Below are 86347 nucleotides of genomic sequence, written 5' to 3' on the forward strand. Positions count from 1 at the left end.
GGGGGCGGCCACCGCCGTTTCGCTTGCGCCGGTTCTCAGTGCACGAGCGCCGCGCATCCGCACGCGTCGGGGAACGGCGGCGCGGCCGCCGGCGGGGCGTCGGCGAACACCCCCGCCCCCGGTGTCGCGCCGCAGAGGGCGTCGGCGGCGAGGATGACGGCCGCCGCCGTCCACGTGCTGCGCTCCACCGGCCACAGCACGTCCTGCGCGAACTGGTAGCCGGTCCAGTAGGCGCCGTCGTCGGGGTCGCGCAGGTGCTGGACGTCGGCGAGCAGCCGGGTCGCCGTGTCGGTCTCGCCCATGGCGGCGAGGGCGAGGACGAGTTCGGAGGTCTCGGCCCCGGTCACCCACGGCTGGTCGTCGACGCACCGGATGCCCAGCCCGGGGACCACGAACGTGTCCCAGCGGGTGTCGATGCGCTCCTTGGCGGCGGGGCCGCGCACGGCGCCGCCGAGGATGGGGTAGTACCAGTCCATGGAGTAGCGGGAGCGGTCGGCGAAGAGGGGTTCGTGGTCGGCCACGAGGTGGCCCAGCTGCGCCGCCGCCAGTTCCCAGTCGGGCTGGGGCCGGCCGAGCCGGTCGCCGAGGGCGGCCGCGCACCGCAGGGCCTGGTGGATGCTGGCGCAGGCGGTGAGCAGCGCGTGGTCGCCGGGGGCGCCCCCGGGGTCGCGCGCCCATTGGATCTCGCCGCGGCCGGTGCGCAGGCCGAGGGCGAAGTCGATGCCGCCGCGCACCATCGGCCACATGTCCCGGGCGAAGTCCTCGTCGCCGGTGATGAGCAGGTGGTGCCATATCCCCACGGCGGGGTAGGCGGCGTGGTTGGCCTCCCGGACGGGGGCGGCGACCCGGTGCTGGCGGATCTTGGCGGGCCAGGATCCGTCGGCGCCCTGGCGGCCGGCCAGCCAGCGGTAGGCGTCGCGGGCGGCGGCGGTGTGCCCGGTGGCGCTCAGCGCCATGGCGCATTCGACGTGGTCCCAGGGGTCGAGGTGGCCGCCGGGGAACCAGGGGATGGCGCCGTCGGGGGTCTGGCAGTGGAGTAGGTGGCCGGCGGACCGGGCGATGTCGTCCGCGCTGAGGACGCCGGGGAGTTCGGGGAGGTCGGGTGAGTTCATACGCCGTCCCCTGCGCCGGTGCCGGCCGCCGGGCCGCCGGGCGGTTTGCGCAGGTAGACGACGACGCTCTTGCCGATCACCGGGTTGAGCACCCGTTCGGTGATGCGGGTGAGCCGGGGGGCCTTGAGGATGTCCCACACCAGCATGCGGTGGTAGGCGGCGACGAGCGGGTGGGTGTCGTTGCCGGTGCCCACGGCGCACTTGATCCACCAGTAGGGGGAGTGCAGGGCGTGGGCGTGGTGGTGCGGGCCGATCTGGAAGCCGGTGGCCTTGAGCTTGGCCTCGAGTTCGGCGCGGGTGTAGATGCGGATGTGGCCGCCTTCGACGGTGTGGTAGTCCTCCGACAGCGCCCAGCACACCCGTTCGGGCAGCCAGCTGGGGACCGTGACGGCGGCGATCCCGCCGGGCCGGAGCACGCGGTAGAGCTCGGCCATGGCCGCGGTGTCGTGGGGGAGGTGCTCGAAGATCTCGGCGGCGACGATGCGGTCGAAGGAGGCGTCGTCGAACGGCATGTCGAGCGCGTCGCCTTTGACGGTGTCGGCCTCGGCTCCGGCGGGGGCCTCGCCTTCGGCGCGCATGGCGGCGAACATGGCGGCGACGTCGGCGAGGTCGTTCTCGTTCTGGTCGAAGGCCACGATGTCGGCGCCGCGGCGGTAGATCTCGAAGGCGTGGCGGCCGCCGCCGCAGCCGAGGTCGAGGACGCGGTCTCCCGGGCCGACGGGCAAGAGGGTGAAGTCGACGGTGATCAGTGGTGGCTCCTTCGGGTCGTACGGGTCGCGGGTGCCGGCCGGGGCCGCCGGTGCGGCCGCGGGGAGGAGGCGGCGATGGACTCGGCGTACCGGCGCGCGGTGGCGTCGGCGACCGCCCGCCAGGTGAACCGGGCCTGGACGCGTTCCAAGGCCGCGGCGCCCATGCGGGCCCGTTCGGCGGGGTCGTCGAGGAGGGCGCCGACGGCGGCGGCGAGCTCCTCGGGGTCTCCGGGGGTGATGAGGCGCCCGGTGTCGCCGCCGGTGCCGACCACCTCGGGGATGGCTCCGGCGCGGCTGGCGACGAGGGGGGTGGCGCAGGCCATCGCCTCGACGGCGGGCAGGGAGAACCCCTCGTAGAAGGAGGGGACCACCGCGACCTCGGCGGAGGCGAGGAGGCGGGCGAGTTCGCCGTCGTCGATGCCGCTGACGAAGGTGACGCGGTCGCGCAGGCTCAGCTCGTCGACGAGCAGGTCGGTGGGTCCTCCGGCGCGGGGGCGGCTGACGACGGTCAGGGAGACGTCGCGTTCGGTGGCGAGTTTGGCGGTGGCGTGCAGGAGGGTGGCGACGCCTTTGAGGGGGCTGTCGGCGCTGGCCACGCAGACCAGCCGGCCGGGGACGCGTTCGACGTCGGGCCGGGGGTGGAAGGTGCGGGTGTCGACGCCGAGGGGGACGACGTCGATGGCGGAGCGCTGCACGCCGAACTCGCGGACGATGTCGTCGGCGGAGGAGCGGGAGGGGACGAGGATGGGGCGCAGCCGGCGGGCGACGCGTCCCTGCATGCCCACGAAGCCGTACCACCGGCGCTTGGACAGCCGCTGCCAGCCGGTGGCCTCCTCCAGCTCGATGCGGCGGTCGACGGTGATGGGGTGGTGGATGGTGGTGACCATCGGGAACCCGGCGGCCTGGAGGCCGAGCTGGCCGTAGCCGAGGGTCTGGTTGTCGTGGAGGACGTCGAACTCGGCGCGCCGGCGGTAGAGCTCGCGCAGGGCGCGCAGGGAGAAGGTGAGGGGTTCGGGGAACCCGGCGGTCCACATGGTGCCGACTTCCAGGGCGTCGATCCAGTCGCGCCATTCGCGCATGGGTGGCGCGACGAAGGGGTTGGCGTCGTTGTAGAGGTCGAGGCTGGGGACCTTCTCCAGGATCACGCCCTCATCGAGGTCGGGGTAGGGCTGGCCGGAGAAGACGCTGACCCGGTGGCCGAGCGCTGCCAGCTCGCGTGAGAGGTGGCGGATGTAGACCCCCTGTCCGCCGCAGTGCGGTTTGCTGCGGTAGGAGAGGAGGGCGACGCGCAGGGGGCGGTCGGTGTTCGGCATGTGGTTGACCCATCGGCGGGATGTGGTGGGTGAGGGGTGCGGCGGTGGCCGCGGGCGGGGCGGCAGGGGCGCGCCGGTGAGCCCACTGCGGGAGGAGGGGCCGCCGCTGTCGGGCGGCGGTGGGCGTGCGGGGTCCGGGCGGGCCGGCGGGCGTCGCGGGGGGTGGTGCTGTTCCGGCCGGCAGGGTCACTCGTCACCTCGTTCGTCGCTCGCGGTGGTGGCGGCCACCGCGGGTCGCGCGTGCCCCGAAAGTTACCCAGCAGTTTAATATGTGGTCCCTGTGCCCGAATTGTCGCCTACCCGGATCTTATGCCGGATGCGGGCGGTGGAGACGGGTCGTGGTCGCGCTGCGTCGGCATGCGGTCACGCCAGCTTCTCGACGTCGGCGCAGACGAAGCCGTGTTCGGGCAGGTCGACGGGTGCAAGCGCGGCGGCCACCTGGTCGGCGGCCCGCCAGCCGCCCTCGGCGCGGACGGCGGTGGCGACCGAGGGCGGGGCCATGACGCCGATGACCCCGCCGTGCACGACGAACACCTGGCCGGTGACGTGCCCGGCGGCGGGGGAGGCGAGGTAGCCCACCAGCGGGGCGACGTGCTCGGGGCCCAGGGGGTCGGGGCCTTCGGCGGGCGCGGGTCCGAAGACCTCGCCGGTCATCGCGGTGCGGGCCCGCGGGCAGATGGCGTTGGCGGTGACCCCGTAGCGGGCCAGGGCGTGGGCGGAGCTGGTGGTCAGCGCGGCGATGCCGCCCTTGGCCGCGGCGTAGTTGGCCTGGCCGGGGGAGCCGAGCAGGAACGCCTCGGATGCGGTGTTGACGATGCGCCCGTAGCCGGGGCGGCCGGTGCGCTTGGCGGTGTCGCGCCAGTGGCGGGCGGCGGCGCGCGACGTGCTGAAGTGGCCTTTGAGGTGGACCCGGACGACGGTGTCCCAGTCGTCCTCGCCCATGTTGAACAGCATCCGGTCGCGGGTGAGCCCGGCGTTGTTGACCAGGATGTCGAGCCGGCCGTGGGTGGAGAGGGCGGCGGCGACGAGCGCGGCCCCGTGTCCGGTGTCGGCGACGTCGCCGGTGAGGGCGGTGGCGTGGCCGCCGGTGGCGGTGATCTCCTCGGCGACGCCGTGGACGGTGTCGCCGAGGTCGTTGAGGACGAGTGCGGCCCCCTGCGCGGCCAGGGCGAGTGCGTGGGCGCGGCCCAGGCCCTGCCCGGCGCCGGTGACGACGGCCACCCTGCCGTCGAGCCGGGTGGTGGAGGCGGTCGAGGTGGGTCCGGTCGTGGTCATGGGCGCTCCCGCGCGAACGACGAACTATGTAGAACGCGTTCTAGTATGGGCGCTCCGGGGGAGTTCGGAAAGGTGTGACCCGTTACCGGAGGTGGCGGGGCGGGCGCTCAGTTCCGGGCGGTGGGAGCGGTCCATTCCAGGACGCCGCCGGGGGCGGTGCGGCGCAGTGCCCGCCCGCGGCGCTCCAGGGTGCGCAGGTGGGCCGCCGTCTCCGAGGCCGCCATGCGGCGGGCGTGCACCGGCAGGTGCGCCCAGCCGCGCTGCCAGGGCAGCGCCGCCGCCAGTTCCCACAGGGTCGCCGGGTTGCGGCCCAGCAGCGCGGCGAGGAGGTCGAGCTTGCGCTCGTGGTGGTCCATGATCTCGGCGGTGCGCGCGGCGATGCCGGTGAATCGGTGCTCGTGGGCGGGCAGCGCCTCGGCGGAGCCGACGTCGTCGTGGATCTGCGCCAGCGAGTCGAGGAAGGCGCCCAGGGGGTCGCCGGAGGCGTCGTCGAAGGGGTAGAGGCCGATGTGGGGGGTGATGCGGGGCAGGACGTGGTCGCCGGTGAACAGGTGGTCGCCGTCCTCCAGGTGGAGGCAGATGTGGCCGGGGGAGTGCCCCGGGGTCCACACCACCCGCAGCTTGCGGTCGGGCAGGTCCACCAGGTCCCCGTGGGACAGCGGGCGGTCGGGCAGGGCGGGCGGGTCCAGGCGGGGGCCGAGCTCGGTGTAGGCCGCGATCTCCTCGGCGGAGGCCCCGGCCGCGCGCAGCTGGCCGGTCTCCAGCCGGCTCTGCGCGGCGGGGTCGAGCGATCTGATGTGGCGGACCATGTCGACATCGGCGTGGTGCATGGCGATCCAGGCGCCGGAGGCGTCGCGTACCCGCCCCGCCAGGCCGGAGTGGTCGGGGTGGAAGTGGGTGACCACCACCCCGCGCACCTCCGCGATGCCGGTCCCTGCGGCCGCCAGGCCGTCGGTGAGGGCGCGCAGGGAGTCCTCGTGCTCCCACCCGGCGTCGACCAGGACCGGGCCCTGTGCGCTCTCCAGGACGTAGACGAGGGTGTAGCCGAGCGGATTGCCGGGGATCGGCACGGGCACGCTCCACATGCCGTTGCCCAGATCCTCCACCGGTGGCATTTCGCGCATGGGCCCCCGCCTCTCAGAAAAATGGGTCCGCAGCCGGAACCGAATTCCGTTCTAGAATACGTTCCACTTCCGCGTGCCGGACGGCGGGAGGGCACCGGTGCTCCCAGAAACGCGGGCCCGACGGCGGCGATCACCCCCGGCACGGTCGTGCCGGGGGAAGGGGCCGGCCGATGTCAGTCGCGGCTGAGGATCAGGCCGCTGGTGGGGACGCCCGTGCCTGCTGTGACGAGGGTGTGGTCGACGCCGGGTACCTGGTTGGCCGCCGTACCCCGCACCTGGCGTACCGCTTCGGCGATCCCGTTCATCCCGTGGATGTAGGCCTCGCCGAGCTGGCCGCCGTGGGTGTTGACCGGCAGTCGGCCGCCGATCTCCAGGCCGCCGCCGGCGGCGAAGTGCCGCGCTTCGCCCCGTTCGCAGAACCCCAGCTCCTCCAGCTGGGCCAGCACGAACGGGGTGAAGTGGTCGTAGAGCACGGCGGTGGCGATGTCGGCCGGGCCCAGCCCCGACTGCCGCCACAGGCCCTCGCCCACGACGCCCATCGCGGGCAGGCCCGCCATGTCGTCGTCGTAGAACGACGCCATCATCATCTGGCCCGGCGCCGACCCCTGGGCGGCGGCCGTGATGACCGCCGGGGGGCGGCGCAGGTCGCGTGCCCGCTCGGTGGAGGTGACCACCAGCGCCACCCCGCCGTCGCTCTCCTGGCAGCAGTCCAGCAGGTGCAGGGGCTCCACCACCCAGCGCGACGCCTGGTGCTCCTCAAGGGTGATGGGGCGGCCGTGGAACCACGCGGCCGGGTTGGTGGCGGCGTGGCGGCGCGCGGCCACCGCGACCCGGCCGAAGTCCTCGCTCGTGGCCCCGTAGGCGTCCATGTAGCGGCGGGCGCACATGGCCACCCACCCGGCCGGGGTGGCCAGCCCGAACGGCACGTGCCAGCCCATCTCCAGCCCCTGGGAGGAGGGCGCCCGGTGGGTGCCGGGGGCGGCCCGGCCGAAGCGGTGGCCGCTGCGCTCGTTGAATGCGCGGTAGGCCACCACCACGTCGGCCTGCCCGGTGGCCACGGCCATGGCGGCCTGGGCGACGGTCGCGCAGGCCGCGCCGCCGCCGTACTCCACCCGGCTGAAGAACCGCAGCGGGCCGGCGCCGATCTCCCGGGCCACCGCGATCTCCTGGCTGGAGTCCTGGGTGAAGGTCACCATGCCGTCGACGTCGGCGGCCGATAGCCCGGCGTCGTGCAGGGCGGCCACGGTGGCCTCGGCGGCCAGCCGCAGCTCGCTGCGGCCGGACTCCTTGGAGAACTCGGTGGCCCCGATGCCCGCGATCGCGGCGGCGCCGCTCAGCCCCGTCATGCGTCCCCTTCCCGGGGTCCGTGCCCGCCGGGGCCGAGGGTGACCGTGCCCGTCACGTGGGGCCCGGCCGAGGTGGTGCCGCGCACCGCGACGGTGGTCCGCTCGTCGTCGCCCGTCCCCGTGCGTGCGGTGACCTCGCCGCCCAGGACCAGGGTGTCGCCGGCGTAGGCGGGGGCGCCGAGCCGGATCGCCGATGCGTGGACGTGGGCGCCGGGCCCGGCCCAGTCGGTCACGAAGCGCTGCACGAGCCCCTGGGTGGTGAGGATGTTGACGAACACGTCGGCCGAGCCTTGGGCGCGCGCGAGGTCGGGGTCGTGGTGCACGTCCTGGAAGTCGCGTGTGGCCAGCGCCATGGCGACGACCGAGGTGCGCGACAGGGGCAGCCGCAGCTCCGGCAGCGGGGTGCCGGGGCCGCCGCCGGGGTCGGGGGCGCGCCGCCACTGCGGCAGGACGAGGTCGGGGGCGACGCGCTCGAACTCGACGCGCACGGCCATCCCCGAGCGGACGCGGCCGGGGTCCGTCCCCACCACGTTGCCCACCACGCGCACCCCCTCGGGCAGCGCCACCACGGCCACCGCGAACGGCGCCGTGCGGCCGGGGATGGGCGGGTGATGGTGCACGACGTGGCTGTAGACCGTGCCCTCGCCCGAGGCGACCACGTAGCCGCGGTCGGTGGAGTGGCAGTGGGGGCACATCGGGCCGGGCGGGTGGCGCAGGGCGCCGCAGCCGGCGCAGCGCTGGATGCGCAGCTCGCCCGCCTCGGCGCCCGCCCAGAAGAAGTCGGTGTCGGGGCTGCGGGCCGGGCGCAGCGGGTAGTCGGCGGCGTCGGCGCCCTGGGCGGAGGCAGCGGGCGGCGGGGGAGCGGGCGCGCCGTCCCGGGCGGGCCGGAACTTCAGGATGCGGAACAGCATCTCGCCGACCCGTTCCCCCTCGCGATCGCTGTACCAGGTGGTGTACCAGGTCAGGAAGTACCCGGTGCCCATGGCGGTGCGCTTGGGGCCGGTCAGGCCGCCGAACCGGGTGGCCGACCGCAGGTGCTCGCCGGGGTGCAGGTAGCGGTCGTAGGTCTGCTCGCAGTCGGTGGCGACGACGCCGCGGTACCCGGCCGCGTCGAAGCAGGCGAGGAGGTCGTCCACGGCGCTGCCCCCGGCGGCCTCCGGCGCGCCGTAGCCGCGCATCGTCCACACCTGGAGCATCGCCGGCGGGGCGACCACCCCGCTGTGGCCCGCCCGCTGCGCGGCGCCGGCGTCGAGGTAGACCGGGCAGGCGTCGCCCATGGCCTGGACCCAGTGGCGGATCATGGGGGTGTTGACCGGGTCGGGCGCGGGGCCGCCGTCGACCTCGCCGCGGTCGCGGGCCGCGGCGGTGAGCGCTTCCAGGCGCTCGTCCAGGGCGGGTCCGGTGGTCTCAGCGGTCACGGGGGCCTTCCTAACGGGGGGCGCGGGGCAGGCCGAGGCCGAGGGTGGCGATCAGCTCGCGCTGCACCTCGTTGACGCCGCCGCCGAAGGTCATGACCAGCGACCCCTTGGCCCCGGTGTCCAGGCGGGCGAGCAGGTCGCGGGTGCGGGGGTCGGCGGTGTCGCCGAAGCGGGCCACGGTGTCGGCGATCAGGCGCGGCACCTCTTGGAGGCGCTCGGACCCGTAGACCTTGTTGGCCGAGGCGTCGGGGGCGCCCAGCCAGCCGGTGTCGATGGAGGCGGCCACCTGCCAGTTCAGCAGCTCGTTGACGCGCAGGTAGGCGTGCACGCGGCCCAGGGCCCGGCGCACGGCGGGCTCGTCGGCCGGAGGCGGGCCGCCGCCGGCGGGGACGGCCGTGGCCCAGTGCAGGAACCGGTCGTAGAGGTGGGCGATGTTGCCGGAGGGGCCCAGGGTGAGCCGTTCGTGGTTGAGCTGCTCGGTGATGAGCCGCCACCCCTGGTTCACCTGGCCCACCACACGGTCGGCGGGCACGTGGACGTCGGAGTAGTAGGTGGTGTTGGTGTGGTGGTGGCCGTCGGCGGTGACGATGGGGGTCCAGGAGAACCCGGGGTCGGCGGTGTCGGCGATCAGGATCGAGATGCCCTTGTGGCGCGGGGCGTCGGGGTCGGTGCGCGCGGCCAGCCAGATGTGGTCGCTGTAGTGCGCGCCGGAGGTGTAGATCTTCTGCCCGTTGACGGTGAAGCCGCCGTCGGCGCCGCGGACGGCGGTGGTGCGCAGCGACGCCAGGTCGGTGCCTGCCTCGGGCTCGGTGTAGCCGATGGCGAAGTGGATCTCCCCGGCGAGGATGCCCGGCAGGAACGCCTCCTTCTGCTCCGGTGTCCCGTAGCGCTGGAGGGTGGGGCCGACCGTTTGCAGCGTGACCAGGGGGTAGGGCACCTCGGCGCGCGTCACCTCGTTGACGAAGATCTGCTGCTCCAGCGCGCCCAGGCCGCGCCCCCCGTACTCGGCGGGCCAGCCCAGGCCGAGCATGCCGTCGGCGCCCATGCGCCGGATGACCCGCTTGTAGACGTCAGGGTCGGTGGGTGCGGCGCGCTCCTGCGGTGTCATCGCCGTGGCGAAGTACTCGCGTAGCTCGTCGCGGAGTTTGCGCTGCTCGTCGGTGAGGTCGATGAACATGCCGGCCCCCTGGCTAGGCGTGGGCGTGGACGGGGGTGTCGCGCACCGCGAGGTCGCCGAGCGCGTCGAGGCGGGCCTCGGTGCCGCCGAGGAGGCGGGCGGCCCATGCGGCGGTGGAGAAGTGGCGGTGCAGGGGGTAGGAGGCGTCGACGCCGAGGCCGCCGTGGAGGTGCTGGGCGGTGTAGAAGGCGTCGTGGGCCTGGTCGGTGATGAGCAGTGCGGCGGCGGCGAGGACGGCGTCGGTGTCGTGCTCCCCGGAGGCGGGGGGCGCGTCGATCCGCCAGGCGCCGGCCCACATGGCGGCGTCCAGGGCGCGGGCGGCGACGTAGATGTCGCCGACCTTCATGGTGACGGCCTGGAGTTCGGCGAGGGAGCGGCCGAACTGGCGGCGGGTGCGCACGTGCTCGGTGGTGAGGGCGAGGGCGGCGGCCAGCGCGCCGGAGACGGTCGCGGCCAGGCCCGCCAGGGTGCAGCGGCGCAGGGTGCGGGCGGCGGCGCCGGTGGTGTCGCCGCCGAGCAGCGCCTCTGCGGGGACCCGGGCGCCGTCGAGGCCGACATGGGCGGCGGTGATGGCGGCGCCGGTGGGTTCGGGGGTGAGGGTGAGGCCGGCGGTGTCGCGGGGGACGAGCAGGACCCCGGTGCCGCCGCCGTCGAGCCGTGCGGGGACGAGGATCGTGTCGGCGTCGGCGGCGTGGGGGACGGAGACCTTGGTGCCGGTGACGACGAGGCCGGCGCCGTCGCGGACGGCCGTGGTGGCGGGGTCGGCGGGGTCGTGGCGGCCGGGCTCGGCCACCCCGGCGGTGAGGATGCGCCGCCCGGCGGCCACCGGCGCGAGTGCGGCGCGCTGTGCGGCGGTGCCGCACAACGAGACGGGCAGCGCCCCCAGGGCCAGGGTGGCCAGCGCGGGGACGGGTGCGCCGCGCGCCGCGGCTTCGCGCAGCACGATGGCGGCCTCGACCGCGCCGCCGCCGGTGCCGCCGGCGTCCTCGGCGAGTGCGGCGCCGATCAGCCCGGAGCGGGCGACGGCCGCCCAGATGCCGGTGTCGTGGCCGGGCGCCGGTGCGGAGCGGGCGCCGGGGTCGTAGGGGCGCAGCCGCTCGGGGGTGGTCTCGCCGTCGAAGACGTCGGTGGCGAGGCGGCGCAGCTCCTCCTGGGTCGGGTCGAGGGCGAAGTCCATCACAGGCCTCCCGTCCGGCAAAGTAGAACAGATTCTATTCGGCGTTGCGCCGCGGGGGAAGAGGGCGGCGCGTGAGCCCTCTGCGGCGCTTCAACATCGTGTAACGGGGACGTGTCCGCTGTTGTCGAATCCGGATGGCGTAGGGGATCCTTGGATAACGTGTTCTTATGAGCCGGCCGGGAACGCGCGCGGGGGGCGCGTCCGACGCGGTCCGGCGCATCGCCGTGATGGGGAGACGGGGGCGGACATGCCCGCGGATGACGACGAGGGGAGACGTGCCGTGGGGGTCCAGGCACCGGTCGGAGTGCGGTCGCGAAGCCAGAACCAGCGCCGGAAGCGGATCGTGCAGACGGCGGCGGCGCTGGCGCTGCGCGGCGGCGTCGAGGCCATGCAGATGCGCGCCGTGGCCGAGCGCGCCGGTGTCGCGCTGGGCACGCTCTACCGGTACTTCCCGTCCAAGATGGACCTCGTCGTCGCGGTGGTCACCGAGGAGCTCGACCTCCTGGAGAACAGCATCAGCCGCAGGCCGCCCGGCGACCCCACCGCAGCGGGGCGCGCGGTCGACGTCCTGATGCGGGCCACGCGCGGCCTGATGCGCGAGCCCGAGCTCGCCGACGCGCTGGTGCGCTCGCTCATCCTCGCCGAGGTCAAGACCGAGCTGGGCGCGCGCATCACCGACCTCCTCTGGCGCGTGGCCGGGCACACCCCCGGGGCACCGGAGGGCGGCGCCCCCGAGGGCGAGCCCGACCGCGACGCCCCGGGCTACGTGCTGGTCGGCTCGCTGGCGAGCATCTGGATCTTCGAGCTCCTGGAGATCCTCAAGGGCCACCGCGACCTCGACCAGGTCCGCGCCCGCCTGGAGATCGCCGCCGCCCCCCTCCTGGCCGGCTTCGAGGACGCCCCCGCCGCCGGGTGATGCGGCCCCGCGCGGGCTGCAACCGTGAACCGGGGGAGAGTGACCGACCCCACGTTCGCGCCGCTCCGCCCCCTGTCGGAAAAAATAGAACAGGTTATAGTTGGGACTCCGCGGCGCCTCGGGAGGCGGACATGGGAGACCCGGTCATCGTCGAAGCCGTCCGTACCCCCATCGGGCGCAGGCGCGGGTGGCTGGCGGGGGTCAAGCCCGTCGCGCTGCTCGCGCGGGTCCAGCGGGCGGTGGTCGAGCGGGCCGGGATCGACCCCACCGAGGTCGGCCAGGTCTTCGCCGGGTGCGTCACCCAGGGCGGTGAGCAGGGCAACCACATCGGGCGGCACGCATGGCTCTACGCCGGGCTGCCGTGGCAGACCGGCGCCACCACCCTGGACGCCCAGTGCGGGTCATCGCAGCAGGCGGTGCACGTGGCCGCCGCGATGATCCGGGCCGGCGTGGTCGATACGGCCGTGGCCTGCGGGGTGGAGGCCATGAGCCGGGTGCCCCTGGGGCGCGCGGTGCTGCCCGACGACCCCCGGCCCGGCGACTGGACGGTGGACCTGCCCGACCAGTTCACCGCCGCCGAGCGCATCGCCGCCCGGCGCGGGCTCGGCCGCGCCGACCTGGAGGCGTGGGGGGTGCGCTCGCAGGAGCTGGCCGCGGACGCCTGGGCGCAGGGCCGCTTCGACCGCGAGACGGTGGCCGTCGACGCCCCCGTCCTCGACCGCGAAGGCGCCGCGACCGGGGAGACACGGCGGGTCACCCGCGACGAGGGCCTGCGCCCCACCACCGCCGACGGCCTCGCCGCGCTGCGCCCGGTGGCCGAGGGAGCGCTGCACACCGCCGGGACGTCCTCACAGATCTCCGACGGCGCGGCCGCGGTGCTGCTGATGAGCCGGGAGCGGGCCCGGGAGCTGGGCCTGCGCCCCCGGGCCCGGCTGCGCGCCCAGGCGCTGGTGGGGGCCGAGCCGCACTTCCACCTGGACGGCCCGGTCCGCGCGACCGAACGGGTGCTGGCCTCGGCCGGGATGGCCCTGGACGACATCGACCTGGTGGAGGTCAACGAGGCGTTCGCGTCGGTGGTGCTGTCCTGGGCGCGCGTGCACCGCCCCGACCCCGGCCGGGTCAACGTCAACGGCGGCGCCATCGCCCTCGGCCACCCCGTGGGCGCCACGGGCGTCCGGCTGGTCACCACGGCCTTGCACGAACTCGAACGCCGGGACGCCGCGAGTGCCCTGGTCACCATGTGCGCGGGGGGAGCGCTGGCCACGGCCGCGGTCCTGGAGCGCGTCTGACGACCAGGGCTGGGACTGGTGAGCGCCCTTGCGGCGTCGTGGGGTGACAACGGACGCGGTGCGCACCACCGCGTCCGGTTCGCTGCGAGCGGCGACCTGCCCGGAAACACCGGTCCCGACCGCTGATCTGGCGGTATGTCGCGGACCGAGGGAACGCACCCCAATGTCGCGAATCCGAGGCGGCCGGGGCCGGTAACAGAATGGCCGGGATGGCGCCCGATCCATCGCCCTGGCCCGCGATCCCCAGGCTCGTCTGCACGCAGAGGAGGAACCGGTGACCCACGCCAGCCGCTTCCCAGGTGGCAACGCATTCGAGAGCGCTTCTGCGCCGGCGTTCGCGGACTTCCGCGCCATGGCGGCCGGGCGGCCGGCGCCGCCCGCGCCCTGCGAGCGGTGCCTGCACCGGACCTGCCGCGACCGGCGCGCGGCGCGGCAGCCCCGGCTCAACGGCCACCGCGTCGAGTTCGCCCCCGAGCACGGCAAGGCATCGGCGCTGGAGCGCCGCCTGCCCGGCATCGTGGTCTGGTTCGGCGAGGCCACCCACGCCTACTGGGCGCTCACGTCCAGTGGGCTGGTCGAGATCGAGGACATCGATGCGCTGGGGTCCGTGGGGTCAGTGGGGCCTATGGGGTCTTTGGGACCAATGGGTCCCGAGGGGCCACCGGGATCCCCCGCGGTGCCCGCCGCGCGCGAAGCCCCCGACTCCGCCGGGACGGCCCCGCCCTCGCGCCGCACCCGCCGCTTCGGCGGGCGCATCGGCGGAGCCGACGCCGACCCCCCTCTGGCGGACCGGGGGACACAGGTCCACTCCTGAGACGGCGCGATGGTGCAGGCGATGACGGTGTCGAGCCGGTCGCGGGCGTCGAGGAGGCCACGGACCTGGCCGTCGATCCGCTCGCGCTCGTGGTACAGCCGCTCGAGCAGATGGGGGGCCTCCTCGCCGGCCTCGATCCATGGCAGCAGGCCCTGGACCACCGCGCTCGACAGTCCCGCCGCATACAGCTCCTGGATCACCACGACCCGCTGCACGGCGCTCTCGGCGTAGATCCGTTGCCCGCTGCTGCTGCGCTGCGGGATCAGCAGGCGCTTCTCCTCGTAGTACCGCAGCGACCGCACGCTCACGCCAGTGCGCGCCGCAAGTTCGCCTATGCGCATGAGGCCCCCTGTGGCTCGGGACACAGAACTTGCATCTCACGTCAATGTGAGGTTTTAGCGTAGCGCCCGCACGCCGCGCGTTCTGCACGGCCGAACCGAGCGAGGAGCTTCGCGTGTCCCCCAGCAGCACAGAAATCCCTGCGGCCGCGTCCCTGGCCCGCCCGTTCACCCTGGGCGGGCTCACCCTGGCCAACCGCATCGTCATGGCGCCCATGACCCGCTATTTCTCGCCGGGGGGCGTCCCCGGCGACGACGTCGCGGAGTACTACGCCCGCCGCGCAGCCGGCGGAACCGGGCTGATCATCACCGAGGGCACCTACGTCGGCCACGCCTCGGCCGGGCTGAGCGAGAGGATCCCGCGCTTCCACGGCGACGCGGCCCTGGCCGGGTGGGCCAACGTGGTGGAGCGGGTCCACCGTGCCGGCGGCCGGATCATGCCCCAGCTCTGGCACGTCGGCATGGTCCGCTCCGCGGGCGACCCCCCGTTCCCCGAGGCGCCCGCCATGGGCCCCTCCGGCACCGCCCTGGACGGCACCCGCCGCGGCCACACGATGACCCTGGCCGACATCGACGCGGTGATCGGCGCCTTCGCCGGCGCCGCCGCCACCGCCGAGCGCCTGGGCTTCGACGGCATCGAACTGCACGGCGCCCACGGCTTCCTCATCGACCAGTTCCTCTGGGCGGCCACCAACCGCCGCGGCGACCCCTACGGCGGGGACCCGGCCTCCCGGGCGCGCTTCGCAGCCGACGTCGTGGCCGCCTGCCGCGCGGCCGTCTCCCCCGGCTTCCCGATCGTGTTCCGCACCTCCCAGTGGAAGGCGGACAACTACGATGCCCGGCTCGCCGAGACGCCCGCGGGCCTTGAGGCCGTCCTCGCCCCGATCGCCGAGGCCGGGGCCGACGCCTTCCACGCCTCCACCCGGCGCTACTGGCTCCCGGAGTTCACGGGGTCGGACCTCAACCTCGCGGGCTGGGCGAAGAAGCTCACCGGCAGGCCGTCGGTCACGGTCGGCTCGGTGGGCCTCGACGCCGATGTGGTCCCGGCCTTCAGCGGCGACCAGCAGACGCGGGTGACCGGCATCGACCGCCTCCTCGACCGCATCGAGCGAGACGAGTTCGACCTCGTAGCGGTCGGCCGCGCCCTGATCGCCGACCCCGAATGGGCCGGCAAGGTCCTCACCGGGCGCACCGGCGACACCGTGCCCTTCTCCACTACCCAGCTGGCCGCCCTGCGCTGATCTCCGTCAGCCAGCGGAAGACGCTCGGGTCCGCCCCCATCTCGGGGTGCCACTGGACGCCGAGGAGGTGCGGGGCGGCCGGGCACTCGACGGCCTCGACGGTGCCGTCGGCCGCCCACGCCGTCGCGCGCAGGCCGGCGCCCACGGTGTCGACGGCCTGGTGGTGGTAGGTCGCCACCTCCAGTTCGGTGCGCCCGTGCACCCGCGCCGTCAGGCTGTCCGGGGCGACCCGGACCGGGTGGGTGCCGAAGACGCCGGGGGTCGCGCGGTGCTCGGAGGTGGCGACGACATCGGGCAGATGCTGGTGCAGCGTGCCCCCGTAGGCGACGTTGAGCACCTGCATCCCCCGGCAGATGCCCAGCACCGGCAGCCCGCCCGCCAGCGCCGCCTCCAGCAGGGCGAACTCCGCGGTGTCGCGGTCGTCGAGCACGCCCGCGGTGCGGTCGGAGGCGGCCGCGCCGTAGCGGGCGGGGGCGATGTCGCCCCCGCCCGCCAGGACCAGCCCGTCCAGCCCGGCGGCCGCGGCGGCCACCCCCGCCACCACCGGCAGCAGCACGGGGGCGGCGCCGGCCGCGGCCACCGCGTCGGCGTAGGCCTGGGGGAGCAGGGTCGCCGGCATGTCCCATGCCTCGCCCCAGCGCGCCTGCTCGCGGTAGGCGGTGATCCCGATGACCGGTGGCACTGGCATCGCGTCCTCCCATCCTACAGCGGTGTCACGTAGGCGCCGGAGATTCCGCCGTCCACGAGGAAGTTGCTCGCCGTGATGAAGGCGGCGTCGTCGCTGGCCAGGAACGCCACCGCGGCGGCGATCTCGTGGGCCTCGGCGAACCGGCCCAGGGGCACGTGCACCAGGCGGCGCGCGGCGCGCTCGGGGTCCTTGGCGAACAGCTCCTTCAGCAACGGGGTGTTCACCGGCCCCGGGGAGAGCGCATTGACCCGGATGCCCTCGCGCGCGAACTGCACGCCCAGCTCACGGCTGAGCGCCAGGACCCCGCCCTTGCTGGCGGTGTAGGAGATCTGCGAGGTCGCCGCCCCCATTGTGGCCACGAACGACGCGGTGTTGACGATGGCGCCCCGGCCCTGGGCGCGCATGTAGGGCAGCGCGTGCTTGCAGCACAGGTACACCGACGTGAGGTTGACCTCCTGCACGCGGCGCCACGCCTCCAGGCCGGTGTCGAGGATGGAGTCGTCGTCGGGCGGCGAGATCCCGGCGTTGTTGAAGGCGACGTCCACGCTGCCGTAGGCGGCGTGCGCGCTCGCGTAGACGCCCTCCACCGCCTCGGGGTCGGTGACATCGGCGCGGATGAACATCCCGCCGGTCTCCTCGGCGACCGCCGTGCCGGTGGCCTCGTCCAGGTCCACCGCGACGACGGTGGCGCCCTCGCCGGCCAGCCGCAGCGCACTCGCCCGGCCGATCCCGCTGCCCGCGCCGGTGACGACCGCCACGCGGCCCTCGAACCTCTGCATCCCTGTGCCTCCCATGCCGTTCGCGGTCAGGTGTCGTCGGAGAGGAACACCGTCTTGGTGTCGCTGAACCCCTCCAGCGCGTCGGGGCCCAGCTCGCGCCCGATCCCCGACTGCTTGACCCCGCCGAAGGGGGTCCAGTAGCGCACCGCCGAGTGCGAGTTGACCGACAGGTTGCCGGCCGCAACGCCCCGGGCCACGCGCAGCGCCCGCCCGATGTCACGCGTCCAGATCGAGCCCGCCAGCCCGTAGGGGGTGTCGTTGGCCAGGCGCAGTGCGTCGTCCTCGCCGTCGAACGGCAGGACCGACACCACGGGGCCGAAGATCTCCTCGCGGAACGCGGGGTCGGCGGCGTCCGCGGGCATCAGCACGGTCGGCGGGAACCAGAACCCGGGGCCGCCGGGGGCGGTGCCGCGGAAGGCCACCGGCGCGCCGTCGGGGACGTAGGAGGCGACCTTCTCGCGGTGGGCGGCGGAGATCAGCGGCCCCATCTCGGTGCCGGGGTCGCGGGGGTCGCCGACGGCGACGCCCTTCACCGCGGGCTCCAGCAGCTCCATGAAGCGGTCGAACACCGGGCGCTGCACCAGGATGCGGGAGCGCGCGCAGCAGTCCTGGCCGGCGTTGTCGAAGACGCCGTAGGGCGCGGTGGCCGCCGCCCGTTCCAGGTCGGCGTCGGCGAAGACGATGTTGGCGCTCTTGCCGCCCAGCTCCAAGGTCACGCGCTTGACGTCGGCGGCGCAGGCGGCCATGATCCGCTTGCCCACGGCGGTGGAGCCGGTGAAGGCGATCTTGGCGACATCGGGGTGGCGCACCAGCCGCTCGCCGGCCACCGGCCCGGCGCCGGGGAGCACCTGGAGCACGCCGTCGGGCAGGCCGGCCTCGCGTGCGAGCTCGCCGATGCGGATCGCGGTCAGCGGGGTCAGCTCCGCCGGCTTGACGATGACGGTGTTGCCCGCCGCCAGCGCCGGGGCCGCGCCCCAGGCCAGGATCGGCATCGGGAAGTTCCAGGGGACGATCACCCCCACCACGCCCAGCGGTTCGGCGAAGGTGACGCTCCACCCGCCGGGCACCGGGATCTGCCGGCCCGCGGCGCGCTCGGGGGCGGCCGCGTAGTAGGTGAACACGTCGCGCGCGTTGGCGGCCTCGCCGCGGGCCTGCGCGCGGGGGTGGCCGGCGTTGCGCACCTCCAGGTCGGCGAGCTCGTCGATGCAGGCGTCGATCCGCTCGGCGACGGCGCGCAGCAGCCGCGCCCTCTCTCCGGGGGCGACGGCCCGCCACGAGGGGAAAGCCGCCCGGGCGCGCGCCACGGCGTCGTCGGTCTCCTCGACGGAGGCCAGGGCGACGGAGGCGACCACCTCTTCGGTCGCCGGGTCGATCACCGGATGGCCGGCCGGTGCGTGCATGTGCGGGTCCCTCCCGTTCAGAGCCGCTCGAAGCCGCGGTAGAGCTCCCAGTCGGTGACGGCGGAGTCGAAGGCGGCGAGTTCGACCCGCGCGTAGTTGGCGTAGTGGTCGACGACGTCGTCGCCGAACGCCTCGCGCGCGAGCTCGCTGTTCTCCCACAGCTCCAGCGCCTCGCGCAGGGTGGTGGGCACGGTCGGCGCGTTCGAGGTGTAGGCGTTGCCGGTACAGGGCTCGCCCGGCTCCAGCCCTTTGTCGATGCCCTTCAGCCCACCGGCGATCAGGGCGGCGACCGCGAGGTAGGGGTTGACGTCGCCGCCGGGCACCCGGTTCTCCACGCGCAGGCTCCCGCCGTGCCCGACCAGCCGCAGCGCGCAGGTGCGGTTGTCGACGCCCCAGGCGACCGAGGTCGGCGCGAAGCTGCCGGGCACGTAGCGCTTGTAGGAGTTGATGTTGGGCGCGAGGAACAGGGTCAGCTCCCGCAGGGCCGCCAGCTGGCCGGCGAGGAAGTGGCGGCCGGTGGCGGACAGGCCCTCGCCCTCGGCCAGGACGGGGGCGCCGTCGTCGCCGCGCAGGGAGATGTGGATGTGGCAGGAGTTGCCCTCGCGGGCGTTGGGCTTGGCCATGAAGGTGATCGACGCGCCCTCCTGCGCAGCGATCTCCCTGGCACCGTTGCGGTAGACGTTGTGGTGGTCGCAGGTGCGCACGGCCTCGTCGAAGCGGAACGCGATCTCGTGCTGGCCGAGGTTGCACTCGCCCTTGGCCGACTCCACGTAGAGCCCGGCGCCGGTCATCTCGTTGCGGATGCGGCGCAGCAGCGGCTCGACCCGCGCCCCGCCCAGCACCGAGTAGTCGACGTTGTACTGGTTGGCGGGCGTGAGGTCGCGGTAGCCGCGGTTCCAGGCGTCCTCGTAGGAGTCGCGGTAGATGATGAACTCCAGCTCGGTGCCGACCATGGCCCGCCAGCCCCGTTCGGCCAGCCGGTCGGTCTGGCGGCGCAGGATCTGGCGCGGCGACACCGCCACCGGGGAGCCGTCGTGGCGGTGCAGGTCGGCGGTGACCATTGCGGCGCCCTCCTGCCAGGGGGTGCGGCGCAGGGTGGCGAGGTCGGGGACCATCGCGAAGTCGCCGTAGCCGGTCTCCCAGGACGATGAGGCGTAGCCGCCGACCGTGTTCATCTCGACGTCGACCGCGAGCAGGTAGTCGCACCCCTCGGTGCCGCCGTGCAGCACCTCCTCGCAGAAGAACCGGCCCGAGAACCGTTTGCCCTGCAACCGCCCCTGCATGTCGGTGAAGGCGACCAGGACGGTGTCGATCGCGCCCGACTCCACGTCGGCGCGCAGCCGTTCCACCGTCAGTGCGGGACCGCGGTCGTCGGTGTGCACCTGGGGCTCCTCTCGCCGGGCCACGGGGGCACCGCGGCGGCCTTTAAGGTCCAGGACCAGACCATTGGTCGGATGGAAGCACGCGGCGCGCACAGATGTCAATGGAGCGGCCGGGCCGAAACGAGCCGGAAAACCCTGCGTAACCCGAGATGACGGCGGCCGGGGAGATCCTGGTGACGGGTGGTTCCCACCCCTTGACAGGCGTCCGGCGGCGGGCGCATAGTCGCGGAACCATAAGCCAAAGGACCGACCTTATACCTTTCCCCTCCGTCCTCCGAGTGAGGAGCGCCCATGCCCGACGACACCACCGGCCGCCCCGTCCACGTCCAAGGCGCCGAATACGCCCGCGAGAGCACGGAGTACCTCGACCAGCGCCGGCTGCGCCGCGGCGCAGCCGGGTGGGTCCTGCTCGCCGGCCTCGGCGTCGCCTACGTCATCTCCGGCGACTTCGCCGGCTGGAACTTCGGGCTCGCCGAGGGCGGCTGGGGCGGGCTGCTCATCGCCACGCTGCTCATGGGGGCCATGTACCTGTTCATGGTGCTCGGCCTGGCCGAACTCGCCTCGGCCCTGCCCACCGCGGGAGCGGGCTACGGCTTCGCGCGGCGGGCGCTCGGGCCGCTCGGCGGGTTCGCCACCGGAACCGCCATCCTGATCGAGTACGCCATCGCCCCGGCCGCGATCGCCGTCTTCATCGGCGGCTACGTCGAGGCGCTCGGGCTGTTCGGGATCACCAACAGCTGGCCGGTCTACCTCGCCTGCTATGCCGTCTTCGTCGGCATCCACCTGTGGGGCGTGGGGGAGGCGCTGCGGCTGATGTTCGCGATCACCGGGGTGGCCGTGGTCGCGCTGGTGGTCTTCGTCGTGGGCATGGTCCCGGGGTTCGACCCCGCCAACCTGTTCGACATCGCCCCCACCGGCGCCGCCGGCGCCAGCGCGTTCCTGCCCTACGGCTTCGCCGGGGCGCTGGGCGCGTTCGTGTTCGGGATCTGGTTCTTCCTGGCGGTCGAAGGGGTGCCGCTCGCCGCCGAGGAGGCCCGCGACCCCAAGCGCGACATGCCCCGCGGGATCATCGGCGCCATGGTCGTGCTGCTGGTCACCGCCACCCTCATGCTGGTGCTCGCACCGGGCGGGGCGGGGGCCGCCCTCATGGCGGAGTCGACCAACCCCCTGCCCGAGGCGCTGCGCAGCGTCCACGGCGACGACACCGTGCTGGCCGACATCGTCAACTACATCGGCCTGGCCGGCCTGGTGGCCTCCTTCTTCTCCATCATCTACGCCTACTCCCGCCAGCTCTTCGCTCTCTCGCGCGCCGGGTACCTGCCGCGGTGGCTGTCGGTCACCGGCAAGCGGCAGACCCCCTACATGGCGCTGATCGTGCCGGGGACCATCGGATTCGTCCTGGCCACCGTCGTGGCCAATGGCGACCAGCTCATCAACATCGCCGTCTTCGGCGCCACGGTCTCCTACACGCTCATGATGGTGTCGCACATCGTCCTGCGCCGCCGCGAACCCGGCCTGGCCCGCCCCTACCGCACCCCCGGCGGGGTCGTCACCACCGGTACCGCCCTGGTGCTGGCGCTGTGCGCGGTCGTCGCCACGTTCTTCGTGGACATCGTCGGCGCGCTGATCACGGCCGGGATCTTCGCCGTCTTCCTCGCCTACTTCTGGTTCTACTCCCGCCACCGCCTGGTGGCCAACGCGCCCGAGGAGGAGTTCGCGATCCTGGAGCGCGCGGAGTCCGAGCTCAACTGAGCAGGCCGCCTACTGTTAGGAGTGTGCGGGGCCCGATCAGCGGGCGCCCGATGCAGGGGGCGACGTGCAGCAGACAGAGGACGGTGTGGGCGTGTCCGAGGGGCGGGCCGGATCGGGCGCGGAGTCCGATGAGCCGGTGGCCGACGCCGTCTTCCGCCCGGTGCGGGCGGGCAACGCGTTCGAGGAGACGGTCGAGCGGCTGCTCGCCGCCATCAAGCTCGGTGTCGTGGCGCGCGGGGAGCGCTTCCCCGCTGAGCGCGACCTCGCGGTGCGGCTCGGGGTCAGCCGCATCACCCTGCGCGAGGCCATCCGCGCGCTCCAGGAGTCCGGCTACGTCGAGTCGCGCCGGGGCCGCTTCGGCGGCACCTTCGTCACCTACATCCCCCCGCGCCCCAGCCGCGACGAAGTCCGCCGCCAGCTGCGCGCCATGGGCGGCGAACTGGAGGACCTGTTCACCTTCCGCCAGGTGCTGGAGGTCGGCGCCGCGGTCCGGCTGGCGGCGGCCGGCCTCACCCCCGGCCAGGAGCAGACCCTGCTCGCCCGCCTGGCCGAGGCCGACGACGCCACCATCGACGACTACCGCCGCCGCGACACGGCGTTCCACCTCACCATCGCCGAGCTCACCGGCTCCGCCTCCCTCACGGCGGCCCTGGCCGAGACCCGGATGAAGCTCAACGAACTCCTCGACGCGATGCCCATGCTCGCCAAGAACCTGGAGCACAGCCGCGTGCAGCACATCGCGATCGTCGACGCCATCCGCGACCGCGACCCCGAGGCCGCCCGCACGGCTGTCACCGAGCACGTCGACGGCACCACGGCCCTCCTGCGCGCCTTCCTCGGCTGAGATTCACGGAGGGCCCCGCCGGGCCACGACGCGGGCCCGGCGGTCCGTCATCCCCTCGGGAGGAACAGGCCCGTGAGGTCGTCGAAGAAGCGGCCGACCGGGCTGCGCGGCTCCTCGGGGGCGTCGCCCTCGCCGGGCGGCGCCTCCTCCGGTGGCGACGGCGCGGCCGGAGGCTCGGGGGAGGGGCTGGGGGAGGCCGTGGGCTCGGGGGCGGGGTCGGCCGGGGCCGTGTCCGCCGGGGGGATCGCGGGCGCGTGCTCCTCGCCGTTGTCGGCGGGGGGCACCGTCTCGGCCGCTTCGGCCGCCGCCTCACCCGGAACGCGCGACGCGCCGGGCTCGTGTGAGGGGTGGGGGGCGTGGGCGGGGTCGGAGATCGTGGAGTCGCCGTCGTCGCCCGCGATCGGGAAGGGCAGGACGCTGCCGGGCATGCCGGGATCGACCGTCTCGCCGCCCCCTTGGCCCAGCAGCGCCATGGCGCCCCACGTGGCGGCCAGGATGACCGCGCCGATCAGCCCGGCGCCCGCCGGCCCCAGCCGCCGGGGCGGGTCGTCGTCATCGGGCCCGGCGTGCGGCGAACCGAGTTCGGCGATCTGCTCGGGCGGGCCTGCGGCGACGTCGCGGGTGGTGATGCGGTCGGCGGGCAACGCCCGCCGGCTCCCGGCAGGTATGGCGGCCGTGGCCCGGGAGTCGCTGTCGAGTGCGGTCATGTCCTCGTCGGTATCGTCGTCGGTCCGCGTTCCGTCCTCGTGCCCGGATCCGCAGTTGCCCGCGGTTCCGCTCGCGGCTCTGGACCCGGCCTCGGCGGCGACCGGTGCGGGCCGGGCCGTTCCGGCCGGCTGTGCGCCGGCCACCGGTGCGGGCCGGTCGCGGTGCAGCGGGTAGCCGTCGGCGTCGAGGGGGGCCAGCGCGGTCGCCGCCGCCCGGCGCTCGGGGCCGCCCAGCGGGCTCGCGCAGTCGCGCAGGACGACGGAGCGCAGCGTGGCGGGCGGGCCGGGCGGGTCGAGCGCGGCGAGGAACGCGCGCACGGTGCGCTCCGCGCCGACGTCCCCGCCGGCGCCCTCCTCGGTGCTCCCGGCGCCTTCGGTGTTCTCGCCGGGCGCGGCGGCCGGCGGTGCGGGCAGCGCGGACAGGGTCTCGGCCGCGCGGGCGATCGCCGACGCGCAGAGCTCCCGTGCCGTCTCCTCGGCCAGGCCGAGCAGCCGGGCGATGTCCCCGGGCGCCAGCCCGTGGCGCAGGCGCAGCTCCAGGAGCTCGCGGTGGCTGGGCGGCAGCCGCCGCGCCAGCTCGACGGCGGGCTTCTCGCTGTCGGCCGTGGCCAGGTCGGCGTAGGGCGAGCGCGGGCTGAACCCGCGCAGCCGCGCCGCGGCGCGGGCCAGCGCGAACAGCCACGGCCGCAGTTCGCCCGGCCCGTCGTCGCCCAGTTCGGGCGCGACGTGCGCGGCGGCGAGCAGCGCGTGGCGCACGGCCGCGCCGGCCCGATCGGGCTCCTCGCCCTGGTCGGGCCCCAGCAGGGTCCAGCAGTAGCGGTACAGGTCCGGGGCGAAGGCGTCGTAGCAGCGGCGGTGGCCGCTGCCGGTGCGCAGCAGCGCCAAGACCTCCGCCCCGGTGTCGGCATGGTGACGCCCGATATCGGCGTGCGTTGTCACGTCCCCTCCCAAAAGCGCGACACGCGTACTCCGGCGGGCACCGCAAGCGTGGTGATAAGCCGGAGTTGTCCGGATCACGCTAGCGATCTCCAGGGGTCGGCACCTGGGATGCGGTTGAGCTGTGGCCGGAGGGTAAGAATTATGTCACCTCCCGAGGGCCAGGTCATTCGCCTCCGCGAGACGGCGAGCCGATTTCCACCATCCGCTCCACCGAACGGCGCGCTTTCGACGCGGTGGCCGCGTCGACCGTGATCTCGGTGGTGCCCGCGCGCAGCGCGCCCAGCAGCTTCTCCGCCGTGATCATCTTCATGTAGTGGCACTCGGCGCGCGGGTTGACCGGCTCGAAGACGGTCGTGGAGTTGGCCGCGCGCAGCTGGTGCAGCATGCCCGTCTCGGTGGCGATGAGGACCTTGCCGGCCGTGGTGCTCTCGGCCGCCGACAGCATCCCGCCCGTGGACAGCACCTTGACGCGCTCCTGGGGCACGGCGCCCGACCCCACCAGGTACAGCGCCGAGGTGGCGCAGCCGCACTCGGGGTGGACGTAGAGCTCGGCGCCGGGCTCGGCGGCGACCCGCTCGCGCAGCGTGGCGCCGTCGATGCCGGCGTGCACGTGGCACTCGCCCATCCACACGTGGATGTTGTCGCGCCCGGTCACCCGCTTGACGTGCGCGCCCAGGAACTGGTCGGGCAGGAAGAGGATCTCGCGGTCCTCGGGGATGGACCGGATGACATCGGCGGCGTTGGAGGAGGTGCAGCAGATGTCGGTCTCGGCCTTCACCGCCGCGGTCGTGTTGACGTAGGCGACGACGACCGCATCGGGGTGCTCGGCCCGCCAGGCCCGCACGTCGTCGGCGGTGATGGTGTCGGCGAGGGAGCAGCCGGCCTCCGGCTCGGGGAGCAGCACGGTCTTCTCGGGGGAGAGGATCTTGGCGGTCTCGGCCATGAAGTGCACGCCGCAGAAGACGATGGTGCTCGCCTCCACGCTCGCCGCCAGCCGCGACAGCGCCAGGGAGTCGCCGGTGTGGTCGGCGACGTCCTGGATCTCGGGCCGCTGGTAGTTGTGCGCGAGGATGACGGCGTCGCGCTCCCGGGCCAGGCGGCGGACCTCGGCGGCCCACTCGTGTCTGGTCATGGTGTCCGCCGGGGCGGTGACCGGTGCCATGTGGTGTTTCCTTCGGCCGTGGCGCCGCCCGGTGGAGCCGTGCGGCGGCCTCCTGGCTGTGGGCGATCCCCCACTGCCAGTTAATGCCTTTCAGGCAAAAACTCCACGCAGCCTAACATGGTGACTCATGGGAGGGACAGGGGCGGACATCGACGGCATTGACGGCATCAGCGACGGCGGCGGCACCCCCGTCGGCCACGCCACCGGCGCGGCCGACGGCCCGGCGGAGCCGCGGCTCGCCGCCATGGCCGCCCACGAGGTCCTGGCCGTGGTCCTCCAGATCCGCGACGACCGCCTGAGCGTGCTGCTGTGGCGCCGGGCCCGGCCGCCCTTCGAGGGCCGCTGGGTGCTGCCCGGCGGCCGGCTGGGCGACCTCGAAGGCCTCGGCGAATCCGTGCGGCGCCAGCTCGCGCAGAAGGTCGATGTGCGTGATCTCACCCACCTGGAGCAGCTCGAGACCCGCGGCGAACCCGACCGCCACCCCTACGGCCGCATGCTGGCCACCGCCTACCTGGGGCTGGTCCCCGCCGGCATCGACCCCGTCATCCCGTGCGACACGAGCTGGCACCCCGCATCCGACCTGCCGCCCATGGGCTTCGACCACGCCGCCATGGTCCACTCCGGGCGCCGGCGGCTGCGCGCCAAGCTGTCCTACACCAACGTCGGCTTCGCGCTCGCCCCGCCGGAGTTCACCATGTCGCAGCTGTCGCGCTACTACCGCGCCGCGCTCGGCCACGACGTCGCCGCCACCAACCTGCGCCGGGTGCTCCTGCGCCGCGGCCAGATCGAGGAGACCGGCCGGTCCGTCCCCTCGGGGCGTTCCGGCGGCCGCCCCGCCGCGGTGTTCCGGTTCCGCACCCGCCGGCTGGAGATCACCGACGCCTTCGCGGTGCTGCGCCCGCCGCCCGAGGACTGATCGCCGGTGGGAAGGGGTGGCGAGCCGCGCCGATCATGGCGGCCCCGCCGTGTTAGCGTCCCTTTCGTGACGATTCGCAGTGTGGTGTTCGACGTCGGCGAGACCCTGATCGACGAAACGCGCATCTTCGGGCGCTGGGCCGACCGCCTCGGCGTCCCGCGGCTGGCCTTCTTCGGCCTGCTGGGGGCCGTCCTGGCCGAAGGCCGCCCCCTCATCGACGCCTTCCGCCTGGTCAAGCCGGACTTCCGGCTCGACATCGAGACCGCAGCCTGGCTCGCCGCCGAACCCGAGTCGCTGCGGGAGTCGTTCGACGCAGACGACCTCTACCCCGACGTCCGCGGCTCCCTGGGCGAACTGCGCGCCCTGGGCCTGGGCGTCGTCATCGCCGGCAACCAGCCCTCCTCCGCCGGCCCCGCTCTGCGCGCCATGGACCTGCCCGCCGACCAGATCCACGTCTCCGACGACTGGGGCGTCTCCAAGCCCGACCCGGCGTTCTTCGACCGGGTGCTGGAGGTCACCGGGCACGCGCCCGGCGAGATCCTCTACGTCGGCGACCGCCTCGACAACGACGTCCTGCCCGCCAAGGAGGCGGGGATGTCCGCCGCTCTGGTGCGGCGGGGGATGCTCGGCTACCTGCACAGCGGGCGGCCCGACGCCAAGCGCGCCGATGTGGTGCTCGATGGACTCTCACCGCTGGCCGGCTGGGTCGCCGCGCGCGCCTGAGCCGTGCGCCGCCGGACGGGCGGCCGGGCACCCGCCCGGCCGCCCGGACACCTTTGGGGTGATGTCGGGTAAATTCCTGGTTTGCCAACCTGAAAACAAGGGAAAAAGCGACCCCATGACCGACCGCCGGAGAGACCGGACCCGCCGCAGCACGCCCGGAAGAAGGACACGACCAGCAACATGATCACCTTCGAGGGTGTCAGCAAGCACTACCCCGACGGCACCGTCGCCGTCGACCACCTGGATCTGGAGATCCCCACCGGGCGCACCACGGTCCTGGTCGGCTCCTCGGGCAGCGGGAAGACCACCGCCCTGCGCATGATCAACCGCATGGTGGAACCCACCGGCGGCACCATCTCCATCGACGGCGAGGACATCCGCGGCAAGGACCCCGCCACCCTGCGCCGCTCCATCGGCTACGTCATCCAGCAGGCCGGCCTGTTCCCGCACCGCACCATCGTCGACAACATCGCGACGGTCCCGCTGCTGCTGGGCACCCCCAAGGCCCAGGCCCGGGCCCGCGCCCGCGAGCTGATGGAGCTGGTCGGGCTGGAGCCCGCCCAGGAGAAGCGCTACCCCCACCAGCTCTCCGGCGGACAGCAGCAGCGCGTGGGGGTCGCCCGCGCGCTCGCCGCCGACCCGCCCATCCTGCTCATGGACGAGCCCTTCAGCGCGGTCGACCCCCTGGTGCGCACGAGCCTCCAGGACGAACTGCTCCGGCTCCAGCAGGAGCTGCACAAGACCATCGTCTTCGTCACCCACGACATCGACGAGGCCGTCAGGCTCGGCGACGCCATCGCGGTGTTCCGCACCGGCGGCCGGCTCGCCCAGCTCGCGCCCCCCGAGAAGCTGCTCGCCGAGCCCGCCGACGCCTTCGTCGAGGACTTCATCGGCTACGACCGCGGGGTGCGGCGGCTGTCCTTCTTCCCCGCCCGCGACCTGTCCCTGCGCAGCGACATCATCGTCACCGACACCGCGACCGCCGCCGAGGCCGGGGACGTCGCCGCCGCCACCGGCGAGCCCTGGCTGCTGGTCACCGATACCGGCCGGCTCCCGCTGGGCTGGATCGCCGCCGAGCACCTCGCGAGCCTCGACCCGGGCAGCGCCCTGTCCGGCGTCGACCTCATCGGCTACGGCCACATCTTCACCGTCCCCACCGACTCGCTGCGCGCCGCGCTCGACGCCGCCGTCCTCTCACCGGCCGGGCGCGCGGTCGGGGTCGGGGCCGACGGCACCGTCATCGGCGTCGTCTCCCAGGCCGACCTCGGCGCGGCCATCTGGTCGGTGGGCGAGGCCGACGGCCACCCCGCCGCGGTGGGCGACAATGGCTGACCCCGGAGGCGTGGCCGAGGTCTGGAACTGGACGGTGTCCAACCTCGACGACCCGATCGGCCCCCGCCTGCTCGAACACGTCCAGCTGTCGGTCGTGCCCGTCGTGCTGGGGCTGGCCCTGGCGCTGCCGCTGGGCGTGTTCGCCGCGCGCTGGCCCCGCGTCTACCCGTCGTTGCTGACCGGCGTCAATGTCCTCTACGCGGTGCCCTCGCTCGCCCTGTTCTTCCTGCTGCTGCCCTACACCGGGTTCAGCCCCTTGACCGCGATCGTCCCCCTGGCCCTGTACACGCTGGCGATCCTGGTGCCCAACGTCGTCGACGGGCTGCGCCAGGTCCCCGACCACGTCCGCCAGGCCGCTGTGGCCATGGGCTTCAGCCCGCTGCGCCGGCTGGTGCGGGTGGAGCTGCCGGTGGCCCTCCCGGTCATCATCGCGGGCCTGCGGGTGGCCACCGTCGCGACCATCAGCATGGTCAGCGTGGCCTCGCTGGTGGGCCTGGGCGGCCTGGGCCAGATCATCCTGACCGACGGTTTCCGCCGCAACTTCGCGGCCCCCGTGATCGTCGGCGTCGTGCTGTCGGTGGCGCTCGCCTTCGTCGCCGACGCCCTGCTCGTCCTGCTCCAGCGGTGGCTCACCCCCTGGACCCGCGGGCGCGGGGCGGCGGCGACCGCGGCGGCGCGCACCGGTGCCGCGGCAGGTGCGAAGAAGGGGGCGCCCGCATGATCTTCGACGTCGTCGAGTGGTTCACCCGGCCCGAGCAGTGGACCGGCTCCGCCGGGATCCCCGCGAGGTTCGGCGAGCACGTGCTGTACTCCGTCCTCGGCCTGGGCCTGTCCGCCCTCATCGCGATCCCCGTCGGCCTGCTCACGGGCCACACCGGGCGCGGCGGGTTCGCCGCCATCACCCTCGCCAATTTCGCCCGGGCGCTGCCCACCATCGGGGTGCTGACCCTGGTGGTGCTCGGCCTGGGCCTGGGGCTGGCCCCGGTGCTGGTGGCCCTGGTGGCGCTGGCGGTCCCGCCGATCCTGGTCAACACCTACGAAGGGGTGCGCGGCGTCGACCCGCAGCTGCGCGACGCGGCGCAGGGCATGGGCATGCGCGGCCCCGAAGTCCTGTTCCGGCTGGAGCTGCCCATCGCCCTGCCCCTGATCCTGGTGGGCCTGCGCACCGCCGCCATCCAGGTGGTCGCCACCGCCACCATCGCCGCCTACGTCGGTATCGGCGGCCTGGGCCGCTACATCGTCGACGGCCAGTCGCGCCGGGAGATCGAGATGATCCTCGGCGGGTCCCTGCTCGTCGTGGTGCTGGCTCTGGTCGTCACCGGTCTGTTCGCGCTGCTGCGCCGCGTGGTCGTGGCCAAGGGCCTGCGCGCCCGGCCCGCCGCCACCCCCTGAACCCCGGCGACGCCGCGGCCGGCCCGCGGATGTCCGCCGCAACCTTCGACCGAACGACAGAAGAGGTACGTCATGCGCATAGCGACGCGGTTGGCGATCGCCGGAGTGCCCCTCATGCTGGCGGCCACCGCCTGCGCCGGCGACGATCCCTACGAGAGCGGCGGTGGCGGGGGCGGCGCCGACGGCGCGGTCGTCGTCGGCTCGGCCAACTTCCCCGAGAGCATCCTGCTGGCCGAGATCTACGCCCAGGCCCTGGAGGCCGAGGGCGTGACCGTGGAGAAGCAGCTCGACATCGGCAGCCGCGAGGTCTACTACGACCAGGTGGAGTCGGGCAACCTGTCGGTGTTCCCCGAGTACAACGGCGGCATCCTGTTCTACCTCGACCCCGACGCCGTAGCGGGCGACACCGAGGCCACCAACGCCGCGATCGAGGAGGCCCTGCCCGAGGGGCTGGAGATCCTCGACTCCGCCGCCGCCGAGAGCAAGGACTCGGTGACGGTTACCCGCGAGACCGCCGAGGCGGAGGGGCTGGAGACCATCGCCGACCTGGCCGAGGCGGCCCCGGACATGACGCTGGGCGCCCCCGCCGAGTTCGAGACCCGGCCCCAGGGCGTTCCCGGGCTGGCCGAGACCTACGGGGTGGAGTTCGGGGAGTTCACGCCCCTTGAGGGCAACCTGCTCGTCCAGGCGCTCGCCGACGGCGACGTGCAGGCCGCCAACCTGTTCACCACCAACGCGGCCTTCACCTCGGGCGACTACGTCGCGCTGGAGGACCCGGAGAACGTGTTCGGCTCGCAGAACGTGACCCCCCTGATCCACGGAGAATCGGTCGACGAGACCGCGCGGGCGGCGCTCAACGCGGTGTCGGCGGAGCTCACCACCGAGCAGCTGACCGAGCTGGACCAGCGGGTGGAGGTGGACCACGAGGAGGCCGACGACGTGGCCGCCGACTGGTTGCAGCAGGCCGGCCTGGCCTGACCCGGAGCCGACGTGCAGGGCCGGACCCCGGTGCAACGGGGGTCCGGCCCTGCACGCCCCGGGCCGCGGGGTGCCCGGTGGGGACGCTTAACGGTTCCCTATCGTTGGGGCCTGCAAGCCGTTGTGAAGTGGGGCCGGAGGGCCCTCAGCGAGCCGTCACAGGATCATGGCGAGGACGAGTCCGACCGCCAGGATCCCGAGCACCGTATAGAAGCCGTCCATGGGTCCTATTGGACTGCCGACCGCCCCGCGGCGGCACTAGCGCCGGGGTCAAGGTTGGGGTCACAACCGGACGGGCAAGTCTTACCGCTCTAGAGAAGATCCACTCGTCATTGGGGGGAAGCGGGTCCCTGCTGCTGCGCGAGGGAGCGGTACCGTCCCGCGTACCGGACCAGCGGAGACGCGCCGGGCTCCGGAGCGCCGGTCCCGGGCAGCGATTCCACCGATGCCAGGTAGACCACGTGGTCGCCGGCCGCCACCCGGGTCGCGACCCGGCATTCCAGGGCGGCGAGGGCGGTGTCCAGGATCAGGGCGCCCGTGTGTTCTCCCCGGTGGTGCGCCTCGCCGGCCAGCAGGAGCCGCGCGCTGGGGCGGCCCTCGGCGGCGAACCGGCCGGCCAGGGCCCGGTGGCCCGACCCCAGGACGTTGACCGCGAACCCCCCGGCGAGGTCGATCGCCTCGGCCAGGTAGCTCGACGCCAGCACGCCCAGCATCACCGTGGGCGGCTCGGCCGACACCGAGGTGAAGGCGGTCGCCGTGCTCCCGATGTCGTCGCGGCCCTCGCGCACCGTCACCACGGTCACCCCGGTCGCGAACCGCGACATCGCCTCGGTGAACTCCCCGGGGCTCACCCGATCTCCCAGCTGCCGGGCATGGCCAGCGGCCCCGCCGCCGGCAGGCCCAGGCGCGCCGAGATCTCCGCGAGCGACCCCCATGCGTCCAGCCGCCCCTGCGGCGCCGCCGCGCGGTCCTCGCTGGACTCCGCCGGGATCAGCCGCTCCAGCGGGCCCGTGCTGGGGTAGGGGCGCAGCCCGGCGCCGGGCAGCCCGGCCTTCTCGCGGGCCAGGCGCACCGCGGTCTCCAGCCCGCCCAGCTCGTCGACCAGCCCGCGCTCGCGGGCGTCGCGGCCCGTCCACACCCGGCCCCGCGCGACCTCGTGGACGGCCTCGGGCGTCATGCCGCGCGCCTCGGCGACCTTGCCCGTGAAGTCGCGGTAGATGCTGTCGAGCATCGCGTTGATCCGCTCCCACTCGGACTCGGAGAAGCCGCGGTCGGTGCCGAACATCCCGGCGTGGGCGGCGCCGTCGACGGAGTCGCTGGAGACCCCCAGCCGGTCCATGAGCCCGGTCAGCACGGGCTTGGCGGCGTAGACGCCGATGGAGCCGGTGAGGGTGCCCGGCTGGGCCACGATGAGGTCGCCGCCCAGCGCGATGTAGTAGCCGCCGGAGCCGGCGAAGTCGCCCATGGAGACGATCACGGGGGTCCCGGCGTCGCGGGTCAGGGCGACCTCGCGGCGGATGATGTCGGAGGCCACCGCGGAGCCCCCGCGGCTGTCGACCCGGAACACCACGGCCTTGACGTCGTCGTCCTCGCGGGCGGCGCGGAAGGCCGCCGTCACGGTGTCGGAGCCCATGGTGGCACCGCCGCCCAGCGGGGAGCGGCGGCTGCGGCCGGTGGCGATGGTGCCGATCCCCGAGATGAGGGCGATGTGGCCGCGGCTGCGTACGGAGACCCGGGAGGCCACCGCGTGGCGGTGGTGGTAGCGCGTGACGTATCGCAGGCGCGCCCCCGCTCCGGCGCGGGAGCCGTCGCCGAACCGGCCGAGCAGGTCGGCGTAGACCTCGTCGCGGTAGGCGAGGCGGTCGACCAGGCCCGCTTCGAGGGCCTCCTCGGCCAGCAGCGGGCCGCGGTCGGTGAGCTCGCGCACGCGCTCGGGCGCCAGCCCGCGGCCCTCGGCGATGCCCTCGACCACCTGCTCGCCCAGCGACTCCACGATGCGCCCGGCGGCCTCGCGGTGGGCGTCGGTGTAGCCGGTCTCGGTGAAGACGTTCACGGCGTTCTTGTACTCGTGGCGGGCACCGGCCTGGTACTCCACGCCGAGCTTGTCGATGGCCGAGCGGAAGAACGTGGTGTGCATGCCCAGCCCGGTCAGCCCCACCAGCCCGGTGGGCAGCAGCGCGATCTCCTCGAACGCGGTCGCGAGGTAGTAGGGGACCGTTCCGGGCCCGAAGTCGCCGAACGACTCGCTCCAGGCCACGGTGGGCTTCCCGGCGGCGCGGAACGCCACCACCGCCGCGCGCAGCTCCTGCACGCGGGCGAAGCCCAGGGGCCGGCCGTCGATCCGCGCGGCCAGCGCCACCACGCGCGGGTCGTGCGCGCCGCGGCGGATGCCCTCGATGAGATCGGACAGCCGCTGGTGGCGGCGGGCCAGGATCTGGCCGAGGGGGTCGGCCGGCGCCTCGTCCGAGAGCCCTTCGGTGAGGTCGATCTCCAGGACCAGTGGCGCGCTGCGCCGCCGGCGGGCCTTGGACACGGGATCGAGCAGCTTCGCGACATCCACCATGCCTCTCAGGCTAGTGGCTGCCGCGCGACGGGGGCGTGGCGCGCGCAGGCGGATTCGCCCGCTATCGTCGGTGACGTCACGCAGGACTCAGAAGGGAATCTGATGCCCGGGACGTCCGGTCGAGTGTGGTTCAACCGGGGCCGGATCGGCCTCACCACGGCGGCGGCCGCAGCGGTGGCGCTGGTCGCGGCCGGGTGCGGCGGCGGCTCCGAGGGAGCCGGGGGCGGCGACACCCCCACGCTCGAAGCGATGTACAGCGAAGTCGTGCCCGCGGCGCAGGCGCCCGCTCCCGAGGGGTTCTCCGAGGTCGAGGTCGAGGGCGTCAAGATCAACGCGCCCGAGGACTGGAACATCGACAACACCGACGGCTATGTCTGCATGCGCCCGCCGGACCAGGGCAACGACTGCGAGTACGGGTCCATCCAGGTCCTGCCGCATGCGGCCGAGCGGCACGACAACCGGTGGCCCAAGCGGGGCAACGCCTTCAACGACGCCGAGGCCGGCTGGGCTTCGGCCCCCGGGGAGTGCCGCAGCGCGGCCACGGCCGAGGGCGGCACCGCGGTCACCGGCGCCGAGATCACCTCCCCGCCCAACGACCTCACCGAGCACGCCGACGGCCTGAAGTCCCACCACCGCGTGTGGGAGGTCACGTGCGAGAACGGTGACACCTTCGAGGTGCGGCTGTGGTTCCTGCCCGAAAGTGACGTCGCCGTCTACGTGTGGTCGGCCGATACCCGCTACTCGGCGCTCTACGACGAGGTCGCCGCGTCCATGGACATCTCCGACTACAAGAAGTAGCGGGGGCCGCGGCCGGGTCATGTGCCGGTGGAGTGGCGCGATCTGCGGCACTTGCGGCAGGACGTGCTCTGGATGGGGTTCTCCGTGCCGCAGCAGGTGCAGTACCAGTTGTCGGTTCGGCGCCTGCCCAGCAGGACGTCGTCGAGCAGGACCCAGTCGACCCGGGTCTCGAACCGGGAGTTGAAGCGCCGCGGCAGCGGCGCCCCGCAGCTCCAGCAGTCCTCCAGGAAGTTCCGGTCGGCGTTGACCGTCACCTGGCACTCGGGGCAGAACGCGAACCACAGCAGCGCGTGGCCGTCCCTCCCGGCGGGCACGGCCACGCGCACCCCGTACATGAACCTGCCTCGCTCTACGTTGTTCATGGTGACCGAGCGTAGAGGTGTGCAGGTCATGACGTACGGGGCTTTCACCAAGGCGCCCGTAACGGGGGTTATGGGCGGGTCGTCCCACCGTCCGGAGCCGGCGCGGCGGCGCCCGGTGCCGCCGGCACCGCGCCGGCCGTGGCCGCCGCAGCCGGGACGACGGACCACCAGGTGACGCAGCGCAGCAGCCACTCCACCGGCCCCAACCGGAAGCGGCGCAGCCACAGCGTGCTCGCCACCCACTGGGCGGCCAGGATGGCGGCCGACAGTGCGAACAGAGCGCCCCACTGGTAGCTGTCCTCGAAGCCGAACCACCATCCGGCGGCCAGCATCAGCAGCGTGGCCGTGAGGTAGTTGGTCAGCGCCATGCGCCCCAGCGGCGCAAGGATGGCTTCCAGCGCGGCGCGCAGCGGGGTGCGCATCAGAAGGCACAGCCCGGTCGTGTAGACCCCCGCCAGCAGCAGCCCGGCGACCGCGCCCGATTGGGCGATGCCTGCACTTCTCGCGGCGATATCGGCGTAGTGCCAGCAGAAGGCGGCGACCGCCGCTACTGCCAGGACCCCGGACACGGCCGCCACCTGCCCCGTGCGGTCGGCGAGGGTCTGCGGGACGCGGTAGCGGACGGCCGCCAAGCCCAGCAGGAACATGCCGGGGATGAGCGTTACCCCGCCGGTGAACACCGTCAGCGACAGTGCCGTCGCCGCGGCGCCGCCGGCCAGGATCAGCCACCGCGGCAGGTAGGTGGCGGGCAGCAGCACTACGAGCCCGAAGAAGCCGTAGTACCCCAGTGCCTCGCCCGGATGCAGGACCTGGTGTCCCAGGCCCAGCAGGAGCAGTGCCGCGAGCCTGCGCGCCAGAACCAGTCGCGGGCGGGCGTGCCGGCCGGTGGCGGAGTCCAGGAGCAGGGCGAACCCGATGCCGAACAGGAACGCGAAGATCGGGAAGAACCGCTCGTTGACGAGCAGCAGCAGGACGATCTCGGCGGTGTGGCGCACCCGGACCTCGTCCTCGGGCACCGGCACGTTGAAGCCCATGTGGGTGACCGGCTCGAAATTGGCGAGCAGGATCCCGCACAGCGCGAAGCCGCGGATCACATCGAGCACCGAGATGCGGGAGCCGCCGCGACCGCCCGCGGGCGTACCGCCGGCCTCGGTACCGGGGGCCGGTGGCGGTGCCGCCGGCACCGCCGGGCGTTTCCAGGTGTGCTCCATGGGGGGCTCCGTACCTTGTCGGGGGGTGAGATGCATCGCGACGCTACCGAGGGGACGAGGCGCCGGGGATCACCCGTGCGGGCGAATCTCGACGGATACTTTCGGCGGTGTTCGATGGGGATTGCGGTACCAACGTCGCATCCGATCGGCCAGAGGGACGGCCGGCCGTCTCCGCGTGAGCGGGCAGCCGGAACCAGTAGAAGCCGTGGCCGGGCAGGGTGAGCCGGTAGGGCGCGGCACCGATGGCCGGGAAGGGTTCCCCGCCCATGCACTCGACCGGGGTGGTGCCGTGGAACCGGCGCAGGTCGAGTCCGGCCGGCTGGGGGAAGCGCGACAGGTTGTTGACGCACAGCACGCGGTCGTCGCCGTGCTCGCGCAGGAACGCGAACACCGCGGGGTTGCCGGCGTCCAGCTCGGTGAAGCCGCCGGTGCCGAACACCGGGTGTCTCTTGCGGATGCGGATCATGTTGCGCGTCCAGTTCAGCAGCGACCCGGGGTTGTCGCGCTGGGACTCGACGTTGAGCGCCTGGTAGCCGTGGATCGGGTCCATGACCAGCGGCAGGTACAGGCGGGCGGGGTCGCAGTGGGAGAACCCGGCGTTGCGGCCGGCGGTCCACTGCATCGGGGTGCGCAGGGAGTCGCGGTCGCCCAGCCAGATGTTGTCGCCCATGCCGATCTCGTCGCCGTAGTAGAGGACCGGCGAGCCCGGCAGCGACAGCAGCAGCGCCGTGAACAGCTCGATCTGGTTCTTGTCGTTGTCGAGCAGGGGCGCGAGACGCCGCCGGATGCCCACGTTGGCGCGCATGCGCGGGTCCTTGGCGTACTCGGCGTACATGTAGTCGCGCTCGTCGTCGGTGACCATCTCCAGGGTCAGCTCGTCGTGGTTGCGCAGGAAGATGGCCCACTGGCAGTCCCGCGGGATCTCGGGGGTCTGCGCCAGGATCTCGGAGATGGGGCGGCGCTGCTCGCGGCGCACGGCCATGAACATCCGCGGCATCAGCGGGAAGTGGAAGTTCATGTGGCACTCGTCGCCGCCGGATGCGAAGTCGCCGAAGTAGTCGACGACGTCGGCCGGCCACTGGTTGGCCTCGCTCAGCAGCACCCGGTCGGGGTAGAGGCGGTCGACCTCGGCCCGGACGCGCTTGAGGAAGTCGTGGGTCTCCTGGAGGTTCTCGCAGGTGGTGTCGTCGCGCTCGAAGAGGTAGGGCACCGCGTCGAGCCGGAACCCGTCGATGCCGAGGTCCAGCCAGAAGCGCAGCACCTCCAGGATGGCGTCCTGCACCGCCGGGCTCTCGAAGTTCAGGTCGGGCTGGTGGGCGAAGAAGCGGTGCCAGTAGTACTGGCCGCGGCGGTGGTCGTAGGTCCAGTTGGAGGGCTCGGTGTCGACGAAGATGACGCGGGCGTCGTTGTAGCGGTCAGGGGAGTCCGACCACACGTAGAAGTCGCCGTAGGGGCCCGAGGGGTCCTCGCACGATGCGGCGAACCACGGGTGCCGGTCGCTGGTGTGGTTCATGACCAGGTCGGTGATGACCCGGATGCCGCGCCGGTGGGCCTGGTCCACGAGGTCGACGAAGTCGCCGATCTGCCCGAACTCCGGGAGGATGCTCAGGTGGTCGGCGATGTCGTAGCCGCCGTCGCGCAGCGGGGACTCGTACAGCGGCAGCAGCCAGATGCAGTCGATCCCCAGCCATTCGAGGTAGTCGAGCTTGCCGATCAGTCCCCGCAGGTCGCCGGTGCCGTCGCCGTTGGAGTCGTGGAACCCGCGGGTGAGGACCTCGTAGAAGACCGCGCGCTTGTACCAGTGCGGGTCGCGGGGGCGCTCGTGGGTGAAGGTGTCGGGCACGGCCGCGCGGCGCGCGGAGCCGGCGGCCCGCACCGGCTCGGATCTGGTCACGGCACCTCCCCTCGCGCCGCCGATGCCCGGTCACGGGTGTCGTAACGGGCATCCGGATACGACGCGGTCCGCTACCCGCCACCGGTGCGGATGTGACGTCCGCGGAGGCGGCCCTGCCGTGGCAGGGTGTGATCATCGTCACGCGGATCATGGGCGGCCGGCCGGGACCAGGGGGTGCGCTTGACCCGCCGCCCGGCGCAACGGTCATAATGGGAGCAACCGACAGGGGAGCGCTACGGCGCTGAGAGTGCGGTCGCCGACCGCAGACCCTCACACACCTGATCCGGATAATGCCGGCGAAGGAAGTCGTGGACCCGCCACCGGCCCGTCCCGCGGCGTGCGCGCACGCCGCCACCGGACACCGGTCGGCGCTCTTGGCCTGGGCCCTCCGTTCTTCATGACGCGAAGGGACTCCCGTTGAGTGACACCGCATCCGGGCCCGCCACCGGGCACACCGGACCCGCCCGCCCCCGCTACCGCACCGTGGACATCGTCGTCGCCGCGGTCCTCGGCGTCGCCTGCGGCGTGATCTTCTGGTTCTGGGGCATGCTCTGGGCCGCCACCGAACCCCTCTTCCTGTTCTTCCCGCCCGCGCAGGCCGTCCTGTACGGGGTGTGGCTGCTGCCGGGCGTGCTGGGCGGCCTGATCATCCGCCGGCCCGGGGCCGCCGTCCTCACCTCGACCGCCGCCGCCGTCGTCTCCATGCTGCTGGGCACCCAATGGGGCGTCGCCGTCGTCCTCGCGGGCTTCAGCCAGGGGCTGCTGCCCGAACTCGTCTTCGCGGCCGGCCGCTACCGCCGCTGGGGCATGGGCGCGGCCGTCCTCGCCGCCGCCGCGGCCGGGCTCTCCCCGGCCGTCTGGGACAACATCCGCTACTACCCCGAACTGCCACTGTCCTTCCAGGTGACCTACGGGGTCATCGTCGTCATCAGCGCCGCGCTCATCGCCGGCGCCGGCGGGCGGCTGCTGACCACGGCGCTGGCCAAGGCCGGCGCGCTGACCCCCTTCCCCTCGGCCCAGGGGTGAGCGGCCCGGGAGGCGCGCGCGTCGACCTGTCGGGCTGGGGGTGGCGGCACGCGGGCCGGAGCGAATGGGCACTGCGCGGCGTCGACCTGGCCATCGAACCCGGCGAGCGGGTCCTGCTGCTGGGCGCCTCCGGCGCGGGCAAGAGCACGCTGCTGCACGCCATGGCCGGGCTCACCGGCGACACCGGCGCCATCACCGGCGACGCCGAGGGGAGCCTGCTGGTCGACGGGGCGCCGCCCGGCGGCGGGCACGGCGGGATCGGGCTCGTGGGGCAGGACCCCGAGACCCAGCTCGTCATGGCGCGCGCGGGCGACGACGTCGCCTTCGGCCTGGAGAACCTCGGCCTGGCGCGCGAGGACATCTGGCCGCGCGTGCACGCCGCCCTCGATGGTGTCGGGTTCCCCTACGGCACCGGCCGCCCCACCGCGGCCCTCTCGGGCGGGGAGAAGCAGCGCCTGGTGGTGGCCGGGGTCCTCGCGCTGCGCCCACGCCTGCTGCTGCTGGACGAGCCCACCGCCAACCTCGACCCCGAGGGCGCCGCCCTGGTGCGCGCGCTGCTCGCGGACCTGGCCGCGACGACCGAGGCCACCATGGTCCTGGTGGAGCACCGGGTCGCCGACGTCGTGGGCGGCGCCGGCTCCGCGGCGGCCCTGGTCGACCGGGTCGTGGCGGTGGAGCCCGGCGGCGGGGTGATCGCCGACGGCGCCCCGCAGGAGGTCTTCGCCGAGCACGGCGACCGCCTGGCCCGGCGGGGCCTGTGGATCCCCGGGCGTGAGCCCGCGCCCCGCGTGGCGCCCGGGCCCGGCGGCGGCCCGCTCATCGAGGCGGCCGGCTGCACGGTGCGGTCGCCCGCCGGGATCGGTGTCGGGGCCGGGCGGGCGTCCGGGCGGCGCACGCTGCTGAACGCCGCCGACGCCGAGGTCCGGGCTGGAACCGCCACCGCGCTGACCGGGCCCAACGGCGCGGGCAAGTCCACCCTGCTGATGCTGCTGGCGGGGCTGGCCCGCCCCGGCGCGGGCGCGGTGCTGCCGCGCGGGCGCCTCGCCGAGGCGGACCGCCGCCCGCTCGCGCGCTGGCCGGCGCGCACCCTGTCCCGGCACGTGGGGACGGTCTTCCAGCACGCGGAGGACCAGTTCGTCACCGGGACGGTCCGCGACGAGCTGTGCTTCGCCCCGCTGCGCGCCGGAATGGGGGAGCGGGAGACCGCGGCATGGGTCGACGAACTGCTGGAACGCCTGCGCCTGGATCCGCTGGCCGGCGTCCACCCGTTCACCCTCTCCGGAGGGGAGAAGCGGCGGCTGTCGGTCGCCACGGCCCTCAGCTCCGGCGCCGCCCACGCCCCCGATGTTCTGCTCCTCGACGAGCCGACCTTCGGCCAGGACACCCGGTCCTGGACCGAACTGGTCGAGCTGCTCGCCGCCCTGCGCGCGGAGGGCCGCGCGGTGGTCATGTGCACCCACGACGAACCCCTGCTCCGCGCCCTCGCCGACACCGAACTCCGCATCACCGACGGCCGCGTGTCGGCCCCCGCACCGATTCCGGGGGCCGCGGAAGGAGTGCAGGCATGATGCCCGCTTCTGCGCAGGCCACGGGGGCCGCCGCCCTAGGGGACGGGGTCGTCGAGGACGCCGAGGCGCGGGCGTGGCTGGTGCGGGCCAACCCCGCTGCGAAGGTGGTGGCCGCGCTGGTGGTGGTGGCGGGGCTGGTGCCGGTCGTCGATCCCGTCAGCAGCGGGGTCGTCCTGGCGGCCGTGGCGCTCATGCTGCCGTTCGCCGGGCTGCACCGCGGGCTGCTGGTGCCCCTGGGCCTGCCGCTGCTGCTCATGGGCTCCTCGATCGGCGTGGTCACCCTGCTGTTCGGCGACGGCGGCCCCGCCGCCGCGCTCGGCACGGCCGTGCGGCTGCTCGCGATCGCGCTGCCCGGGATGCTCGTCGGGCTGACCAGCGACCCCACCGAGCTGGCCGACGCCCTCGTGCAGAAGCTCAAGGTCCCCGAGCGCCCCGCACTCGGCGTGCTCGCGGCGGTGCGGCTGGTGCCGCTGCTCGCGGCCCAGTGGCGGACCCTCGGGCTGGCGCGGCGCGCCCGCGGGCTGGAGGCGGGCCGCAACCCCGCCACCGCCCTCGCCATCTTCGCGGGCAAGGTGTTCGCCCTGCTCGTGCGGTCGATCCGCACGGGGACCCAGCTCGCGACGGCCATGGACGCGCGCTCCTTCGGGACCGGCCGGCGCACCCACGCCCGGGTGAGCCGGTGGCGGGCGGCCGACACCGGGCTGCTCGCCGGCACCGTCGCCGTCCTGTGCGCGGCCCACGGCCTGTCCCTGGCGCTGGGCACGTGGACGCCCCTGTTCTCCTGACATCCCCCGGCACCCGCCTCCGGCGTTCTCGCGATGCCGCCGGGCCGCGGCCACCTCGCGCGTGGTAGACAGCGGGAAGGCAACGGCGACCGAGGAAGGCGGCGGACGTGGGTGGACTCGTACGTGTGGAGACCGATCCGGGCACACCGGCCGTCGCGGTGATCCGGCTGGACCGGCCGAAGATGAACGCGATCAACGCGCAGGTCCAGGCCGAACTCGGCGAGGCCGCCGCAGCGGTCGCCGCCGACGCCTCGGTGCGCGCGGTCGTCCTCTACGGCGGGGAGAAGGTGTTCGCCGCCGGGGCCGACGTCAAGGAGATGGCGGAGCTGGACTTCGCCGCCATGGCCGACTACTCCCGCGCGCTCCAGGACTGCCTCACCGCCGTCGCGCGCATCCCTAAGCCGGTGGTGGCCGCCATCACCGGCTACGCACTGGGCGGCGGCTGCGAGCTCGCCCTGTGCGCCGATTTCCGGGTGGCCGCCGACGACGCCAAGCTGGGCCAGCCCGAGATCCTGCTCGGGGTCATCCCCGGAGCCGGCGGAACCCAGCGCCTGCCCCGCCTCATCGGGCCGGCCCGCGCCAAGGACCTGATCTTCACCGGCCGCCACGTGGGCGCCGAGGAGGCGCTGGCGATCGGCCTGGTGGATTCCGTCGTCCCGGCCGCCGAGGTCTACGCCGCGGCCGTCCGGACGGCCGCCCGCTACGCCGACGGCCCGGCGCTCGCACTGCGCGCGGCCAAGCAGGCCATCGACAGCGGGCTGGAGACCGACCTGGCCACGGGCCTGGAGATCGAGCGGCAGCACTTCGCCGCCCTGTTCGCCACCGAGGACCAGAAGACGGGGATGCGCAGCTTCGCCGAGCACGGGCCGGGCAAGGCCCGCTTCTCCGGCAGATAGGCGGGGACGGCGACGCGCCCGGGAGCTTCCCCGGGACTGCTGCCCGGTTCCGCCGGCCCACCCTTTCGACATGGACGTACACGAGGAGACGACCGACATGTGGGGACTGGACACCCACCTCGCGACCGAACGCCGCGACCTGCTCGCCGCACCCGTTTCCGAGGCGCTGGACCGGTGGAAGACGGCCGCGCCCGCCGCCGACCCGCTCGTGGCCGAGATCGACCCCGCCCTCGCCGACACCGCGAACTGCTGCGCCGCCTACGGCATCCCGCTGGAGGCGTCGGCCAACTGCGTGGTGATCTCCGCCAAGCGGGGCGGGACGTCGCGGATGGCCGCCTGCGTGGTGCTCGCGAGCACCCGCGCGGACGTCAACGGGGTCGCCCGGCGCCACCTCGAGGCACGCAAGGCGTCCTTCGCCCGGCAGGAGGACGCGGTGGAGCAGGCCGGCATGGAGTACGGCGGGATCACCCCGGTCGGGCTGCCGGCGGACTGGCCGATCCTGGTGGACGCCGCCGTGGCGCGTACCCCGCACGCGGTGATCGGCAGCGGGCTGCGCGCCTCCAAGCTCGTGGTCTCCGGTGCTGCACTCGCCGAGCTTCCGGGAGCCGTGGTCATCGAGGGCCTTGGGGTACCCGCTGCCTGAGGACCCTAAGGGTTCTCCGTGGGACCCGGGTTCTTCCCTGGTGTCCGCGGCCGGTTCCGGACCCGCGTGGGGCCCCGGGGGCCGGAGCGACGCTCCAGGCCGGAGGTGGTTTCGGCGCGCCAGGGCGGGCGCGGGATGACCGTCCGGAAGCGGCGCGCGGGGAATTCGTCGGAACCGATCCCCCGCCTTTTGCGTCATACTCATGTGGTCGCTCAGAACGTGCCGGACGGCAACACGGACACCTCCGCGGTGGGCTTTCGGCTTCGGCGTGGGTGAGCGGTCCGGTTAGCGTTGCATCAAGGAGCGCGCCCCGTCGGTCGCAGACCGCCATGGGGCGTACCAGTAGGTCGCTGTGGAGATCACGAGACGCAGGTCCCGGCCGAGTGCCGGGCTCCCGCGGAGGAAATCCCGGCCATCCCCGGCCGATAGGCTGATGCGGTGGGTGTGCGGGGTTTTGAGGGGATGAATTCGCTATGGCAATGACGGCAGGTTTCCCCGAGGACGAGGGGCTGCCGGAGCGCATCGGCCCATACATGATCCGCCGCAGAATCGGCCGGGGCGGAATGGGCGTTGTGTACCAAGCCGTAGACCCCCGGCAGGACCGGCTGGTCGCGATCAAGGTGCTGCGCTCCGAGGTCGCCGGCGACCAGATCGCGCGCGCCCGGCTCGCCCGCGAGGTCGAGACCATGCGCCGCGTGCAGAGCGACAACGTCGCCGGGGTCATCGACGCCGACACCTCCGCCGAACTCCCCTGGGTCGTCACCGAGTACATCCCGGGCCCCACGCTCGACTCCACGGTCACCGACCACGGCCCGTTGCGCGGGCGGGCCCTGACCCGCTTCGTCTCCGGGCTGGCGCGGGCGATCGGCGCCATCCACGAGGCCGACGTCATCCACCGCGACCTCAAGCCCGGCAACGTCATCATCTCCAACGGCGAGCCCATCGTCATCGACTTCGGCATCGCCCACGCCGTCGACGGCGCCAAGCTGACCCAGACCGGCACGTTCGTCGGCACGCCCAGCTACCTGTCGCCCGAGGTCATCGAGGGCACGGACCTCAGCTCGGCCACCGACATCCACGCCTGGGGCGCCACCGTCGCCTTCGCCGCCACGGGCAACGCGCCCTACGGGGCCGGCTCCTTCGAGGTCATCTTCTTCCGCATCCTCAACGGCGAGATCAACCTCGACGGCATGCCCGAGGCGCTCAAGCCGCTGGTGCTGTCCGCCGTCTCCCGCGACATGGGGGCGCGGCCCACGGCCCGCCGGCTGGTCGCCGAGACCGGGCGCCTCAACCTCGACCTCCCCTGGACGGAGGACGCCTCCTCCTACTCCGGCAGCGGACTGACCGGACACCACACCGTGCAGGCCCAGCGCCCCGACGACCAGGGCGAGGGCGGCGGCGGGTACGGCGCCCTGGCAGCGGGCGCCGCGGCCGGTGCCGCCGCAGGCGGCCTCGCCGCCTCCGCGATGGCCCACGGCGCCGGAGCGCAGGACCCGATCCGTACCGACCCCGTCGATCCGCAGGGCGCGGCCGACCCCCTCTCGACCGACCGCACGGTCTCCCCTGACAGCACGATGGCCGCGGGCGCGGGCGGTGTCCCCGACCTCGCCGGCTCTCCCGAGCGCACCATGGCGGTGGACCCCGACCGGGTCGACCGCACCATGGCCGTCGCCCCCGCCGACCCTCAGGCCACCGGTCGGCTCGACCCCGATCAGGCCGATCCCTACGCCGACGACGACCAGATGGCGCCGCGCACCCAGTTCTTCAACTCCACGCTGCGCCCCGAGGAGTTCCGCGACATCCTCACCCCGGTCGACGAGGGCCGCGGCCGCAACCGGGTAGCCTCCTACGGCGAGGAGGAGGACGACGAGGAAGGCGAGGGACGCCGAGGCGGGCTCCTGAGCCGCTTCGGGCGCTCCGGCGGCGACCGCCTCAGCGACTACGTCGGCTCCGACGACGAAGAGGACGACTACTACCAGGACGAGCCGCGCCGGATGACGCCGTGGATCCTGGTGCCCGTGCTGGTCCTGGTGGCCGGTCTGTGCCTGACGGTCCCGCTGTTCGGCCTGGTCGTCGGCGTGCTCGCCGCCGCGGTCCTGGGCGCGCTCGACACCGTCAAGGCCGACCACGCGCGGCGCCTCCAGACCCGCGGCCCGCGCAGCTCCGACAACGTGGTGATCGCGCTCAGCCTGCCGTGGGCGCTGCTGCAAACCCTCGGCCGTACCCTCCTCTACGGGCTCGGCTACCTGCTCGTGGGCATCCTGGCCGGCATGGTGGTCGCGCTCATCGCCGACCAGTGGACCCCCAACAACATCTCGGCCTACGCGTTCTGCGTCACGGTGCTGCTGAGCTTCCTCGGCCCCAACGCCAAGGGCGCGCGGCGCGAGGCCATCGGGCTGGTCGGCAAGATCGCCATCCGCAACGCCTACGTGTACTGGGGATCGATGGTCGCGGTTGCGCTGCTGGCGATGCTGGTGGTCTCCTTCGGCTTCTCCGCGGCCCCCGCGGGGCCGTTCTCCGAGGGCCCCGGAGGGTTCTTCGGCGGATCCTCGAGGTGACACGTCTCATCCCCGGAACCGGGGTCGGCGGTTGCCCTTGTGCTACTAGTCAGTAACATCAGGGGAGAACCACTACGAACAGGCGGGACGGCGTGACGTGAACGCCGCCCCGCCACCCGATCGCAGCAGAGCGACTGACACCCTTGAGGGGTCAACACGGACGCGCGAGGCGTCCGCGCCGTCCGAGCGGGCGACGCATGGGAGCGCAGGGAGGTCGGCCACCGGCCATGAATATCGTCGTTTTGGTCAAGCAGGTCCCGGACACGGCGACCGAACGGAAACTCGCGTCGGACGACCACACGCTCGACCGCGCCGCGTCCGACGGCGTCATCAACGAGCTCGACGAGTACGCCATCGAGGAGGCGCTGCTCCTCAAGGAGAAGCACGGCGGCGAGGTCACCATCCTCACCATGGGCCCCGGCCAGGCCACGGACTCCATCCGCAAGGCCCTGTCGATGGGCGCCGACAAGGCCGTCCACCTGCTGGACGACGCCCTCCACGGCTCCGACGCCCTCCAGACCGCCTACGCGCTCTCCCAGGCCCTGGGCACCCTGGAGTTCGACCTGGTCGTCCTGGGCTCGGAGTCCACCGACGCCCGGACCGGCGTCGTCGGCGCGGCCCTGGCCGAATACCTCGGCCTGCCGCAGCTCACCCTGGCCGGCAAGGTCGACATCGACGGCACGGCCGTCCGGATCCAGCGCCAGACCGACTACGGCTACGACGTCGTCGAGGCGCAGCTGCCCGCCGTTGTCTCGGTCGTCGAGAAGATCAACGAGCCGCGCTACCCGTCGTTCAAGCTGATCATGGCGGCCAAGAAGAAGAAGGTCGACACGCTCACCGCGGCCGACGCCGGGATCGACCCCGCCAAGATCGGCCTGGCCGACGCCACGACCGAGACCGTCGACTCCGCGGCCGCCCCGCCGCGCGCCGCCGGGACCATCGTCAAGGACGAGGGCGACGGCGGCGTCAAGGCCGCCGACTTCCTCGCCGAGAAGAAGTTCGTCTAGGTCCGCGAGCGGGGAACGAAAGTAGGGATGGACAGACATGGCTGAGGTCCTCGTCCTCGTCGACCACGTCGACGGAGAGGTCAAGAAGGTCACCACCGAGCTGCTCACCGCCGCCCGCCGCATCGGCGAGCCCTCGGCGGTGTGGGTCGGCGACGGCGCCGATGCGGGCCGGGCCAAGCTCGCCGAGTACGGCGCCGAAAAGGTCTACGTCGCCCCGGCCGAGCTCAACGACTACGTCGTTGCGCCCACGGCCGAGCTGCTGGCGAAGCTGGCCGGCGAGAAGTCCGCCGCCGCGATCCTGGTCTCGGCGACCGCCGCGAACAAGGAGGTCGCCGGCCGCACCGCCGTGAAGCTGGGCTCCGGTGTGCTCACCGACGTCGTCGACCTCGACGCCGACCTCGTGGCCGAGCACAGTGTCTTCGGCGGCGCCACCATCACCCACGCCAAGGTGCGCAGCGGCGTGCCGGTGGTCGCGGTGCGCCCCAACTCGGTGCCGCCCGCGCCTGCCGAGGGCGCCGCGGCCGAGGAGCAGGTGTCGGTCGAGATCTCCGACGCCGCGAAGTCGGCCAAGGTCGTCGAGCGCGTCGCGCAGGAGAAGGGCGAGCGCCCGGAGCTGACCGAGGCCGCGATCGTGGTCTCGGGCGGCCGCGGTGTCGGCTCCGACGACTTCTCCGTCGTCGAAGCCCTCGCCGACTCCCTCGGCGCCGCCGTGGGCGCCTCGCGCGCCGCGGTCGACTCCGGCTGGTACCCCAACCAGTTCCAGGTGGGCCAGACCGGCAAGACGGTCAGCCCCAACCTGTACGTGGCGCTGGGGATCTCCGGTGCGATCCAGCACCGGGCCGGCATGCAGACCTCGAAGAACATCGTCGCGGTGAACAAGGACCCCGAGGCGCCGATCTTCGAGCTGGCCGACTTCGGCGTGGTGGGCGACCTGCACAAGGTCGCCCCCCAGCTCACCGAGGAGATCAACAAGCGGAAGTGACCGGCTTCCGCCGGGAGACGGACGGCCGCGGCCCTAGGGCCGCGGCCGTCCGTTGTGCCGTGGCCACGGGCCGGGGCGATTCACCCCGATTCGCCGCCGTATCCTGAGACGGCCATGGTGTATCTGGATCACGCAGCCACGACCCCCGTCCGTCCCGAGGCCGTCCGGGACATGACCGAGGAGTTCGGGCATCTCGGTAACGCGTCGTCGCTGCACGGGGCGGGCCGCCGCGCCCGCCGGGCCGTGGAGGAGGCGCGCGAGGCCATCGCCGTCGCCCTCGGCGCCACCCCCAACGAGGTGGTGTTCACCAGCGGCGGGACCGAGGCCGACAACCTCGCCGTGAAGGGCCTGTACTGGGCCCGCAACCAGGCCGACCCCGCGCGCCGGCGGCTGCTGGTCTCCGCTGTCGAGCACCACGCGGTCCTCGACCCCGCGCGGTGGATGGCCGACCACCAGGGCGCCCTCTACGAGGAGCTGCCGGTCGACCCGCTCGGCCGCGTGCTGCCCGAGACCCTGCGCGCCGCCATCGAGCGCGACCCCGCCTCGGTGGCCGTGGTGTCGGTGATGTGGGCCAACAACGAGGTCGGCACGGTGCAGCCGGTCGCCGAACTCGCCGCGATCGCCGCCGAGTACGGCATCCCGTTCCACACCGACGCCGTTCAGGCCGTCGGCGCCGAACCCGTGGATTTCGCCGCGAGCGGGGTGTCGGCGCTCACCGTGAGCGGGCACAAGCTCGGCGGCCCCGTGGGGGCGGGCGCGCTGCTGCTGGCCCGCGGGGTCGACCCGGTGCCGGTGCTGCACGGGGGCGGGCAGGAGCGCGAGGTCCGCTCGGGCACCCTGATGACCCCGCTGCTGCGGGGCTTCGCCACGGCGGTGCGGATGGCCGTCGACGAGCGCGCCGCCCACTCCGCCGCACTGGCGGCGCTGCGCGACGACCTGGTCGCGGCGGTGCGGGCCGAGGTCCCCGACGCCACCCTCAACGGCGACCCCGTGCACCGCCTGCCGGGCAACGCCCACATGTCCTTCCCCGGCTGCGAGGGCGACGCCCTGCTGATGCTGCTCGACGCCAAGGGCATCGAGTGCTCGACCGGTTCGGCGTGCTCGGCGGGGGTGGCCCAGGCCAGCCACGTGCTGCTCGCCATGGGCGCCGACCCCGAGACCGCGCGCGGCTCGCTCCGGTTCTCCCTGGGCCGCGGCTCGACGGCCGACGACGTCACGGCGCTCGCCGAGGCGATCGCGCCGGCCGTGGCACGCGCCCGCACGGCCCGGGGCAAGCGCCGCTGATCCGGTGGGCGCCGCGTCGCAGCGGCGCCCGGGTCACCTGCCCAGCTGGCGCTTGATCGGCCGCAGGAGCTGGTCGATCACGTCCCATTCGGGGTCGAGGCGGCTCTGGACGGCCGCGCGGCCCTCGGGCCAGGCGCGCACGGCCTGCTCCAGCTCGGGCAGCACGCCGGAGTCGGGGTCGAGGTAGAAGTGCAGCTGGCGCTGGCCGGCGGCGGTCTGCTGGGCGAGCAGCGCGCCGTTGTCGCCGAGCAGGTCGCGCAGGCGGGTGGTGAGCGCCTCCAGGGCACCGGCCGAGGACCCGGCGGGCAGCTTGTCGTCGTTGGCGTCGGTGTAGGGGACGACCACCAGCACGTACAGGGTCAGAGCGGGGAAGTCGCGCCGGTGCAGGGGCTGGCGGACGGCGATCTCGATGAGCCCGCGCAGGGGCACCCGCCCCTGGAGGGTGACCCAGCCGCCGCTGCCCAGGGCGCCCGACAGCTGCTGCACGACCGAGGGGATCGACGTGGGCGGCAGCGGGTCGAGCGGCTTCTCCGCCAGCGCCTCCACCCGGCCGATCCAGCGCACGTAGTCGTCCTCGCCCAGGGCCAGCATCACCACGTGGTCGGCGACGCCGTTGCGGGTCTCCTCGGGCAGGAACATGAAGTCGGGGTGGTAGACGCCCGCCTGGATGCGCCCCTGCTGCTGGTCCACGCGCAGGGACACCGTGCAGTGCGCGAGGTCGAGCTCGTGGTCGTCCCACTTCAGCGGCTTGCCGAGCTTGTCGTGGTCGGCGGGGAAGGCCGGGAAGAACCGCCAGTCCGGCTCATCGGGGGCGGCGCGCGCCCAGCGCTCGGCCAGGATGCGCGCCTGGTCGTCGGGGCCTGCGCTGAGGGTCAGCGCGTAGGCAGCGCCCTTGCCGAGCGCGGCCAGGGGGTCGTCCAGTTCCGCCATGCGCGCCATGAGCGCATCGGGGTCGTCGTCGGCGCTCAGCCCGAAGTCGCCCAGCAGGTCGCCGGAGGTGTGCGGGGCCGCGGAGACCTCCCACTTCAGAGCCGGGTGGATGCGGGTGACGCATTCGGTGAGCCGGCCGGCGGTCTCACCGGCGACCGGCTGCCCGGAGTCGATGCTCGCGGCCAGATCGGCGCGGAGCCCGGGCCATTGCGCCCAGAACTCGTCCACGGCGACGGCGGAGTCGGACTGCGAGGAAGATCGGCGGCGACGGAACAGAGCCATGGAGAGATTTTCGCAGAGCGCGGGGGTGGCCGAGCCACCAGGAGGGGGCGGCCCGCCGTAGGGAGCAGACCCGGCGAGCGCATAGGCTGGAACGGCTATGACTCTGCGTGTACTGGCCGCCATGTCGGGCGGCGTCGACTCCGCGGTGGCGGCCGCCCGTGCGGCCGAGGCCGGCCATGACGTGACCGGGGTGCACCTGGCCCTGTCCAAGAACCCGCAGTCCTATCGCACCGGTGCGCGCGGCTGCTGCACGGTCGAGGACTCCCGCGACGCCCGGCGCGCCGCCGATGTGATCGGCATCCCCTTCTACGTGTGGGACATGGCCGACGAGTTCGACCGCGACGTCGTCCAGGACTTCGTGGCCGAATACGCAGCGGGGCGCACCCCCAACCCGTGCCTGCGGTGCAACGAGAAGATCAAGTTCGCGGCGGTGCTCGACCGCGCGGTCGCGCTGGGCTTCGACGCGGTGTGCACCGGCCACCACGTGCGGCTGCTCGACGGCCGCCTGCGGCGCAGCGTCGACTCCGCCAAGGACCAGTCCTATGTGCTGGCGGTCCTCACCCGCGAGCAGATCGCGCACGCGATGTTCCCGCTGGGCGACTGCACCAAGGACGAGGTCCGGGCCGAGGCCGCCCGGCGCGGGCTGACGGTCGCCGACAAGCCCGACAGCCACGACATCTGCTTCATCGCCGACGGCGACACCGCGGGGTTCCTCCAGGGGCGCCTGGGCGCGGAGCCGGGCCCCATCAAGGACGAGTCCGGCGAGGTGCTGGGCACGCACAACGGCGCGCACTCCTTCACGGTCGGGCAGCGCAAGGGGCTGAACCTGGGCGGTTCGGTCGACCGCCGCTACGTGCTGTCGATCGAGCCGGTGCAGAACACGGTCACGGTGGGCCCGCGCGCATCGCTCGAGGTCGACGAGGTCGTGGGCGCGCGGCCGGTGTGGAGCGGGTGCGCTCCGCTCACCGAGCCCACCCCCTGCACGGTCCAGCTGCGCGCGCACGGCGAGGTGCTGCCGTGCCGGGCCTGGGAGCGCGACGGCGAGCTGGTGGTCCGGCTCGACCGGCCGGCCGCGGGGGTGGCGGCGGGCCAGGCCGCGGTGGTCTACGACGGCGACATCGTGCTGGGGTCGGCGACCATTGCGCGCACCTCGCGGGCCGCGCAGGAGGCGCCCGCGGGTTGAGCCGCCGCCCCGTTCTCGGGCGCACGTCACCCGGCACCCTCCTGTGGCGCGAGTTAGGTTAGGCATAACATAGTTCCGGGTCGGTGAACGGAGGGCGCGATGGAGTACGAGTTCCTGCGGGGACAGCCCTTCTGGATCGTCTACGCGGCGCTGTTCGCGATCGTCTTCCTGCGCACCCAGGCCACCTACTGGATCGGCCGCGGTGTCGGGGCGGGGTTGCACCGCTCGCGCCTGGGCGTCCGCGCCGGGCACCGGCTCGGCCGGGCCGAACACCTGATCAACCGGTTCGGGCCGCCCGTCGTCACGGTCTCCTACGTGACCGTCGGCTTCCAGACCGCCGTCCAGCTGGCCGCCGGCGCCATGCGGATGTCCTTCCCTCGCTACCTGGCCGCCATGGTCCCCGGCTGCGCGGTTTGGGCGGCCATCTACAGCCTCGGCGGCATGGCCGTGGTCGCGGCGTGGTGGAACCTGTTCCTGCGCTCCCCGTGGCTGGCGGCGGGCGTCGCCGCAGCGGCGGCGGCAGCGGTCGCGGTGGCCCTCGTCCTGCGCCGCAGACGCCGCAGGGCCGCAACGGGCGGCGACGGTACCGGCGGCGACACCTCCGAGAAGACGCCGGCCGCCTCCGCCTGAGCGCCCCGGCCCGCCCGCGCCCCGGTCCACCGCGCCGTTCTCGCTGGCCGAAGGGCCGCCGCTCACCCGTAGGTGCGCACGTGCCTTAATCTTGGGCCTCGTGACCGAGCAGCGATACCGTTCCTATTCAGCGTTCAGGAGTGGGTTTTGGGCCCTGGCCCTGGCGCTGCGCGCATCCCGAACGGTGGTGGATGCACTGGTCCCCCGCGTTCCCTGTCTGTTCCCCGTTCGGCTGCGCGCATCGTGTGCGCGTTCCGTGGCGGGTGGGCGGGTTTCCTCACGCCCTCGGTTACCCGGCCCGGCCTGGACGGTCCGATGCCCGCGACGATCGCTCCGGTCGTCGTGGGGCGGTGCCGTCCGTCGCCGGATCGGGTGCCCAAGGGCGCGTCGCCCGATCGCGATGCCGGCGGCATCGTGACGGGACATCTTGCGTCGCCGGCAGGCCAGCGGTTTCTGCCAGTGCCGGCCACCCCACTGGGAGGTGTATGCCGGGTCCACGGCCACGATGGCGAGGCCGAGTCCGGCGGCCATCGACACGAGCCGGGCCTTGAGCCTGCCGGTGGGGATACCAGAGACGATCCGCCGGAACTTCTTGTTCCGGCCGTGCTTCTCCCGTGTCTTCTCGGCGGCGAAGTCCAGGTCCTCGATCCCGATGGCGGCGACACCGCAGTGCTTGGCCCAGTGCAGGACCTGGGTGATGGCGTGCCGGATCTGCGCGTCCCGATGGGCCGCGGTGCCGCTGAGGTCGTAGTGGAACCGGTGCGGGTCGCCGACCGGGTTGCCGTGCACGTCGAGCCGGTAGGCGGCGAAGTGGTCGGCGTTGGTATCGACGCCGACCATGCCCTTGGCGCGGGCGGTCTCCAGCCCGATGGTCGGGACGACCGGGCGTTGCCAGGACGCGGTGATATACCAGCGGCCGCGTTCCACATCGTGGTGGATGCGGTAGGCGACGGCCCGGTCCGCGGTGATGCGGTCGGCCCACTCCGCGCCCCGGTGCGCGAATACCACCTTGGAGGCGAGCACGTAGCGGCCGTGCTTCGCGTTCGCGAGATCGGCCAACGGCGCGGGCAGCTTTATCGACACCTCGCCGTCCAGGCTGATGCGGATCGTCTCATTGCCATACCGCTTGCCCGACTCTCCGTCCGCGGAGAGGAAGCAGCGCTCCGCTTCCCAGCGCCGACGCCACTCGGCCTCGCTGAGCTGGGCCTTGGTGAGGTTGTGCCGGGTGTTGAGGAGGCGACGGCCGCCACGTACAACGTGGACGACGCCGTTCTCCCGGTCCGCACGGGCCGCGTCGAGCCGGTGTTTCAGTGTCGCAAGACGGCGGGACTTGTGGAACCACTCGCCCTTCGACCGGTACCCGCCTGGTGCCTGCTTGCCGCCCTTCGCCCCGATCGGCTGGGACAACCGGTGCCGCAGCATCGTGACGCCTGCTTCGAGGTTCTGGATGTGCGCGAGCTGGCAGCGACGGGACAGCGCCCACTGATCGTGTGTGGCCTTGGTGATCGACCCCGCCCAGCGGGAGGACGAGGCGGCGGTGAGGCCCTGCTTACGAGCCGCCCACTTCTGCGCATCGTGGTCGTTGCCGTCCGCACACCGGGCTTGGAGGTCCAGCGACGCCAAGTGCCCGAGATGGTCACCGACCAGGCGCAACACCTTCTCGTCCTCGGTGGTGAGGTTCTTGAGCCGGTCGCGTATCGCCACCCCGGACGGCCCGGGGGCGACGAAGGGGGTGTCGATGGCGCGGAGCTGCTTCTTCGTCTCAGTCATCGGCGGCAGCCGCCTCAAGCGCCTTCTTCGCCCGGTTCTTCGCCGAAGGACGCCCGTACAGGCGGGCACAGAACCAGGTCAGAACCTCGACCATGTCGCCTACCAGGTCGTCTTCGGCTTCGCCTTCGTCCAGCACGACCAGGCGACGGCCATTCGCAGACAAAGCCGCCTCGACCAGTTCCACGTTCATCCGGCCAAGCCGATCCTTGTGCTCCACCACCACGGTGGTCACGTTCGGGTCGGCCAGCAGGCGACGGGCCTTGGTGCGGCCCCCGCGCATACCGGAGGCAATCTCCGACTCGACCCGCACCACCCGGTGGCCGGCTTTCGCCGCCCACTCCGACAGCCGAGCCACCTGACGGGCAAGGTCGTCTTCCTGATCATTCGAGGAGACACGGGCATACAGGCCCACGCCGCCCGTCGCGGACGGCGAGGTGTTGGCGTCGATGTTGACCAGGATCGTGCGCGGCCCCACACGCTCCGCGGGGACCGGCAGCGTGCCCTCACGGAACCAGCGGTACGCGGTGCGCGGGGCGACCCCCTGCGCTCGCGCCCATTCCGTCAGGTTCATAAGGAGGATCATAGAGCACTCATGACAGGTAACAGGCACTCATGAACACTAAAACAGCAGTAATTCCCTACCCCTGGCCCGAAGCCGCCTCCACCGGGGTCGGGTCCTACCCCGGAGACGACCCCGGCGAGGCCGTGCGCACCGTCCTGGGCGAACTCCCCGACCTGCCGCACCTGCCCGAACTGCCCGTGCGCGGTGCCGGGGCCGACATCATCGGGCGCTCGGGTGCCCTCCTGGTCGAGTTCCCCATCGAGGTGCAGCCCTCGGGCTGGCGCGTGGTGCAGCGGCCCGGCCGCGACTCCGCCCGGGCGTCGAGCTTCCTCTCCTACGACCTGGAGGCCCTCGAACGCCACGCCGGCGGCTACCGGGGGCCGCTGAAGATCCAGGTCGCCGGCCCGTGGACGCTCGCCGCAGGGATCGAGCTGCGCTCGGGCGAGCGGCTGCTCGCCGACCCCGGGGCGGTCGCCGACCTCGCCGAGTCGCTCGTCGAAGGGGTGCGCGCGCACATCGCCGACGTGCGCGCCCGGGTGCCCGGCGCCGAGCCGCTGGTCCAGGTCGACGAGCCCTCGCTGCCCGCCGTGCTGCTCGGCGACATCCCCACGGCCAGCGGCTACGGGCGGCTGCGCGCGGTCGACCGGGTCGTCGCCGAGGAGCGGCTGCGCGCCGTCTTCGCCGCCGTCGCCGACGCCGGGGCCTACCCGGTGGCGCACTGCTGCGCGGCCGCGGTCCCCATCGACCTGCTGCGCCGCTCGGGCGCGCGGGCGCTGAGCCTCGACGCCACCCGCCTCACCCGCGCCGCCGACGAGCCGCTGGGGGTGGCCCTTGAAGCCGGTGCGGGTCTGCTCGCGGGGGTCGTGCCGGGTGTCGACACGGTTCTGTCCGACCCGGCCGATACCGTCGACCCCGTACGTGAGCTGTGGAATCGTATCGGACTGGCCCCTGAACTGGCCGCCCGCGCGGTGGTCACCACACCCACCTGCGGGCTCGCCGAAGCCTCCCCGGGCCATGCCCGCGCCGCGCTGGAGTCCTGCCGGGCCGCGGCCCGGGTCCTCCGCGACGAACCACGGCGCTAGAACGACGAAAGGACGTACACGGGTGAGCGCGGAAGAATCGGCCGCCGTCGATCCGGTACCCGCTGAGGTGCGCGAGCGCCACTCCGAGCTGTGCGAGGTCATCGACGACCACAGCTACCGGTACTACATGCAGAGCCCGATCATCTCCGATGCCGAGTACGACGCCCTCATGCAGGAGCTGCGCGGCATCGAGGACCGGCACCCCTCGCTGGTCACCCAGGACTCGCCCACCCAGAAGGTCGGCGCGCCCATCAGCGTCGACTTCGCCGCGGTCGAGCACCTGGCGCGCATGCAGAGCCTCGACAACGCCTTCGACGGCGAGGAGCTGGCGGCCTGGGCGCACCGGGTCGAGAACGAGATCGCGATCGAGTCCTACCTGTGCGAGCTGAAGATCGACGGCCTGGCCGTCGACATCGTCTACCGCGACGGCCGCCTGCACCAGGCGGCCACCCGCGGCGACGGCCGCGTGGGCGAGGACATCACCTTCAACGTCCGCACCATCGCCGACATCCCCGAGCGCCTCGACGACTCCGTCCGCCCCGTCCCGTCCCTGCTGGAGGTGCGCGGCGAGGTCTTCCTGCCGGGCGAGGCGTTCAAGGCGCTCAACGCCCGCCTGGCCGATGAGGGCAAGGCGCAGTTCGCCAACCCGCGCAACGGAGCCGCGGGCTCGCTGCGGCAGAAGGACCCGCGGATCACCGCGTCGCGCCCGCTGAGCATGCTCGTCCACGGGGTCGGCCTCTACGAGGACGTCGAGTTCACCCACCAGTCGCAGGCCTATGAGGCGCTGCGCGACTGGGGGCTGCCGGTCAGCGACCGCTACCGTGTGGTGTCCTCCATGGACGAGGTCCGCTCCTACATCGACCACTACGGCGAGCACCGCCACGAGCCCGCCTACGAGATCGACGGCGTGGTCGTCAAGGTCAACGACATCTCGGTGCAGCGCCGCCTGGGCTCCACGAGCCGCGCGCCGCGCTGGGCCATCGCCTACAAGTACGCGCCCGAGGAGGTCACCACCAAGCTGCTGGACATCCGGGTCAACGTCGGCCGCACCGGCCGGGTGACCCCCTACGGCGTCATGGAGCCGGTCCGCGTGGCCGGGTCCGAGGTCGAGTTCGCCACGCTGCACAACGCCCAGGAGGTCGTGCGCAAGGGCGTGCTCATCGGCGACACCGTGGTGCTGCGCAAGGCCGGCGACGTCATCCCCGAGATCCTGGGGCCGGTGCCCGAGGTCCGCGACGGCTCCGAGCGCCCGTTCGAGATGCCGGACGCCTGCCCCGAGTGCGGCACCCCGCTGGGCGCGCAGAAGGAGGGCGACGTCGACCTGCGCTGCCCCAACAGCAGATCCTGCCCGGGCCAGCTGCGCGAACGGCTCTTCTACGTCGCCGGGCGCAAGGCGCTCGATATCGAGGCGCTCGGCTACGTCGCCGCCACGGCGCTCACCCAGCCGCTGGAGCCCAAGACCCCGCCGCTGCGCGACGAAGGGGACCTGTTCCACCTCACCGTCGAGCAGCTGCTGCCCATCCGCACCCTGGTCCTCGACCGCGACACCAGCGAGCCGAAGATCGACCCCGAGACGGGCGAGCGCAAGGTCGTCACGTTCTTCGCCAACCAGCAGGGCGAGCCGAAGAAGACGGTCGAGAAACTCTTCGACCAGCTCGAACAGGCCAAGCAGAAACCCCTGTGGCGTGTGCTGGTGGCGCTGTCGATCCGGCACGTGGGCCCCCGCGCCGCCGAGGACCTCGCACGGTACTTCCGCTCGCTCGACGCCATCGCCCAGGCGAGCGAGGAGGAGCTCGCCTCGGTCGAGGGGGTCGGCCCCACCATCGCCGCCTCGATCCGGGAGTGGTTCGCGGTCGACTGGCACCGTGAGATCGTGGCCAAGTGGCGGGCCGCCGGTGTGCGGATGGAGGAAGAGGGTGTCGGCGGGCCGCGCCCGCTGGAGGGGGTGACGGTCGTGGTCACGGGCTCGCTGGACCGCTACAGCCGCGACGACGCCACCACGGCGGTCGCCGAGCAGGGCGGGCGGGTCACGGGGTCGGTCTCGAAGAAGACCGGGTTCGTGGTCGTGGGCGAGAGCCCGGGCTCCAAGTACGACAAGGCGGTCCAGCTCGGCGTGCCGATCCTCGACGAGGCCGGTTTCACGGCGCTGCTGGAGAAAGGGCCGGAAGCGGCCACCGAACTCAGGCTCAACCCGGAACCCGAGGCGTGACCAGCGGTGCGGCCGGACCGGGCACGGCCCGGCAGCACCGCATACGCCCTCTGGCCACTGGTCTCTACGATGCGCGATCACTAGGCTACCTGTCGCAGTATTCTGGATCGAATCGGGCGATTCTCCCAGGCGAAGGGTGCCTTACTTAAAGTCCCCGATCGACGACACCTGGTGATGAAGCATCGTAAGCTGAGTCCGCGGTCGACCCGGTGCACCCGCATTTCGCAGACGCGCTGTAACGGTCATGGGGGTGACCGGAACAGTGAACGTGAAGACAGATCTCGTGAGGAGCGCCGGCGCCGTGAGTGGCGCAAAAGGTTTCGGCGCCGGGCTCCATGAAGCACCCCTGAGGACGTCTATGTTGGATCCCACGAGCACCCGGGATGTCGGGCCCCGGGTCGGGACGCCGCTGTGGCTCTACCTCGCCAGCACCACCGTGGCGGGCTGCGCCCTGCTCGGCGTGTCCGTCTACGTCTTCGGCCTCGACGGCCTGGTCGCGCTCGCGCGCAAGCCGCTGGTCTGGGTCGTCCTGTGCATGGTCATCCTGGGTGAGCTGCGCCCCATCGCCACCCCCAGCACGCCCTCCGACAACGGCGCACCCACCTCGATGCCGTTCTCCTTCGCCCTGCTGATCGCCTACGGCCTGCCCGTGGCCGGGCTCGTCCAGGCCGTCGCCACCGTCATCGCCGGGGTGGCCCGGCGCCACGCCCCCCACCGCACGGCGTTCAACCTCGCCCAGTACGTCCTCAGCTTCGGCGGCGCCGACGCCGTCCTGCGCCTGCTCATGCCCGGCCCCGTCCCCGCCCCGTGGGTGCCGCAGGGGGCCGAGCTGCTGGCGGTCGCCCTCGCGGGCGCGGCCTACTTCATCACCAACATGGTGCTGGTGGAGTGCGCGGTCGCCATGCACGAGCGCGCCCCGCTGCACACCATGATGGGCAAGGACATCGGCCAGCGCCTGTTCGTCAACGGGGTGCTGCTCAGCCTGGCGCCGCTGGTCGTGGTCGCCATGGCGCACTCGGTGTGGCTGGTTCCGCTGTTCTCGCTGCCCCTGATCGCCCTCTACTCCAGCGCCACCCTCTCGGTGAAGCGCGAGCACCAGGCCAACCATGACGAGCTCACCGGCCTGGCCAACCGCAAGCTGCTGATCGTCCGCACCCAGGAGGCCCTGGCAGAGGCCCAGCAGCGCAAGCAGCGCGTCGGCCTGCTCCTGCTCGACCTGGACCGGTTCAAGGAGGTCAACGACACCCTGGGCCACCCCACCGGCGACCGCCTGCTCCAGACCGTCGCCCGCCGCCTCACCCACAGCGTGCGCCCGGGCGACCTCGTCGCGCGCCTGGGCGGCGACGAGTTCGCCGTGCTGCTGCCGCAGGTGCGCGACTCCGCCTCCGCCCGCGAGGTCGCCACCCGGCTGCGGGTGTCCCTGGCCGAGCCCATGCGCCTCGACGGCATGGACTTCGACCTCGAGGCCAGCGTCGGCATCGCGCTCTACCCCAACCATGCGCCCGACTTCGAATTGCTCATGCAGCGCGCCGACGTCGCGATGTACGTCGCCAAGGAGCACCGCACCGGGGTCGAGCTCTACGCGCCGCACAAGGACCGCAACTCCACCGCGCGGCTGAGCCTGTTCGGGGAGCTGCGCCGCGCCCTGGTCGAAGACGAGCTGGAGATGTTCTACCAGCCCAAGGTGCGCCTGTCCGACCGCCGGGCGGTGGGGCTGGAGGCCCTGGTCCGCTGGCGGCACCCGCAGCGGGGGGTGCTGCCGCCCGAGGAGTTCGTCCCCATGGTGGAGCAGTCCTACCTGATGCGCAGCTTCACCCACGAGGTGATGGAGCAGACCCTGCCGCGCATCGCGCGCTGGGGGGCCGAGGGCTTCGACGTCCCCGTCTCGGTCAACCTGTCCGCGCGGGAGCTGCTCGACCCCACGCTGCCCGACATCGTCGCCGCCGGGCTGCGCCGCCACGGCGTGCGCCCCGACCGCCTGCGCCTGGAGATCAGCGAACGCGTGATGGTGGCCGAGGCCGACGCCGTCACCCCCACCATCCTGGCGCTGGCCGACCTGGGGGTCTCGCTGTCGCTGGACGACTTCGGCACCGGCTACTTCACCCTCGCGCGGCTCAAGGGGCTGCCGGTCGAGGAGATCAAGATCGACGAATCGTTCGTGCGGCGCAGCGTCGCCGACCCCGACGGCCGGGTGATCGTGGAGTCGGCCGTCGACCTGGTGGGCACCCTGGGCATGCACGCGGTGGCCGAGGGGGTCGAGACCGCGGCCGTCGCCGAGGCCATGCGCGCCATGGGCTGTTACGCCGCCCAGGGGCGGTTCTTCGCCCCGCCGCTGGAGGCCGGCGACGTGTCGGCGTGGCTGCGGCGCAACGAGCGCCACGGCGACCAGGACCAGCCGGCCCAGGAGCACACCGGGTCGATCTGACGGCGGGCGGGGGCGGCCGGGAGCCGGCCGCCCCCTTCGCGGGCCGCGGTTGCGGGGGTCAGTCCGCGGGCTCCACGGACAGCGCGTGCCGGAACACCCCGCGGGGGTCCCACGCGGCCTTGACCCGCTGCAACCGCGGGTAGTTGTCCTCGTAGTAGAGGGTCGGCCAGGGCTCGCCTGATGTGTTGCGCTCGGGGTCGGCCAGGTCGGTGTCGGGGTAGTTGATGAAGGCCCCGCCGTTGACCTCATCGGGCAGCGGCACCCCGCCGGTGTCGGCGTACATGTCCCGGTAGCACTCGCGGATCCACGCCAGGTGGCCGGGCGCGTCCTCCGGGTCCTTCCACGACACCAGGTAGGACAGCTTCAGCACCGAGTCGCGCGCCGGCATGGCGGTCGCGTCCGCGGCGACCTCGTTGACCCGGCCGCCGTAGGTGTTCAGCGAGACGCTGCCGCCGATCACGTCGGTGTCGGTGCGGGTGAGGTGGTGGTACAGGGTGGCGATCTGGCGGTCGGTGAAGCGGCGGCGCAGGTGCGCGGCCTTGATCTTCAGGTGCCAGTCGCCGACGCTGTCGCCGGGGCCCTTGAGCGCCGCCGTCAGCCAGGGCAGCCGTCTGGTCCGCAGCCCGCTGGGCTCGGCCACCCCGGCGCCGACCGCGTCGATGTGCTCCTTGAGCAGCCGCTCGTCCTCACCGGGCTCCGCCGCCACCTGGCCGACCATCATGTGCACCCCGGCGGCGCGGCGCAGCAGCACGAATTCGCTGTAGAGCCCCGCCGCCTCGTCGCCGTCCCCGCTGTGGGCCTCGGCCCACTCCCCGTGGTTGCGCACCATGCGGGTGAAGGCCTCCCGGTCCATGCCGTCCCAGCTCCACTCGGCGCTGAACGTCAGCACCGTGGCGGGCGGGGCCGGGAGCAGCCGCTCCGGGGGCAGGTCGGGGGAGGCGTCCGGTGAGCGGAACCAGTAGCGGGTGATGACGCCGAAGTTCCCGCCGCCCCCGCCGGTGTGCGCCCACCACAGGTCCCGGTTGGGGTCGGACTCCTCGCGGGTGGCGATGACGCTGCGCGCCCGCCCGCCGGCGTCGACGACGACCACTTCGACCGCGTAGAGGTGGTCGACCACCAGGCCGTGCAGCCGGCACAGCGGCCCGTACCCGCCGCCGACCACGTGCCCGCCCGCGCCGACCTCGGGGCAGTAGCCCGCGGGGATGGTCACGCCCCATCCGAGGTAGAGGCGCCGGTAGGCCTCGGCGAGCGTGGCACCGGCCTCGACCGCGAAGGCGCGCAGCCCGGGGTCGAAGTAGACCCGCGTCATGTCGGAGAGGTCGATGACCGCCCGCACCTCGGGGTTGTCGACGAGGTCCTCGAAACAGCACCCCCCGCTGCGCGGGGCGATCCGTTTCCCGGAGGCGACCGCCTCCTGGACGGCGCTGACGACCTGCTGGGTCGAGCCCACCACGTAGACCCGGTCGGGCTCGCCGTTGAAGCGGTTGCTCGCTCCGCGGGTCACCAGGTGGTCGTAGCGGGGGTCGTCGGGCCCGATGCGCACGGGGCCGGGGGCGGGCAGGTGGTCGGGGATCCGGTAGGTGAGCTGGCTCATGGCTCGGCCTTTCCCTTGGGGCGAAGGGGGATGCAGGAAGGTGGTCGGCGTCGCCGTCAACCTACGAGGCGTGAAGTGGGGAGTTAATAAGGCCAAGTCGTGTGTGGCCGGTGGTGGTACCACCACCACGCTCCGTGCCTGCCGGAACACGCGGTTCCGGCGGATGTGAGATGGGATACACGGGACATACGCGGGTGTTCCACGCGGTGGAACGGGGCGGGCGGGGGCGGCCGTCCGCGGACCGCCGACGGCGGCGCGGGCGGGGCGGCGCATCCGACGACGCCCCGTCCCGCGCCCCCATAGGATTGGGGCGTCCGCACCCACCGAAGAAACGGTTTGCCGAACATGTCCGCCATCACCCGCGATGAGGTCGCTCACCTCGCCCGGCTGTCGCGGCTGGCGCTGCACGAGGACGAGCTCGACCGGCTCGCCGCCCAGCTCGACGAGATCATCTCCGCTGTGGCCAAGGTGCAGGAGGTCGCCAAGGGCGACATCCCGCCGACCTCGCACGCCCTGCCGCTGACCAACGTCTACCGCACCGACGAGGCCCGGCCGGGGCTGACCCCCGACCAGGCGCTGGCGGGCGCGCCCGCGGTCGAGGATCAGCGCTTCCGCGTCCCGCAGATCCTGGGGGAGGAAGAATGACGGGCACCGATCTGGTCCGGATGGGCGCGGCCGAGCTGGGCGCCGCCATCGCCTCCGGCGCCACCTCGTCGGTCGAGGCCACCGAGGCCTACCTCGACCGGATCGACGGCGTCGACGGCGACATCCACGCGTTCCTGCACGTCGACCGCTCCACCGCGGTGGAGCAGGCCCGCCGGGTCGACGCCCGCCGCGCCGCGGGCGAGGAGCTGGGCCCGCTCGCCGGCGTTCCGGTCGCGCACAAGGACGTGTTCTCCACCTCCGACATGCCCACCACCGCCGCCTCCAAGATCCTGGAGGGCTGGCGGCCCCCCTTCGACGCCACCGTCACCGCGCGGCTGCGCGAGGCCGGGCTCGTCATCCTGGGCAAGACCAACATGGACGAGTTCGCCATGGGCTCCTCCACCGAGAACTCCGCCTACGGCATCACCCGCAACCCGTGGGACCTCACCCGCATCCCCGGCGGGTCCTCGGGCGGGTCCTCGGCCGCCGTGGCCGCCTTCGAGGCCCCCCTGGCCACCGGCACCGACACCGGCGGGTCGATCCGCCAGCCCGCGGCCGTGTGCGGCCTGGTCGGCGCCAAGCCCACCTACGGCGGCTCCTCCCGCTACGGCCTGATCGCCTTCGCGTCGTCGCTGGACACCCCCGGCCCCTTCGCCCGCAACGTGCTCGACGCCGCGCTGCTGCACGAGGCGTTCTCGGGGCACGACCCCCGCGACTCCACCTCCATCGACGCCCCCGTGCCGCCGGTGGCCGAGGCGGCGCGCCGCGCCGACGTCGAGGGCCTGCGGATCGGCGTCGTCAAGGAGCTGGGCGGCGAGGGCTACCAGCCCGGTGTCCTCCAGCGCTTCACCGAGTCGGTCGAGCTGCTGGAGTCGCTGGGCGCCAAGGTCGTCGAGGTGTCCTGCCCCAACTTCGACGCCGCGCTGGCCGCCTACTACCTGATCGCGCCGAGCGAGTGCTCCTCGAACCTGGCCCGGTTCGACGCCATGCGCTACGGGCTGCGCGTCGGCGACGACGACTCCCGCAGCGCCGAGGAGGTCATGTCGCTGACCCGCGCCGAGGGGTTCGGGCCCGAGGTCAAGCGGCGGATCATCCTGGGCACCTACGCCCTGTCCAGCGGGTACTACGACGCCTACTACGGGTCGGCGCAGCAGGTGCGCACGCTGATCAAGCGCGACTTCGACGCCGCGTTCGACAACGTCGACGTCCTCGTCTCGCCCACCACGCCCACCACGGCGTTCCCGCTCGGCGAGCGCAGCGACGACCCCATGGCCATGTACCTGGCCGACCTGTGCACCATCCCGGCCAACCTCGCGGGCAACGCCGCCCTGTCGGTGCCCTGCGGGCTGGCCCCCGAGGACGGCCTGCCGGTCGGGTTGCAGATCATGGCCCCGGCGCTGGCCGACGACCGCACCTACCGCGTGGGTGCGGCGGTCGAGGCCGCCCTCGCCGACCGCAACGGCGGCCCGCTGCTCTCCCGCAGCGCCTACGCCGTCTAGGTGTTCTGTCCTGTGAGGTAGCCGCCCCGCCCCGGGGCCCGGCCACCGGCAGAGGCACGAAAAACGCCCGCCGCCGTATCGCTACGGCGGCGGGCGTTTCGCCTTTCCCCCTCGCGGGGGAGGTGATGTTAGCCGTCGATGTCGTCGGCCGCGGCGGCGCTCTTGCGCTTGCGGCTGAAGTACATCGCGGCGCCACCGGCGCCCAGGGCGGCCAGGCCCGCGGCGACCAGGCCGCCGATGGCGGCACCGGTCAGCGGCAGGTCACCGCCGGAGCTCGGCGGGGTCTGCTCGTCCGGGGTGCTCGGGCTCGGCGAGGGGCTGGGGGCCTCTTCGCTCGGGGTGGGCTCCGGCGACGGGGCCTCCTCGCTGGGCGAGGGGCTCGGCGCGGGCGCCTCGCCCTCGGTCCAGGTGACGGTGGCACCGGAGCCGACCTCGGCCTCGCCGCTCTCGGCGGTGATGAGGGTCTGGGTGGGGTCCTGGCCCTCGATGCCCTGGAACAGGCGGCCGGCGTGCACGTCGGTGGAGACCGACGCCGACACCGAGGCCTCGCCGGGCTCGGTGCCCTCGGGGACCTCGAAGCCGAAGGTGGTGCCGTTGGAGGCGGCGTCGATGGGCTCGCCGCTCTCCAGGTCGACCAGCTCGACGCCCTCGGGGGCGTCGAGGTTGAGCGGCACGGACTCGGCGCTGGTCTCGACGGTGAACTCGCCGATGGTGCTGCCGGCGGTGCCCTCGGCCGAGCCGGGGGTGATCCGCAGGGACGCGTCGGGCTCGCTGGTCTGCGGCAGGTCCTCGGCGTTGGTGGTGAGGTACTCGTAGAGGGCGGCGACGTTGCCGTCGTTGCCCTCGGCGAGCTCGATCCCGTTGCTGAAGTGCCAGATGGCGGCCTGGGTGCCGGCCAGCGCCTGGCGGTCGTTCAGCCCCTCGACACCGCTGGCCTCGGCGAGCTCGGCGACGCTGAGGGCCGGGAAGGAGTTCTGGAGGATCCAGTGGACCTTGGCGGGCTCGCTGAAGTCGCCCTGGCCCGGGTAGTTGGCCCAGTCGTCCTCCTGGTAGTCCGCGTTGTTGCGGATGCTGGTCTCGAAGTCGATGCAGTAGGTCTGGAGGACCGTGCCGTCTTCGAGGGTCAGGTTGAACAGGGTGGTGCCGACGTTGCCCTGGTCGGTCTTGACCGTGATGCCGTCGAGGGCGTTGCCCGTGTAGCTGCCGCGAGCGCCGTCGGCGAGGGCCGGGGCGGCGGAGAACCCGAAGGCCAGGGAGGCCGCCGCGGTGACGGCGACGGCGGTGAGGACCCGGCCGCGGCGCTTGGCGGTGTGGGGGAGTTCAGTGTGGATCAAATTGTGTCCCGGTGAGTTTTTGAGGAGAACCGGACATTGCTGTCACGCCAGTTCAGGGCGGTGGCAGCGGCGGCCGACCGGTGCGGGCACCCAGTGGTGAGGCGTACTCGCGCAATCCGGTGCGGTGTTCGGCCGATCGAATATCGGACGCCTGAGGGGCGCGTCTGGTTGTCGTCGATTTGCGGCAGCGGGGGGCCGCGGCGACGAATCTCGACTACCGCACCGCCAGATACTAGCGACCCGAATCCGGGGTTCCAACATGGTTCGCGGAATTCACACGAATCTGTTGCGTGGTGTCGGTTTCCGGAAGCTCCGGGGAGGGCAGAAAAGATCTTCCGTGCCTATACCGCACCGCCGCGGCCCCGCCAGGGGCCATCGGCCTTTCCCCGTCGGCCCGCAATTCGGGCGTGCCGCTAAACGGACCTTCGCCATCCTTAATGACCTGCGGAAATGGTGCCCGTGGTGCGTGCGGGGTCAGCGCTTCCTGCGCCGCGTCGCGTAAACCATCGCGGCGCCCGCCACCAGCAGCCCCGCGCCGATGGCGACGAGGGCGCCCGCCCAGGTCCCCGTGAACGCCAGGTCACGGTCGGGGCGCCGGTCGTCGGCGATGACGACCGGGGGCCGCGTCGGCGACGGCTCCGGGGCCGAGGGGGAGGGCGGGGACGCCGTCGCGGGCGGCTCCTCCGACGGGGGCGGGGCGGGCTCCTCCGCCGGGGCCGGCGAGGCGCTCCAGTCGACCTTCACGGTGGCCGTGCTGGGGGATACCGCCGGCTCGGCGGTCAGCAGCGGCTGTGTCTGCACGCCGTCGCGGCCGGTGAACAGCCGGCCCGGCTCGACGGTGGCGTCGTCGGCCTGCGCATAGACGGTCGCCACCCCGGCGGGGGCCGCGGGGTCGACGTGCAGGAAGAACTCCTCACCGTCGGCGGCCTGCGTGATCGTGGCGCCGTCGGCGTCGGCCAGCCGGAGCGCGGACCCGCCCTTGACCGACAGCTCGACGGGCCCGGTGTCGGTCGTGCGCACGGTCAGCGGCCCCAGCGGCAGCGCCGGATCGCCGCCTTCCAGGCGGCCGGGGGATAGCTCCAGTGTGGGCCGGGGGTCGGGCAGCTCGCTGCGCCCGGCGGAGTCGACCAGGTACCGGTACAGGGCGCCCACGGCCGGGTGGTTGCCGCCGCCGCGCTCGCCGGGCCGCGCCGCGAGCTCGGTGCCGTTGGTGTAGTGCCACACGGCGGCCTGTGTGGCGGCGATCGCCCGCTCCTGGTCGAGCCCGGGCACCCCGCTCGCGGTGCCCAGGCGGTCGAGGTCAACGAGCGGGTAGGAGTTGCGCACGATCCAGTTGAGCGGCGCCGCGGCGCCGTCGGGGATCCCCTCGGCCCCGGCCAGGGGACCTTCGACATAGGTCACCTGCGGGTCGACGCTGATGCTGATGTCGGCGCAGTAGGCGGTGACGGACACGCCGTCGTCGATGAGGATCCGGTACAGCGAGGTCTCGGCGGCCGCTCCGTCGGTCAGGCGCACGGTGGAGCCGGCGACGGGCGTCGGGTCGACCCGGGAGATGCCGTCGGCGGCGGTCGCGGGTGCGACCCCCGTGCCGATGGCCGCCGCGGCACAGAGCACCGCGGTCCAGCGCCGCGCGAAGCCGGGCATGGTGGTACGGCTCTCCTGGTGAGAGTGAGAAGGGAGGCGGCTGGATCAGGGATGCGGATTCCAGATTAACCGCCGGCACCCGAAAGCCCGGGCGTCGGCGCACGAGCGACGTCGAATCGTGTGCGTGCTGTGACCTGGAGTGTGCGCGGCCTCCTCACGGGCCTGTCCCCGCTCCCGTCCGGGCATCGGTAGGCTGCTGGGTGTGCCCCCGCCGCCTGCCGATCCGCGGGGCACGGTCTCAACTGACTTCGACGCCCACGCCGCCGGGCAGCGCGCGGCGGGGCTCTTCGGATACGGAAACGGGTTGTGCGGCGATGGTTGGCGCGGTAACGAATAGCCCTGCCACGAGCGGGGCGACGGCCCCGGTGGCGTTCGACGACGCCATGCGCAGGTACGAGCCGGTGCTCGGCCTGGAGACCCACATCGAGCTGGGCACCGCATCGAAGATGTTCTGCTCGTGCGCCACCGCGTTCGGCGCCGCCCCCAACACCCAGGTCTGCCCGGTGTGCCTCGCGCTGCCCGGGTCGCTCCCGGTGGTCAACGGCACGGCGGTCGAGAGCGCGATCCGCCTGGGCCTGGCGCTGAACTGCTCGATCGCGTCGTGGTGCCGGTTCGCCCGGAAGAACTACTACTACCCGGACATGCCGAAGAACTACCAGATCTCCCAGTACGACGAGCCGCTGTGCGAGAACGGGTACCTCGACGTCACCATCGACACCCACGAGGGCCCCCGTGAGTTCCGCGTGCACATCGAGCGCGTGCACATGGAGGAGGACACCGGCAAGACCAGCCACGTGGGCGGTGCGACCGGCCGCATCCACGGCGCCGACTACTCCCTCGTCGACTACAACCGCGCCGGCATCCCGCTGCTGGAGATCGTCACCAAGCCGATCGAGCACACCGGCGACCTCGCCCCGCTGGTGGCCCGGGCCTACGTCGCCGAGCTGCGCGACCTCGTCCGCGCCCTGGGGATCTCCGACGTGCGCATGGAGGAGGGCTCGCTGCGCTGCGACGTCAACGTCTCGCTGATGGCCCGCGGCGCGGGCGTGTGGGGCACCCGCAGCGAGACCAAGAACGTCAACTCCCTTCGCTCGGTCGAGCGCGCCGTCCGCTCCGAGATCGAGCGGCAGGCCGGCGTGCTCGACGCCGGCGGGCGCGTCGTGCAGGAGACCCGGCACTTCCAGGAGAACACCGGGGGCACGATCTCGGGCCGGAGCAAGGAGGAGGCACAGGACTACCGCTACTTCCCCGACCCCGACCTCGTGCCCGTCGCCCCCTCGGCGGAATGGGTCGAGGAGCTGCGCGTCTCCCTCCCGGAGCTGCCCGCCGCCAAGCGCATCCGCGTCAAGGCCGAGTGGAGCCTGTCCGATGAGGAGCTGCGCGACCTCGTCAACGCCGACGCCATCGAGCTCGTGGCCGCCACCGTCGACGCCGGGGCCGCCCCCGCCGACGCCCGCAAGTGGTGGCTGAACGAGCTGTCCCGCCGCGCCACCGAGACCGAGGTCGCGCTGGCCGAGCTGCCGGTCACGCCCGCCCAGGTGGCGCGCGTCGTCGCGCTGGTCGCCGAGGGCACGCTCACCAACAAGCTGGCACGCCAGGTGATCGAGGGCGTGCTCAACGGCGAGGGCGAGCCCGATGACGTGGTCGAGGCCCGCGGGCTCAAGGTCGTCAGCGACGACTCCGCCCTGGGTGCCGCCGTCGACCAGGCCATCGCCGACAACCCCGCCATCGCCGACAAGGTCCGCGGCGGCAAGGTCGCCGCGGCGGGCGCGCTCGTGGGCGCGGTGATGAAGGCCACGCGCGGCCAGGCCGACGCCGGCCGGGCGCGCGAGCTGATCCTGGAACGGCTCGCCGCCGGGTGAGAGCCACCGCGGAGCACCACGGGGCGGATACGCTGGGTGATCGCTTCGTCACCATGTCTCTGCCCCTTCTCTATCTCCGCGTGACATTGGGTGAATAGCCTGACCGGACGGGATCTTGAGGTGCGCGAACGGACCGGCCGACGATGCTCCGGTCCCCTGAACGCCCCGCTCCTCCAGGCTGAGGAGGTGCAGCACTTCGATGGCCACGACATCAATGGGCGGACCGGCCATTGCCCGCCCCGGACCCCCCACCTGCGCGCCGGCCGCGCCCGGCACGGCCCCGGCAATGCATCCGTGACTACGTACGCGCCGGTGGCCGGGCCGGCGGGCACGGTCCGGCCGAGGAACGAGGGAGGGGCGTGTGACGACGCGAGGCGCCACCGTTGACCGTCCCCGCGGACTGAGCGGGCAGGAGCCCCATGGGCGTGCCCGAGGGTGCACGGTGGCGGGCGGCCTGAGGAGCGGGACATGACGACCACGGCCGCAGCCGGGCGCCACCGGGCCCACAACGCGCGCACCGGCTCCGGCTCCCCCTGGGGAGGCCGGTCATGAAGGCCGACTCCCGTATCTGGCTCGGGGGCATCGTCGCCCTCACGGTGCTCTACGCCCTGGGCACGCTCACGGTCGACGGCGGCCTGTCGCTGACCGAGCGCCTGGGCAACTGGCCGACCGCCGTCGCGGCGGGGGCGGCGGCCGTCTCCCTGCTGTACTCCGCGCGCACCCGCGCCGCCACGGCGGCCGACGGCGAGGCCAACGCCGACGGTGCCGACGGCGCGGCCGGGCTGCGCTTCCTGGGGTTCGCCGCGCTGGCCTGGTGCGCCGGGTCGGTCACCTATGCGGTCACGGGCCTGCTCAGCGCCAACGCCGCGGTCACACTGACCTTCGGCGACCTGTTCATGCTCTTCGCCCTGCCGCTGTTCGTCCTGGGCTTCACGAAGTTCGCCCCGCTGCCGCGCGGGGTCCGCCCGGCGGTGCGGCACTTCACCGACTGCTACGTCTGCGCGGCCGCGGTCTTCTCGGTGGTGTGGCTGCTGCTGTTCGCCCCGCTCTACAGCGAGCTGGGCGAGGGGGCCGGGTTCCTGGCGTTCGCCCTCGTCTACCCGGTGGCCGACATCGCCGTGCTGTGCCTGCTGGCCCCGCTGGTGGCCACCTCGCCGCACAGCACGCGGCGCGCGGTCCTGCTGGCGATCGGCGCGTTCGTCATCATCTGCGGCGCCGACCTCATCGGCGCGGTCAGCCGGCTGACCGGGGTCGCGCCGGCGGGCGGGATCGAGTACCCGGTGCGGCTGCTGGGCTTCGCGCTGCTGGCCAGCCTGCCGTGGCTGATCCGCGACCGCGCGGGGGCCGAGCCGCGCCGGATCACCGGCCGCGGGCTGTACCGGTTCGCGCCCGAGATCGCCGCCGCCGGGGCGCTCGCCGTCGCGGCGGTCGTGCTGACCATCGGCGGGCTGCGCCTGGAGGGCGTCGCGCCGGTGCTCCCGCTGGCGGCGGGGTCGGCGGTGGTGGTGCTGCTGGTGCGGGTGAGCGGGGTCCTGGAGGAGAACGCCACCCTGAGCCGCATGGTGCACACCCGCGAGCAGCACTTCCACGAGCTGGCCCGCAACAGCGGCGACGTCATCCTCATCCTCGACTTCGACGCCCGGATCTTCTACGTCAGCCCCGGTGCGGCCGAGGCCTTCGGCTACCGGCTCGACGACGTCCTGGCCGAGCCCGTCACCGCGATCGTGCACCCCGAGGACCTGCCGCAGGTCGGGGCGGCGATGACGGAGTTCCAGCGCGGGGCGGGCAAGGGGATCCACCTGCGCCTGCGGGTGCGCTCCGGCGACGGCACCTGGCGCCATACCGAGTCCACCGCCTCGCTCTACGAGCAGCCCGGCGAACCCGACCGGCTGCTGGTGACCACCCGCGACATCAGCGCCCAGGTGGCGCTGGAGGACCAGGTCAACCACCTGACCTTCCACGACGGCATCACCGGCCTGCCCAACCGCGCCTACCTGGAGGAGCGGGCGCGCGAGGTGCTGGCGCGGCGCGAGCCCATCGGCGGCGCGCACGAGGTCGCCGCGATCTTCCTGGACCTCGACGGCTTCACCGCGGTCAACGACTCCGCGGGCCACACCTTCGGCGACTACCTGCTGGCGCAGGCCGCACGGCGGCTGCGCGCCACCACCGACTCCGGCGTCACGCTGGCCAGGTGGGGCGGCGACGAGTTCGCCGTGCTGATCGAGGAGAGCGCCCACGCCCAGCAGGTCGTCGACCTCGCCGAGCGGCTGGCCCGCGTCATCAGCGCCGATCCGTTCCAGGTGGCCGACCGCGAGGTCGTGCTGACCGCGAGCGCCGGGGTGGCCTTCGCCGAGCGGGGGATGGACAGCGGCGAGCTGCTGCGCAACGCCGACATGGCCATGGCGCGCGCCAAGGAGCAGGGCGGCGGCGGGCGGCTGGAGATCTACGCGGCCGACATGCACGCCCAGGTGGTGGGCCGCCTGGAGTTGCAGACCGAGCTGCGCCAGGCGCTGGCCAACGGCGACTTCCTGCTGGAGTACCAGCCGGTCGTGGACCTGGAGAGCTCGCAGGTGACCGCGGTCGAGGCGCTGGTGCGCTGGCGGCGCGGCGACGAGCTGGTGATGCCCGACGTGTTCATCGGGCCCGCCGAGCAGTCGGGGCTGATCGTGCCGCTGGGCGAGTGGATCCTGCGCGAGGCGTGCGCGAAGGTGGCGCTCTGGCGCGCTTCCGACTGGGACATCGCGCTGTCGGTGAACCTGTCGGTCAAGCAGGTGCTGCAACCGCGGTTCGTCGAGACCGTGGCCGGTGTCCTGGCCGAGAGCGGGCTGCCCGCCGGGGTGCTGACCATGGAGGTCGACGAGGAGGTGCTGCTGGAGAACCCGGGCGAGGCCGTGGAGCGCCTGTCGGAGCTGCGCCGCCTGGGGGTCCGGCTGGCGATCGACGACTTCGGCATGGGCTACGCGTCGCTGGCGCACCTGCGCCAGCTGCGGGTCGACGCGATCAAGATCGACCCGTCGTTCATCCGCGACCTCGGCTCCGACGGAACGGTCACCCTGCTCACCCACACGATCATCCGGCTGGGCCAGGACCTCGGGATGCAGGTCATCGCCGAAGGCATCGAGCGCGCGGAGCAGCTGGAGCAGCTGCGCTCCATGGGCTGCGGGTACGGGCAGGGGTTCCTGGTGGCGCGCCCGATGGTCGCCGGGGGCGTCGAGGCGCTGGTGGGCGGCGAGGCCGAGATCGCGCTGTAGGGGGCGGCTAGGGGTCCGTGTGCGGCCTCCGCTGGCCCCGGGCGGGGGTGCCGGGGAATCCGGTGGTCAGCGCCGGTGTACGGTATACGCTCGCCGGCCGCCGGTGGCGGCCCCGGGCGTCTCCCCGTGTTTCAGGCGTGCGACGTGGATGTTCGCCGGTCCGGCGCGACCTGCATAGAAATCGTATGCTGAGCGTCACATCTCACAACGTGAGACAAAGTGGTGTTTCAGTTGACGGGTGACCCGTCCTCGGCCAAAGTTGACAGCGTGCAGAGCAACTTCTTCCTCATTCTCGTACTTGGTCGGCGCGCAGCCGTCTGACCGGGTCATTCGCTGCGCGCTCCCCTCAACCGCATCCCGGCGGTGAGGGGTTTTTTGTTGCCAGGCACACCCGACGACGACCCTCCAAAGGATCTTGTGATGACCGAGCAGATGACCGGAGCCCAATCGCTCATCAGGTCACTGGAGCATGCCGGTGTCGACGTGGTTTTCGGGATCCCCGGCGGTGCGATCCTTCCGGCCTACGACCCCCTGTACGACTCCGCCGCGGTGCGGCACATCCTCATGCGCCACGAGCAGGGCGCCGGTCACGCCGCCGAGGGCTACGCCTACGCCACCGGCCGCCCCGGTGTCTGCATGGCCACCAGCGGGCCCGGCGCGACCAACCTGGTCACCCCGCTCGCCGACGCCCACATGGACTCCGTGCCGATGGTCGCGATCACCGGCCAGGTCGCCGGCCCCGCGATCGGCACCGACGCCTTCCAGGAAGCCGACATCTGCGGCATCACCCAGCCGGTCACCAAGCACAACTACCTCGTCCGCCACGCCGCCGACATCCCCCGGACCATCGCCGAGGCGTTCCACATCGCCTCCACCGGACGCCCCGGGCCGGTGCTCGTCGACATCGCCAAGGACGCCCTCCAGGCCACCACCGCGTTCTCCTGGCCCCAGCGCCTGGACCTGCCCGGCTACCGCCCCGTCAGCAAACCGCACGGCAAGCAGGTCCGCGAGGCCGCGCGGATGATCGCCGAAGCGCGCCGCCCCGTGCTCTACGTCGGCGGCGGGGTCCTGCGGGCCGGCGCCAGCCAGGAGCTGCGCGTCCTCGCCGAGCTCACCGGGCTGCCCGTCGTCACCACGCTCATGGCCCGCGGCGTCTTCCCCGACAGCCACCCCCAGCACCTGGGGATGCCCGGCATGCACGGCAGCGTCTCGGCCGTGGGCGCGTTGCAGAAGGCCGACCTGATCGTCGCCCTGGGCGCCCGGTTCGACGACCGGGTCACCGGGCGACTCGACAGCTTCGCCCGCGACGCCAAGATCGTCCACGCCGACATCGACCCCGCCGAGATCTCCAAGAACCGCCACGCCGACGTGCCGATCGTCGGTGACTGCCGCGAGGTCATCGCCGACCTCGTCGTGGCCGTCCGCAACGACCAGACCGCCGGCCGCCAGGGCGACTACGCCGCCTGGTGGTCACAGCTCAACCGGCTGCGCGACACCTACCCGCTGGGCTACGACGCGCCCGATGACGGTAGTCTCGCCCCGCAGCAGGTGATCCAGCGCCTGGGCGAGATCGTCGGACCCGACGCCGCCTACGTGGCGGGGGTCGGCCAGCACCAGATGTGGGCGGCCCAGTTCATCGGCTATGAGAAGCCCGGTTCCTTCATCAACTCCGGTGGCCTGGGCACCATGGGCTTCTCGGTGCCCGCTGCACTCGGAGCCAAGGTCGGCGACCCCGGCCGGACCGTGTGGTCGATCGACGGCGACGGCTGCTTCCAGATGACCAATCAGGAGCTCGCCACCTGCGCCGTCGAGGGCATCCCGATCAAGGTCGCCGTCGTCAACAACGGCAACCTCGGCATGGTGCGCCAGTGGCAGACGCTCTTCTACGAGGGCCGCTACTCCAACACCGACCTCCAGACCGCGCCCAGAGACGAGAAGGTCCGCATCCCGGACTTCGTCCGCCTGGCCGAGGCGTACGGTTGTGTCGGCCTCCGCTGCGAGCGGGCCGAGGACATCGACGCCACCATCGAGAAGGCCATGGCCGTCGACGACGCCCCGGTTGTCGTCGACTTCACCGTCAACCACGACGCGATGGTCTGGCCGATGGTCGCCGCGGGCACCAGCAACGACAGCATCCAGTACGCGCGCGAAATGGCGCCCGACTGGGACGACGAGGACTGACGGGCCGCCAGGCCTCTAAGGAAGGGCAACGGACTTAGGAAAATGAGCCAGCACACGCTCTCCGTCCTCGTGGAAGACACCCCGGGCATCCTCGCCAGGGCCTCGGCGCTGTTCTCCCGCCGCGGATTCAACATCAACTCCCTCAGTGTCAGCACCACCGAATACGAGGGCCTGTCCCGCATGACGATCGTGGTCAACTGCGACCGCCACCCCTTGGAGCAGGTGACCAAGCAGCTCAACAAGCTGGTCAACGTCATCAAGATCGTCGAGATGGACAACGACGCCTCCGTGCGCAGGGAACTCCTGCTCGCGAAGGTCAAGGCCGACGCCGGCAGCCGACCGCACGTCATCCAGACCGCGGAACTGTTCCGGGCGCACGTCGTCGACGTCGGGCCCGACGTCGTCGTCATCGAGGCCACCGGTAAACCCGAGAAGCTCGACGCGCTGATCCGCAACCTCGAACCGTTCGGGATCAAGGAACTGGTCAAGTCCGGGCTGGTCGCGCTGGGCCGCGGGCCGAGGTCGATCACCGACCGCTCGCTGCGCGCCATCGACCGGAGCGCCTGACCGCTCCGGCCGCCCGGAACCCCGCCGACCACCTTCCGTCGGCCCGGCCGCCCTGCCGGACCGGCCACCGCCCAGCCATCGACAAGGAGTAAGCCGAAGTGGCAGCAGAGATGTACTACGACGACAACGCCGACCTGAGCATCATCCAGGGACGCAAGGTCGCCGTGATCGGTTACGGCAGCCAGGGGCACGCGCACGCGCTGTCGCTGCGCGACTCCGGCGTGGACGTCCGCGTGGGCCTCGCCGAGGGCTCCGGCAGCCGCGCCAAGGCCGAGGAGGCCGGCCTGCGCGTCGTCACCCCCGCCGTGGCGGCCCAGGAAGCCGACCTGATCATGATCCTGGTCCCCGACCACATCCACCGCGACCTCTACGCCAACGAGATCGCCCCCCACCTCAAGGCCGGCGACGCCCTCTTCTTCGGCCACGGCTTCAGCATCCGCTACGACCTCATCACCCCGCCGGCCGACGTCGACGTCGCGATGGTCGCCCCCAAGGGCCCCGGCCACCTGGTCCGCCGCCAGTTCGAGGAGGGGCGCGGCGTCCCGGTCCTGGTCGCCGTGGAGCAGAACCCCACCGGCGGCGCCTGGGAGCTCGCGCTGTCCTACGCCAAGGGCATCGGCGGCACCCGCGCCGGCGCGCTGAAGACCACCTTCACCGAGGAGACCGAAACCGACCTGTTCGGTGAGCAGGCCGTCCTCTGCGGTGGCCTCTCCGAGCTGATCAAGGCCGGGTTCACCACCCTCACCGAGGCCGGCTACCAGCCCGAGGTCGCCTACTTCGAGTGCCTGCACGAGGTCAAGCTGATCGTCGACCTCATGTACGAGGGCGGCATCTCCAAGATGAACTGGTCGGTGTCGGACAACGCCGAGTACGGCGGCTACACCCGCGGCCCGCGCGTGGTCACCGAGCAGACCCGCGAGGACATGCGCCGCATCCTCGGCGAGATCCGCGACGGCAGCTACGCCCGCGAGCTGGTGGCGGAGTTCGACGCCGGCCGGCCGAACTTCCTCAAGCGCCGCGAGGCCGAGCAGAACGAGCCGATCGAGAAGGTGGGCGCCGAGCTGCGCCCGCTGATGAGCTGGCTCAAGGGCTGATCACCCCGGCGGCCCGCCTCCGCCGGGGGCGGGCCGCCGTCGGCAGGTCCGGGGCGAACGCGGCGGCACCGGCCACCCCCACCCTTTCCGCTCGCGTTCCCCACCACCGCACTAGACTTCCGGGGACAGTCCACCGAGCCCCGCCGTGGGGCCGCCCCCGGTGCGTCCACGTCGCAACCCGTATAAGGATCTCGCTGTGCCCAAGCCCGCCGTACTCGTCGCGGAAGAACTCTCGCCCGCCGGCCTCGCCCTGTTGGAGGGGGACTTCGAGGTCCGCCACACCAACGGCGCCGACCGCTCCCAGCTGCTGCCGGCCCTCGCCGACGTCGACGCCCTCATCGTGCGCAGCGCGACCCAGGTCGACGCCGAGGCCCTGGCCGCCGCCCCCCGGCTCAAGGTGGTGGCGCGCGCCGGTGTCGGCCTGGACAACGTCGACGTCGAGGCCTCCACCAAGGCCGGCGTGCTGGTCGTGAACGCCCCCACTTCCAACATCGTCAGCGCGGCCGAGCAGGCCGTCAACCTGCTGCTCGCCTCGGCGCGCAACACCGCGCCGGCGCACAACGCCCTCATCAACGGCGAGTGGAAGCGCTCCAAGTACACCGGCGTGGAGCTCTACGACAAGACCGTGGGCGTGGTGGGCCTGGGCCGCATCGGCGCGCTGGTCGCGCAGCGGCTCTCGGCGTTCGGCACCCGGCTGATCTCCTACGACCCGTTCGTGCAGCCGGCCCGCGCCGCGCAGATCGGCGTCGAGATGGTCACCCTGGACGAGCTGCTGGAGCGCAGCGACTTCATCACCATCCACCTGCCCAAGAACAAGGACACCCTCGGCCTCATCGGCGACGACGCGCTGGCCAAGGTCAAGCCGGACGTGCGGATCATCAACGCGGCGCGCGGCGGGATCCTCGACGAGGACGCGCTCTACCGCGCACTCAAGGAGGGGCGCGTCGGCGGCGCCGGCATCGACGTGTGGGCCAAGGAGCCCTGCACCGACAGCCCGCTGTTCGAGTTCGAGAACGTCGTCGTCGCCCCGCACCTGGGTGCCAGCACCCACGAGGCGCAGGAGAAGGCCGGCACGCAGGTGGCGCGGTCGGTGAAGCTGGCGCTGTCCGGCGAGTTCGTCCCCGACGCCGTCAACGTCCAGGGCGGCGCGGTGGCCGAGGAGGTCAAGCCGGGGCTGCCGCTGACCGAGAAGCTCGGCCGCATCTTCACCGCCCTCGCGGGCGGCGTGGCCAGCCGCATCGACGTCGAGGTACGCGGCGAGATCGCGGTGCACGACGTCAAGGTCGTGGAGCTGGCCGCGCTCAAGGGCGTGTTCGGCGACGTCGTCGAGGAAGCCGTGACCTTCGTCAACGCACCGCTGCTGGCCAAGGACCGCGGGGTCGAGGTCAACCTCGTCACCAGCGAGGACCACTCCGACTGGCGCAACCTGATCACGGTGCGCGGGGTGCTGCCCGACGGCCAGAACGTATCGGTCTCGGGCACCCTGTCGGGGCCCCGGCACACCGAGAAGCTGGTCGCGCTCAACGGCTACACCATGGAGATCACGCTCAGTGAGCACATGGCGTTCCTGTCCTACGACGATCGCCCCGGCATCGTGGGGTCCGTGGGCGCGCTGCTCGGCGACGCCGGCGTCAACATCGCGGGCATGCAGGTCAGCCGGGACCAGGAGGGCGGCAAGGCGCTGATCACGCTGACCGTCGACTCCCGCATCCCCGAGGCCACGCTCGGCGCGATCTCCACCGAGATCTCGGCCGAGACCACCCGCCAGGTCGACCTCGACTAGCACCCTTCCGCGACACCGGGGCCGTCCGCGCAGGTGAGTGCGGGCGGCCCCGCGCGTTGCCCGGGGTGTTTTATGCGAATACTCGGACATCCGATAGTCTGTCGTCCTAGGAGATGGGCGAACAGTGATCACACTGGCCCCGCCGCCGGACCGCCGAACCCGCGGGCCCGGCAGGGCGGGGGGAACGCCCGCGCACGCCGCTCCGCCGCCGGCACACCGCACGGCGCGGCGGGCGCCGACCGGTACGGCGATCCCACCGGGCCCGGCGCGCATCCGTTCCCGCACCCCGCCGAAGGGCCCTGCCGCCTCGTGCCCCGCGGCTCCGTGCTTTACCACCACGCCTCGACTCTGGGGAACCCCATGTACGACCTCACCACGTCCCGCGCCGACGCCGACGACGAGACCGCCCGCGCGCTCCAGGACGCCCTGGACCGCCGGGACAACGGCGGCCTGCCCGCTGGCGCCGACGGCTGACGCACGAAGCCGTCCCCTCCCCGGCCTCCGCTCCGGGGATGCCCCGCTGTGCGCGGATGCGCCGGTCGGCGGGGTGGGCGCCGCGGCGGAACGCTAAAGTCGTCTCATACACCGTTCCCTCTGGTCTCATCATGTGAGACGTCAGAGGTCGGCCGAGCCGGTGCCCGCCTCCCTGGGCGCCGGTCGCCACCGAGACCACCACCGAAGTAGAGGCTGGGCTTATATGGCTGAGCGCACTGTGAAGTTGGCCGTCATCCCCGGCGACGGCATCGGCCCCGAGGTCGTCGCCGAAGGGTTGAAGGTCCTTTCCGCCGCCGCCCCCGCGCACGATCTCGCGCTGGAGACCACCGAATACGAGCTGGGCGCCAAGCGCTGGCACGCCACCGGTGAGACCCTGCCCGACTCCGTCGAGGAGGAGCTGCGCGGCCACGAGGCCATCCTCCTCGGCGCCGTGGGCGACCCCAGCGTGCCCAGCGGGGTCCTGGAACGCGGCCTGCTGCTGCGCCTGCGCTTCTCCTTCGCCCACTACGTCAACCTGCGGCCCGTGCGCCTCTACCCGGGTGTGGCCACGCCGCTGGCCGGCACCGTGCCCGAGGACATCGACATGCTCGTCGTCCGCGAGGGCACCGAGGGCCCCTACGCCGGCATGGGCGGGGTGATGCGCAAGGGCACGCCCGGCGAGATCGCCACCCAGGACAGCGTCAACACCCGCTTCGGTGTCGAGCGCGTCGTCCGCTACGCCTTCGCCAAGGCGGCGCAGCGCCCGCGCAAGAAGCTCACCCTGGTGCACAAGGACAACGTGCTCACCTTCGCCGGGGAGCTCTGGCAGCGCGTGGTGCGCGAGGTCGGCGCCGAGTACCCCCAGGTCGCGGTCGACTACCTGCACGTCGACGCCGCCACCATGTTCTTCGTGACCCAGCCGGGGCGCTTCGACGTCGTGGTCACCGACAACCTGTTCGGCGACATCCTCACCGACCTCGGCGCGGCCGTCGCGGGCGGCATCGGCCTGGCCGCCAGCGGCAACATCAACCCCGAGAACGCCTCCCCCAGCATGTTCGAGCCCGTCCACGGCTCGGCCCCCGACATCGCCGGGCAGGGCGTCGCCGATCCCACCGCCACCATCCTGTCCTCGGCGCTGCTCCTGGACCACCTGGGCCTGCCCGACGCCGCCCGCCGCATCGAGCGCGCGGTCGCCGACGACCTCCAGGCGCGGGCGAAGGACGGCGGCGAGCGCTCCACCGCCCGGATCGGCGACGACATCGCCCGCCGAGTAGCCGAGCAGGGCTGAGCCACGACGCCTCGGCCCTGCTGGAACGATCGGCGCGGCCGGGGCGGACACCGCTTCCATGGGGACCCATGGGGCGGTCATGCCGCAGCGGGCGCGCCGTGCCCACACGGCGCGCCCTTCGCCATTCCTAGCCAAGGTCTGTCCACAGGCAGGACACGGCCCTACCCCCCGGGTGCGCCCTTCCGTCACACTAGATTGCAGGTCGGCAGTGCTGCCGGCCTGATGCACCCGAGAGGACTTGACCACCCATGGACAGCAGCACCACCACAAGCGGGTTGACGTTCGACATCCGGCTCTCCTCCCAGCGGAAGACCCCGCAGGAGCGAGCGGAGCTCCTGGACAGTCCCGGGTTCGGCACCGTGTTCACCGACCACATGGTCACCATCCGCTACGCCGAGGGCAAGGGCTGGTACGACCCCCGCCTGGAGGCCTACGGCCCGATCACGCTCGACCCCGCCACCGCGGCGCTCCACTACGCGCAGGAGATCTTCGAGGGCCTGAAGGCCTACCGCCACCCCGACGGCTCCGTCGCCACCTTCCGGCCCGACGCCAACGCCGCGCGCTTCAACCGCAGCGCCCGCCGCATGGCCATGCCGGAGCTGCCCGAGGACCTCTTCCTCGGCGCCATCTCCACCCTGCTCGAACACGACTCCGAATGGGTCCCAACGCAGGAGAACAGCAGCCTGTACCTGCGGCCCTTCATGTTCGCCACCGATGTCGGCCTCGGGGTCAACAACCCGTCGCGCAGCTACCTGTTCGTCCTCATCGCCTCCCCCTCGGGGGCCTACTTCTCCGGCGGCGTCCGGCCGGTCACCGTGTGGCTCAGCGAGGACTACACCCGCGCCGCGCCCGGCGGCACCGGCGAGGCAAAGTTCGCCGGCAACTACGCCGCGAGCTTCCTCGCCCAGGCCCAGGCGGTCGAGCAGGGCTGCGATCAGGTCGTCTGGCTCGACGCCGTCGAGCACCGCTGGGTCGAGGAGATGGGCGGGATGAACCTGTTCTTCGTCTTCGGCTCGGGCGACTCCGCCCGCGTGCTCACCCCCGCGCTCACCGGCACCCTGCTCCCCGGCATCACCCGCGACTCCCTGCTCAAGCTCATCCCCGAGCTGGGGTTCCAGGTCGAGGAGGGCCGGCTGTCCATCGACCAGTGGCGGTCCGCCGCCGAATCCGGCGAGCTCACCGAGGTCTTCGCGTGCGGCACCGCCGCCGTCATCACCCCGGTCGGCCACGTCAAGAGCTCCCACGGCGAGTACGCGATCGGCGACGGCTCGCCCGGCCCGATGACCATGCTCCTGCGCGATGAGCTCGTCGCCCTCCAGTACGGCACCCGCGCCGACACCCACGGCTGGGTGCACCGCATCGGGTGACCCCGGCTGCGGCTCCCTGACCGCCCGCGGCCCGTCCGGAACCCCGGCCGGGCCGCACCGGCCGGGCGGTACCCCGCCCGGTGTGCCCCCGGTGTCCGGATCCGGGTGTTTCCCGTATCAGCATGCGAGACGCCACCCCCGTGAACTCGTGGTTCGCCGACCCCCTGTGGCACACTGACACCGTGCCGTCTCACATGACGATTATCGTGAGGCGCGTCGGCTGATCACGGACCCCGCCGGCGCGCCGACCTCTCGTGTCCACGAGGGGTCTTTTTTATTGCCCGATGGCCCCGCCGGCCGGCGACGGCACACCAGCGACCATGTCCACCTGGGGGAGATCCCGCCATGCCAGACGACGGCTTCCACGTCTTCGACACCACCCTGCGCGACGGCGCCCAGCGCGAGGGCATCGCCCTCACCGTCGCCGACAAGATCGCGATCACGCGGCTGCTCGACGCGTACGGCGTGGGCTTCATCGAGGGCGGCTGGCCGGGCGCGAACCCCAAGGACACCGAGTTCTTCCAGCGGGCTTCACGAGAGCTCACGCTGAAGCACGCGCAGCTCACCGCGTTCGGCGCGACCCGCCGTCCCGGTGTGCGGGCGGCCGACGACCCCCAGGTCGCCGCGCTGCGCGACTCCGGTGCGCCGGTCGTCACCCTTGTCGCCAAGAGTGACGGCCGGCACGTCGAACGCGCCCTGCGGACCACCGCGGACGAGAACCTGGCGATGATCGCCGACACCGTCGCCCACCTGCGGGAGCACGGGCGGCGCGTTTTCGTCGACTGCGAGCACTTCTTCGACGGCCACCTGTACGACCCGGGCTACGCCACCGCCGTGGTGCACACCGCGGCCGAGGCGGGCGCCGACGTCGTGGTCCTCTGCGACACCAACGGCGGCATGCTCCCGGCGCAGATCGGCCGCATCGTCGCCGAGGTGCGCGAGGCGACCGGGGCGCGGGTGGGCATCCACGCCCAGGACGACAGCGGGTGCGCGGTCGCCAACACGCTCGCCGCGGTCGACGCCGGCGCCACCCACGTGCAGTGCACCGCCAACGGCTACGGCGAGCGCGTGGGCAACGCCGACCTGTTCTCCGTCGTCGCGGCCCTGGCCCTCAAGCACGGCCGCGACGTCCTGCCCGCGGGCTGCCTGGCCGAGACCACCCGGGTCTCCCAGGCCATCGCCGAGCTGGTGAACATCGCCCCCGCCACCCACCAGCCCTACGTGGGGGTGTCGGCGTTCGCCCACAAGGCGGGGCTGCACGCGTCGGCCATCAAGGTCGACCCCGACCTGTACCAGCACATCGACCCGGCCCTGGTGGGCAACGACATGCGGATGCTGGTGTCCGACATGGCGGGGCGCGCATCGGTGGAGCTGAAGGCCAAGGAGATGGGCGTCGACCTGGGCGGCGACCGCGAGCTGCTGGGGCGCGTCGTCGACCGGGTCAAGCGCATGGAACAGGACGGCTACAGCTTCGAGGCGGCCGACGCGTCCCTGGAGCTGCTGCTGCGCGCGGAGCTGGGCCGCCCGGCGCGCTTCTTCACCGCGGAGTCCTGGCGGGTGATCACCGAGCGGCGGGCCGACGGCGGCGGCATCAGCGAGGCCACGGTGAAGCTGGACGTCGGCGGCGAGCGCGTCATCGCCACCGCCGAGGGCAACGGACCCGTCAACGCGCTGGACCGCGCCCTGCGCGCGGCCGTTGAGGGCGCCCACCCGGCGCTGGACGGCTTCGAGCTGACCGACTACAAGGTCCGCATCCTCGAAGGCGCGTCGGGGACCGACGCGATCACCCGCATCCTCATCACCTTCGGCGACGGGCGCGGCGAGTGGACCACGGTCGGCGTGGGCGAGAACGTGATCGACGCGTCATGGATCGCGCTGGAGCAGGCGCTCACCTACGGGCTGCTCCGCGGCGCCCCACCGCAGCCGTGAGGCCCCCGGCCGGCGCGCCGGCGCCGCCGGGCACGCCGCGGATCAGGGGAAGGGCAGGCCGTTGGGCTCGCAGCCGTTGAGGGCGAACGTCTGCTGCTGCATCACCGGGGCGGGGTCGCCGCGGCCGGTGCAGTTCACGTGGCCGTGGCCCAGCGCGTGGCCCACCTCGTGGTTGACCACATAGGTCCGGTAGGTCTCCAGGTCGCCGCCGAAGTGCTCCACCCCGCTCACCCAGCGGTTCTGGTTGATGACGACCCGGTCGTCCTGGGAGCAGGAGAGGAAGCCGCCGGTGCGGAGGGGGGTGCACAGCTCATCGGTGGTGTTCGGGGCGGCCAGGGTGACGCGGAAGGCCACCGGTCCGGAGTCGACCCGCTGGAGCGCGACGTCGTCGTCGGCGGGCCACCCGCGGTCGTCGTCGCCGAGGATCTGCTCGACGGCGTTGGCGAAGTCCTCGGGGTCGCCGGGCAGGCCCCGCTCGACCTCCACGAGGTAGCGCCGCAGGACGCCGTCGCCGACCGGCTCGCCCTCGCCCTCGACCACCTCGAGGTTCCCGCTGCCCTCGCGCACCTCGTCGACGACGGAGCGCAGCAGGACCGGGGTTTCGAACGGGGGCGGCTCCGAGGGCGGGGCCTCGGGCTCTGCGGCCGCGGCGCGCTCCCCGGGGCCGTGCGGCCGGGGTTCCGGCTCGGTCCGTTCGAGCACGAGCAGCCCGGCGGCCGCGAGGATGACGGCGAGGCCGAGCAGGGACTCCAGTGACCAGCGGCGTCGGTGGCGCCCCCGGGGACGCCGTTCTCGTGCCGTGTCCGGCGCGGGCGTGGACAACCGGAAAGCCTTTCTGGTCTGGGGTACCGGGTGGTAACAGCATTCCAGAAACAGGCGTTCACCGGGAGGAGGCGACCCCGGCGGATCCGTCCGCGGGATCCGCCGGGGCGCCCTGGGGCAGGCCGGGCCCGGTACCGCGACCGGGTCCCGTCAGCAGCGGGGCGTCAGTTCTCGGCCGTCACGTGCTCCACGACCTCGAAACCCCACAGCTCGCTCGCCGCGGCGGCCGGACCGCCATGGCCGTGCCCATGGCCGTGGCCCGCCGGGGCGGAGCCCTCGGAACGGCCGGCGGCGGCCTGGGCGTGCCCGTGCCGGAACGCGTCGCTCTTCAGCCAGTTCTGGAACGACTCCTCGTCGCGCCAGCGGGTGTAGACCAGGTAGCGGTCGGTGCCCTCGACCGGCCGCAGCAGCTGGAACTCCTCGAACCCGGGCTGGTTCTCGACCAGCCCGGCCCGCCCGGCGAAGCGCTCCTCCAGCGTCGCCCGGGCGTCCTCGGGAACCGTCAGGACGTTGAACTTCACGATGCTCATGGCACCAGTCTGGCCCACGTCGCCCGGGGGCGGCGGCCGCCCCCGCGCCGGGCACGCCCCGGCGCCGCCGTCACTCGGGGGGCGGCCACGTCGACTCCATGTGCTTCTTGAAGCTCTCCAGGTTGACCCGGGTGAGCTCCTTCTCCAGGCCCGGCTCGTCGCCGAACTGCCCCCTGTCGCCCTCGGGGAGCGTGCTGTGCTGGAGCGTGACCCGGCAGCTCCGCGCGCCGGTCGGCCGGAAGGTCACGATCCCGGCGAAGCCGCCGTCGGTGCTGCGCCAGGAGATGCGCTCGCCGGGCACCTGCTCGGTGATCTCGGCGTGCATCCTCTGCTCCCGGCCGGTGGAATCCAGCAGTGTCCAGCTGAGGTGGGTCTCATCGGGGTGCTCGAACGAGAGCACCGTGGGCATGAACTCCGGGAACTCCTCGAACCGGCTCCACTGGTCGTAGGCGACGCGGGCCGGGACGGCCACGTCGACGGCGAGACTCACGTCGGCCACTCGGCACCTCCTCGTCGCGGCGGGCCGGCCCGCTGTCAGACAGGGGGCCGCCACGTGGACTCGATGTGCTTCTTGAAGTTCCGCAGGATCCGTACCGCCCGGCCCTTCTCCACGCCGGGCTGGTCGCCGAACTGCTCCGCCGCGCCCTCGGGGAACGTCGTCAGCTGGAACGTGATCCGGCACGAGCTCTCACCGGTGGGTCGGAAGGTGACCAAGCCGGTGTGGCCGGTGTCGCCGTCGGCGGTGCGCCAGGCGATCCGGTCGCCGGGGACCTGCTGGGTGATGACATCGTCGAACGGCACCGGCCGGCCGTCGACGGTGATGATCCACCGGAGGTGGACGTCGTTGGGCCGCTCCAGGCCCTTCAGATCGGGCATGAAATCGGGCCACTCCTCGAACCGGCTCCACTGGTCGTAGGCGACGCGGCACGGGACCTCGACGTCGATGGCCACGGTTATGTCGGCCATGCCCGCACCTCCGTACCCGTCCCGCGCGGCCGCCCGGCAGCGGGCGCCGCGGAGCCACGGCCGGGGGTTCGTCCTCATGCGCACATCGGTGTGCCCGCGCCATCGCCGCCCCCGCTACCCGGGGCGGCGGCGGGCTAACGTTCCCCTCGGGCGGTCCGCGGCGCGGGCAGCCCCCTCGATAGCCTGAGGTCATCGGATTCCGCAATGGACAGGCAGACAGGTAGGGGACAACGTGCGCATCGCGAGATTCTCGTCCGGCGACGAGGTCGGGTTCGGTCTGATCGACACCGACACCGACGGCGACGGCGACAGCGGGCAGCTGTTCGTGTCCCGGATCAGCGGGCACCCGCTCATGGGCGAATTCCGGCTCACCGGCGAGCGCGCGAAGCTGGAGGACGTCCGGCTGCTGTCGCCGGTGCTGCCCAGCAAGGTCGTGTGCATCGGCAAGAACTACGCCGACCACGTCGCGGAGATGCAGGACATCACCGGCGCCTCCACCGACGAGCCCGTGGTCTTCCTCAAGCCCTCCACCGCGGTGGCCGGCCCCGGCGACCCCGTGTTCCACCCCGCGATCTCCGAGCGGGTCGACTTCGAGGCCGAGCTCGCCATCGTCATCGGCCGGGTGTGCCGGGAGGTGCCGCCCGAGCGCGCGAAGGACGTCATCTTCGGCTACACCTGCGCCAACGACGTCACCGCGCGCGACCTCCAAAAGAGCGACAAGCAGTGGACGCGCGGCAAGGGCTTCGACTCCTTCTGCCCGATCGGCCCCTGGATCGAGACCGGCCTCACCCTGGAGGAGGCCTCTGACCTGCGGGTGACCGCCACCCTCGACGGCGAGCTGAAGCAGGACGGGCGCACGTCGTCGTTCATCCACGACATCCCGGCGCTGATCGCCTACGTGACCTCCTTCATGACCCTCCTGCCCGGCGACGTGCTCCTCACCGGCACCCCCGCAGGCGTGGGCCCGATGCGCGTGGGCTCCGAGGTCACCGTCTCCGTCGAGCGCATCGGCGACCTCACCAACCGGGTCGTCACCCGCGACTGACCGGGCCCGGGGGCGGTGCGCGGGCCGCCCCTGCGTTCGCCCACGTGGCCGGGTGGCGGCGTCGGTAGGCTGGGAACGTGACTGAGACTTCGATTCGCGTGCGCTTCGCGCCGTCCCCGACCGGCATGTTCCACGTTGGCGGCGCGCGCTCCGCGCTCTTCAACTGGGCCCTGGCCCGACAGCGATCCGGCGGCGAGTTCGTGCTCCGCATCGAGGACACCGACGCCGCCCGCAACAGGCCCGAGTGGACCGAGGGCATCATCCGGGCCCTGGCCTGGCTGGGCATCAGCGAGGACGACCCGCACTTCGAGGGCCCCTACTTCCAGTCGGCCTACGCCGACAAGCACCGCGAGACCGCCGCGCGGCTGTACAAGGACGGCAAGGCGTACTTCTGCGACTGCACCCGCGAGCAGGTGCAGGAGCGGCGCGACAACCCGCACCTGGGCTACGACGGCTTCTGCCGCGACCGCGGCCTGGAACCGGGCGCCGGGCGCGCGCTGCGCTTCCGGGTGCCCGACGGCGGACCCACCGTCGTCGACGACCAGATCCGCGGCCGGGTCGAGTTCGACAACAGCTCGATCGAGGACTTCGTGATCGCCCGCGCCGACGGCTCCCCGCTGTTCGTCCTCGCCAACGTGGTCGACGACGTCGAGATGGGCATCAACGAGGTGATCCGCGGCGAGGAGCACCTCTCCAACACCCCCAAGCAGCAGCTGCTGTGGGAGGCGCTCGGCCACACCCCGCCCGGGTGGGCGCACCTGCCGGTGATCGTCAACGAGAAGCGCCAGAAGCTGTCCAAGCGCCGCGACAAGGTGGCCCTGGAGTCCTACCAGGACGAGGGGTACCTGCCCGAGGCGATGGTGAACTACCTCATGCTGCTGGGCTGGGCGCCGGGCGAGGACCGCGAGATCATGCCGTGGTCTCAGATGGAGCCCCTGTTCCGGATCTCCGAGGTGAACAGCTCCAGCGCGTTCTTCGACGAGAGGAAGCTGCGGGCGTTCAACGGCGAGTACATCCGCGCGCTGAGCCCCGAGGAGTTCGCCGAGCGCTGCCGGCCGTGGCTGGCGCCCGATGCCGCGCCGTGGCCCGCGGAGAACTACGACGACGCCGTGTTCCGGGCGATCGCGCCGCTGGCGCAGAGCCGGGTGACGGTGCTCTCCGAGATCGTGCCCAACGTCGACTTCCTCTTCCTGGACGAGCCGGTCGAGGACGAGAAGAGCTGGGCCAAAGCGATGAAGCCCGGTGTCGGCGCCGAGATGCTGACGGCCGCCCTGGAGCGCTTCGCCGACCCCGGGCTGGCCTGGGAGGCCGAACCGCTCAAGGCCGCCGTCGAGGAGGTCGGCACCGGGCTGGGGCTGAAGCTCGGCAAGGCGCAGGCCCCGGTCCGCGTGGCCGTCACCGGGCGCACGGTCGGCCTGCCGCTGTTCGAGTCCCTGGAGCTGCTGGGGCGCGAGCGTGTCCAGCGGCGCCTGTCGGCCGCGCTCGCCAAGCTGAGCGCCCAGGAGACCGCGGCCGCGACCGCGGAGTAGGCGGTGGCGG

General features: G+C 73.0%; 70 protein-coding genes and 1 riboswitch. Of the genes, 39 read left to right on the plus strand and 31 right to left on the minus strand.

Annotation, left to right across the window (positions count from 1 at the left end):
• Positions 1-35: 35 nt before the first annotated feature.
• From ACFOVU_RS04250 to ACFOVU_RS04290, 9 genes are all read right to left on the minus strand, one after another.
• On the minus strand, positions 36-1112 hold the full coding sequence (locus tag ACFOVU_RS04250) for a prenyltransferase (protein WP_378529973.1): 1077 nt from the start codon (positions 1110-1112) through the stop codon (positions 36-38).
• Positions 1109-1861, minus strand: a complete 753-nt coding sequence (locus ACFOVU_RS04255) for a class I SAM-dependent methyltransferase (RefSeq protein WP_378531146.1) — start codon at positions 1859-1861, stop codon at positions 1109-1111. The genes ACFOVU_RS04250 and ACFOVU_RS04255 overlap by 4 nt, the downstream gene beginning before the upstream one ends.
• The gene (locus ACFOVU_RS04260) at positions 1858-3174 is read right to left on the minus strand and encodes a glycosyltransferase family 4 protein (RefSeq protein WP_378529974.1); all 1317 of its coding nucleotides are present in this window, start codon (positions 3172-3174) and stop codon (positions 1858-1860) included. Before ACFOVU_RS04260 ends, ACFOVU_RS04255 begins: the two co-directional genes overlap by 4 nt.
• 363 nt (positions 3175-3537) lie before the next feature.
• A complete protein-coding gene (locus tag ACFOVU_RS04265; RefSeq protein WP_378529975.1) occupies positions 3538-4449 on the minus strand; it encodes an SDR family NAD(P)-dependent oxidoreductase in 912 nt (303 codons plus the stop codon).
• A 107-nt stretch (positions 4450-4556) separates the two neighbouring features.
• Positions 4557-5573, minus strand: coding sequence for an MBL fold metallo-hydrolase (locus tag ACFOVU_RS04270; protein WP_378529976.1), 1017 nt, complete (start codon positions 5571-5573; stop codon positions 4557-4559).
• A gap of 173 nt (positions 5574-5746) precedes the next feature.
• On the minus strand, positions 5747-6919 hold the full coding sequence (locus ACFOVU_RS04275) for a lipid-transfer protein (RefSeq protein WP_378529977.1): 1173 nt from the start codon (positions 6917-6919) through the stop codon (positions 5747-5749).
• The gene (locus ACFOVU_RS04280; RefSeq protein WP_378529978.1) at positions 6916-8337 is read right to left on the minus strand and encodes an OB-fold domain-containing protein; all 1422 of its coding nucleotides are present in this window, start codon (positions 8335-8337) and stop codon (positions 6916-6918) included. Before ACFOVU_RS04280 ends, ACFOVU_RS04275 begins: the two co-directional genes overlap by 4 nt.
• A 10-nt stretch (positions 8338-8347) precedes the next feature.
• Positions 8348-9514, minus strand: a complete 1167-nt coding sequence (locus tag ACFOVU_RS04285; protein ID WP_378529979.1) for an acyl-CoA dehydrogenase family protein — start codon at positions 9512-9514, stop codon at positions 8348-8350.
• Between the two features lie 13 nt (positions 9515-9527).
• Complete coding sequence (locus ACFOVU_RS04290) at positions 9528-10691, minus strand: acyl-CoA dehydrogenase family protein (RefSeq protein WP_378529980.1); 1164 nt, start codon at positions 10689-10691, stop codon at positions 9528-9530.
• A 280-nt stretch (positions 10692-10971) separates the two neighbouring features.
• On the opposite strand from ACFOVU_RS04290, the gene ACFOVU_RS04295 reads away from it, so the two are divergent.
• Together ACFOVU_RS04295 and ACFOVU_RS04300 are read left to right on the plus strand one after the other, a co-directional pair.
• Complete coding sequence (locus tag ACFOVU_RS04295) at positions 10972-11607, plus strand: TetR family transcriptional regulator (RefSeq protein WP_378531148.1); 636 nt, start codon at positions 10972-10974, stop codon at positions 11605-11607.
• Positions 11608-11738: 131 nt separating this feature from the next.
• The gene (locus ACFOVU_RS04300) at positions 11739-12896 is read left to right on the plus strand and encodes a steroid 3-ketoacyl-CoA thiolase (protein ID WP_378529981.1); all 1158 of its coding nucleotides are present in this window, start codon (positions 11739-11741) and stop codon (positions 12894-12896) included.
• Positions 12897-13442: 546 nt separating this feature from the next.
• On the opposite strand, the gene ACFOVU_RS04305 is transcribed toward ACFOVU_RS04300, so the two are convergent.
• Positions 13443-14051, minus strand: a complete 609-nt coding sequence (locus ACFOVU_RS04305; RefSeq protein ID WP_378529983.1) for a MerR family transcriptional regulator — start codon at positions 14049-14051, stop codon at positions 13443-13445.
• Between the two features lie 113 nt (positions 14052-14164).
• Between ACFOVU_RS04305 and ACFOVU_RS04310 the strand changes: the two genes are divergently transcribed.
• Positions 14165-15289 carry an NADH:flavin oxidoreductase gene (locus tag ACFOVU_RS04310; RefSeq protein ID WP_378529984.1) on the plus strand — a complete coding sequence of 375 codons (1125 nt, stop codon included), beginning with the start codon at positions 14165-14167 and terminating at the stop codon, positions 15287-15289.
• On the opposite strand, the gene ACFOVU_RS04315 is transcribed toward ACFOVU_RS04310, so the two are convergent.
• From ACFOVU_RS04315 to ACFOVU_RS04330, 4 genes are read right to left on the minus strand one after another with little or no spacing between them, the layout of a single operon-like run.
• Positions 15264-15977 (minus strand): gamma-glutamyl-gamma-aminobutyrate hydrolase family protein, encoded by a 714-nt coding sequence (locus ACFOVU_RS04315; protein WP_378529986.1) that lies wholly within the window; start codon positions 15975-15977, stop codon positions 15264-15266. The genes ACFOVU_RS04310 and ACFOVU_RS04315 overlap by 26 nt on opposite strands.
• Before the next feature lie 14 nt (positions 15978-15991).
• A complete protein-coding gene (locus tag ACFOVU_RS04320; protein WP_378529988.1) occupies positions 15992-16756 on the minus strand; it encodes a 3-oxoacyl-ACP reductase in 765 nt (254 codons plus the stop codon).
• A 26-nt stretch (positions 16757-16782) separates the two neighbouring features.
• A complete protein-coding gene (locus ACFOVU_RS04325; protein ID WP_378529990.1) occupies positions 16783-18156 on the minus strand; it encodes an aldehyde dehydrogenase family protein in 1374 nt (457 codons plus the stop codon).
• Positions 18157-18173: 17 nt separating this feature from the next.
• Positions 18174-19538, minus strand: coding sequence for a glutamine synthetase family protein (locus tag ACFOVU_RS04330; RefSeq protein ID WP_378529992.1), 1365 nt, complete (start codon positions 19536-19538; stop codon positions 18174-18176).
• Positions 19539-19829: 291 nt separating this feature from the next.
• Between ACFOVU_RS04330 and eat the strand changes: the two genes are divergently transcribed.
• Together eat and ACFOVU_RS04340 are read left to right on the plus strand one after the other, a co-directional pair.
• A complete protein-coding gene (eat, locus tag ACFOVU_RS04335) occupies positions 19830-21290 on the plus strand; it encodes an ethanolamine permease (RefSeq protein ID WP_378529993.1) in 1461 nt (486 codons plus the stop codon).
• Positions 21291-21381: 91 nt separating this feature from the next.
• The gene (locus tag ACFOVU_RS04340; RefSeq protein WP_378531150.1) at positions 21382-22134 is read left to right on the plus strand and encodes a FadR/GntR family transcriptional regulator; all 753 of its coding nucleotides are present in this window, start codon (positions 21382-21384) and stop codon (positions 22132-22134) included.
• 47 nt (positions 22135-22181) lie between these two features.
• Here ACFOVU_RS04340 and ACFOVU_RS04345 read toward each other — a convergent pair whose 3' ends face one another.
• Positions 22182-23780, minus strand: coding sequence for a hypothetical protein (locus ACFOVU_RS04345; RefSeq protein WP_378529995.1), 1599 nt, complete (start codon positions 23778-23780; stop codon positions 22182-22184).
• A 163-nt stretch (positions 23781-23943) separates the two neighbouring features.
• Positions 23944-24942 carry a quinolinate synthase NadA gene (nadA, locus tag ACFOVU_RS04350; protein ID WP_378529997.1) on the minus strand — a complete coding sequence of 333 codons (999 nt, stop codon included), beginning with the start codon at positions 24940-24942 and terminating at the stop codon, positions 23944-23946.
• A 244-nt stretch (positions 24943-25186) separates the two neighbouring features.
• Here nadA and ACFOVU_RS04355 point away from each other — a divergent pair, with 244 nt between their 5' ends.
• The 6 genes from ACFOVU_RS04355 to ACFOVU_RS04380 all read left to right on the plus strand — a co-directional run bounded on the left by ACFOVU_RS04355 (position 25187) and on the right by ACFOVU_RS04380 (position 30283).
• On the plus strand, positions 25187-25858 hold the full coding sequence (locus ACFOVU_RS04355; protein ID WP_378531152.1) for an NUDIX hydrolase: 672 nt from the start codon (positions 25187-25189) through the stop codon (positions 25856-25858).
• Positions 25859-25930: 72 nt separating this feature from the next.
• Positions 25931-26581, plus strand: a complete 651-nt coding sequence (locus ACFOVU_RS04360) for an HAD family hydrolase (protein ID WP_378531154.1) — start codon at positions 25931-25933, stop codon at positions 26579-26581.
• A 180-nt stretch (positions 26582-26761) separates the two neighbouring features.
• Positions 26762-27913, plus strand: coding sequence for an ABC transporter ATP-binding protein (locus ACFOVU_RS04365; protein ID WP_378529999.1), 1152 nt, complete (start codon positions 26762-26764; stop codon positions 27911-27913).
• Entirely contained in the window at positions 27906-28634 is a 729-nt protein-coding gene (locus tag ACFOVU_RS04370) for an ABC transporter permease (protein ID WP_378530001.1), read from the plus strand. The genes ACFOVU_RS04365 and ACFOVU_RS04370 overlap by 8 nt, the downstream gene beginning before the upstream one ends.
• Complete coding sequence (locus ACFOVU_RS04375; protein ID WP_378530002.1) at positions 28631-29305, plus strand: ABC transporter permease; 675 nt, start codon at positions 28631-28633, stop codon at positions 29303-29305. Before ACFOVU_RS04370 ends, ACFOVU_RS04375 begins: the two co-directional genes overlap by 4 nt.
• A 78-nt stretch (positions 29306-29383) precedes the next feature.
• On the plus strand, positions 29384-30283 hold the full coding sequence (locus ACFOVU_RS04380) for an ABC transporter substrate-binding protein (protein ID WP_378531156.1): 900 nt from the start codon (positions 29384-29386) through the stop codon (positions 30281-30283).
• A gap of 329 nt (positions 30284-30612) precedes the next feature.
• Here ACFOVU_RS04380 and ACFOVU_RS04385 read toward each other — a convergent pair whose 3' ends face one another.
• Together ACFOVU_RS04385 and ACFOVU_RS04390 are read right to left on the minus strand one after the other, a co-directional pair.
• Positions 30613-31107: a flavin reductase family protein gene (locus ACFOVU_RS04385; protein WP_378531158.1), complete on the minus strand. Its 495-nt coding sequence runs from the start codon at positions 31105-31107 to the stop codon at positions 30613-30615.
• Between the two features lie 23 nt (positions 31108-31130).
• The gene (locus ACFOVU_RS04390) at positions 31131-32846 is read right to left on the minus strand and encodes a S49 family peptidase (protein ID WP_378530004.1); all 1716 of its coding nucleotides are present in this window, start codon (positions 32844-32846) and stop codon (positions 31131-31133) included.
• Between the two features lie 102 nt (positions 32847-32948).
• Between ACFOVU_RS04390 and ACFOVU_RS04395 the strand changes: the two genes are divergently transcribed.
• Positions 32949-33644 carry a hypothetical protein gene (locus tag ACFOVU_RS04395; protein ID WP_378530005.1) on the plus strand — a complete coding sequence of 232 codons (696 nt, stop codon included), beginning with the start codon at positions 32949-32951 and terminating at the stop codon, positions 33642-33644.
• A gap of 17 nt (positions 33645-33661) precedes the next feature.
• Here ACFOVU_RS04395 and ACFOVU_RS04400 read toward each other — a convergent pair whose 3' ends face one another.
• The 3 genes from ACFOVU_RS04400 to treS form a co-directional block, all read right to left on the minus strand.
• Entirely contained in the window at positions 33662-34006 is a 345-nt protein-coding gene (locus ACFOVU_RS04400) for a hypothetical protein (RefSeq protein ID WP_378530007.1), read from the minus strand.
• Positions 34007-34074: 68 nt separating this feature from the next.
• A complete protein-coding gene (locus ACFOVU_RS04405) occupies positions 34075-35217 on the minus strand; it encodes a DUF418 domain-containing protein (RefSeq protein ID WP_378530009.1) in 1143 nt (380 codons plus the stop codon).
• Between the two features lie 43 nt (positions 35218-35260).
• A complete protein-coding gene (treS, locus tag ACFOVU_RS04410; protein WP_378531160.1) occupies positions 35261-37060 on the minus strand; it encodes a maltose alpha-D-glucosyltransferase in 1800 nt (599 codons plus the stop codon).
• 265 nt (positions 37061-37325) lie between these two features.
• Positions 37326-37433: riboswitch (TPP riboswitch) on the plus strand.
• A 95-nt stretch (positions 37434-37528) separates the two neighbouring features.
• On the opposite strand from treS, the gene ACFOVU_RS04415 reads away from it, so the two are divergent.
• The 9 genes from ACFOVU_RS04415 to ACFOVU_RS04455 all read left to right on the plus strand — a co-directional run bounded on the left by ACFOVU_RS04415 (position 37529) and on the right by ACFOVU_RS04455 (position 47860).
• Complete coding sequence (locus tag ACFOVU_RS04415) at positions 37529-38137, plus strand: ECF transporter S component (protein ID WP_378530011.1); 609 nt, start codon at positions 37529-37531, stop codon at positions 38135-38137.
• Positions 38134-39705: an ABC transporter ATP-binding protein gene (locus ACFOVU_RS04420; protein WP_378530013.1), complete on the plus strand. Its 1572-nt coding sequence runs from the start codon at positions 38134-38136 to the stop codon at positions 39703-39705. Before ACFOVU_RS04415 ends, ACFOVU_RS04420 begins: the two co-directional genes overlap by 4 nt.
• Positions 39705-40490: an energy-coupling factor transporter transmembrane component T family protein gene (locus ACFOVU_RS04425; protein ID WP_378531163.1), complete on the plus strand. Its 786-nt coding sequence runs from the start codon at positions 39705-39707 to the stop codon at positions 40488-40490. Before ACFOVU_RS04420 ends, ACFOVU_RS04425 begins: the two co-directional genes overlap by 1 nt.
• 107 nt (positions 40491-40597) lie before the next feature.
• A complete protein-coding gene (locus tag ACFOVU_RS04430; RefSeq protein ID WP_378530014.1) occupies positions 40598-41386 on the plus strand; it encodes an enoyl-CoA hydratase/isomerase family protein in 789 nt (262 codons plus the stop codon).
• A 70-nt stretch (positions 41387-41456) separates the two neighbouring features.
• Positions 41457-42029 (plus strand): YbaK/EbsC family protein, encoded by a 573-nt coding sequence (locus ACFOVU_RS04435; RefSeq protein WP_378530016.1) that lies wholly within the window; start codon positions 41457-41459, stop codon positions 42027-42029.
• A gap of 533 nt (positions 42030-42562) precedes the next feature.
• Entirely contained in the window at positions 42563-44587 is a 2025-nt protein-coding gene (locus tag ACFOVU_RS04440) for a serine/threonine-protein kinase (RefSeq protein WP_378531164.1), read from the plus strand.
• Positions 44588-44814: 227 nt separating this feature from the next.
• Entirely contained in the window at positions 44815-45594 is a 780-nt protein-coding gene (locus ACFOVU_RS04445) for an electron transfer flavoprotein subunit beta/FixA family protein (RefSeq protein ID WP_378530018.1), read from the plus strand.
• A 37-nt stretch (positions 45595-45631) separates the two neighbouring features.
• Complete coding sequence (locus ACFOVU_RS04450; protein ID WP_378530019.1) at positions 45632-46576, plus strand: electron transfer flavoprotein subunit alpha/FixB family protein; 945 nt, start codon at positions 45632-45634, stop codon at positions 46574-46576.
• A 114-nt stretch (positions 46577-46690) separates the two neighbouring features.
• Entirely contained in the window at positions 46691-47860 is a 1170-nt protein-coding gene (locus ACFOVU_RS04455; protein WP_378530021.1) for a cysteine desulfurase family protein, read from the plus strand.
• 33 nt (positions 47861-47893) lie between these two features.
• On the opposite strand, the gene ACFOVU_RS04460 is transcribed toward ACFOVU_RS04455, so the two are convergent.
• Positions 47894-49072 (minus strand): DUF695 domain-containing protein, encoded by a 1179-nt coding sequence (locus ACFOVU_RS04460; protein WP_378530023.1) that lies wholly within the window; start codon positions 49070-49072, stop codon positions 47894-47896.
• Between the two features lie 97 nt (positions 49073-49169).
• Between ACFOVU_RS04460 and mnmA the strand changes: the two genes are divergently transcribed.
• Together mnmA and ACFOVU_RS04470 are read left to right on the plus strand one after the other, a co-directional pair.
• A complete protein-coding gene (gene mnmA / locus ACFOVU_RS04465) occupies positions 49170-50255 on the plus strand; it encodes a tRNA 2-thiouridine(34) synthase MnmA (RefSeq protein WP_378530025.1) in 1086 nt (361 codons plus the stop codon).
• A 99-nt stretch (positions 50256-50354) separates the two neighbouring features.
• Positions 50355-50885 (plus strand): DedA family protein, encoded by a 531-nt coding sequence (locus tag ACFOVU_RS04470; protein WP_378530026.1) that lies wholly within the window; start codon positions 50355-50357, stop codon positions 50883-50885.
• A 123-nt stretch (positions 50886-51008) separates the two neighbouring features.
• On the opposite strand, the gene ACFOVU_RS04475 is transcribed toward ACFOVU_RS04470, so the two are convergent.
• Together ACFOVU_RS04475 and ACFOVU_RS04480 are read right to left on the minus strand one after the other, a co-directional pair.
• The gene (locus ACFOVU_RS04475) at positions 51009-52655 is read right to left on the minus strand and encodes an IS200/IS605 family accessory protein TnpB-related protein (RefSeq protein WP_378530028.1); all 1647 of its coding nucleotides are present in this window, start codon (positions 52653-52655) and stop codon (positions 51009-51011) included.
• Complete coding sequence (locus ACFOVU_RS04480) at positions 52648-53226, minus strand: IS607 family transposase (RefSeq protein ID WP_378530030.1); 579 nt, start codon at positions 53224-53226, stop codon at positions 52648-52650. The genes ACFOVU_RS04475 and ACFOVU_RS04480 overlap by 8 nt, the downstream gene beginning before the upstream one ends.
• Positions 53227-53267: 41 nt before the next feature.
• Here ACFOVU_RS04480 and ACFOVU_RS04485 point away from each other — a divergent pair, with 41 nt between their 5' ends.
• The 3 genes from ACFOVU_RS04485 (at position 53268) to ACFOVU_RS04495 (ending at position 58933) form a co-directional block, all read left to right on the plus strand.
• Entirely contained in the window at positions 53268-54299 is a 1032-nt protein-coding gene (locus ACFOVU_RS04485; RefSeq protein WP_378530032.1) for a methionine synthase, read from the plus strand.
• Between the two features lie 22 nt (positions 54300-54321).
• Positions 54322-56508 carry an NAD-dependent DNA ligase LigA gene (ligA, locus tag ACFOVU_RS04490; RefSeq protein WP_378530034.1) on the plus strand — a complete coding sequence of 729 codons (2187 nt, stop codon included), beginning with the start codon at positions 54322-54324 and terminating at the stop codon, positions 56506-56508.
• A gap of 358 nt (positions 56509-56866) precedes the next feature.
• Positions 56867-58933 carry a putative bifunctional diguanylate cyclase/phosphodiesterase gene (locus ACFOVU_RS04495; RefSeq protein ID WP_378530036.1) on the plus strand — a complete coding sequence of 689 codons (2067 nt, stop codon included), beginning with the start codon at positions 56867-56869 and terminating at the stop codon, positions 58931-58933.
• Positions 58934-58991: 58 nt separating this feature from the next.
• Here the strand turns inward: ACFOVU_RS04495 and ACFOVU_RS04500 are convergent, their stop codons facing one another.
• Entirely contained in the window at positions 58992-60527 is a 1536-nt protein-coding gene (locus ACFOVU_RS04500; protein ID WP_378530038.1) for an FAD-binding oxidoreductase, read from the minus strand.
• Positions 60528-60872: 345 nt separating this feature from the next.
• Here ACFOVU_RS04500 and gatC point away from each other — a divergent pair, with 345 nt between their 5' ends.
• Both gatC and gatA read left to right on the plus strand, forming a co-directional pair.
• Positions 60873-61172, plus strand: a complete 300-nt coding sequence (gene gatC, locus ACFOVU_RS04505) for an Asp-tRNA(Asn)/Glu-tRNA(Gln) amidotransferase subunit GatC (protein WP_378530040.1) — start codon at positions 60873-60875, stop codon at positions 61170-61172.
• Entirely contained in the window at positions 61169-62671 is a 1503-nt protein-coding gene (gatA, locus tag ACFOVU_RS04510; protein WP_378530043.1) for an Asp-tRNA(Asn)/Glu-tRNA(Gln) amidotransferase subunit GatA, read from the plus strand. Before gatC ends, gatA begins: the two co-directional genes overlap by 4 nt.
• A gap of 128 nt (positions 62672-62799) precedes the next feature.
• Here gatA and ACFOVU_RS04515 read toward each other — a convergent pair whose 3' ends face one another.
• Together ACFOVU_RS04515 and ACFOVU_RS04520 are read right to left on the minus strand one after the other, a co-directional pair.
• On the minus strand, positions 62800-64005 hold the full coding sequence (locus tag ACFOVU_RS04515; RefSeq protein WP_378530044.1) for a Cys-Gln thioester bond-forming surface protein: 1206 nt from the start codon (positions 64003-64005) through the stop codon (positions 62800-62802).
• A gap of 474 nt (positions 64006-64479) precedes the next feature.
• Positions 64480-65649 (minus strand): thioester domain-containing protein, encoded by a 1170-nt coding sequence (locus ACFOVU_RS04520; protein WP_378530046.1) that lies wholly within the window; start codon positions 65647-65649, stop codon positions 64480-64482.
• 314 nt (positions 65650-65963) lie between these two features.
• Between ACFOVU_RS04520 and gatB the strand changes: the two genes are divergently transcribed.
• From gatB to cimA, 9 genes are all read left to right on the plus strand, one after another.
• Entirely contained in the window at positions 65964-67511 is a 1548-nt protein-coding gene (gatB, locus tag ACFOVU_RS04525) for an Asp-tRNA(Asn)/Glu-tRNA(Gln) amidotransferase subunit GatB (RefSeq protein WP_378530048.1), read from the plus strand.
• Between the two features lie 548 nt (positions 67512-68059).
• Positions 68060-70762 (plus strand): putative bifunctional diguanylate cyclase/phosphodiesterase, encoded by a 2703-nt coding sequence (locus ACFOVU_RS04530; RefSeq protein ID WP_378530050.1) that lies wholly within the window; start codon positions 68060-68062, stop codon positions 70760-70762.
• A gap of 420 nt (positions 70763-71182) precedes the next feature.
• Complete coding sequence (locus ACFOVU_RS04535; RefSeq protein ID WP_378530052.1) at positions 71183-72943, plus strand: acetolactate synthase large subunit; 1761 nt, start codon at positions 71183-71185, stop codon at positions 72941-72943.
• Between the two features lie 42 nt (positions 72944-72985).
• On the plus strand, positions 72986-73510 hold the full coding sequence (ilvN, locus tag ACFOVU_RS04540; protein WP_378530054.1) for an acetolactate synthase small subunit: 525 nt from the start codon (positions 72986-72988) through the stop codon (positions 73508-73510).
• Between the two features lie 98 nt (positions 73511-73608).
• The gene (ilvC, locus tag ACFOVU_RS04545) at positions 73609-74604 is read left to right on the plus strand and encodes a ketol-acid reductoisomerase (protein ID WP_378530057.1); all 996 of its coding nucleotides are present in this window, start codon (positions 73609-73611) and stop codon (positions 74602-74604) included.
• Between the two features lie 196 nt (positions 74605-74800).
• Positions 74801-76387 (plus strand): phosphoglycerate dehydrogenase, encoded by a 1587-nt coding sequence (serA, locus tag ACFOVU_RS04550; protein WP_378530059.1) that lies wholly within the window; start codon positions 74801-74803, stop codon positions 76385-76387.
• A 697-nt stretch (positions 76388-77084) separates the two neighbouring features.
• Positions 77085-78149 (plus strand): 3-isopropylmalate dehydrogenase, encoded by a 1065-nt coding sequence (locus ACFOVU_RS04555; protein ID WP_378530061.1) that lies wholly within the window; start codon positions 77085-77087, stop codon positions 78147-78149.
• A gap of 248 nt (positions 78150-78397) precedes the next feature.
• Entirely contained in the window at positions 78398-79516 is a 1119-nt protein-coding gene (locus ACFOVU_RS04560) for a branched-chain amino acid aminotransferase (RefSeq protein ID WP_378530063.1), read from the plus strand.
• Between the two features lie 345 nt (positions 79517-79861).
• Positions 79862-81445 (plus strand): citramalate synthase, encoded by a 1584-nt coding sequence (gene cimA, locus ACFOVU_RS04565; protein WP_378530065.1) that lies wholly within the window; start codon positions 79862-79864, stop codon positions 81443-81445.
• 42 nt (positions 81446-81487) lie between these two features.
• Here cimA and ACFOVU_RS04570 read toward each other — a convergent pair whose 3' ends face one another.
• The 4 genes from ACFOVU_RS04570 to ACFOVU_RS04585 all read right to left on the minus strand — a co-directional run bounded on the left by ACFOVU_RS04570 (position 81488) and on the right by ACFOVU_RS04585 (position 83763).
• A complete protein-coding gene (locus ACFOVU_RS04570) occupies positions 81488-82267 on the minus strand; it encodes a DUF3152 domain-containing protein (RefSeq protein WP_378530067.1) in 780 nt (259 codons plus the stop codon).
• Between the two features lie 164 nt (positions 82268-82431).
• Positions 82432-82797, minus strand: a complete 366-nt coding sequence (locus ACFOVU_RS04575; protein ID WP_378530069.1) for an antibiotic biosynthesis monooxygenase family protein — start codon at positions 82795-82797, stop codon at positions 82432-82434.
• A 70-nt stretch (positions 82798-82867) separates the two neighbouring features.
• A complete protein-coding gene (locus tag ACFOVU_RS04580) occupies positions 82868-83296 on the minus strand; it encodes an SRPBCC family protein (RefSeq protein WP_378530071.1) in 429 nt (142 codons plus the stop codon).
• Positions 83297-83331: 35 nt separating this feature from the next.
• Positions 83332-83763 carry an SRPBCC family protein gene (locus ACFOVU_RS04585; RefSeq protein WP_378530073.1) on the minus strand — a complete coding sequence of 144 codons (432 nt, stop codon included), beginning with the start codon at positions 83761-83763 and terminating at the stop codon, positions 83332-83334.
• A 232-nt stretch (positions 83764-83995) separates the two neighbouring features.
• Here ACFOVU_RS04585 and ACFOVU_RS04590 point away from each other — a divergent pair, with 232 nt between their 5' ends.
• A complete protein-coding gene (locus tag ACFOVU_RS04590; protein WP_378530075.1) occupies positions 83996-84808 on the plus strand; it encodes a fumarylacetoacetate hydrolase family protein in 813 nt (270 codons plus the stop codon).
• Positions 84809-84885: 77 nt separating this feature from the next.
• The gene (gltX, locus tag ACFOVU_RS04595) at positions 84886-86337 is read left to right on the plus strand and encodes a glutamate--tRNA ligase (RefSeq protein ID WP_378530077.1); all 1452 of its coding nucleotides are present in this window, start codon (positions 84886-84888) and stop codon (positions 86335-86337) included.
• Positions 86338-86347 lie beyond the last annotated feature (10 nt).

The organism is Nocardiopsis sediminis (genome assembly GCF_042650565.1).
Taxonomy (GTDB): domain Bacteria; phylum Actinomycetota; class Actinomycetes; order Streptosporangiales; family Streptosporangiaceae; genus Nocardiopsis_B; species Nocardiopsis_B sediminis.

Coding starts and splice junctions, on each gene's coding strand:
- ACFOVU_RS04250 (WP_378529973.1), bottom strand. CDS start 1,112: ATGAACTCACCCGACCTCCCCGAACTCCCCGGCGTCCTCAGCGCGGAC.
- ACFOVU_RS04260 (WP_378529974.1), bottom strand. CDS start 3,174: ATGCCGAACACCGACCGCCCCCTGCGCGTCGCCCTCCTCTCCTACCGC.
- ACFOVU_RS04265 (WP_378529975.1), bottom strand. CDS start 4,449: ATGACCACGACCGGACCCACCTCGACCGCCTCCACCACCCGGCTCGAC.
- ACFOVU_RS04270 (WP_378529976.1), bottom strand. CDS start 5,573: ATGCGCGAAATGCCACCGGTGGAGGATCTGGGCAACGGCATGTGGAGC.
- ACFOVU_RS04275 (WP_378529977.1), bottom strand. CDS start 6,919: ATGACGGGGCTGAGCGGCGCCGCCGCGATCGCGGGCATCGGGGCCACC.
- ACFOVU_RS04285 (WP_378529979.1), bottom strand. CDS start 9,514: ATGTTCATCGACCTCACCGACGAGCAGCGCAAACTCCGCGACGAGCTA.
- ACFOVU_RS04290 (WP_378529980.1), bottom strand. CDS start 10,691: ATGGACTTCGCCCTCGACCCGACCCAGGAGGAGCTGCGCCGCCTCGCC.
- ACFOVU_RS04300 (WP_378529981.1), top strand. CDS start 11,739: ATGGGAGACCCGGTCATCGTCGAAGCCGTCCGTACCCCCATCGGGCGC.
- ACFOVU_RS04305 (WP_378529983.1), bottom strand. CDS start 14,051: ATGCGCATAGGCGAACTTGCGGCGCGCACTGGCGTGAGCGTGCGGTCG.
- ACFOVU_RS04315 (WP_378529986.1), bottom strand. CDS start 15,977: ATGCCAGTGCCACCGGTCATCGGGATCACCGCCTACCGCGAGCAGGCG.
- ACFOVU_RS04320 (WP_378529988.1), bottom strand. CDS start 16,756: ATGCAGAGGTTCGAGGGCCGCGTGGCGGTCGTCACCGGCGCGGGCAGC.
- ACFOVU_RS04325 (WP_378529990.1), bottom strand. CDS start 18,156: ATGCACGCACCGGCCGGCCATCCGGTGATCGACCCGGCGACCGAAGAG.
- eat (WP_378529993.1), top strand. CDS start 19,830: ATGCCCGACGACACCACCGGCCGCCCCGTCCACGTCCAAGGCGCCGAA.
- nadA (WP_378529997.1), bottom strand. CDS start 24,942: ATGGCACCGGTCACCGCCCCGGCGGACACCATGACCAGACACGAGTGG.
- ACFOVU_RS04355 (WP_378531152.1), top strand. CDS start 25,187: ATGGCCGCCCACGAGGTCCTGGCCGTGGTCCTCCAGATCCGCGACGAC.
- ACFOVU_RS04365 (WP_378529999.1), top strand. CDS start 26,762: ATGATCACCTTCGAGGGTGTCAGCAAGCACTACCCCGACGGCACCGTC.
- ACFOVU_RS04370 (WP_378530001.1), top strand. CDS start 27,906: ATGGCTGACCCCGGAGGCGTGGCCGAGGTCTGGAACTGGACGGTGTCC.
- ACFOVU_RS04375 (WP_378530002.1), top strand. CDS start 28,631: ATGATCTTCGACGTCGTCGAGTGGTTCACCCGGCCCGAGCAGTGGACC.
- ACFOVU_RS04385 (WP_378531158.1), bottom strand. CDS start 31,107: ATGTCGCGGTTCGCGACCGGGGTGACCGTGGTGACGGTGCGCGAGGGC.
- ACFOVU_RS04390 (WP_378530004.1), bottom strand. CDS start 32,846: ATGGTGGATGTCGCGAAGCTGCTCGATCCCGTGTCCAAGGCCCGCCGG.
- ACFOVU_RS04395 (WP_378530005.1), top strand. CDS start 32,949: ATGCCCGGGACGTCCGGTCGAGTGTGGTTCAACCGGGGCCGGATCGGC.
- ACFOVU_RS04400 (WP_378530007.1), bottom strand. CDS start 34,006: ATGAACAACGTAGAGCGAGGCAGGTTCATGTACGGGGTGCGCGTGGCC.
- ACFOVU_RS04405 (WP_378530009.1), bottom strand. CDS start 35,217: ATGGAGCACACCTGGAAACGCCCGGCGGTGCCGGCGGCACCGCCACCG.
- ACFOVU_RS04425 (WP_378531163.1), top strand. CDS start 39,705: ATGCCCGCTTCTGCGCAGGCCACGGGGGCCGCCGCCCTAGGGGACGGG.
- ACFOVU_RS04435 (WP_378530016.1), top strand. CDS start 41,457: ATGGACGTACACGAGGAGACGACCGACATGTGGGGACTGGACACCCAC.
- ACFOVU_RS04440 (WP_378531164.1), top strand. CDS start 42,563: ATGATCCGCCGCAGAATCGGCCGGGGCGGAATGGGCGTTGTGTACCAA.
- ACFOVU_RS04445 (WP_378530018.1), top strand. CDS start 44,815: ATGAATATCGTCGTTTTGGTCAAGCAGGTCCCGGACACGGCGACCGAA.
- ACFOVU_RS04450 (WP_378530019.1), top strand. CDS start 45,632: ATGGCTGAGGTCCTCGTCCTCGTCGACCACGTCGACGGAGAGGTCAAG.
- ACFOVU_RS04455 (WP_378530021.1), top strand. CDS start 46,691: ATGGTGTATCTGGATCACGCAGCCACGACCCCCGTCCGTCCCGAGGCC.
- ACFOVU_RS04460 (WP_378530023.1), bottom strand. CDS start 49,072: ATGGCTCTGTTCCGTCGCCGCCGATCTTCCTCGCAGTCCGACTCCGCC.
- mnmA (WP_378530025.1), top strand. CDS start 49,170: ATGACTCTGCGTGTACTGGCCGCCATGTCGGGCGGCGTCGACTCCGCG.
- ACFOVU_RS04470 (WP_378530026.1), top strand. CDS start 50,355: ATGGAGTACGAGTTCCTGCGGGGACAGCCCTTCTGGATCGTCTACGCG.
- ACFOVU_RS04475 (WP_378530028.1), bottom strand. CDS start 52,655: ATGACTGAGACGAAGAAGCAGCTCCGCGCCATCGACACCCCCTTCGTC.
- ACFOVU_RS04480 (WP_378530030.1), bottom strand. CDS start 53,226: ATGAACCTGACGGAATGGGCGCGAGCGCAGGGGGTCGCCCCGCGCACC.
- ACFOVU_RS04485 (WP_378530032.1), top strand. CDS start 53,268: ATGAACACTAAAACAGCAGTAATTCCCTACCCCTGGCCCGAAGCCGCC.
- ACFOVU_RS04495 (WP_378530036.1), top strand. CDS start 56,867: ATGTTGGATCCCACGAGCACCCGGGATGTCGGGCCCCGGGTCGGGACG.
- ACFOVU_RS04500 (WP_378530038.1), bottom strand. CDS start 60,527: ATGAGCCAGCTCACCTACCGGATCCCCGACCACCTGCCCGCCCCCGGC.
- gatC (WP_378530040.1), top strand. CDS start 60,873: ATGTCCGCCATCACCCGCGATGAGGTCGCTCACCTCGCCCGGCTGTCG.
- gatA (WP_378530043.1), top strand. CDS start 61,169: ATGACGGGCACCGATCTGGTCCGGATGGGCGCGGCCGAGCTGGGCGCC.
- ACFOVU_RS04520 (WP_378530046.1), bottom strand. CDS start 65,649: ATGCCCGGCTTCGCGCGGCGCTGGACCGCGGTGCTCTGTGCCGCGGCG.
- gatB (WP_378530048.1), top strand. CDS start 65,964: ATGGTTGGCGCGGTAACGAATAGCCCTGCCACGAGCGGGGCGACGGCC.
- ACFOVU_RS04530 (WP_378530050.1), top strand. CDS start 68,060: ATGAAGGCCGACTCCCGTATCTGGCTCGGGGGCATCGTCGCCCTCACG.
- ACFOVU_RS04535 (WP_378530052.1), top strand. CDS start 71,183: ATGACCGAGCAGATGACCGGAGCCCAATCGCTCATCAGGTCACTGGAG.
- ilvN (WP_378530054.1), top strand. CDS start 72,986: ATGAGCCAGCACACGCTCTCCGTCCTCGTGGAAGACACCCCGGGCATC.
- ACFOVU_RS04555 (WP_378530061.1), top strand. CDS start 77,085: ATGGCTGAGCGCACTGTGAAGTTGGCCGTCATCCCCGGCGACGGCATC.
- ACFOVU_RS04560 (WP_378530063.1), top strand. CDS start 78,398: ATGGACAGCAGCACCACCACAAGCGGGTTGACGTTCGACATCCGGCTC.
- cimA (WP_378530065.1), top strand. CDS start 79,862: ATGCCAGACGACGGCTTCCACGTCTTCGACACCACCCTGCGCGACGGC.
- ACFOVU_RS04575 (WP_378530069.1), bottom strand. CDS start 82,797: ATGAGCATCGTGAAGTTCAACGTCCTGACGGTTCCCGAGGACGCCCGG.
- ACFOVU_RS04585 (WP_378530073.1), bottom strand. CDS start 83,763: ATGGCCGACATAACCGTGGCCATCGACGTCGAGGTCCCGTGCCGCGTC.